The 113,208-nt window shown below is 72.7% G+C and carries 106 protein-coding genes (1 of these 106 only partly in view); 41 read left to right on the plus strand and 65 right to left on the minus strand.

The window, feature by feature from the left end; all coding sequences use genetic code 11:
• Window positions 1-146 precede the first annotated feature (146 nt).
• From DAE25_RS20330 to DAE25_RS20360, 7 genes are all read right to left on the minus strand, one after another.
• The gene (locus DAE25_RS20330) at window positions 147-473 is read right to left on the minus strand and encodes a YciI family protein (RefSeq protein ID WP_107767952.1); all 327 of its coding nucleotides are present in this window, start codon (window positions 471-473) and stop codon (window positions 147-149) included.
• Between the two features lie 126 nt (window positions 474-599).
• On the minus strand, window positions 600-2,072 hold the full coding sequence (locus DAE25_RS20335; RefSeq protein ID WP_107767953.1) for a sulfatase family protein: 1,473 nt from the start codon (window positions 2,070-2,072) through the stop codon (window positions 600-602).
• Between the two features lie 60 nt (window positions 2,073-2,132).
• On the minus strand, window positions 2,133-2,963 hold the full coding sequence (gene ppk2 / locus DAE25_RS20340; protein WP_107767954.1) for a polyphosphate kinase 2: 831 nt from the start codon (window positions 2,961-2,963) through the stop codon (window positions 2,133-2,135).
• A 73-nt stretch (window positions 2,964-3,036) separates the two neighbouring features.
• Window positions 3,037-3,798 carry an alpha/beta hydrolase family protein gene (locus DAE25_RS20345; RefSeq protein WP_107767955.1) on the minus strand — a complete coding sequence of 254 codons (762 nt, stop codon included), beginning with the start codon at window positions 3,796-3,798 and terminating at the stop codon, window positions 3,037-3,039.
• Complete coding sequence (locus tag DAE25_RS20350; protein ID WP_107767956.1) at window positions 3,795-4,757, minus strand: NAD(P)/FAD-dependent oxidoreductase; 963 nt, start codon at window positions 4,755-4,757, stop codon at window positions 3,795-3,797. Before DAE25_RS20350 ends, DAE25_RS20345 begins: the two co-directional genes overlap by 4 nt.
• Window positions 4,758-4,764: 7 nt before the next feature.
• Window positions 4,765-5,178 (minus strand): hypothetical protein, encoded by a 414-nt coding sequence (locus tag DAE25_RS20355; RefSeq protein ID WP_107767957.1) that lies wholly within the window; start codon window positions 5,176-5,178, stop codon window positions 4,765-4,767.
• Window positions 5,175-6,410, minus strand: coding sequence for an NAD(P)/FAD-dependent oxidoreductase (locus DAE25_RS20360; RefSeq protein ID WP_107767958.1), 1,236 nt, complete (start codon window positions 6,408-6,410; stop codon window positions 5,175-5,177). Before DAE25_RS20360 ends, DAE25_RS20355 begins: the two co-directional genes overlap by 4 nt.
• A 93-nt stretch (window positions 6,411-6,503) precedes the next feature.
• Here DAE25_RS20360 and DAE25_RS20365 point away from each other — a divergent pair, with 93 nt between their 5' ends.
• Both DAE25_RS20365 and DAE25_RS20370 read left to right on the plus strand, forming a co-directional pair.
• On the plus strand, window positions 6,504-6,719 hold the full coding sequence (locus DAE25_RS20365) for an amphi-Trp domain-containing protein (RefSeq protein ID WP_056887232.1): 216 nt from the start codon (window positions 6,504-6,506) through the stop codon (window positions 6,717-6,719).
• A gap of 19 nt (window positions 6,720-6,738) precedes the next feature.
• Window positions 6,739-7,074 carry an antibiotic biosynthesis monooxygenase family protein gene (locus DAE25_RS20370; RefSeq protein ID WP_056887231.1) on the plus strand — a complete coding sequence of 112 codons (336 nt, stop codon included), beginning with the start codon at window positions 6,739-6,741 and terminating at the stop codon, window positions 7,072-7,074.
• On the opposite strand, the gene DAE25_RS20375 is transcribed toward DAE25_RS20370, so the two are convergent.
• Entirely contained in the window at window positions 7,035-7,418 is a 384-nt protein-coding gene (locus DAE25_RS20375) for a hypothetical protein (protein ID WP_107767959.1), read from the minus strand. The genes DAE25_RS20370 and DAE25_RS20375 overlap by 40 nt on opposite strands.
• Complete coding sequence (locus DAE25_RS20380; RefSeq protein ID WP_107767960.1) at window positions 7,415-7,735, minus strand: hypothetical protein; 321 nt, start codon at window positions 7,733-7,735, stop codon at window positions 7,415-7,417. The genes DAE25_RS20375 and DAE25_RS20380 overlap by 4 nt, the downstream gene beginning before the upstream one ends.
• 58 nt (window positions 7,736-7,793) lie before the next feature.
• On the opposite strand from DAE25_RS20380, the gene DAE25_RS20385 reads away from it, so the two are divergent.
• From DAE25_RS20385 to DAE25_RS20400, 4 genes are all read left to right on the plus strand, one after another.
• Window positions 7,794-9,254 (plus strand): protein adenylyltransferase SelO, encoded by a 1,461-nt coding sequence (locus tag DAE25_RS20385; RefSeq protein WP_107767961.1) that lies wholly within the window; start codon window positions 7,794-7,796, stop codon window positions 9,252-9,254.
• Window positions 9,255-9,321: 67 nt separating this feature from the next.
• Window positions 9,322-11,211, plus strand: a complete 1,890-nt coding sequence (locus tag DAE25_RS20390) for an AMP-dependent synthetase/ligase (RefSeq protein WP_107767962.1) — start codon at window positions 9,322-9,324, stop codon at window positions 11,209-11,211.
• A complete protein-coding gene (locus tag DAE25_RS20395) occupies window positions 11,208-12,059 on the plus strand; it encodes a glycerophosphodiester phosphodiesterase family protein (RefSeq protein ID WP_159083871.1) in 852 nt (283 codons plus the stop codon). The genes DAE25_RS20390 and DAE25_RS20395 overlap by 4 nt, the downstream gene beginning before the upstream one ends.
• Window positions 12,060-12,143: 84 nt before the next feature.
• A complete protein-coding gene (locus DAE25_RS20400) occupies window positions 12,144-14,291 on the plus strand; it encodes an MMPL family transporter (RefSeq protein ID WP_107767964.1) in 2,148 nt (715 codons plus the stop codon).
• Here the strand turns inward: DAE25_RS20400 and DAE25_RS20405 are convergent, their stop codons facing one another.
• From DAE25_RS20405 to DAE25_RS20430, 6 genes are all read right to left on the minus strand, one after another.
• On the minus strand, window positions 14,292-15,560 hold the full coding sequence (locus DAE25_RS20405; RefSeq protein WP_107767965.1) for an endonuclease/exonuclease/phosphatase family protein: 1,269 nt from the start codon (window positions 15,558-15,560) through the stop codon (window positions 14,292-14,294).
• Window positions 15,561-15,636: 76 nt separating this feature from the next.
• Entirely contained in the window at window positions 15,637-17,139 is a 1,503-nt protein-coding gene (locus DAE25_RS20410; protein ID WP_107767966.1) for an arylsulfotransferase family protein, read from the minus strand.
• 9 nt (window positions 17,140-17,148) lie between these two features.
• Window positions 17,149-17,865 carry a type 1 periplasmic-binding domain-containing protein gene (locus DAE25_RS23305; protein ID WP_159083872.1) on the minus strand — a complete coding sequence of 239 codons (717 nt, stop codon included), beginning with the start codon at window positions 17,863-17,865 and terminating at the stop codon, window positions 17,149-17,151.
• A gap of 44 nt (window positions 17,866-17,909) precedes the next feature.
• Window positions 17,910-19,169, minus strand: a complete 1,260-nt coding sequence (locus DAE25_RS20420) for a sugar ABC transporter permease (RefSeq protein WP_107767967.1) — start codon at window positions 19,167-19,169, stop codon at window positions 17,910-17,912.
• Window positions 19,162-19,986, minus strand: a complete 825-nt coding sequence (locus DAE25_RS20425) for an ATP-binding cassette domain-containing protein (protein WP_107767968.1) — start codon at window positions 19,984-19,986, stop codon at window positions 19,162-19,164. Before DAE25_RS20425 ends, DAE25_RS20420 begins: the two co-directional genes overlap by 8 nt.
• On the minus strand, window positions 19,986-21,086 hold the full coding sequence (locus tag DAE25_RS20430) for a substrate-binding domain-containing protein (RefSeq protein WP_107767969.1): 1,101 nt from the start codon (window positions 21,084-21,086) through the stop codon (window positions 19,986-19,988). The genes DAE25_RS20425 and DAE25_RS20430 overlap by 1 nt, the downstream gene beginning before the upstream one ends.
• A 179-nt stretch (window positions 21,087-21,265) precedes the next feature.
• Here DAE25_RS20430 and DAE25_RS20435 point away from each other — a divergent pair, with 179 nt between their 5' ends.
• Complete coding sequence (locus DAE25_RS20435) at window positions 21,266-22,417, plus strand: ROK family transcriptional regulator (protein WP_107767970.1); 1,152 nt, start codon at window positions 21,266-21,268, stop codon at window positions 22,415-22,417.
• A 28-nt stretch (window positions 22,418-22,445) separates the two neighbouring features.
• On the plus strand, window positions 22,446-22,709 hold the full coding sequence (locus DAE25_RS20440; RefSeq protein WP_107767971.1) for a GlsB/YeaQ/YmgE family stress response membrane protein: 264 nt from the start codon (window positions 22,446-22,448) through the stop codon (window positions 22,707-22,709).
• Here the strand turns inward: DAE25_RS20440 and DAE25_RS20445 are convergent.
• Genes DAE25_RS20445 through DAE25_RS20495 form a run of 11 tightly spaced genes read right to left on the minus strand, consistent with a single transcriptional unit; the run spans window position 22,663 to window position 34,181 of the window.
• Complete coding sequence (locus DAE25_RS20445) at window positions 22,663-24,057, minus strand: guanine deaminase (RefSeq protein ID WP_107767972.1); 1,395 nt, start codon at window positions 24,055-24,057, stop codon at window positions 22,663-22,665. The two genes, DAE25_RS20440 and DAE25_RS20445, sit on opposite strands and share 47 nt — an antisense overlap.
• Window positions 24,054-24,869, minus strand: a complete 816-nt coding sequence (xdhC, locus tag DAE25_RS20450) for a xanthine dehydrogenase accessory protein XdhC (protein WP_107767973.1) — start codon at window positions 24,867-24,869, stop codon at window positions 24,054-24,056. The genes DAE25_RS20445 and xdhC overlap by 4 nt, the downstream gene beginning before the upstream one ends.
• A 1-nt stretch (window position 24,870) precedes the next feature.
• Window positions 24,871-27,216, minus strand: a complete 2,346-nt coding sequence (locus tag DAE25_RS20455; protein WP_107767974.1) for a xanthine dehydrogenase molybdopterin binding subunit — start codon at window positions 27,214-27,216, stop codon at window positions 24,871-24,873.
• Window positions 27,213-28,607, minus strand: a complete 1,395-nt coding sequence (locus tag DAE25_RS20460) for a xanthine dehydrogenase small subunit (protein WP_107767975.1) — start codon at window positions 28,605-28,607, stop codon at window positions 27,213-27,215. The genes DAE25_RS20455 and DAE25_RS20460 overlap by 4 nt, the downstream gene beginning before the upstream one ends.
• Before the next feature lie 33 nt (window positions 28,608-28,640).
• The gene (locus DAE25_RS20465; RefSeq protein ID WP_107767976.1) at window positions 28,641-29,468 is read right to left on the minus strand and encodes a bifunctional allantoicase/(S)-ureidoglycine aminohydrolase; all 828 of its coding nucleotides are present in this window, start codon (window positions 29,466-29,468) and stop codon (window positions 28,641-28,643) included.
• A 13-nt stretch (window positions 29,469-29,481) separates the two neighbouring features.
• The gene (gene allB, locus DAE25_RS20470) at window positions 29,482-30,813 is read right to left on the minus strand and encodes an allantoinase AllB (protein ID WP_107767977.1); all 1,332 of its coding nucleotides are present in this window, start codon (window positions 30,811-30,813) and stop codon (window positions 29,482-29,484) included.
• The gene (gene uraH, locus DAE25_RS20475) at window positions 30,803-31,126 is read right to left on the minus strand and encodes a hydroxyisourate hydrolase (protein ID WP_107767978.1); all 324 of its coding nucleotides are present in this window, start codon (window positions 31,124-31,126) and stop codon (window positions 30,803-30,805) included. The genes allB and uraH overlap by 11 nt, the downstream gene beginning before the upstream one ends.
• Window positions 31,126-31,635: a 2-oxo-4-hydroxy-4-carboxy-5-ureidoimidazoline decarboxylase gene (uraD, locus tag DAE25_RS20480; RefSeq protein WP_107767979.1), complete on the minus strand. Its 510-nt coding sequence runs from the start codon at window positions 31,633-31,635 to the stop codon at window positions 31,126-31,128. Before uraD ends, uraH begins: the two co-directional genes overlap by 1 nt.
• Window positions 31,635-32,489, minus strand: coding sequence for a factor-independent urate hydroxylase (gene pucL / locus DAE25_RS20485; RefSeq protein WP_107767980.1), 855 nt, complete (start codon window positions 32,487-32,489; stop codon window positions 31,635-31,637). Before pucL ends, uraD begins: the two co-directional genes overlap by 1 nt.
• A gap of 4 nt (window positions 32,490-32,493) precedes the next feature.
• Complete coding sequence (locus DAE25_RS20490; protein ID WP_107767981.1) at window positions 32,494-33,759, minus strand: DUF6986 family protein; 1,266 nt, start codon at window positions 33,757-33,759, stop codon at window positions 32,494-32,496.
• A 41-nt stretch (window positions 33,760-33,800) separates the two neighbouring features.
• Window positions 33,801-34,181 carry a VOC family protein gene (locus DAE25_RS20495; RefSeq protein WP_107767982.1) on the minus strand — a complete coding sequence of 127 codons (381 nt, stop codon included), beginning with the start codon at window positions 34,179-34,181 and terminating at the stop codon, window positions 33,801-33,803.
• Between the two features lie 227 nt (window positions 34,182-34,408).
• Here DAE25_RS20495 and DAE25_RS20500 point away from each other — a divergent pair, with 227 nt between their 5' ends.
• From DAE25_RS20500 to DAE25_RS20510, 3 genes are read left to right on the plus strand one after another with little or no spacing between them, the layout of a single operon-like run.
• Window positions 34,409-34,945, plus strand: a complete 537-nt coding sequence (locus DAE25_RS20500; RefSeq protein ID WP_199907703.1) for an RNA polymerase sigma factor — start codon at window positions 34,409-34,411, stop codon at window positions 34,943-34,945.
• Window positions 34,942-35,670, plus strand: coding sequence for an anti-sigma factor family protein (locus DAE25_RS20505; protein ID WP_107767984.1), 729 nt, complete (start codon window positions 34,942-34,944; stop codon window positions 35,668-35,670). Before DAE25_RS20500 ends, DAE25_RS20505 begins: the two co-directional genes overlap by 4 nt.
• Before the next feature lie 23 nt (window positions 35,671-35,693).
• Window positions 35,694-36,326: a fasciclin domain-containing protein gene (locus DAE25_RS20510; protein ID WP_107767985.1), complete on the plus strand. Its 633-nt coding sequence runs from the start codon at window positions 35,694-35,696 to the stop codon at window positions 36,324-36,326.
• Window positions 36,327-36,392: 66 nt separating this feature from the next.
• On the opposite strand, the gene guaA is transcribed toward DAE25_RS20510, so the two are convergent.
• The 5 genes from guaA to DAE25_RS20535 form a co-directional block, all read right to left on the minus strand.
• Window positions 36,393-37,970 carry a glutamine-hydrolyzing GMP synthase gene (gene guaA, locus DAE25_RS20515; RefSeq protein ID WP_107767986.1) on the minus strand — a complete coding sequence of 526 codons (1,578 nt, stop codon included), beginning with the start codon at window positions 37,968-37,970 and terminating at the stop codon, window positions 36,393-36,395.
• 232 nt (window positions 37,971-38,202) lie between these two features.
• Window positions 38,203-39,927 carry a GMC oxidoreductase gene (locus tag DAE25_RS20520; RefSeq protein WP_107767987.1) on the minus strand — a complete coding sequence of 575 codons (1,725 nt, stop codon included), beginning with the start codon at window positions 39,925-39,927 and terminating at the stop codon, window positions 38,203-38,205.
• A complete protein-coding gene (locus DAE25_RS20525) occupies window positions 39,927-41,543 on the minus strand; it encodes a succinic semialdehyde dehydrogenase (protein ID WP_107767988.1) in 1,617 nt (538 codons plus the stop codon). Before DAE25_RS20525 ends, DAE25_RS20520 begins: the two co-directional genes overlap by 1 nt.
• Window positions 41,544-41,646: 103 nt before the next feature.
• Window positions 41,647-43,353 carry a glycerol-3-phosphate dehydrogenase/oxidase gene (locus tag DAE25_RS20530; protein WP_107767989.1) on the minus strand — a complete coding sequence of 569 codons (1,707 nt, stop codon included), beginning with the start codon at window positions 43,351-43,353 and terminating at the stop codon, window positions 41,647-41,649.
• A 33-nt stretch (window positions 43,354-43,386) separates the two neighbouring features.
• On the minus strand, window positions 43,387-44,496 hold the full coding sequence (locus DAE25_RS20535; protein ID WP_056887211.1) for a GuaB3 family IMP dehydrogenase-related protein: 1,110 nt from the start codon (window positions 44,494-44,496) through the stop codon (window positions 43,387-43,389).
• 71 nt (window positions 44,497-44,567) lie between these two features.
• Between DAE25_RS20535 and DAE25_RS20540 the strand changes: the two genes are divergently transcribed.
• The 3 genes from DAE25_RS20540 (at window position 44,568) to DAE25_RS20550 (ending at window position 46,692) form a co-directional block, all read left to right on the plus strand.
• Complete coding sequence (locus tag DAE25_RS20540; protein WP_107767990.1) at window positions 44,568-45,026, plus strand: GNAT family N-acetyltransferase; 459 nt, start codon at window positions 44,568-44,570, stop codon at window positions 45,024-45,026.
• Window positions 45,027-45,113: 87 nt separating this feature from the next.
• Complete coding sequence (locus tag DAE25_RS20545; RefSeq protein ID WP_107767991.1) at window positions 45,114-45,755, plus strand: fasciclin domain-containing protein; 642 nt, start codon at window positions 45,114-45,116, stop codon at window positions 45,753-45,755.
• An 85-nt stretch (window positions 45,756-45,840) separates the two neighbouring features.
• A complete protein-coding gene (locus DAE25_RS20550) occupies window positions 45,841-46,692 on the plus strand; it encodes a MerR family transcriptional regulator (RefSeq protein WP_107767992.1) in 852 nt (283 codons plus the stop codon).
• A 6-nt stretch (window positions 46,693-46,698) separates the two neighbouring features.
• Here DAE25_RS20550 and guaB read toward each other — a convergent pair whose 3' ends face one another.
• A complete protein-coding gene (gene guaB, locus DAE25_RS20555) occupies window positions 46,699-48,201 on the minus strand; it encodes an IMP dehydrogenase (RefSeq protein WP_107767993.1) in 1,503 nt (500 codons plus the stop codon).
• A 19-nt stretch (window positions 48,202-48,220) separates the two neighbouring features.
• Window positions 48,221-49,111, minus strand: a complete 891-nt coding sequence (locus DAE25_RS20560) for a GNAT family N-acetyltransferase (protein ID WP_107767994.1) — start codon at window positions 49,109-49,111, stop codon at window positions 48,221-48,223.
• A 159-nt stretch (window positions 49,112-49,270) separates the two neighbouring features.
• On the opposite strand from DAE25_RS20560, the gene DAE25_RS20565 reads away from it, so the two are divergent.
• The 3 genes from DAE25_RS20565 (at window position 49,271) to DAE25_RS20575 (ending at window position 52,834) form a co-directional block, all read left to right on the plus strand.
• The gene (locus DAE25_RS20565; protein WP_107767995.1) at window positions 49,271-50,881 is read left to right on the plus strand and encodes a hypothetical protein; all 1,611 of its coding nucleotides are present in this window, start codon (window positions 49,271-49,273) and stop codon (window positions 50,879-50,881) included.
• Window positions 50,882-50,960: 79 nt separating this feature from the next.
• On the plus strand, window positions 50,961-51,485 hold the full coding sequence (locus tag DAE25_RS20570; RefSeq protein WP_107767996.1) for a SigE family RNA polymerase sigma factor: 525 nt from the start codon (window positions 50,961-50,963) through the stop codon (window positions 51,483-51,485).
• Entirely contained in the window at window positions 51,479-52,834 is a 1,356-nt protein-coding gene (locus DAE25_RS20575; protein WP_107767997.1) for a hypothetical protein, read from the plus strand. Before DAE25_RS20570 ends, DAE25_RS20575 begins: the two co-directional genes overlap by 7 nt.
• Before the next feature lie 63 nt (window positions 52,835-52,897).
• On the opposite strand, the gene groL is transcribed toward DAE25_RS20575, so the two are convergent.
• The 3 genes from groL to DAE25_RS20590 form a co-directional block, all read right to left on the minus strand.
• Window positions 52,898-54,520, minus strand: coding sequence for a chaperonin GroEL (gene groL / locus DAE25_RS20580; RefSeq protein ID WP_056887204.1), 1,623 nt, complete (start codon window positions 54,518-54,520; stop codon window positions 52,898-52,900).
• Window positions 54,521-54,614: 94 nt separating this feature from the next.
• The gene (gene groES / locus DAE25_RS20585; RefSeq protein WP_056887203.1) at window positions 54,615-54,908 is read right to left on the minus strand and encodes a co-chaperone GroES; all 294 of its coding nucleotides are present in this window, start codon (window positions 54,906-54,908) and stop codon (window positions 54,615-54,617) included.
• Between the two features lie 188 nt (window positions 54,909-55,096).
• On the minus strand, window positions 55,097-56,113 hold the full coding sequence (locus tag DAE25_RS20590) for a hypothetical protein (RefSeq protein WP_159083873.1): 1,017 nt from the start codon (window positions 56,111-56,113) through the stop codon (window positions 55,097-55,099).
• Between the two features lie 62 nt (window positions 56,114-56,175).
• Between DAE25_RS20590 and DAE25_RS20595 the strand changes: the two genes are divergently transcribed.
• A complete protein-coding gene (locus DAE25_RS20595) occupies window positions 56,176-57,381 on the plus strand; it encodes a class I SAM-dependent methyltransferase (RefSeq protein ID WP_107767999.1) in 1,206 nt (401 codons plus the stop codon).
• Here DAE25_RS20595 and DAE25_RS20600 read toward each other — a convergent pair.
• The 3 genes from DAE25_RS20600 to DAE25_RS20610 form a co-directional block, all read right to left on the minus strand.
• On the minus strand, window positions 57,378-59,159 hold the full coding sequence (locus tag DAE25_RS20600; RefSeq protein WP_107768000.1) for a glycoside hydrolase family 3 protein: 1,782 nt from the start codon (window positions 59,157-59,159) through the stop codon (window positions 57,378-57,380). The two genes, DAE25_RS20595 and DAE25_RS20600, sit on opposite strands and share 4 nt — an antisense overlap.
• A gap of 109 nt (window positions 59,160-59,268) precedes the next feature.
• Window positions 59,269-59,880 (minus strand): MBL fold metallo-hydrolase, encoded by a 612-nt coding sequence (locus DAE25_RS20605; RefSeq protein WP_107768001.1) that lies wholly within the window; start codon window positions 59,878-59,880, stop codon window positions 59,269-59,271.
• Window positions 59,880-60,965 carry an S-(hydroxymethyl)mycothiol dehydrogenase gene (locus DAE25_RS20610; RefSeq protein WP_107768002.1) on the minus strand — a complete coding sequence of 362 codons (1,086 nt, stop codon included), beginning with the start codon at window positions 60,963-60,965 and terminating at the stop codon, window positions 59,880-59,882. Before DAE25_RS20610 ends, DAE25_RS20605 begins: the two co-directional genes overlap by 1 nt.
• Before the next feature lie 134 nt (window positions 60,966-61,099).
• Here DAE25_RS20610 and DAE25_RS20615 point away from each other — a divergent pair, with 134 nt between their 5' ends.
• Window positions 61,100-61,678: a SigE family RNA polymerase sigma factor gene (locus DAE25_RS20615; RefSeq protein WP_234411175.1), complete on the plus strand. Its 579-nt coding sequence runs from the start codon at window positions 61,100-61,102 to the stop codon at window positions 61,676-61,678.
• Window positions 61,675-62,916, plus strand: a complete 1,242-nt coding sequence (locus DAE25_RS20620; RefSeq protein WP_107768004.1) for a hypothetical protein — start codon at window positions 61,675-61,677, stop codon at window positions 62,914-62,916. Before DAE25_RS20615 ends, DAE25_RS20620 begins: the two co-directional genes overlap by 4 nt.
• A 7-nt stretch (window positions 62,917-62,923) precedes the next feature.
• Here the strand turns inward: DAE25_RS20620 and DAE25_RS20625 are convergent, their stop codons facing one another.
• Complete coding sequence (locus tag DAE25_RS20625; RefSeq protein WP_159083874.1) at window positions 62,924-63,508, minus strand: hypothetical protein; 585 nt, start codon at window positions 63,506-63,508, stop codon at window positions 62,924-62,926.
• 26 nt (window positions 63,509-63,534) lie between these two features.
• Window positions 63,535-64,122, minus strand: a complete 588-nt coding sequence (locus DAE25_RS23310) for a hypothetical protein (RefSeq protein WP_159083875.1) — start codon at window positions 64,120-64,122, stop codon at window positions 63,535-63,537.
• Window positions 64,123-64,343: 221 nt separating this feature from the next.
• Here DAE25_RS23310 and DAE25_RS20640 point away from each other — a divergent pair, with 221 nt between their 5' ends.
• Both DAE25_RS20640 and DAE25_RS20645 read left to right on the plus strand, forming a co-directional pair.
• Entirely contained in the window at window positions 64,344-64,736 is a 393-nt protein-coding gene (locus DAE25_RS20640) for a hypothetical protein (RefSeq protein ID WP_107768007.1), read from the plus strand.
• Complete coding sequence (locus tag DAE25_RS20645) at window positions 64,736-66,271, plus strand: hypothetical protein (protein WP_107768008.1); 1,536 nt, start codon at window positions 64,736-64,738, stop codon at window positions 66,269-66,271. The genes DAE25_RS20640 and DAE25_RS20645 overlap by 1 nt, the downstream gene beginning before the upstream one ends.
• Before the next feature lie 9 nt (window positions 66,272-66,280).
• On the opposite strand, the gene tsaD is transcribed toward DAE25_RS20645, so the two are convergent.
• From tsaD to glmS, 10 genes are read right to left on the minus strand one after another with little or no spacing between them, the layout of a single operon-like run.
• Window positions 66,281-67,327 (minus strand): tRNA (adenosine(37)-N6)-threonylcarbamoyltransferase complex transferase subunit TsaD, encoded by a 1,047-nt coding sequence (tsaD, locus tag DAE25_RS20650; protein WP_107768009.1) that lies wholly within the window; start codon window positions 67,325-67,327, stop codon window positions 66,281-66,283.
• On the minus strand, window positions 67,324-67,782 hold the full coding sequence (locus DAE25_RS20655; RefSeq protein WP_107768010.1) for a GNAT family N-acetyltransferase: 459 nt from the start codon (window positions 67,780-67,782) through the stop codon (window positions 67,324-67,326). The genes tsaD and DAE25_RS20655 overlap by 4 nt, the downstream gene beginning before the upstream one ends.
• Complete coding sequence (gene tsaB, locus DAE25_RS20660) at window positions 67,779-68,417, minus strand: tRNA (adenosine(37)-N6)-threonylcarbamoyltransferase complex dimerization subunit type 1 TsaB (RefSeq protein ID WP_107768011.1); 639 nt, start codon at window positions 68,415-68,417, stop codon at window positions 67,779-67,781. Before tsaB ends, DAE25_RS20655 begins: the two co-directional genes overlap by 4 nt.
• A 13-nt stretch (window positions 68,418-68,430) precedes the next feature.
• Complete coding sequence (tsaE, locus tag DAE25_RS20665) at window positions 68,431-69,324, minus strand: tRNA (adenosine(37)-N6)-threonylcarbamoyltransferase complex ATPase subunit type 1 TsaE (protein ID WP_234411176.1); 894 nt, start codon at window positions 69,322-69,324, stop codon at window positions 68,431-68,433.
• The gene (locus DAE25_RS20670) at window positions 69,321-70,403 is read right to left on the minus strand and encodes an alpha/beta fold hydrolase (protein WP_107768012.1); all 1,083 of its coding nucleotides are present in this window, start codon (window positions 70,401-70,403) and stop codon (window positions 69,321-69,323) included. Before DAE25_RS20670 ends, tsaE begins: the two co-directional genes overlap by 4 nt.
• Entirely contained in the window at window positions 70,400-71,518 is a 1,119-nt protein-coding gene (gene alr, locus DAE25_RS20675) for an alanine racemase (protein WP_107768013.1), read from the minus strand. The genes DAE25_RS20670 and alr overlap by 4 nt, the downstream gene beginning before the upstream one ends.
• 34 nt (window positions 71,519-71,552) lie before the next feature.
• Window positions 71,553-72,920: a bifunctional ADP-dependent NAD(P)H-hydrate dehydratase/NAD(P)H-hydrate epimerase gene (locus DAE25_RS20680; RefSeq protein WP_107768014.1), complete on the minus strand. Its 1,368-nt coding sequence runs from the start codon at window positions 72,918-72,920 to the stop codon at window positions 71,553-71,555.
• Between the two features lie 42 nt (window positions 72,921-72,962).
• On the minus strand, window positions 72,963-73,238 hold the full coding sequence (locus tag DAE25_RS20685) for a LysM peptidoglycan-binding domain-containing protein (protein WP_159083876.1): 276 nt from the start codon (window positions 73,236-73,238) through the stop codon (window positions 72,963-72,965).
• A gap of 36 nt (window positions 73,239-73,274) precedes the next feature.
• Window positions 73,275-73,625: a holo-ACP synthase gene (locus DAE25_RS20690; protein WP_056887184.1), complete on the minus strand. Its 351-nt coding sequence runs from the start codon at window positions 73,623-73,625 to the stop codon at window positions 73,275-73,277.
• 31 nt (window positions 73,626-73,656) lie between these two features.
• Window positions 73,657-75,513 (minus strand): glutamine--fructose-6-phosphate transaminase (isomerizing), encoded by a 1,857-nt coding sequence (gene glmS / locus DAE25_RS20695; protein WP_107768015.1) that lies wholly within the window; start codon window positions 75,511-75,513, stop codon window positions 73,657-73,659.
• Between the two features lie 65 nt (window positions 75,514-75,578).
• Between glmS and coaA the strand changes: the two genes are divergently transcribed.
• A complete protein-coding gene (gene coaA, locus DAE25_RS20700) occupies window positions 75,579-76,562 on the plus strand; it encodes a type I pantothenate kinase (protein ID WP_107768016.1) in 984 nt (327 codons plus the stop codon).
• 16 nt (window positions 76,563-76,578) lie between these two features.
• Here the strand turns inward: coaA and DAE25_RS20705 are convergent, their stop codons facing one another.
• The 4 genes from DAE25_RS20705 to rplM are packed head-to-tail and all read right to left on the minus strand — an operon-like array spanning window position 76,579 to window position 79,969.
• Window positions 76,579-77,577, minus strand: a complete 999-nt coding sequence (locus DAE25_RS20705) for a GNAT family N-acetyltransferase (RefSeq protein ID WP_159083877.1) — start codon at window positions 77,575-77,577, stop codon at window positions 76,579-76,581.
• Between the two features lie 55 nt (window positions 77,578-77,632).
• Window positions 77,633-78,979: a phosphoglucosamine mutase gene (glmM, locus tag DAE25_RS20710; protein ID WP_107768018.1), complete on the minus strand. Its 1,347-nt coding sequence runs from the start codon at window positions 78,977-78,979 to the stop codon at window positions 77,633-77,635.
• 18 nt (window positions 78,980-78,997) lie between these two features.
• Window positions 78,998-79,504 carry a 30S ribosomal protein S9 gene (gene rpsI, locus DAE25_RS20715; protein WP_107768019.1) on the minus strand — a complete coding sequence of 169 codons (507 nt, stop codon included), beginning with the start codon at window positions 79,502-79,504 and terminating at the stop codon, window positions 78,998-79,000.
• A gap of 21 nt (window positions 79,505-79,525) precedes the next feature.
• Window positions 79,526-79,969, minus strand: coding sequence for a 50S ribosomal protein L13 (rplM, locus tag DAE25_RS20720; RefSeq protein WP_056887178.1), 444 nt, complete (start codon window positions 79,967-79,969; stop codon window positions 79,526-79,528).
• Between the two features lie 303 nt (window positions 79,970-80,272).
• Here rplM and DAE25_RS20725 point away from each other — a divergent pair, with 303 nt between their 5' ends.
• Complete coding sequence (locus DAE25_RS20725) at window positions 80,273-81,580, plus strand: citrate synthase (RefSeq protein WP_082600180.1); 1,308 nt, start codon at window positions 80,273-80,275, stop codon at window positions 81,578-81,580.
• Window positions 81,581-81,655: 75 nt separating this feature from the next.
• On the opposite strand, the gene DAE25_RS20730 is transcribed toward DAE25_RS20725, so the two are convergent.
• From DAE25_RS20730 to pulA, 3 genes are read right to left on the minus strand one after another with little or no spacing between them, the layout of a single operon-like run.
• Window positions 81,656-81,958, minus strand: a complete 303-nt coding sequence (locus DAE25_RS20730; RefSeq protein WP_107768020.1) for a winged helix-turn-helix domain-containing protein — start codon at window positions 81,956-81,958, stop codon at window positions 81,656-81,658.
• Window positions 81,955-82,419: a hypothetical protein gene (locus DAE25_RS20735; RefSeq protein ID WP_107768021.1), complete on the minus strand. Its 465-nt coding sequence runs from the start codon at window positions 82,417-82,419 to the stop codon at window positions 81,955-81,957. The genes DAE25_RS20730 and DAE25_RS20735 overlap by 4 nt, the downstream gene beginning before the upstream one ends.
• Before the next feature lie 45 nt (window positions 82,420-82,464).
• Window positions 82,465-88,149 (minus strand): pullulanase-type alpha-1,6-glucosidase, encoded by a 5,685-nt coding sequence (pulA, locus tag DAE25_RS20740; RefSeq protein ID WP_107768046.1) that lies wholly within the window; start codon window positions 88,147-88,149, stop codon window positions 82,465-82,467.
• 92 nt (window positions 88,150-88,241) lie between these two features.
• Between pulA and DAE25_RS20745 the strand changes: the two genes are divergently transcribed.
• The 8 genes from DAE25_RS20745 to DAE25_RS20780 all read left to right on the plus strand — a co-directional run bounded on the left by DAE25_RS20745 (window position 88,242) and on the right by DAE25_RS20780 (window position 97,292).
• On the plus strand, window positions 88,242-90,575 hold the full coding sequence (locus tag DAE25_RS20745; RefSeq protein ID WP_107768022.1) for an ATP-binding protein: 2,334 nt from the start codon (window positions 88,242-88,244) through the stop codon (window positions 90,573-90,575).
• 114 nt (window positions 90,576-90,689) lie between these two features.
• Window positions 90,690-91,370: a hypothetical protein gene (locus tag DAE25_RS20750; protein WP_199907704.1), complete on the plus strand. Its 681-nt coding sequence runs from the start codon at window positions 90,690-90,692 to the stop codon at window positions 91,368-91,370.
• 7 nt (window positions 91,371-91,377) lie between these two features.
• Window positions 91,378-91,884: a SigE family RNA polymerase sigma factor gene (locus DAE25_RS20755; protein WP_107768023.1), complete on the plus strand. Its 507-nt coding sequence runs from the start codon at window positions 91,378-91,380 to the stop codon at window positions 91,882-91,884.
• A gap of 17 nt (window positions 91,885-91,901) precedes the next feature.
• Window positions 91,902-92,417, plus strand: coding sequence for a GNAT family N-acetyltransferase (locus DAE25_RS20760; RefSeq protein ID WP_107768024.1), 516 nt, complete (start codon window positions 91,902-91,904; stop codon window positions 92,415-92,417).
• Window positions 92,418-92,483: 66 nt separating this feature from the next.
• On the plus strand, window positions 92,484-93,686 hold the full coding sequence (locus tag DAE25_RS20765; protein ID WP_107768025.1) for a S1C family serine protease: 1,203 nt from the start codon (window positions 92,484-92,486) through the stop codon (window positions 93,684-93,686).
• Between the two features lie 147 nt (window positions 93,687-93,833).
• Entirely contained in the window at window positions 93,834-94,985 is a 1,152-nt protein-coding gene (locus DAE25_RS20770; RefSeq protein WP_056887171.1) for an acyl-CoA dehydrogenase family protein, read from the plus strand.
• 1 nt (window position 94,986) lies between these two features.
• Window positions 94,987-96,141 (plus strand): acyl-CoA dehydrogenase family protein, encoded by a 1,155-nt coding sequence (locus DAE25_RS20775; protein WP_107768026.1) that lies wholly within the window; start codon window positions 94,987-94,989, stop codon window positions 96,139-96,141.
• Window positions 96,141-97,292 (plus strand): acyl-CoA dehydrogenase family protein, encoded by a 1,152-nt coding sequence (locus tag DAE25_RS20780; protein ID WP_107768027.1) that lies wholly within the window; start codon window positions 96,141-96,143, stop codon window positions 97,290-97,292. Before DAE25_RS20775 ends, DAE25_RS20780 begins: the two co-directional genes overlap by 1 nt.
• Window positions 97,293-97,320: 28 nt before the next feature.
• On the opposite strand, the gene DAE25_RS20785 is transcribed toward DAE25_RS20780, so the two are convergent.
• Complete coding sequence (locus DAE25_RS20785) at window positions 97,321-98,556, minus strand: PucR family transcriptional regulator (protein ID WP_107768028.1); 1,236 nt, start codon at window positions 98,554-98,556, stop codon at window positions 97,321-97,323.
• 148 nt (window positions 98,557-98,704) lie between these two features.
• Between DAE25_RS20785 and DAE25_RS20790 the strand changes: the two genes are divergently transcribed.
• From DAE25_RS20790 to DAE25_RS20810, 5 genes are read left to right on the plus strand one after another with little or no spacing between them, the layout of a single operon-like run.
• A complete protein-coding gene (locus DAE25_RS20790; RefSeq protein WP_234411177.1) occupies window positions 98,705-99,466 on the plus strand; it encodes an ABC transporter ATP-binding protein in 762 nt (253 codons plus the stop codon).
• A complete protein-coding gene (locus DAE25_RS20795; protein WP_107768030.1) occupies window positions 99,466-100,170 on the plus strand; it encodes an ABC transporter ATP-binding protein in 705 nt (234 codons plus the stop codon). The genes DAE25_RS20790 and DAE25_RS20795 overlap by 1 nt, the downstream gene beginning before the upstream one ends.
• A gap of 21 nt (window positions 100,171-100,191) precedes the next feature.
• Window positions 100,192-101,070, plus strand: a complete 879-nt coding sequence (locus DAE25_RS20800) for a branched-chain amino acid ABC transporter permease (protein WP_107768031.1) — start codon at window positions 100,192-100,194, stop codon at window positions 101,068-101,070.
• On the plus strand, window positions 101,070-102,155 hold the full coding sequence (locus DAE25_RS20805) for a branched-chain amino acid ABC transporter permease (RefSeq protein WP_107768032.1): 1,086 nt from the start codon (window positions 101,070-101,072) through the stop codon (window positions 102,153-102,155). The genes DAE25_RS20800 and DAE25_RS20805 overlap by 1 nt, the downstream gene beginning before the upstream one ends.
• Window positions 102,152-103,480 (plus strand): ABC transporter substrate-binding protein, encoded by a 1,329-nt coding sequence (locus DAE25_RS20810; protein WP_107768033.1) that lies wholly within the window; start codon window positions 102,152-102,154, stop codon window positions 103,478-103,480. The genes DAE25_RS20805 and DAE25_RS20810 overlap by 4 nt, the downstream gene beginning before the upstream one ends.
• A 19-nt stretch (window positions 103,481-103,499) precedes the next feature.
• Here DAE25_RS20810 and DAE25_RS20815 read toward each other — a convergent pair whose 3' ends face one another.
• The gene (locus tag DAE25_RS20815; protein WP_107768034.1) at window positions 103,500-104,525 is read right to left on the minus strand and encodes a GNAT family N-acetyltransferase; all 1,026 of its coding nucleotides are present in this window, start codon (window positions 104,523-104,525) and stop codon (window positions 103,500-103,502) included.
• Window positions 104,522-106,216, minus strand: coding sequence for an ABC-F family ATP-binding cassette domain-containing protein (locus tag DAE25_RS20820; RefSeq protein WP_107768048.1), 1,695 nt, complete (start codon window positions 106,214-106,216; stop codon window positions 104,522-104,524). The genes DAE25_RS20815 and DAE25_RS20820 overlap by 4 nt, the downstream gene beginning before the upstream one ends.
• A gap of 96 nt (window positions 106,217-106,312) precedes the next feature.
• Between DAE25_RS20820 and DAE25_RS20825 the strand changes: the two genes are divergently transcribed.
• Entirely contained in the window at window positions 106,313-107,572 is a 1,260-nt protein-coding gene (locus tag DAE25_RS20825; protein WP_107768035.1) for an Nramp family divalent metal transporter, read from the plus strand.
• Between the two features lie 25 nt (window positions 107,573-107,597).
• Here DAE25_RS20825 and DAE25_RS20830 read toward each other — a convergent pair whose 3' ends face one another.
• Window positions 107,598-108,971: an FAD-dependent oxidoreductase gene (locus DAE25_RS20830; RefSeq protein ID WP_107768036.1), complete on the minus strand. Its 1,374-nt coding sequence runs from the start codon at window positions 108,969-108,971 to the stop codon at window positions 107,598-107,600.
• Window positions 108,968-109,993: an L-glyceraldehyde 3-phosphate reductase gene (gene mgrA / locus DAE25_RS20835; RefSeq protein WP_107768037.1), complete on the minus strand. Its 1,026-nt coding sequence runs from the start codon at window positions 109,991-109,993 to the stop codon at window positions 108,968-108,970. The genes DAE25_RS20830 and mgrA overlap by 4 nt, the downstream gene beginning before the upstream one ends.
• Before the next feature lie 48 nt (window positions 109,994-110,041).
• Here mgrA and DAE25_RS20840 point away from each other — a divergent pair, with 48 nt between their 5' ends.
• From DAE25_RS20840 to DAE25_RS20850, 3 genes are all read left to right on the plus strand, one after another.
• Window positions 110,042-110,821, plus strand: a complete 780-nt coding sequence (locus tag DAE25_RS20840; protein ID WP_107768038.1) for a sortase domain-containing protein — start codon at window positions 110,042-110,044, stop codon at window positions 110,819-110,821.
• A gap of 84 nt (window positions 110,822-110,905) precedes the next feature.
• On the plus strand, window positions 110,906-111,583 hold the full coding sequence (locus tag DAE25_RS20845) for an isochorismatase family cysteine hydrolase (protein ID WP_107768039.1): 678 nt from the start codon (window positions 110,906-110,908) through the stop codon (window positions 111,581-111,583).
• Window positions 111,584-111,735: 152 nt separating this feature from the next.
• Entirely contained in the window at window positions 111,736-112,017 is a 282-nt protein-coding gene (locus DAE25_RS20850; RefSeq protein WP_107768040.1) for a hypothetical protein, read from the plus strand.
• Window positions 112,018-112,068: 51 nt separating this feature from the next.
• Here DAE25_RS20850 and DAE25_RS20855 read toward each other — a convergent pair whose 3' ends face one another.
• Both DAE25_RS20855 and truA read right to left on the minus strand, forming a co-directional pair.
• Window positions 112,069-112,674, minus strand: a complete 606-nt coding sequence (locus DAE25_RS20855) for a class I SAM-dependent methyltransferase (protein WP_107768041.1) — start codon at window positions 112,672-112,674, stop codon at window positions 112,069-112,071.
• On the minus strand, window positions 112,667-113,208 hold the 3' portion of the coding sequence (truA, locus tag DAE25_RS20860) for a tRNA pseudouridine(38-40) synthase TruA (RefSeq protein ID WP_107768042.1). 295 nt of this gene lie beyond the right edge of the window; 542 of the gene's 837 nt are visible here — the last part of the coding sequence; the start codon falls outside the window, past its right edge; it ends in the stop codon at window positions 112,667-112,669. Before truA ends, DAE25_RS20855 begins: the two co-directional genes overlap by 8 nt.

The following is a 113,208-nucleotide window of genomic DNA, read 5'->3' on the forward strand; positions in this document are numbered from 1 at the left end:
CGGGAGTCACAGAAGTCGCAAAGCGCTCCAACATCCCGGCCCGTCCCTACCAGCATACGAACCACTCACGTGGCTTGAAGTTCCTTAGGAACTCATCGCTCGTCGAGCTCGAGATCCCCTGTGGACAGCGTCCGGACCGCTGCTCCTCAGCCCAGGAACGGCCTCATCTCGACCCGGCGGTGGCAGGCCTCTGAGCCGGCCGCGGCGATGGCGAGCGCCGCTTCGCGATCGGCGGCCTCGATGACCCAGAAGCCGCCGAGGTACTCCTTGGACTCCAGGAACGGACCGTCGGTGACGATGGCCCGACCACCACGGTTGTCGAGGACGGTGGCCGTGTCGGGCGCCGCGAGGCCGCCGGCGAAGACCCAGTGGCCATCGGCCCTGAGCCGGTCGTTGAACGCGTCGATGGCGGCCATCTCGGTGCCGGTGGCGGACTCGGTGCTGTCGTCGATCACGGAAATCAGGAACTGCATCGCGAATCATCTCCTGTGACGGGGGCGCCCCTGCTGGACGCCCGCTCACCCTTGCCACGAACGGGCTCGCCCCGATCCGACACCGGACGCCACACGGCTTTCAAGACAGCACCGCGTTCCAGCAGGTCAGCGCCTCCCCGGCCGCGGGAGCTCGGGGACCGGCCGCCGGCAGCCGTTGCCCCGGCAGTCCTCGAGCCGGTCGCGCAGGAGCCCGGTGAGCTGCCGCCGGATCCGCTGGTAGCGCGGGTCCGCGTGGACGTTGGTGAGCTGGTAGGGGTCCCGGCGCCGGTCGTAGAGCTCGCGGAGCCGCGGCTTCTTCCAGCGGACCAGCGTGTAGCGGTCGGTCCGCACCCCGCGGAACGTCCACGCCCGCGCCTTCACCTTGCCCTTGGACCCGGCCTGGAGCAGCAGCGCCCGGTCGGGCTGCGGCCGGTCGGCGACGGCGTACGGCAGCAGGCTCGCCCCGTCCGTACGCCGCATCGGCCGCGCGCCGGCGAGCTCGGCGATGGTGGGGGCGAGGTCGATCATGGCGACGGTCTGCGTCCGGCGCTGGCCGGCCGGGATGCCGGGACCCCGCATCAGCAGGGGCACGCGGACGGCCTCCTCGTAGGGCACGTTCTTGCCGACCAGCCGGTGCTCGCCGAAGAGGTAGCCGTTGTCGGACGTGAACATCAGCACGGTGTTCTCCAGCTCGCCCGTCCGGTCGAGCTCCTCGACGATCCCGGCGACGGCCTCGTCGAGCGCGGCCAGGGCACGGATCCGCTGGGTGAAGAGCCGCTGGGCGTCGGTCCGCGAGCGCGCGGGCGCGGACGTGCCGCGGGCCTTCGCCCAGGCCCCGCGCTTGTTGAAGGAGGGCGAGTCGAGGGCCGGGAGGCGGACGTCGCCGAGGATGTCGGCATGCCGCTCCGCCGCCGGCGGCGGGCCCGAGCAGTCGGGCTGCGGGTTGCCCTGGCAGGTGCCGTGCGGAGCGAGAAAGCTGGACCACAGGAAGAACGGCTGGTCACCGGCGCTGAGGTCGCGGACGAGCTGGCGGGACTGCTGGGCGACCTCGTCTGTGTGGTAGGCCTCGGGGCCGAAGCGCACGAGCTCGCCGTCGGCGTACTGCAGGAACGAGTGGTAGTCGGAGAGCACCCCGATGATCGGCCGCCACCGGTCCCAGCCGGGCTCGATCCCGTCGGTCTCGTCGTACCCGTGCAGGTACTTGCCGACGAAGCCGGTCTCGTAACCGGCCCGCTGCAACCACACCGGCAGTGCCGTCGACGGGTCGAAGCCCTCGTGGCCGCCCCACGGCGGCCCGTTGGTGCGGACGCCGTTGTTGTGGGCGTACTGCCCGGACAGGATCTGCGCCCGCGAGGGGCAGCAGTTGGGGTGCGGGGCGACCATGTCGGAGAAGGTCACGCCGGCCCGGCCGAGCAGGCGTCGGGTCCGCGGCATCCAGCGCAGCTCGACGGCGGTCTGGTCGTCGGAGGTGATCAGCACGATGTTGGGCGGTCGCGGGTCCGCCCGCTGCGACGAGGCCAGCTCGACGCTCGCGAGCGTGCCCGTCGTCGCCAGCACGAGGGCAGCGGTCATCAGGACGAGGTGGTGGGTGGGTCTCACGCGGGGTATGACAGCACGCCGACGGAGTTGGTTGTCGCCCCCGTGCGGCGTGTTCCCGCGTCAGAAGGCGGAGGGGACGAACGTCTGCTCGTACATCGGGGTCCGGACGTAGGGGATGTCCCTCACCGCGGGCAGCACGACGGGGTCGGGCGCCACGTCCTCGTAGTCGAACTGGTCGAGCAGGTGGGTGATGCAGTTGAGCCGGGCCGCCTTCTTGTCGTCGGACGGGACGACGTACCACGGGGCCTGCTTGATGTCGGTGTACTGGAAGGTGACGTCCTTGGCCTCGGAGTAGCGGACGTAGAGCTCGCGCTCGGCGAGGTCCATGTCGGACAGCTTCCAGCGCTTGAGGGGCTCGGCGTTGCGCGCCTCGAAGCGCCGCTGCTGCTCCTCGGCGCTGACGGAGAACCAGTACTTCAGGACCACGATCCCCGACCTGACGAGCATCCGCTCGAACTCGGGACAGCTGCGCAGGAACTCCTGGTGCTGGTCCTCGGTGCAGAACTCCATCACCCACTCGACGTTCGAGCGGTTGTACCAGCTCCGGTCGAACAGGACCATCTCCCCCGCGGCGGGCAGGTGCTCGACGTAGCGCTGGAAGTACCACTGGGTGCGCTCGCGGTCGGTGGGCTTGGGCAGTGCGACGATCCGCACCGTGCGCGGGCTGGTGCGCTCGGTGATCCGCTTGATGACCCCGCCCTTGCCGGCCGAGCCGCGGCCCTCGAAGATCACCAGCACCTTGAGGCCCTGGGACTGGATCCAGTACTGCAGGAGCACCAGCTGCTCCTGCAGGCGCTCCATCTCGGCGTCGTAGACGGACGACCGCAGGCGGCCGGACGGCTTGTAGCGCGTGGAGTCGGTGCGGTCGGGCGGGGTGTGACGCTTGGTCATGGTGTCTCCTGTCCGCGCTCATCGTCGCGGGGCGACGGCCACCGGGCAAGGGCCTGTCCGAACGCGACCGGGATCAGTCGTCGGCGAGGTAGGGGTCGCACCACGCACTGATGATGCGGGCCGCCCTCTTGGCCTGGTTGCGGCCGGTGAGCAGGTGGTCGGCGCCCTCGAGCGAGACGAAGCTCCGCGGGTGCCGCGCCGCCCGAAAGATCTCGCTCGCGTTGGCGATGCCGACGGTGTTGTCGGTCGGGGAGTGCATCACCAGGAGCGCCCGCCGCAGCGTCCTGATCTGCTCGTGGAGGTCGGCGGCGCGCACGTCCTCGACGAAGTGCCGGCGCAGGGTGAGTGCCTTGCCGCCGACGGGGAACGGTGCCTCGCCGTCCTCCATGATCCGCTCCAGCAGCGCGTCGTAGTGGTGCTCCACGTGGGAGGGGTCGTACGGCGCGCCGACGCTCGCCACGGCCCGCACGCCCTCGACCTCGTGCGCGGCCGCGATCACCGCGGCACCGCCGAACGAGTGGCCGACCAGGAGCCGCACCTCGCGGCCCGCGTCGTTCATGAAGCGCACCGCCTGCGCGGTGTCGGCGATCTTGTGCGAGAAGGACCCGTCGCCCCAGTCGCCCTCGGAGTGACCGAGGCCCAGGTTGTCGAAGCGGAGCATCCCGATGCCCTCGGCGGCGAGCTGCTTGCACATGCGGTTGGCCGCGGGACAGTCCTTGCCCAGCGTGAAGCCGTGGGAGAATACGCCCCAGCCGCGGACCTGGCCCTCGGGGTGGTCGAGGAGGCCGGCCAGGCGCGGGCCGCTCGTGCTGGGGAACCAGACCTTCTCGCTCACGACAGCCGCTCCACGAGGGCCCGGCCCAGGTCGCGGCCGGACAGCCACGCGGTCTCCACCTTGGGCGACGCGCCCCAGCCGTCCCCGCACGCCCCGACGAGCCCGCCGGGGCCGTCGACCAGCGCATGGGTGGCGGTCCGCTCCCCCACCGGTCGGGCAAAGGTCCAGCGGTGCACGTGCACCTCGTCCGGCTCGGGCAACGACATCAGCGACCGCAGCGCGGCCACCAGCTCGGGACCGGCGGCGGCCGGGTCCTCCAGGTGCCGACCGGCGAAGTCCGGGGTCGAGTGCACGACCAGCACCGGGGCGTCGTCACCCCGTCGCCGTCCGTCGTCGGCCACCCACGCCACGACCGGGTGGTCGTTGACGAACGCGCCGTCGAAGCGGCCCGTCGGGCTGACGTGGTCCCAGCTGCGCTCGGCCCACGTGGCCGCCATGGCCAGCACCGGCTCGAACTCGCGGTCGAGCCGGGCCGCGAGCGGGTGGTCGTCACCGACGAGGCGGCGGGCCTGCGGGTCGGGCATGGCCAGCACGACGGCGGCACCGTCGAGCGCGTCGACGTCCGCGACGTCGTGCCGCTCGATCTCCAGGCCCGCCGCCAGGTCCTCGACCAGCGACCGCAGGCCACCGGGTGCACCCCATCGCAGTGGACCGGTCTTGGCGACCGGGTCGCCGTCTCCGATCGCGCAGAACGTGTCGGTCCACGGCCGGGCGAGCCCGCGCTCGCGCCAGCCCTCCACCACCGCGAGGAAGTCGTCGTCGGAGGTCGTGAGGTACGACGCGCCGAGGTCGACCGGGCGGTCCCACAGCCGGCGCGAGGCCATCCGGCCACCGGGCTTCCGGCCGCGGTCGAGGACCCGGACGGGCACCCCGGCCGCCCGCAGCTCGCGGGCGCACGCCACCCCGGACAGCCCGGCACCGACGACCACGACCCCCGGGGCACCCTCGCTCGCACTCACGGCGCCATCATCCCCCGGCGAGCACCGCGACCGTCGCGGCGACCGCTCCGAGGACGGCGAACGCACAGCGCCACCGGTCGGCCACGAGCAGCCGCGCCACGAGCACGTCGTCGCGGTCGGCGAGGCGACCGTGGACCGGCGCGGCCGCCAGGGCGGTCGTGGCCAGCGCCAGGCCGGTCAGGGCGAGCGCCAGCCACCCGGGGAGGTCGGGCCCCGAGGCCACCAGGAGCCCCCCGGTGACCAGCACGGCGAGGTAGAGCACGCCCACGAGCGGGGCGATGGTCCGCGAGTGCCGAGCGTGCGCGGCGCGCCACTCCTCGCTCGACCGACGGGCCAGCACCGGGTAGACGAGGAGGGTGACCGTCAGCTGGAAGCCCGCGTGCCAGGCCGTCGCGACGGCGAAGGCGACGACCGCGCTCACCGCAGTGCCGCGAGCACGGCCTCCGCGGCGCGCTGCCCGCTGACCAGCGCGCCCTGGATCGAGCCGGTGTCGCGGTGGTCGCCGCACACCACCAGCTCGCCCACCTGCACGGGACGCGTGGCGGAGTACGGCGCGGGCTGGGCCGGCAGCGCGTCGGGCACCTCGTGCCGCGCGACCACCTCCCACCGGGTCGGGTCGACTCCCAGCAGGTCGCCGGCGTGCCGGCGCACCACCGCCTCGTCGGTCACCCGCCCCGGCCCGAGGAGGGCCGAGCCCTGCACGAGGTGACGGCCCGGGGGTGCGTAGGACGGCGCCGCCCGGGAGACGACCGCCGCGTCGACCAGCGGCCCGCGCGGGTCGCGGCGGGCGTCGACGTGGAGCAGGTCGGTGGACGGGGCGTCCTGGGCCGACCACCACGTGGTGACCACGCCCTTGGTCGCGGGGACCTCGATCCCGGCGAGCTCCCGGGCCCGCGGGCCGTCGGTGGCGACCACCACCTGCCGGGCGGTCCAGGTCCGGTCGGACGTCGTCACCGTGGCGCCCGTGACCCCCTCGACGCGGTGGCCGAGGAGCACCCGGTCGCCGAGCGGGGCGGCGAGCTGCTCGGGCAGCGCCTGCATGCCCGCGACCGGCAGCGACGGCACCCCGCGGGCGAACATCCAGGCCAGCAGCAGGGCGAAGCGGTCGGCCGTGCTGCCGTCGTCCTCCAGCAGCACGCCGGCGAGGAACCGGTCGACCACCCGCCGCAGCAGCCCGTCGACGCCGGCCCGGTCGAGGGCCTCGGCCCGGCCCACGTCGGCCCGTCCGGCCAGCACCTCGGACAGTCGCGTGCGGCCACGGGGACGCAGGAGCGGGGCGGCCCACCGGAGCACGGCTGCCACCTCACGCGGGTGCGCGAGCGCCGTACGGGCCGTGCCCGGAAGCAGTCCCGGAGCCCGCAGCGGGTGCCCGAGGACCGACGTGCCCGACTCGGTGACGGCCGCGACGCCGGCCCCGAAGGCCTGGAGGCCGAGGGCGTCGACGTCGACCCAGCGGCGTACGGCGGGGTAGGCGGGGTTGAGCAGCTGGAAGCCGCGGTCCACCAGGAACCCGTCGAACCGGTCGGTGCGGATCCGCCCGCCCACGGCGTCCGCCGCCTCGAGCACGACCACCTCGTGGCCGGCGTCGTGCAGCACCCGCGCGCAGCGCAGCCCGGCCAGTCCGGCCCCCACCACCAGCACGTCGGCGTCCACGCGGCGACCCTAGTGGGTCCCCCGTTGCGTGTGAGCCCAGCTGCGGCCCGCCTCGCTACGGTCGTGGGACAGCCACCACCAGAGGGAGACACCATGGACCTGTTCGACATCGACGACACCCAGCGCATGAGCCGCGAGGACGCCGCCGCCCGGCTGCACGCCCTCGCCGACGCGATCGCCCGCAACAACTCCGTCGAGTTCCAGCGCGAGGGTCGCCGCATCACGGTCCGCATCCCCGACGAGGTCAACCTCAAGGTCGAGGTCGAGCTCGGCGACGACAACGAGCTGGAGATCGAGCTCACCTGGTGACGACTGGCAGGCTGGGACGATGACCACGATCAAGATCAACGCCATCACCGTCCCCGCCGGCTCGGGCGACGAGCTCGCCCACCGCTTCGCCGCGCGCGCCGGCGCCGTCGACGGGGCCGAGGGGTTCGAGGGCTTCGAGCTCCTCCGCCCCACCGACGAGCGGGACCAGTGGCTCGTCATCACGCGCTGGCGCGACGAGGAGTCGTTCCAGGCGTGGATGAGCTCGCCCGGCTTCGCGGAGGGACACCGCTCCGCGGCCGAGCGGGCCGGCGGCGACGCGCCCCGGCCGGTCTCCACGCACAGCGAGGTGTGGAGCTACGAGGTGGCCGGCGGCTCGGCCGCGTCCTCCGACTGAGGGCTGTGCTCGGCCCGGTAGCGCTCCATCAGCCGGTCGAGCAGCGCTCCGAGGTCGGCGGCCATCTCGTCGTCGAGCGTGGCGAAGGAGAACGTCGCCCGCCCCGTGCGCCGCGCCAGCAGCGCCGGCGGCGACGCCGCCAGGTCGTCGGGGTAGCGGTCCGCGATGATGAGGTAGAGACCGACCTTGGCCTTGCCGCGCTTGAGCGCCGCGAAGTAGTCGTGTCCCGTGGCCCCCGGCCACACCAGGGACGGGACGCCGTAGATGGTGCCGTCCACCAGCTCGGGGCGGTAGCGGTCGAGCAGCCCGACGAGACGCGCCTCGACGGCGGCCAGGTCGGTCACGACCCCGCCTCGGGCACGGCCCCCTCGCGGCGCTCGTGGAGCCGCTGCTGCGCCTCAGCGAGGAAGGCCAGGCACGGCGCCTCGGAGTCGGGGTGCTTCTCGACGAGGTGGAAGGTCCAGCGGTCCATCGCGGCCATGAAGCCGTTGTCCTCACCGGGCCGGTAGGTCGACCAGGCCCGGTGGCCCTTGGCCCGGCAGCTCGAGCAGCTGATCTTGTAGACGAACTGCTGCTCGGCGTCGAGGTCGATCTTGACCCGCGCCAGCGGACCGCCCTGGGCCGCGGCCTTCCTCTCACGAGCGGAGCGGCTCGCCACCATGTCGTCCTCCTGTGCTCACCGGACCGAGGACCCATCATGGCGGACGTAGGCTCGACGGGTGAGCGTCACCCCGGTCTCCCTCCACCTGCACGACCACTTCGCCCGAGAGGTGGGCGAGATGGCCGTCCCCTGGCAGGCCGAGCCCACCCCGGACCCCCGCCTGCTGGCCGTCAACGACCGCCTGGCCGGCGACCTGGGCCTGGACCCGGCCTGGCTGCGGACCCCCGAGGGGATCGGGCTGATGACCGGCACCCGCCTGCCGGACGGTGCCGCGCCCGTGGCGCAGGCCTACTCCGGGCACCAGTTCGGGGGCTTCTCCCCGCGGCTGGGCGACGGCCGCGCCCTGCTCGTCGGTGAGCTCGTCGACCGCGAGGGCACCCTGCGCGACCTGCACCTCAAGGGATCCGGCCGCACGCCGTTCGCACGCGGTGGCGACGGCCTGGCCGCGGTGGGCCCGATGCTGCGCGAGTACGTCGTGAGCGAGGCGATGCACGCGCTCGCCATCCCCACGACCCGGGCCCTGGGCGTGGTCGCGACCGGGCGCGACGTGCGCCGGGAGGAGGTCCTGCCGGGTGCCGTCCTCGCCCGCGTGGCCGGCAGCCACCTGCGCGTCGGGAGCTTCCAGTACGCCGCGGCCACGGGCGACGTCGCGCTGCTGCGCCGTCTCGCCGACCACGCGATCGCCCGCCACCACCCGGCGGCCGCCACCTCCGAGCGTCCCTACCTCGCCCTGTACGACGCGGTGGTCGCGGCCCAGGCGTCGCTGGTGGCGCGATGGATGCTGGTCGGCTTCGTCCACGGGGTGATGAACACCGACAACATGACCATCTCGGGCGAGACCATCGACTACGGCCCCTGCGCCTTCCTGGAAGCCTTCGACCCGGCCACCGTCTACAGCTCGATCGACCACGAGGGCCGCTACTCCTACGGCAACCAGCCCGTCGCGGCCGAGTGGAACCTCGCCCGACTGGCCGAGGCCCTCCTGCCGCTCCTCGACGACGACCAGGAGCGCGCCGTCGCCCTGGCAACCGACTCGCTCGGTGCCTTCCGGTCCCGGTACTCCGCGGCATGGGCGGCGGGGATGCGTGCCAAGCTCGGCCTGCCCGTCGGCCTCGAGGACGCCGTGGCGACCACCCTGGTCGACGAGCTGCTGGCGCTGGCCGAGCGCAGCCACGTCGACCACACGTCGCTCTACCGTGCCCTGGCCTCGGCGGCCCGCGGCGACGCGGAGGCGGCCCGGGGGCTCTTCCTCGACCTGTCCGACTTCGACGACTGGTGCGCCCGGTGGCGGGCCACGGGGCCCGACCCCGACGCCATGGACCGCACCAACCCGCTCCGCATCCCCCGCAACCACCTCGTCGAGGAGGCGCTCGACGCGGCGACGTCCGGTGACCTGGACCCCTTCGAGCGCCTGGTCGAGGCCGTCACCTCGCCCTTCGACGACCGGCCCGGGCTCGAGAGGTACGCCGCCCCGGCTCCCGACGACTTCGGCACCTACCGCACCTTCTGCGGGACCTGAGGCCTAGCCACCGGACCCTCGAGTGCGTGAGGATCGTGACCCCCGTCACATCCCCGAGGAGACCGGCATGACCGACGTGCTGCCCGATTCCGTCCACCCCGACGTCGCCGCGGACCGCACGCGGATCCAGGAGGCGGTCGCCGGCCGCACCCTCATCGACGCGCTGGCCGACACCGCAGCGGCCCACGCCGACGAGCCGGCCTACTCCGACAGGCACGGGGTCGCGGAGGACGAGTCCTGGCGCACGCTCACCTGGGCGCAGACCCGCGAGACCGCCCTCGACGTGGCCGCCGCGCTCGTCGGGGCGGGCGTGCAGGTCGGCGACACCGTCGCGATCATGGCCACCAACAGGATCGAGCACCTGGTGGGCGACATGGGCGCGGTGCACGCCGCGGCGACCCCGATGTCGATCTACAACACCCTCTCCCCCGAGCAGGTGTCCTTCATCGCCGGCGAGTCGAGCCCGAAGGTGGCGATCCTCGAGGGCACCGACCAGCTCGAGCGCTGGGAAGGCGCCCTCGACGCGGTCGCCACGGTCGTGGTGCTCGACGCGGCACAGGCCCCGGACGGCGACCGCTTCGTGACCTGGGACGACTTCGTCGCCCGCGGCGCGGCGTACCGGCACGAGCACGCCGAGGAGATCGAGCAGCGCCACCGGGACCTCGACCCCGATGCGCCGGCGACGATCCTCTACACGTCCGGCACCACCGGCAACCCCAAGGGCGTCGTGCTCACCCACCACAACGTCCTCTACGAGGCCGTCAGCACCATGGAGGCCGCCGGCTTCGGCGAGCCCCAGCGCCAGATCAGCTACCTGCCGCTGGCCCACATCGCCGAGCGGATCCTCGGCCTCTACGGCCCGCAGGTGGTCGGCGGGCACGTGCACTGCATCGGCGACCCCGCACAGCTGCTGGCGACCCTCGGCGAGGTGCACCCCACGGCGTTCTTCGGCGTCCCGCGCGTGTGGGAGAAGATCAAGACGGGGCTCTCCGCCAAGCTCGCGGCCGATCCCAACCCCGACAACGTCAAGCTCGTGCAGGACTCGATGGCCGCGGCCCTGACCTGGGTGCAGGCCCAGGAGGTCGGCGGCACGATGACGCCGGAGATCCAGGCGGCGTACGACGAGGCCGACGCCGCGATCCTCGGTTTCCTCAAGCTGCTGCTCGGCCTCGACCAGGTGACGTGGGCCGGCTCCGCCGCGGCCCCGATGCCGCTCGAGGTCGCCAAGTTCATGGCCGGCCTCGGCCTCATCGTCTACGACGTCTACGGCATGACCGAGACGTGCGGCGCGGTCACCGCCAACGGGCCCGGCGGCTTCCGCCTCGGCACGGTCGGCCGGGCCACGCCGGGCATGGAGGTCAAGCTCGGCGAGGACAACGAGGTGCTCGTCCGCGGGCCGGTCATCACCCCCGGCTACCACCGCCAGGAACAGGCCACCCGCAACCTCATCGACGCCGACGGGTGGGTCCACACCGGCGACATCGGCACGCTCGACGAGGAAGGCTTCTTCGCGATCGTCGACCGCAAGAAGGAGCTGATCATCACCTCGGCCGGCAAGAACATCGCCCCCTCCAACATCGAGAACTACCTCAAGGAGTCGCCGATCGTCGGCCACGCGATGGCCATCGGCGACAACCGCTCGCACGTCGTCGCGATCCTTACCCTCGACGGCGAGGTCGCCCCGGTGCTGGCCCAGGCGCGCGGCATCGAGTTCACCGACCTCGCCGACCTGTCGGCGCGGCCGGAGATCCGGGCGATGGCGCAGGACGCGGTCGACAAGGCCAACGCCCGCCTCTCGCGACCCGAGCAGGTCAAGGCCTGGGAGCTCCTGCCGGAGGAGTGGACGGCCGAGTCGGAGGAGCTCACGCCGACGCTCAAGCTCAAGCGGCGCGTCGTCAACAGCAAGTACGCCGACGTGGTCGAGCGGCTCTACGCGGCGCGCCCTGCCGAGGAGTGACCTTCGACGCTGTGCCGTTGCCCGTCTTCGACGTCGAGGCCCACCGCGGGGGCGCCGGACTCTGGCCGGAGAACACCCTGGAGGCCTTCGGCCGGGCCCTCGCGCTCGGCGTGTCGACGCTCGAGCTCGACGTGCACCTGACCGCCGGGGACGACGTGGTGGTCTCGCACGACCCGGCGCTGGCCGACGCCCGGCGCATCCGCACCCTGACCCGCGCCGACCTGCCGCCGACGATGCCGCTGCTGCGCCAGGTGGCGGCCCTGCTCGACGAGCGCGGCGCGGACGACGTCGGGGTCAACCTGGAGATCAAGTACGACGCCCTCGCGGCCGACGACCTGACGTCGCGCCGGGACTTCGTCGAGGTCGTCGTGGACGCGATCCGCATCGACGGGCTCGTCGGGCGCACCAGCATCCAGTGCTTCGACTGGGGCGTGCTGCGCCTCGTCGGCCGGACCGAGCCGCTGCTCGCGCGCAACCTGCTGGTCTCACCGCGCTACCTCCGGGCCTCCGCCGACGGCCCGTCCCCGTGGTTCGACGGCCTCGAGGTGGAGGAGCACTTCGTGCGGACCGCCGCCGCCCAGGGCTTCGACGCCGTCTCCCCCATCCACGGCAGCCCCTTCACGTCCGGCGTCGACGACCCGGCGTACGTCCCGTTCACGACCCCGGAGCTGGTCGCGGACGCACACGCCGCCGGCCTGCGGGTCATCCCCTACGTCGTCGACGACCCACCGACGATGCGGACGCTCCTCCGGGCCGGCGTGGACGGGCTGATCACCAACCGGCCCGACCTGCTGCGCGACGTGCTCGCGGCGGCCGGGCGCGACCTGCCGCCCGCCCATACCTCATAAAGGGGTGACTGGTCTAGACCCCCGCACGCGGGTCAGGGAAATTCCTGATGCGCAGTGTCGGTGGGTTCTGTTGCACTGGTGGTCATGAACCGCCAGCTCGCAGGGGCCCTCACCGGACGCGTCACCAAGTGGATCGTGCTCGTCGTGTGGCTGCTGGTCGCCGCCGGGTCCGCGACCTTCGCGGCCAAGCTCGCCGACGTCCAGAACAACGAGGCCTCGTCGTGGCTGCCGGAGTCCGCCGAGTCGACCCGCGCCTTCGAGAAGCTCGAGCCCTTCCAGGACCCCAACGCCATCCCGACCCTCGTCGTCTACGAGCGTGACGGCGGCCTGACGGAGGACGACCTCGCCGCCATCGAGGAGCACGCCGCCGAGTTCGCCGCGATGGAGGGCCTGGCCAAGGCCCGGGAGGGACGCGCCCCGTCGGTGGTGAGCCCGGCCATCGCCGAGCAGGTGGGCTTCCCCGCCGTCTCCCAGGACGGCACGGTCGCCCAGACCAGCGTGACCTTCGACCTCGGCTCCGAGGGCTGGAACCAGATGCCCGACATCGCCGACGAGCTCCGGAGCATCGCCGAGCTCGAGGGCGTCGAGGTCTACGTCGCGGGCGCCGGCGGGCAGGCAGCCGACTCGGCCGAGGCGTTCGGGGGCATCGACAGCACCCTGCTCGGCGCCACCCTCAGCGTCGTCATCCTGATCCTGCTGTTCACCTACCGCAGCCCGATCCTGTGGATCCTGCCGATCTTCAGCGCGATCGTGGCCCTCTTCGTCTCCCAGGCCCTCATCTACTTCCTGGCCAGGGACGCCGGCCTGACCGTCAACGGGCAGTCCTACGCGATCCTGACCATCCTGGTGATCGGCGCCGGCACCGACTACGCCCTGCTGCTGGTCGCGCGCTACCGCGAGGAGCTGCGGCGCCATGAGGACCGGCACGAGGCGATGGCGTTCGCGCTGCACCGGGCCGCACCGGCCCTGCTGGCCAGTGCCGCGACCGTCGCGCTCGGCATGTTGTGCCTGCTCTTCGCCGAGATGAACTCCACCGCCGGCCTCGGCCCGGTGGCGGCCATCGGCGTCGCCGTGACCTTCCTGGTGATGGTGACCCTCCTGCCCGCGCTGCTGGTGATCACCGGCCGGTGGATCTTCTGGCCGCGGCGCCCGGGATACGGCTCGCCCGAGCCGACCCAGACCGGCATCTGGGCCAAGGTCGGCCGCTGGATCGCGCCGCGCCCGCGCCAGGTCTGGGTGGTCACCTCGGTGGTGCTCGCCATCGCGTGCCTCGGCATGCTGCGCCTCGACACCAACGGCTTGTCGACCGAGGACTCCTACACCCAGGAGTTCCAGTCGGTCACCGGTCAGCAGGTGCTGGTGGACGCCGGCCTGGTCGACCAGTCCAACACCGTCATGGTGGTGGGCAACGCCGGCAGCGAGGAGGCGATCACCGAGGCCCTCACCGGCCTCGACAACGTCGAGCCGCCCAAGCCCGCGGTCACCGCCGGTGACGTCACCTTCGTCGAGGCCGCGATCGGCTCTGACCCGGCGTCCCCCGAGGCCTTCGTCACCGTCGAGCGGGTCCGTGACGCCGTCCACGCCGTCGACGGCGCCGACGCCCTCGTCGGCGGCAACTCGGCGTTCTTCCTCGACACCCGCGACGCCGCCAACCGCGACAACTTGGTGATCATCCCGATCATCCTGCTGCTCGTGCTGCTGATCCTGGTGGCCCTGCTGCGGTCCGTGCTGGCACCACTCATCCTGATCGCCACCGTGGTGCTGTCCTTCGGCGGCGCGATGGGCATCTCGGCCCTGCTCTTCGAGTACGTCTTCGGCTTCGCCGGGTCCGATCCCGGGTTCCCGTTGTTCGCCTTCGTGTTCCTGGTGGCCCTGGGGATCGACTACAACATCTTCCTGATGACCCGGGTGCGGGAGGAGACGATGCACTTCGGCACGCGCAAGGGCGCCCTGGTGGCGCTCACCTCCACCGGTGGGGTCATCACCAGCGCCGGGCTGGTGCTGGCGGCGACGTTCCTGGTGCTGGGCACCATCCCGGTCGTGTTCCTCGCGCAGCTCGGCGTCGCGGTCGCTCTCGGCGTCATCCTCGACACCATGATCGTCCGCTCCGTGCTCGTCACCGCGATCAACATGGACCTCGGCGGCAAGATCTGGTGGCCCAGCAAGCTCGACCGGGAGGACCACCACCTCACCGTCGAGGAGGTCCGGGCCCCGATCGAGACCGTGCACTGATCAGTAGCGCAGGTCCACCCAGACCTGGCGGTGGTCGGACGTCGGGACCCCGGTGAAGGGCCAGCGGCTCGGGTCGTAGTCGCCGGTCAGGCGATAGAGCGGGTCCGCGTCGACCGGCCAGAAGATGCCCGACCCGACGACCTTCGTCCCCTTCGACGGCAGCACGTAGTCGACGCGCAGGTTGCCGGGCGCCCCGTCCGCGAAGTCCGCGGTGTCCAGCGCCGGGTCGCCCGCGTGGCCCAGGTTGGCGCCGCCCTGGTCGACGGCCTCGACACCACCCGCGGAGGTGGGCCGCGGGTCGCGGACCCGCGGGTGCCGCAGCAGCTGGTCGATCGCACTGTCGACCGAGTCGCCGTCGGCCGGGTCGGCGTTCTGGTCGCCGGCGATCACGAAGGACTCGCCCTTCGCCAGTCCGCCGTACCGGCCGTCGTCGTCGTAGACGTACGCCGCGCGCCGAGCGCTCGGCGCGACGTAGTCGGCCCAGAAGCGGATCTCGTCGTGGTTGCGCAGGCCGTTGCGGTCCTCGGGCCCGTCGAAGGTGGGCGGAGTCGGGTGCGAGACGAGGAAGTGCACGGTCTCGTCACCGATCTCGATCGGCACGTCCCAGTGCGACTTGGAGGAGAGGCGGACGTCCTCGAGCTCCTCGGGCGAGTACCAGTCCGCCGGCGCCGGGGTGGCCGGGTCGTCGGGCAGGAGCGCACCCGGCATGTCGGCCCAGCGGAAGGTCTGGAAGGTCCGCACGGCGTCGGTGTCGATGGGATACCGCGAGTAGACGACCATGCCGTACTGGCCGGGGAACAGCCCGAAGCCGAAGGCGTCGTCACCACCCCCGACCGACCCGTCGTTGTTGAGGTCGTGCCCGCTCGGGATTCCGGTGTTGGACGGCGCGACGTACGCGTAGGGGTAGGCGATCGGACGCGCGTCCCCGTGCCCGACCTCGAGGAAGTTGTCGCGGAACAGGTCCACGGCCTCCGGGTCGACGTCGAACTCGTTGACCAGCAGCACGTCGGGGCGCGTGCGCTGGATGGTCTCGGCCACGTTGTGCGCCTGCCGGACCGGGCCCGTGTCCGCCTTCGGGGTGGACAGGTCCGCGGCGAGCCCGCCCGCGGTGGCGCGGTTGAGCGAGGCGTTGAAGGTGGAGAAGCGCACGGTCTCGCGTGTGCCGGGTCCGTGGCCGCCCCGATCCGCCTGGGCCGGGGCGAGGGTGGCGAGGGGAACGGCGGCGAGCACGGCCGCGAGTCCGGCGCCGAGCAGGGTGGTGCGTCGCATCAGGGACCTCCGAGTCGGGTGATGGGTCCCCGCACCCTAGGCAGCCCGGGTGAACTCCCGGTGTCCGGGGCGCGGGTCAGGCCCGGACGGTCCGGGTCCGCCCGACCACGCGGCCGTCGGCGTCCAGGGCCTCGGCCCGCACCAGGCGGGCCCCGGTCTCCAGGGCCACGACAGTCTCGAACCCCTCGCGCGGCACCTCGCCGACCGGTCGGAGCCGGTCGGCCCGCTCCCCCGCGAGCACCCGCCAGGCGGTCACCTCGGTGGCGCCGTTCCAGGAGACGTACGCCGACCCGTCCGCCACCGCGAGGTCCGGCGGGGTCGCCGGGCGTCCGCGCCACGGGAAGCGGTAGGACCGGTAGGAGCCCAGCCCCAGGTCGGACAGCTCGAAGACGACCTCGCCGTCCGCGTCGAACTCGGTGGCGTAGGGGTCCATCCCCCACCCGACCAGCACGTGGCCGTCGGGGAGGTACTGGGCGTTGCCCATCGCGTAGCCGTACCGGTCCTCGTGGCGCAGCGCCTGGACGAGACGGGCGGTCATCGCCTCCTCGTCGAGCTCGAAGCGCAGCGCCGCGGACACGGCGTCGGTATCGATCGCGTTCTCGTGGTTGTCGTAGATCGTGAGGGTCCCGTCGGGCTGGCGACGGAGGTCGTGCTGCCAGCCGAAGTCGCCGCCCTCGGGCACCTCGAAGTCGCTCCGCCTGCCCCCGAACCGCCACAGCACCTCGCCGGTGCGCCGGTCGATCCGGTAGAGGGCACCGGTGTGCCGGGCCGACACGAGGAGCCCGTCGCCGTCCTCCTCGACGGAGTTGACGTGGATCGGGTCGAAGGGCAGCGCGGCCGTGCCGGTGTCGTCGAGCTCCCGATAGGTGTCGGTGAGGTCGATGTGGTCGAGCCCCTCCCAGTCGAGCAGCACCTCACCGGTCTCCACGTCGACCTCCTGCAGGCGACCGCCCCAGACGTGGCCGTCCGCCGGCCCGCCGACCGGCGTGAGGTCGTAGGGGATGGTCGGGTAGGACGTCAACAACGCGGTCCCACGGGACGTCAGCTGGAACTCGTGGAGGTCGGAGAGGACGCCGTTGCCGCAACGCACCTCGGCCACCGGCAGGTAGCGCTCGTCGAGGATGACCCCCTTGCCGTTGCCGGCGCCCTCCTTGACCTCCCCGGTCCAGTAGGTCAGCACCGGCCGGCCCCGGTAGGTCTGCACGCGCAGGTCGGTAGCCGCGTTGCCGTCGGGCTCGATCCACACCGGCTGGGCACGGTCGTCGTACACGACCCCGCGGAACGTCGGCGTGCGGGGCGTCGTGAAGAGCAGGCCGCCCGAGACCACGGCGCCCTCGCGGCGCCAGGCGCTCGCCCTGGGCGCGGTCAGCTGGCTGCTGACGAACCGCACCGGCTCGGGCGCCTCCGGGGCATCGGCCTCGGCCGGCTCCTCGCCCGCCGGCTCCTCCGCGGAACGCTCGGACCACGCCCACCCGGCCCCCACACCGGCCGCACCGAGGGCGACCCCGGCACCGAGAACCAGTACGTCGCGGCGCGCGGGACGCGGCCCGCGACCGGCCTCCTCGGTGCTGTGGCTCATCTCGCCAACCTAGACGAAACCGAGCTGCTCGCACCTCCGTGCGGTGGATCCGTCGCACAGCTCGTCGAGGGTGAAGGCACCCTCCCGCACGAGCACGTCGGTCAGCCCCGCGAGTCGCACCTCGGTGGCGGTGTGGAGCCACGACGGCACGCCCTCGAAGTGCTCCGCGCCATCCGGCTCCTCGTCGGCGAGGACCCCGACGGCGACGTCGGCCGCTTGCTCGCTCATCGCGGTGGCGGGCACGTGCAGCATCGACCGGCGCTGGCCGGCCACGACCTGGCGGGCCGCCTCGAGGTCGGAGTCCGCAGGCGGTCCCCCGGTGCTGCTGGCCAGCGGCTCGGCGAGGCCGACGAACCAGTCGGCGCCGGGCACCAGGGTCGTGTGCGCGACGACGGGGACCTCGTCCTCGCCACCACCGACCAGGGCCTCGGCCTCCTCGACGTCGACGGGGTCGAGGACGATCACGTCGGCGCTGTCACGCAGTGCCTCGGCGGCCTGGTCGGCCTGGGTGGCCGCGTCGCCCTCCGCGTCGTAGACGCGGACGGCGCACTCCTCGCAGGTGGCCTCGACGCGGGCCTCGAAGGCGTCGACGTCGACCCGGGGCTCGAGCTCACGGGACCCGTCGGAGGCGAGGAGCGCGACCACGGTCGGGTCCTCGCTGGAGCAGCCGCCGAGCAGGCTGCAGCCGAGGACCACGACGAGGAGAGTGGTGGTGAGGGGGCGCATCGCGGCACATCGTATGCGCCCCCTCACCGTTGCCGTTGCTCCGATCAGCCGCGACCGCTCGACGTACGAGCGCGACGCGACACGGAGTCGATCGCCACGGCCAGCAGCAGCACTGCACCGGTGACCATGAAGCGCACCGAGGAGTCCACGCCGACCAGGTTGAGGCCGGTCTGGATCGCCTGGAGCACGATGATGCCGAGCATCGCGGAGTAGGCCGATCCGCGGCCGCCGAAGAGCGACGTGCCGCCGATGACCGCGGCCGCGATGGCCGTCAGGTTGGTGTCGGTCGTGCCGCTCGCCTGCGAGACGCTGGTCTGGAGGCCGGCGGCCAGCAGGCCACCCACCGCCGCGAGCGTCGAGCAGAGCGCGAACACCGAGAAGTAGACCCGGTTGACCTTGATGCCCGAGCGACGCGCCGCCTCCTCGTTGCCACCGACCGCGAAGACGTGTCGTCCCCAGCGGGTACGACGCAGCGCGAAGTCCATCAGCACGACCATGAGCACGAAGAAGAGCCACAGGTAGCTCCAGCCGCGGTCGATGTTGACGTAGTAGGTGAGGAACCCGAGACCCACGAGCATCGCCGCGCCCTTGATGAGCACGAGCGGGAGCCACGGGGTGCTCAGGTCGGCCGCGGAGCGCTGCCGGATCGTCCACATCTGCGAGCCGACGTAGGCGAGCGCGATGGCCACGACCAGGACGTAGGACACCGCCGGGGCCAGGAACTCGAACCGGGTGAACTGCACCAGGAACGAGTCGGACGGCAGGTTGATCGTGCCCTGGGTGCCCAGCACGTAGAGCAGCGCGCCCTGGAAGCCCAGGAGGCCCGCCAGCGAGAAGACGAACGACGGCACCCCCAGGCGTGTGTAGAGCAGGGCGTAGAACGCACCGATCGCCACGCCGACGAGGACCGCGGCGAGGATCGCCACGAACATCGACTGCCCCTCGTTGACCAGCAGGACCGCCATGACGGCGGCGGTGAAGCCGCTGACGGAACCGACCGACAGGTCGATCTCGCCGAGCAGCAGCACGAGCACGATCCCGAGCGCGATGATGCCGATCGGCGCCGCGAACTGGGTGATCGAGACGATGCTGCGCGAGGAGAGGAACCGTGGCTCGGCGCTGTAGAACGCGATGCTGATGAAGATCAGCCCGATGACCACCGGCAGGCTGCCGAGCTCGCCGGACTTGAGGCGGTTGACGAAGAGCCTGAAGTAGCCGGACAGTCCCTCGGTCTTGATCAGCCGCTCGTCGGCGAGGTCGGCGGCGACGGCGGACGTCCCGTTCTCGGTCTCGGTGTCAGCCATCCTGGTCTCCTTGCGTGGGTGCGGCCTCGCCGCGCGACGCGCGAGCGGCGACGACGTTGTCCGAGGCACCGGTGATCGCCGCCACGAGCTCGGCGGTGGTGGCCTCCTCGACGTTGAACTCGGCGGCGTTCTTGCCGAGCCGGAGCACCACGATGCGATCGGCGACGGCCTGGACGTCAGCCATGTTGTGGCTGATCAGGATGACGCCGAGGCCGGTCTCGCGGAGCCGCTCGATGAGGTTGAGGACCTCCGCGGTCTGGGCCACGCCCAGGGCGGCGGTCGGCTCGTCGAGCATCACGACCTTGGGACTGCCGACCAGGCTGCGCGCGATGGCGACGGTCTGGCGCTGGCCGCCCGACAGCGACGCGATCGGGATCCGGACGCTCGGGATCTTGGCCGACAGGGTGCGCAGCAGACGCCACGCCTCCTTCTCCATGGTGACCTCGTCGATGAACGGACCCGCGATCTTCTCCTGGCCGAGGAAGAGGTTGGCCACCACGTCGAGGTTGTCGCACAGGGCGAGGTCCTGGAAGACGGTGGCGATGCCGAGGGCCTGGGCCTCGGCCGGGCCGCTGGCCCGGACGGACTTGCCGTCGAAGGTGATGTTGCCGTCGTCGGGCGTGTAGACCCCCGCGATCACCTTGACGAGCGTGGACTTGCCGGCGCCGTTGTCGCCGACCAGGGCGACGACCTCGCCCGCCCGGACGTCCATGTGGACGTCCGAGAGGGCTTGGACGGCACCGAAGCGCTTGGTGACGCCGGCCAGGGAGAGGACTACCTCCCCGGCCGGCGCACGGTGTGTAGCAGTGGTGGACATCAGGAGATGCCAGCCGCCTCGCACGCGTCCGCGTACTCGTCGGTGCAGATGTCCTCGACGGAGTAGAACTCGTCGGCGATGATCGTGTCGGCGACGTTGTCCTTCGTGACGACGATCGGCGTGAAGATGTACGAAGGCACGCCCTCGTAGTCGGTCTGGTCGATGCCGGTCTCGGTGGGGTTGGGCACGTCGTCACCGTTGGCCAGCGCGACGGCGACCTCGGCGGCGGTCTCGGCCTCGATCGGGATGGGCTTGTAGATGGTCATGGCCTGCTGGCCGGCGAGGATCCGCTGGATCGCGGCGATCTCGGCGTCCTGGCCGGTGATCGGCGGGAGGGCGTCCTCGGCGACACCACCGCCGGTGAGGGCGGCGACCACGCCGCCGGCCTGGCCGTCGTTGGCGGCGTAGACGCCGTTGATCTCGCTGGCGTCGTACTTGGAGAGCTGGTCGGTGACGAACGTCTGCGCGTTCTCCGGGCTCCAGTCGGGGTTGTCGTACTCCTCGAGGATCTCGATGTTGCTCTCGTCGAGGACGCTGTGCGCACCGGCCTTGAACTGTGCGGCATTGGGGTCGCTGGGGGCACCGTTGAGCATCAGGATGCCGCCCTTGTCGCCCATCGCCTCGACGAGGGCCTCGGCCTGCAGCTTGCCGACGGTCTCGTTGTCGAAGGACATGTAGTAGTCGGCCTCGGCGATGAACCGGTCGTAGGCGATGACCTTGGCGCCGGAGTCCTGCGCGGACTGGACCATGCCGCCGGCACCCGCACCGTTGACCGGGTCGAGGACGACGACGCTGGCACCCTCGGAGATGGCCGTGTCGACCTGCTGGGTCTGCTTGGCCTCGTCCTGGTCGGCGTTGTAGTAGACGACCTCACAGTCGTCGCAGAGCGCCGCGACCGCGTCCTCGAAGAGCGGCCGGTCGAAGGCCTCGTAGCGGGTGGTCTTGGACTCGGGGAGGAGCAGGGCGATGACCTTGCTGTCGCCGCCGCCGTCGCCGGAGTCGCCGGACTCGGAGTCGTTGGCGCCGCAGGCGGTCAGGGCCGCGACGCCGAAGAGCAGGGCAGCGCCGCTGGCGGCGATGCGGTGGATGGTGCGAGGCATGAGGTCTCCTGGGGCTGGCCAGGGCTCGTCGGGCGACGAACCGGTGTGAACGTCCTCTGAGTGTGGTGAGTCACACGCTAGTCGTCAAGAGATGAACACAAAGTTGTGACGAAACGGTGACATGAGGACTTTGTGCCCACCTCTTGACGACAAAGGCCTCTCTGGCTCACAGTTCCCCCATGTCATCCCCCGGGTCGACCGCGTCACTGCGCACGGCCAACCTGCAGCGCGTCGTCGACGTACTCCGCGCCCAGGAGGCCGGGGAGCCGGTGACACAGGCCGACATCGCCCGCCAGACCGGTCTGGCCCCCGCAACGGTCTCCAACATCGTCCGCGAGCTGGCGGCCACCGGCCTGCTCGAGGTCGAGCCCGGCAGTGGACGGCGTGGTACGACGGTGGCGCTGGCCCGGTCCGCGGGGCTCGTCGCCGGCATCGACTTCGGGCACAGCCACGTGGCCGTCGCCCTGGGGGACATGACGGGGAGCCTCATCTCCGAGGAGCGGCTGCGGCTCAACGCCGGGCACCCGCACACCGAGGGCCTCGACCGCGCCCACGACCTGCTCGAGCAGCTGCTCGCGGGCGCCGGGCTGGAGCGGGCCGCCATCCGCACCATCGGCCTCGGCCTGCCGGCCCCGATGACCGCCGGCGTGGTCCGCTCGTCGGCGATCCTCCCCGGCTGGGTCGGGGTCAACGCCCCCGAGGCCGCCGGCCAGCGCTTCGGCGCGGTCGTGCACATTGACAACGACGCCAACCTCGGCGCCCTCGCCGAGCACCGGCACGGCGTCGCCCGCGGCCATGACAGCTCGGTCTTCGTCAAGGTGTCCTCCGGCGTGGGTGCCGGGATCGTCCTGGAGGACCGGCTCTTCCACGGCAACGGCGGCACCGCCGGCGAGATCGGCCACCTCACGCTCGACGAGAACGGTCCCGTGTGCCGGTGCGGCAGTCGAGGCTGCCTGGAGGCCTACACCTCCACGGTCGCCCTCCAGTCGATGATGGAGCTGCAGATGCCGGGGGCGAGCGTCGACGAGATCGTCCGCGCCGCCCGCGACGGCAACGTCTCGGCCCTGCGCGCCCTTGAGGACGCCGGCCTCCACCTCGGGTGGGCATTGGCCAGCGTGGTCAACCTGCTCAACCCGGCGCTTGTGGTGGTGGGCGGCGAGATGGCCCGGGCCGGCGAGCTGCTGCTCGAGTCGGCCCGGATCGGGCTGCGTCGCCACGCCCTGGACGCCGTCGCCTCGACCCCCGTCGTCGCGTCCGAGCTGGGCGAGCGGGCCTCGCTGATCGGCGCCGTGCTGCTCGCCGCCGAGCGCACCGAGCTGTTGAGCGACTGACCGGGGTCGGAGGCACTAGTCTCCGGTCATGCTGATACTTGCCATCATCGTCTTCGGCCTGCTCGCCGGCGGTCTCGCCCAGCTCGTGCTCGGCCGGTCGATGCGCGACGTGAACTGGTCCGTCGCGATCGTCACCGGGCTCCTCGGCTCCTTCGTCGGGGGGCTGCTCGCGAGCCTCCTCGCGGGCGACGGCCTGGAGCTGCGTGCGAGCGGCCTCATCGGCTCCTTCGTGGGTGCGCTGCTGCTCACCCTGGCGTGGACCGCGTACGCCGGGCGTCGCGGCTCGGCCTGACCGCCGGGCCGGCGCCGACCGGGCGCAGGAAGCCGCCTGAGGCGATCTGCTCCCCCGCCACCCACACGTCGGCCACGTCGGCGTCACCGGCGAGCGCGAACACCTTGCCGAGCGCCTCCTCGGGCGATCCCGCGTGCCGCAGCCCGATGTCCAGCGCGGTGCCCGCGGGCGGGCGCAGGCAGATCGCGTCGAACTCCTTGCCCACGGAGAGGTCACCGACGACGTCCGCGAGCCCCAGGGCAGACGCGCCGGCCGAGGTGCTGAGGTGCAGGAGGTGTCCGGGAGCCAGCGGGAACCCCTGGTCGCCGAGGAGGCGCTGGGCGAAGTAGGCCTGCAGCCCCTCCTTGAAGAGCGAGAAGCCGGTGCCGGCCCCCACGTCGCAGCCGAGGGCCACCGGCACGCCGGCCTCGACGTGCCGGCGCAACCGGAAGAGTCCCGAGCCGAGGGCGGCATTGCTGCTCGGGCAGTGCGCCACCGCCGCTCCCCGGGCGGCGAGCACGGCGAGCTCGGAGTCGAGCGGGTGCACGTTGTGCGCAAGGACCGAGCGCGGACCGATCAGCCCGTGGTGGTCGTAGGTGTCGACGTAGTCGGAACGGTCGGGGAACTGCCCGTGGACCGTGGCCACCTCGGTGAGGTTCTCGTTGACGTGGGAGGTGAAGAACGCGCCCTCGACGTCCGTCATCACCGAAGCGCACGCGGCCAGGACCGCGTCGGAGGCGGAGAGCGAGAAGCGCGGCGTGACGGCGTACCGCGCGCGGCCGCGACCGTGCCAGCGCGACGCCAGGTCCACCGCCTCGGAGTGGGCGCGGTCCGGGGTGGTGAGAAGCGGCTCCGGCAGCATTTGGTCGCTCACCACCAGGCCGCTGGTCACCCGCAGCCCGAAGCGCGCGGCCTCGGTGAACAGCGCGTCGACGGCCGGGGCGAAGTGGGACCCGAAGACCAGTGAGGTGGTCGTTCCCGCTGCGATCAACCCGCCGACCAGCTCGCTCGCGATCGTCGCCGCGTAGTCGGGGGACGCGAGGTGCTGCTCCTCGGGCAGGGCGCAGCGCTCGAGCCACTCCAGCAGAGGCATCCCGAGCGCCCCGATCACCCGGACCTGGGGGAAGTGCACATGGGTGTCGACCAGCCCGGGCAGCAGGATCCCGGCCCGCAGGTCGATCACGGTGGCCTGCGGATGCGCGGCGGCCACGGACGCGAAGGGGCCGCGGGTCGTGATGACTCCCTCGCGCGAGACCAGCAGGCCCAGGTCGTCCTCGTAGCGGAAGCCCGGGCGCGCCGTGTCGTCGGCGAAGGGGTCGTCCGGAGTGTCGTAGGCGCGGGCCCGGTAGAGCACCCCACCAGCCGTCATGTGCCGACCCGGGCCCGGTCCGCGGCGAAGCGACGGACCAGCGCCTCCGCGATCCCCAGCGCGATCGACGGCGGCGCCCCGTCACCCAGGGAGGCGTCCCCGACGGGGCACTGGATGCGCGCGACGACCTCCTCGTCGTGGCCCTCGACGCGCAGACCGGACCGGAAGCGGGTCCACTTCGCGGTCGAGCCGATCAGCCCGATGCTCGCGAGGTGGCCGCAGCGCAGGGCCGCGTCGCAGACGGCGAAGTCCTCCGCGTGGTCGTGGGTCATCACCAGCACGTGGGTGCCCGCCGGCACCGAGCCCAGCGCGAGCTCGGGCACCGGCGAGTGGTGGACCACCACCCGCGCCTCGGCGTCGTCCAGGCAGGCCAGCCGGTCGTCGGCCAGCATGTCGGCGCGGGAGTCCACGAGGTGCAGGTCCAGGTCGTGGCGGGCCAGGATGCGGGCCAGCTCGAGGCCCACGTGCCCGACGCCGAAGATCGCGACGGCGGGCACCACGGGCATCGGCTCGAGGAGCAGGGTGACCTCGCCGCCACAGCACTGGCGGCCGTGCTCGGTGCGGGCCTTGTCGTTCAGTCCGAACGTCAGCTCCTCGGGCCCGGCCCGCGGTGACTCGAGCAGGGTGCGGGCGCGGCTGACCGCGGTCGCCTCGAGGTTGCCGCCCCCGACGCTCCCCCAGGTCGCGTCGGCGGCCACCACCATCTTGGCCCCTGCCTCGCGGGGCGCGTGGCCGCGGGTCCCGACGACGGTGACGAGCACGCCGGCGCGACGCTCGGCCCGGAGGAGCTCGACGGCTGCGACCCAACGCATCTCAGCCCTCCGCCGGGGTGCGGGACGCCTGCTCGGACCGGGGATGCAGGAGGGGCGCAGCCGGGTCCGGGCGCTCCGGGACGATGCCGGGGGTGCCCCGGACGACGTGGTCGGCGCCGGACGCGCGCGCACGTTCGACCGCCCAGTACACCGCCTCGGGAGTGGCCGGGGAGGGGAGGTCCACGCTGGTGCCGGCCGGGCCGAAGGCCGCTGCCGCCTGTCGCAGGGCCTCGCGCACGGACAGCGCCAGCATCAGGGGTGGCTCGCCGACGGCCTTGGAGCCGTGGACGACACCATCCTCGTGGGCGTGCTCGAGGAAGGCGACGTGCAGCTCCGCCGGCAGCTCGCCGAAGCTCGGCAGCTTGTAGGTGCTGGCGGACTGCGTCGTGAGCCGGCCGCGTCCGGGACCGTCGGACTCGTCCCAGCGCAGGTCCTCGAGGGTCAGCCAGCCCGCACCCTGCACGAAGCCGCCCTCGACCTGGCCGAGGTCGACGAGCGGGGAGAGGCTGTCGCCCACGTCGTGCACGATGTCGACCCGGCGGGTGAAATAGGCCCCGGTGAAGCCGTCGACCTCCACCTCGGTCGCGGCGACGCCGTAGGCGAAGTACTTGAAGGGGTGCCCCTGCATCGCCGTGGAGTCCCAGTGGATGCCCTCGGTCCGGTAGAAGCCGGCGGCCCAGAGCTGCACCCGGCTGAAGTACGCCTCCCGGACCAGCTCCTCCCAGGGCAGCCCCCGCCCGGCGTCGAGCTCCACGAGCCGCGCCAGGACCTGCTCGCACGCGTGCTTGACCGCGCCGCCGTTGAGGTCGGCGCCGGAGCTGGCGGCGGTGGCGGACGTGTTGGGCACCTTGTCGGTCCGGGTGGGCGCGAGCCGCACCCGCTCGAGGGGTACGCCGAGGGTCGTCGCCGCGACCTGCAGCATCTTGGTGTGCAGCCCCTGACCCATCTCGGTGCCACCGTGGTTGATCAGCACCGAGCCGTCCTTGTAGACGTGCACCAGCGCCCCGGCCTGGTTGAAGGCGGTGAAGTTGAACGAGATCCCGAACTTCACCGGCGTCAGTGCCAGCCCGCGCCTGGCGTGCGGGTGGGTGGCGTTGAACGCGGCGACCTCGTCGCGCCGCCGCGCCACCTGCCCGGTCGCGAGCACCCGGTCCCAGGCGGCGACGATGCGACCGGGGTGTCGCACCGGCTGTCCGTACGGCGTGGTCTGGCCCTCGACGTAGAAGTTGCGGCGGCGCAGGTCGATCGGGTCGATCCCGAGCAGCGGGGCGCTCCGGCCGAGGATGTCCTCGACCACCAGCATCCCCTGCGGTCCACCGAAGCCGCGGAACGCCGTCTGCGAGGTCTTGTGGGTGCGGGCGACCCGGCCGTGGAGGAGGACGTGCGGGATCCAATAGGCGTTGTCGACGTGGCACAGCGCCCGGGCCAGCACCGGCTCGCTGAGGTCGAGGCTCCACCCGCCGTCGGAGGTGAGGGTGGCCTCGAGGGCCTGCAACCGGCCGTCGTCGCCGAAGCCGACCCGCCACTGCGCGTGGAACCCGTGGCGCTTGCCGGTCATCGTCATGTCCTGGGCGCGGCTGAGCCGGACCCGGACCGGACGTCCGGTGAGCGCGGCCCCCAGCGCGGCGACCGCGGCGAACCCGTGCGGCTGCATCTCCTTGCCGCCGAACCCGCCGCCCATCCGCAGGCACTGCACGGTGACCTCGTGGTCGTGCAGGCCGAGCACGTGGGCCACGATCTCCTGCGTCTCGGACGGGTGTTGCGTGCTGCTCTGCACGAACACCTGGCCACTCTCGTCAACCAGCGCCAGCGCGGCATGCGTCTCGAGGTAGAAGTGCTCCTGGCCCGCCATCTCCGTCGTCCCGCTGAACACATGGGCGGCACCCGCGAGGCCGCTCACGGTGTCGCCGCGGCTGACGACGGGGCGGCCGCCCTGGAAGCTCCCGGCCTCGATCGCCTCGGTCAGCGCGATGATCGAGGGCAGGGCCTCGTAGTCCACCTCGACCGCGGCGGCCCCGAGTCGCGCGGCCTCCAGGGTCTCCCCCAGCACCCAGCAGACGGCGTGCCCGACGAACATCACCTCGTCGGGGAAGAGCGGCTCGTCGTGCTTGACCCCGGCGTCGTTGACGCCGGGGACGTCGCCGCCGGTGAGCACGCGGACCACGCCGTCGACCTCCAGCGCGGCCGCCGGGTCGAGGCGGGTCACCCGGGCGTGGGCGTGCGGGGAGCACACCGGGTGCGCATGCAGGACGTCGCGCGTGCGTTGCACCAGGTCGTCGGTGTAGAGCGCGTGCCCGGTGACGTGCAGGGCGGCGCTCTCGTGCGGCAGGGCGGCGCCGACACTCATCGCTGCACCTCCCCCGCCGACCTCGTCGACCTCTCCACCCACAACCGACGCAGCGCGTTGCCGAGCATCGCCGAGCGGTAGGCCCCGCTGGCGCGCTGGTCGTCGATCGGCGTGCCCTCGCCGCGCATCACCTCGGCGGCGGCCTCGACGGTCTCGCTGCGCCACGGCCGTCCCTCGAGGGCGGCCTCCGTCGCCAGTGCCCGTACCGGCGTCGCGGCGATCCCGCCCAGCCCGATCCGCGCCCGGACGACGCTGCCGTCGACCACGTCGAGGGCGAACCCGACCGCGACGCTGGAGATGTCGTCGTACCGCCGCTTGGCGACCTTGTGGAACGCGACCAGGCCGGCGAGCGGCCGTGGGATGCGCACCGAGCGGACCAGCTCGCCAGGGCGGCGGACGGTCTCGCGGTAGCCGGTGAAGTAGTCGGCCAGCGGCACCTCGCACTCGCCCTCGGCGGAGACCAGAACGACGGACGCGTCCAGGGCCAGCAACACCGGGGGCAGGTCGCCGATCGGGGACGCCGTGGCGAGGTTGCCGCCGATCGTGGCTCCGTTGCGGATCAGGGGCGAGGCGAACTGCGGCCACACCTCGTCGAGGAGCGGCACGGCGCCGGCCAGCGCCGCCTCCGCCTCGCTGAGGGTGAGGGCCGCGCCGATCTCGATGGTGCCGTCGGTCGAGACCTCCCGGAGCTCGGGCAGGCGGTCGATCGCGATCACGTACGACGGGCGGCGACCGCGCAGGTTGGCCTCCACGCCGAGGTCGGTGGCCCCCGCCACGACCGTGGCGTCGGGGTGCCGGCCCAGCAGCTCGAGGGCCTCGGCGAGGTCGGCGGGACGGGCGAACCCGTCGATGCGGGTCGTCGCGGGCGGCGGTGCCGGCCGCTGCTGGCGCTGCGCCAGCACGTCGTCGGCGGGCGGGACGCCCAGCGCGTCGGCGGCGTCGCGGATCGGGCGGTAGCCGGTGCAGCGGCACAGGTTGCCGCTCAGCGCGTGCACGTCGAAGCCCTCGTCGCGGTCCGGCCGGTAGTACTCCGCGGCCATCGAGCAGACGAAGCCCGGCGTGCAGTAGCCGCACTGCGACCCGCCCCGCACGGCGAGCTCGGACTGCACCGGGTGGAGGTGCGCCGGGCTGCCGAGCCCCTCGGCGGTGACCACCTCCTGGCCGTCGAGGGCCGCGGCCGGCACCAGGCACGCGTTGACGGGCGTCCACCGGCTCGCGTCGCCCTCGGGCCGCAGCACCAGCACGGCGCAGGCCCCGCACTCCCCCTCGGCGCAGCCCTCCTTGGCCCCGGTGAGCCCGAGGCCACGCACGAGGTCGAGCGCACTCGTGTGCACGGGCAGCCCGGAGATCGGGCGCGGCTGCCCGTTGACGATGACGTGCGGATCCGACATGTCCCTCCCCCTCTGGAATCTACGCCTGCGTGGTCACGATCCGAGGCGGAGTCGCGGATGCCGGTTGACGTCCTTGTAGAGCAGGTAGCGAAACCGTCCCGGACCTCCCGCGTAGCAGGCCTGGGGGCAGAACGCGCGCAGCCACATGAAGTCCCCGGCCTGCACCTCGACCCAGTCCTGGTTGAGCAGGTAGACCGCCTTGCCCTCCAGGACGTAGAGGCCGTGCTCCATCACATGGGTCTCGGGGAAGGGGATCGTGCCGCCCGGCTCGAAGGTGACGATGTTGACGTGCATGTCGTGCCGTACGTCGTCGGGGTCCACGAACCGTTGCGTCCCCCAGGCCCCGCGGGTGTCGGGCATCGGCTGGATCGCGACGTCCGCCTCGTGGGTGACGAACGACGCGGGAGCGTCTACTCCCTCGACGCGTTCGTAGGCCTTGCGGATCCAGTGGAAGGTGGCGGTGGCGTCGCCCCGGTTGCGGAGCACCCAGTGGGACTGGGCCGAGAGGTAGGCGTAGCCGCCGGCCCCGACCCGGTGGGCGATGCCGTCGACCTCGAGGGAGACCGTCCCGTCGACCACGAAGAGCACCGCCTCCTCGGCCTCCTGGCCCACCGGCCGGGGCTGCTCGCTCCCTCCCCCGGGCGCCACCTCGACGACGTACCAGGCGAAGGTCTCGGCGAAGCCCGTCAGCGGACGGGCCAGCACCCACAGCCGGGTGCGGTCCCACAGCGGCAGCCGGCTGGCCACGATGTCGCGCATCGTGCCCCGCGGGAGCACGGCGTACGCGTCGGTGAAGACGGCCCGGTCGGTCGTCAGCTCGGTCTGCGTGGGCAGGCCGCCTCGCGGCACCCAGTAGCTCATGCGACACCGGCGCTCATCCAGCACCCCTCCTCAGCAGCCGTCCGCGCGGCGCGGCGGCCAGGTCGATCGGTACGCCGCGCAGCCAGGTCCGGCGGACGGTGCCGGTGAGCGTACGCCCGGCGTAGGCCGACACCGGGTTCTTGTGGTGCAGGCGGCGCACGTCGACCACGAGCTCCTCGTCGGGGGCGAAGGCGCACAGGTCGGCATCCGCGCCGACCCGGATCCCGCCCTTGCCCGCCAGGCCCACCCGCGCAGCCGGTGCCGTCGACATCCAGCGGGCCACGTCGACCAGTCCCAGCCCGCGCTCGCGGGCCGCCGTCCACACGATGGGCAGCCCGAGCTGCAGGGAGGCGATGCCGCCCCAGGCCCGGGCGAAGTCGCCGTCCCCCAGACCCTTGAGCTCGACCGTGCTCGGCGAGTGGTCGGTGACCACGAAGTCGATCGACCCCTCCTCGAGCGCCCTCCACAGTGCATCGCGGTTGGCGGCGCCGCGGATCGGCGGGCAGCACTTGAGCTCGGTGGCCCCGTCGGGGATCGACTCGGCGTCGAGCGACAGGTAGTGCGGGCAGGTCTCGACAGACACGTCGACGCCCTCCTCGCGGGCGGCGCGCAGGGCCGGCACGGCACCGAACGCGCTCAGGTGGACGACGTGGGCCCGGCAGCCGGTGCGGCGGGCCGTCTCGACGACCAGGGCGACGGCCCGCTCCTCGGCGACATCCGGGCGGCTCGCGAGGAAGCCGGCGTACGACGTCCCGTGGTCGCACGGCGCGATCGCGTCGCCGTCCTCGGCGTGCACGAGCAGCAGCGAACCGAGCCGGGCCGTCTCGGCCATCGCCGCGGCGAGCCCCGCGGCGTCGAGGTGCGGGAACTCCTCCACCCCCGAGTCGAGCAGGAAGCACTTGAACCCGAAGACGCCGGCGGCGTGCAGGCGTGCCAGGTCGGGCACGTTGCCGGGCACCGCCCCGCCCCAGAACCCGACGTCCACGAACACCTGGCCCCGTGCCACCGCCCGCTTCGCCTCGAGTCCCGCAAGCGTGGTGGTCGGCGGGATGCTGTTGAGCGGCATGTCCACGATCGTGGTCACCCCGCCGGCGGCCGCGGCGAGGGTGGCGCTGGCGAACCCCTCCCACTCGGTGCGTCCCGGCTCGTTGACGTGCACGTGCGTGTCGACGAGCCCGGGGAGCAGCATCTCGTCGTCGGCCAGCACGACGACGTCCGCGCCGCCGGCGTCCACGTCGTACGACGACAGGTCGGTGATGACGCCGTCGCGGATGCGCACGGCGACCGCCGTCTCGTGGTCCCCAACGACCGCACGCCGGGCGCGGAGCAGGGTCTCAGCTGCCACGGTAGGTCGAGTAGCCGAATGGGCTCAGGAGCAGCGGGACGTGGGAGTGCTCGTCGCCGGCGAGGTCAAAGGCGACGACCACCTCGGGGTAGAACCCCTCGACCCCGTGCGCGCCGAACCAGGCAGCGGTGTCGAAGCGCAGCCGGTAGGTGCCTGCACCCAGCTCGCCGGGTGCGAGGTCGCCGGCCCGGCCGTCGGCGTCGGTGACCGCCTCGGCCAGCAGGCTCCCGGCGGCGGACTCCAGGGCGATGCGCAGGCCGACCGCGGGGAGTCCCCGGCTCGTGTCGAGGACGTGCGTGCTCAGGGTGGCCATCAGGACAACGCCTCTCTCATGCGCAGGACCGCGATCTGGGTCAGCTGGTCGATCGTCGAGGCGCGCTCCACCTCGTCGGTGGTGTCGAGCCGGAGCCGCAGGTGCTCGAGGATGTCGCTCCCGCTGCGCCCGGCCGCGCGCACGATGAAGACGCGCCCGAAGCGCTCCTCGTAGGCCCGGTTGCCCTCCTCGAGCCGTCGGGCCAAGTCGTCGTCGCCCCGGTCCACGCCGGCCTGCTCGCGGGTGGAGTGCTCGGCGTCGTGCTTGGCTGCATCGGCACGCTCTCCGATCCGCGGGTGCCGGGCCAGTGCCTGCTCGAGTTCACGGTCGGAGATTGTGGCCGAGGCGGACACCATCGTGGCCTCGAGCTCGCCGATGTCGTCGAAGGGGCGCGTGACGGCGAGGAAGTCGGCCCAGCGCGGCACGTCGAGCCAAGTCCGGGCCAGGCGGTAGGCCTCGTCGCGCTCCATCGCGTTGAAGGCCTGGAGACCGGCACGGGTCACGCTCATCAGTCCTCCTCGCGGACCACGGTCGCCTCGATCAGCCCGTAGGGCCGGTCTGCGGCGATGAAGACCTCCCCGGGGTTGTCGAGGCCGAACGCCTCGAGGTCCACGAGGAAGTGGTGCTTGTTGGGGGCGGCGAACGAGATCTCCTCGATCCCCCCATGCGCCTCGAGCACCGCGCGTCCCATGGCGTACAGCGTCTCCTGGAGGGCGCGGCTGTACGTAGTCGCGAAGGTGGCGAGCAGTAGCGCCCGCACCTCGTCGTACGTCCGGTTCCACGCGACGGCGCCCCGGTCGCTGTAGCGCCACGTGGCGGTGAGCGAGGTGGCGAGGATGCGGTCCTCGGCCTCGGGGAGCGTGGTGTACTCGTCGACCAGGAAACCCGTGAACTCCGAGCCGGTCGACTTGAGCACGACCAGGTCGGTGAGCCCGGAGACGACGTGGGCTCCCTCGGAGGACAGGTCGACCGCAGTGGTGCGGACCTCGCCGCCGCGGCGTACGAACGCGTGGTCGTGTCCTGCCCCGCCGACCGGGATCCGGTCCCAGGCGTACTCCTCGACCCGGATGAGCGCGCCGGTCGCAGCCGGCGTCGCCTCCAGCAGGCGCCGGGCGAGGGCGAGCGCGTAGTCCTCGGGCGAGGTGACGCCGTGCTTCTTCGCGTAGGCGAACGCGGTGTTCTTCTGCGTGTCGGTCGGGAGCACCTGCGACTGGTCGCCGGCCTCGTGGGCGGCGGTGAAATCTCCGCGCAGCGAGGTGGAGACGTTGAGGTCGCGGATCTCGTGCCGGGGGGTGTCGCGCACGATCCGGACGACGCGGCACTCCGCCTTGCCGTACCTGTTGGGTCCCAGGACGATCCCCATCTGCTCAGCCCTCCCTCGTGGTGGTGCGGTGCGCGATGCCGGCCAGCGCTCGCGCGTCGAGGCCGCTCGCGGTGGTGGCCTCGTCCGACGAGACCGCTGCGCAGTCGAGGCCGCGGAGCACGAAGTCGGCGAGGGCCCGTGCGGTCGCCGGTTCGTCGAGGATCCCGGAGGCCTGCCGCTCGACGTAGTTGCGCAGCCGCGCCCCCGCGGCCTCCAGCCCGCCGCGGTAGAACGCGAATGTCGCGGCGTACCGGGTCGGCAGCTGTGCCGGGTGCAGGTCCCAACCTTGGTAGTAGCCGCGCTCCAGCGACCTGCGGACCAGGCGCAGGTGGTTGCGCCACGCGTCGCGGACGGCGTCGCGCCCACCCACCGGGAGGACGTTGGTGGACCCGTCGGAGAGGCGCACGCCCGTCCCGGCGGCGGCCACCTGCATGACGGCCTTGGCGTGGTCGGCGGCGGGGTGCTCGAGGCTCTGGTGGGCGGCCGCGATGCCGCAGGAGGCGGAGTAGTCGTAGGTGCCGTAGTGGAGGCCCGTGCAGCGCCCCTCCGACGCGTGGATCATCCGGGCCACGAGGGCTGTGCCGTCGGGGCCGAGGACCGCCTGCGGCGTCTCGACCTGGATCTCGAAGCGGAGCGAGCCGGCCACGAGGCCCAGCCCGTCCTCCAGCCCCCGGGATGCGTGCACGAGCGCCTCGACCTGGTCGACCGAGGTCACCTTGGGCAGGGTGACGACGAAGCCGTCCGGGAGCTGGCCACCGTGGGCGAGGTCGGCCAGGAAGAGCCCCAGGGTGCGCAGCCCGCGCCGCCGGGTGGGGGCCTCGAAGCTCTTGAACCGGATCCCGTGGCCGGCCGGGGCGGTGCCGTCGGCGATCGATCGGCGCAGGGCGATCGCGCTCGCCCGGACCGCGTCGTCCTCCTCCTCCTCGGAGCGGGTGCCGTAGCCGTCCTCGAAGTCGATGCGCAGGTCCTCGACCGGCTCGCGGGCCAGCTTGTCGCGCACGCGCCCCACCAGTGCGCGGTCGCCGTCGAGCACCTCGAGGAAGAGGTCCGGGTGCTCGTCGACCGCGCGCAGCGCCCCCGCGCCGTACGCCGGGACGAGGCCGACGCGGAAGCGGTCGGCCGGGACGTAGACCGTGTGCACGGGCTGCCGGCCCGGCCGCGGCCCCGGGTAGCTGCCGGCCAGGGCGGCATCGGCCGCCCCGAGCCGCTCGTCGAGCTCGTCGGCGAGCCGGTCGAGGTCGACCCCGGTGACCGCCCGTGCGCCCCTCATGCCCGCACCCTAGTGCGGGCGACCGACGGCCGCTGCTCCTTTCAGTCCCCCACGACCAGCTCGACCTCGAAGCCCTCGGAGTTCTCCAGGTAGAGCGCCGTGTGGTCGTCACCGCCGGCGTGCGGGTAGCGGTCGGCGAACATCTCGTGCCAGCCGTGGGCGCTCGACTCCGCCCGGATCCGGTCGAGCAGCGCCCGGTCCTCCACGACGAACGCCAGGTGGTTGACCCCCGGGCGCATCCGGTCGTACGCCGCGTCGACCTGGTCGGGCGACCGCTCGAGGAAGACGTAGGTCCCGTCGTCGGCCATCCAGGACGACCCGTCGGCGGCCCATCCCAGCTCGCCGAACAGCCACCCCCACTCGTCGGTCGCGACCGCCGCGTCGCCGACCCAGAGGTCCCAGTGGTGGATCGCGCGCGCCATCAGGTGACCGGCGGGCGCGCGACGAGGAGGTGGTGGAGCCAGGACGGCTCGATGAGGTCGTGCAGCGGCTTGGGCGAGTACAAGGAAGGGCCTCCCGAGGTGCGACGGACCACCCAATCTAGGGACAGACGCCCCGGGGTGCCCCCTCGACGGGGGAAATGTCTTCCACCTGGTGGAAATCTCTATCCGGGTGCAACCGCACAGGGGGTGGAGAACGAAGTACTCGTGTGGACCACGGACAGGACCTCGGGCTCCGCCTCGCCCAGCACGACGAGGCCGCGCTGGAGGACGCCTACGCCCTCTACGGTCCCAGCGTCCTGTCCTACCTCCGGCGCCACGTCGGGCCTGACGAGGCCGAGGACGTCCTGCAGCGGACCTTCCTGGACGTATGGCGTCACGCGGATCGCTACGACAGCTCGCACCGGTTCTCCACCTGGCTGTTCATCATCGCCCGCAGACGAGCGGTCGACAGCCTGCGGGCTCGTCGCCACCCGGTGGTGGACGTCCAGTCCGTGCGTGACCTGGTCGGGGAGGACGGTCGCGACACCGTCTCGCGGCTGGCCGACGCGGCGGACGTACAGGTGGCCCTGCGCGAGCTGCCCGAGCACGAGCGCGAGGTGCTGCACCTCGCGTACTACCAGGACCTCACCCAGCGCGAGATCGCCGAACGACTCGCGGTGCCGATCGGGACCGTGAAGGCCCGGGCGGCCCGCGGAACCCGACGGCTGGCCATCGTGATGCGCGAGAACGGAGGTGACCGGTGACCAGCTCGCCGACCCACCCGGACCTCTTGGCCCTCCTGCGCGGAGAGCTCACCAATGTCGAGGTTCTCGACGCAGCCGACCACTTGGACCGCTGTGAGCCCTGCCGGGCCGAGCTGGCGGACACCGCGACCGGACACGCGCTCCTCGCGAGCAGTGCGCGCGCCCTCGGGCCCGTCGCCCCGATCGCGGCAGCGGGCGCCGCCGAGGTCTCCCTGCCGCCGGCACCGGACCTGAAGCCGTGGCGGCACCGGCAGCGGCGCAGGCGGCTGGTCCTCGGGGTCGCCGCCGCGACCGTGGCCGGGATCGTCTGGACCGGGGGGTACCTCACGGGCGGCGAGCAGGGCAGCCCTCCGGTGGCCGACCCTGCACCCAGCGCCTCCCCGGAACCGCCGTCCGGGGACACCCGTACGGTCACCCTCGCACCGGTGGAGGGCTCGGGCAGCGGCACCGTCTCCATGACCGAGACCGGGACCGTCGCGGTGATGCGGATCGTCACCCAGGACCTGCGGCCCCTCGAGCCCGGCACGTTCTACTACGCCTGGCTGCTGGACCCCGTCACCAACAAGATGCTGCCACTCGGCCAGGTCGGTCCCGACGGCACCGTCTCCTTCGAGGTGTCCCCGATCTTGCTGGCGTCGTACTCGGCGATCGACGTCAGCCTGGAGTCCGACGACGGGGACCCGGGGCACTCGCCCCGCTCCGTCCTGCGGGCTGTGTACGCGTGACCCAACCCACGAAAGGAAACCCCATGAAGAATGCACTGATCGGCACGACGAGCCTCCTCGCCCTGGCGGCCGCCAGCCTGGCCGCCACCCCCGCACAGGCGGCGCAGGCGCTCGGCACCACCAGTGTGGCCGAGGTGCTGGCCGCGGACGGCAGCGGCTTCGACCGCAACTGGAAGGACTTCGACATCCTGGATGCCGCGGTGAGCGCCGTGCTGTCCGACAACCCGGACTCCGCGGTGGGCGTGCTGGCCGACGGCAGCACCAGGCTCACCGCCTTCGCACCCAGGGACAAGGCGTTCCGCATCCTCGTGAAGGACCTCAGCGGCAAGCAGCTCACCCGGGAGGACCGCGTGGTGGCCTGGCTGGCGAAGAACCTCGGCCTCGAGACCATCGAGACGGTGCTGCTCTACCACGTCGTCCCCGGCGCCACCATCACCGCGGCCAAGGCGGTCAAGGCCGACGGCGCCGAGTTGACCACGGCCCAGGGCGGCACCATCGAGGTGAAGGTCACGGGTTCCGGCAAGAGGACCAAGGTCCTGCTCGTCGACCAGGACCACGACGACTGGGACCCGGCCGTGAAGGTCCCCGACATCAACAAGGGCAACCGTCAGATCGTCCACGGCATCAACCGCGTGCTGCGTCCGATCGAGACCTGATCCACCGTTGCCCCCGCTGACCGGACCCTCGACGCACACGCCGTCGGGGGTCCGGTCACGCAGGGACTACTCCCACTCGATGGTGCCCGGCGGCTTGGACGTGATGTCGAGGGTGACGCGGTTGATCTCGGCCACCTCGTTGGTGATCCGGGTCGAGATCCGCTCCATGACCTCGTAGGGCAGGCGCGCCCAGTCGGCGGTCATCGCGTCCTCGGACGTGACCGGGCGCAGCACCACGGGGTGGCCGTAGGTGCGGCCGTCACCCTGGACACCGACCGAGCGAACCTCGGCGAGCAGGACCACCGGCATCTGCCAGATGTCGCGATCGAGGCCTGCCCGGGTGAGCTCCTCGCGGGCGATGGCGTCGGCCTCGCGGAGCAGGTCGAGGCGCTCCTCGGTGACCTCGCCGATGATCCGGATGCCCAGGCCCGGGCCGGGGAAGGGCTGGCGCCACACCATGGTCGACGGCAGGCCGAGCTGCTCGCCGACCGCGCGCACCTCGTCCTTGAAGAGGGTCCGCAGCGGCTCGATCAGCTCGAACTGGAGGTCCTCCGGCAGGCCGCCGACGTTGTGGTGCGACTTGATCGTCGACGTCCCGGCGCCGCCGCCGGACTCCACCACGTCGGGGTAGAGGGTGCCCTGGACGAGGTACGCCGTGTCGCCGCGGTCCTCGTCGGACAACGCGCCGAAGACCCGCACCTCGGCGGCCTCGAAGGTCCGGATGAACTCGCGCCCGATGATCTTGCGCTTCTCCTCGGGGTCGTGGACCCCGGCCAGCGCGCCCAGGAACTGGTCGGCGGCGTCGACGACGTCGAGGGCGTCGAAGACCTCCTCGAAGTCGCGGCGGACCTGCTCGGTCTCGCCCTTGCGCATCATCCCGTGGTCGACGTACACGCAGGTGAGACGGTCGCCGATGGCGCGCTGCACGATCGCTGCGGCCACGGCGGAGTCGACGCCGCCGGAGAGCGCGCATATCGCCCGGCCCCGCTCGCCCACCTGCTCGCGGATCCGCTCCACCTGCTCCTCGACGATGTTGACCATCGTCCAGGTCTGGCGGCAGCCGGCGATCTCGTGCAGGAAGTGCTCGAGCACCTGCTGGCCGTGCTCGGAGTGCAGGACCTCGGGGTGCCACTGGACGCCTGCGAGACCCCGGCCGGTGTCCTCGAAGGCCGCCACCGGGGTGTCGGTGGTGGAGGCCAGGACGGTGAATCCCGCGGGAGCCGCCTTGACCGAGTCGCCGTGTGACATCCAGACGTTGTGGGTCACGGGCAGATCGGCCAGCAGGGTGCCGCCCTCGCTGATCGTCACGGGCGTGCGGCCGTACTCGCGGGCGCCGGTGTGGGCGACCTCGCCGCCCAGGCCCTTGGCCATCAGCTGGAAGCCGTAGCACATGCCGAAGACGGGGACCCCCGAGGTGAAGACCGCGTCGTCGATGCCGGGCGCACCCTCGGCGTAGACCGACGACGGACCGCCGCTGAGGATGATCGCCTTGGGCCCGCGCGCGAGCATCTCGGCGACGGGCATCGAGTGCGGCACGATCTCGGAGTAGACCCGCGCCTCGCGCACCCGGCGGGCGATGAGCTGCGCGTACTGGGCGCCGAAGTCGACGACGAGGACGAGGTCGTGGTCAGGGGTGTCGGTCACCCCCGAAGGGTACCGAGTCCGGCCCCCTCCTCCGGACGTGACTCGGACGTGACTCAGGGCCCCGGTCGGGGAGGGAGGATGACCGGGGCCCTGATGGTCCACGCGCTGCGTGACAGTGCCTGGACTGACGGGCCCGGCCAACTGGGAGGGAGCATGACTGCCGGACCTGTCATCCGTGCCAACGAGCCCTGCCGGGGCGGGTTACGCCCCGGCACGAGAATCTTGGAGCAGGTCAGCTGACGCCCACGATGGGCAGCCGCAGCGCACCCGGCGCTGCCTCCGGGACGACCGGGTTCTTGGGTGCCACCGGTCGGATCCGGGCGTACGCCGATCCGAGCGCGGGACGCTCGTCGGGCTCGCCCCGGTTGGGCCAGAAGGCCATCGCCCGCTCGGCCTGGGCGGTGATGGTGAGCGAGGGGTTGACGCCCAGGTTGGCCGAGACGGCCGACCCGTCGACGACGTGCAGCCCCTCGTGGCCGTACATCCGCTGGTAGCCGTCGACGACGCCGGTCTGCGGGGAGTCGCCGATGGTGCAGCCGCCGATGAAGTGGGCGGTGAGCGGGCGGTTGAAGGGCTCGCCGACGTTGCCGCCGGGCGTGCCCTTGATGATCGCCGCCATCCGGCGGACGGCGTCGTACGCGACCGGGATGTAGGTGGGATTGGGCTTGCCGTGGCCCTGCGTGCTCGTCAGCCGCCAGCCGAAGGGGGTCCTGACGCCCTTGGTGGTGATCGAGTTGTCGAGGGTCTGCATGACCAGCGCGATGACGGTGCGCTCGGACCAGTGCTTCATGTCGTAGAGGTCCAGGGCGCTGCGGCGCTGGGTCCACAGCTCCTTGAGCCAAGACTTCCACCGCGACTGGCCCTCCACCTCGTCGGCCAGCACGGTCTGGAGGAGCGCCATGAAGTTGGAGCCCTTGCCGTAGCGGACCGGCTCGATGTGGGTGTCGGCGTCCGGGTGGAACGACGACGTGATGGCGACGCCCTGGCTGTAGTCGACGGTCACGTCGGGCGCGAGCGCGCCCAGGATCGCCTCGGAGTTGGTACGGGTCAGGCTGCCGAGCCGGTCGCTGACGTGCGGCAGGTCGCCCTCGCCCTTGAGCTGGTGGAGGAGCTTCTGGGTGCCGAGCGCGGCCGCCGAGAAGATCACCTGCTCGGCGGTGAAGGTCTTCGTTGCCGTACGCCGCGACAGCTTGGCCTTGGTCCACCGGGTGTCGACCCGGTAGCCGCCGCCGTCGAGGGGACGCACGCGGGTGACCGTGGTGAGCGGGTGCACGACGGCACCGGCCTCCTCGGCGAGGTGGAGGTAGTTCTTGACCAGGGTGTTCTTGGCGTTGTGGCGGCACCCGGTCATGCACTCCCCGCACGCGGTGCAGGGGTTGCGGTCCGGCCCGGCGCCACCGAAGTAGGGGTCGGCGACGGCCTCGCCGCCGATGCCGGGCTGCTGGCCGAAGAAGACGCCCACCGGGGCGGGGTGGAAGGTGTCCCCCACGCCCATCTCCACGGCGACCTGCTCCATCACCTCGTCGCTCGGCGTACGCAGGGGGTTGTCGACGACGCCGAGCATCCGCTTGGCCTGGTCGTAGTAGGGCGCCAGCTCGGTCTTCCAGTCGGTGATGTGCGACCAGGACGGGTCGCGGTAGAAGGCGTCCAGCGGCTCGTAGAGGGTGTTGGCGTAGACGAGCGAACCGCCGCCCACGCCGGCGCCGGCGAGGATGAGGCAGTCCCTGACCATGTCGATGCGCTGGATCCCGTAGCAGCCGGCGGACGGCGCGAAGAGGTAGCGCTTCGCGTCGAAGCTGGTGGCGGCGAAGTCGGCGTCCTCGAAGCGGGCGCCGGCCTCGAGCACGGCGACCCGATAGCCCTTCTCGGTGAGCCGCAGCGCCGACACGGACCCGCCGAAGCCGGAGCCGATGACGAGGACGTCGTAGTCGAAGTCGCGGTCGGTGCCGTCGCCCATCACGCGCGCCCCAGCTTCTTCATCATCCGCAGCTGGGCGGTCATGACCTTGGCGTAGCGCTCGTCGGACATGCCGAGCATCGGGGCGAAGCGGATCAGCCGCTGCGTCGCGACGGACTGCGACTCCGTGTAGCGGTGGATGCCCTCACTGCCCTGCCGACGTCCCATGCCGGACTCGCGCATGCCGCCCATCGGGGAGTCGATGCTGGCGAAGGTCGCCCCGAAGGCCTCGTTGATGTTGACGGTGCCGCACTTCACCTGGCGCGCGATCTCGCGGCCACGTGCTCCGTCCTGGGTGTAGATGGAGGCGTTGAGGCCGTACTCCCCCGCGTTGGCGCGCGCGACCGCGTCGGCCTCGTCGTGGAAGCGGTAGAGGGAGATCACCGGCCCGAAGGTCTCGGTGCCGAAGCAGGTCATGTCCGGGGTGACGCCCTCGAGGATCGTCGGCTCGAAGAAGTAGGGACCCAGGTCGGGCCGGGCCCGGCCGCCCGCCAGCACGCGGGCGCCCTTGGCGACGGCGTCGTCGACGTGGGCCTGCACGGTGTCGAGCTGCGCCTGGGACACCAGGGAGCCCATGTCGACGCCCCACTCCAGGCTGGCCCCGAGGGTCATCGCCTCGGTGCGGGCCACGAAGCGCTCGACGAACCGGTCGTAGACCTGGTCGGCGACGAACATCCGCTCCATGGACACGCACAGCTGGCCGGCGTTGGAGAAGGACGCCCGCACCGCACCCTCGGCGGCCTTCTCGAGGTCGGCGTCGCGGAGGACCAGGAGGGGGTTCTTGCCGCCGAGCTCGAGCGAGCAGCCGATCAGGCGCTCCGCGCACTGCGCGGCGATCAGCCGGCCGGTGGCCGTGGAGCCGGTGAAGCAGATGTAGTCGGCACCGTCGATGATCGGCGTCCCGAGCTCGCGTCCCGGCCCGGCCACGACCTGCCACAGGTCCGGCGGGAAGCCGGCCTCCTCGAGCAGCTGGGCCCCGAGCAGGGCCGAGAGCATCGTCTGGGCGTCGGGCTTGGCGACCACCGCGTTGCCGGCGAGCAGGGCAGGGATCCCGTCGCACAGCGCCATCGTGAAGGGGTAGTTCCAGGGCGAGATGATGCCGACGACGCCCTTGGGCACCCGGTTGACCTCGACGCGCGTGAGGCCGGGGACGACGCCGAGCTTGCGCTCGGTGTCGAGGTGCTGGTGCGCCGTGCGTCCGTAGTAGCGGGCGGTGAGGGCGATGTGCAGCGGCTCGTCGAAGGCGTGCTTACGGGCCTTGCCCGACTCCAGCACGACCAGGTCGATGATCTCGTCCTGCCGGTCGAGCACGAGGTCGTGGAGGCGCAGCAGCATCGCCGCGCGCTCGTCCAGCGACGTCCGCGCCCAGGCGGCCTGCGCGCGACGGGCCCGGACGTAGGCCTCGGCCACGTCGTCGGTGCTCGACTGCGGGATGTGCGCGAGCGGCTGGCCGCCCAGCGGCGACTCCACCGGCACAGTGCGACCGGTGGTGCTGAGGATGCGCCGGGTGAGCCCGGCGACGTAGTCGGGCTCGAGTGCGTACGACGCCCGCGGGTCGTGCTCGGGGTCGTGCGGGCCGTCCACCAGCGGGTCGGAGGCAGGAGTGTGCTCGCTCATGGGCCGAGGGTAGGCCGGTCCCCCGGGCCTTGCTACCCGTTGGTCACATCGTCCCGCTATTTGACATTCGGCTCATATTTGTCAAGCGCATGCGCCGGCCGGCTCAGACGATGTCCGGCGCCTTGACCCGCGCCTCGTCGGCCGCCTGGTCGGTGAGCTCGAGCTGGGACTGGCGCTCGGCCTCGACCCGCCGCAGGTAGTGGTCGACCTCGGCGTCGACGGTCGCCGCGTCCCAGCCGAGCACGTCGGCCATCAGCTCGGCGGCCGGACGGGCACTGGCGACGCCGCGGTCGAAGGTCTCGATGGAGATGCGGGTACGCCGCGTCAGCACGTCGTCGAGGTGCCGTGCGCCCTCGTGGCTGACCGCGTAGACGACCTCGGCGGCGAGGTAGAGCGGTGCACCGGTGAGTGGCTCGGCCAGCTCGGGGCGCTCGCGGACCAGCTCCAGCACCTCGTCGACCAGCCCGCCGTACCGGCCGAGGAGGTGGTCGACCATGCCGATCTCGATGCCCGACTCGCGCGAGAGGGCCACCCGCTGGTTGGTGCGCGCCTCGTAGCCCCAGGCCCCGAGCAGCGGCACGCGCTCGGTGATGCTCGGCAGGGCACCCGGCACGTCGCGGATGGCGTGGTCGACGGCGTCGCGTGCCATCACGCGGTACGTCGTGAGCTTGCCGCCGGCGACGAGCACCAGGCCGGGCACGGGGTTGGCGACGGTGTGCTCGCGGGAGAGCTTGGTCGTCTCGCCCTGCTCGCCCTTGCGCACCACCGGCTTGAGGAGCGGCCGCAGGCCGGCGTAGACGCCGACCACGTCACGGTGGTCGAGCGGGTCGCGCAGCAGGGCGTTGACGTGGCCGAGCAGGTAGTCGATGTCCTGGCGGCTGGCCGCCGGGTGGGCGAGGTCGAGGTCCCACGGGGTGTCGGTGGTGCCGATGATCCAGAAGGCGCCCCACGGGATGACGAAGAGCACCGACTTCTCGGTCTTGGTGATGAAGCCGCACTCGGAGCGGATGCGGTCGCGGGGCACGACGAGGTGCACGCCCTTGCTGGCGTCCACGTCGAGGGTCGCGTCGCCGCCGATGAGCTCCTGCACCTCGTCGGTCCAGACCCCGGCGGCGTTGATGACCACCCGGGCCCGCACCTCGAGGTCGACGTCGTTCTCGAGGTCGCGGGCCGTCACGCCCACCACCCGGTTGCCCTCGCGCAGGAAGCCCGTGACCTTGGTCCGGGTGGCGATGTGGGCGCCGTTGTTGGCGGCCGTGCGGGCGATGGTCATGACGAGGCGGGCGTCGTCGACCTGGCAGTCGTAGTAGCGGATCGCGCCGTGCAGCTCCTCGGTGCGGATGTCGGGCGCCATCCTGGCCAGCTGCTTGCGGAAGAGGTGCTTGTGCTTCGGCACGCCCATGTCGTACTTGCCGGTCATCGCCATGGCGTCGTAGAGCGCGACACCGGAGCCGACGTACGGCCGCTCCCAGGCCTTCTTCAACGGATAGAGGAAGGGCACCGGGCGGACCAGGTGGGGCGCGAGCCGGGTGAGCAGCAGGCCGCGCTCCTCGAGCGCCTCCTTGACCAGGCCGAAGTCGAACATCTCCAGGTAGCGCAGGCCACCGTGCACGAGCTTGGAGCTGCGCGAGGACGTGCCCGAGGCGAGGTCGCGCTGCTCCAGCAGTCCGACGCTGAGCCCGCGGGTCACCGCGTCGAGGGCCGCGCCGGCGCCCACGATCCCGCCACCCACCACCAGCACGTCGAGCTCGCCGGACACCATCGCGTCGAGCGCCGCGGTGCGGTGGTCGGGACTGAGCTGGTAGGTCATGGCGCCAGTCTGGCAGGCGCCCGGGCAGGCAGGTCAGCCCCCGACGACGACCTCGACCCGCTGGAACTCCTTGAGGTCGGTGTAGCCCGTCGTGGCCATCGACCGGCGCAGGGCACCGATGAGGTTCATCGTGCCGTCGGCGACGCGGGAGGGGCCGAAGAGGATCTCCTCCATCGACCCCACGGGGCCGAACTCGACGCGCTGGCCACGCGGCAGGTCGGGGTGGTGCGCCTCTCCGCCCCAGTGGAACCCGCGGCCGGGGGCGTCGGTGGCCCGGGCCAGCGGCGAGCCGACCATCACCGCGTCGGCGCCGCAGGCGATGGCCTTGGCGACGTCGCCCGAGCGTCCGATCGAGCCGTCGGCGATGACGTGCACGTAGCGACCGCCCGACTCGTCGAGGTAGTCGCGGCGGGCCGCGGCGACGTCGGCGACGGCCGACGCCATGGGCACCGCGATGCCCAGCACGGTGCGGGTCGTGTGGGCGGCACCACCGCCGAAGCCCACGAGGACGCCGGCCGCCCCAGTCCGCATGAGGTGCAGGGCGGCCTGGTGGGTCGCGCAGCCACCCACGACGACCGGGACGTCGAGCTCGTAGATGAACTCCTTGAGGTTGAGCGGCTCGCTCTGCGAGGAGACGTGCTCGGCGCTCACCGTGGTGCCGCGGATGACGAACATGTCGACACCGGCGTCGACCACGGCCTTGGCGAACTCCTTGGTCCGCTGCGGCGACAGGGAGCCGGCGACGGTGACGCCGGCGTCGCGCATCTCGTTGAGGCGCGCCGTGATCAGCTCGGCGCGGATCGGCTCGGCGTAGATCTCCTGCATCCGCCGGGTGGCGTCGCTGCCCGTCAGGCCCGCGACCTCCTCGAGCAGGTCGGACGGGTCGTCGTACCGCGTCCAGAGCCCCTCGAGGTTGAGCACGCCGAGGCCGCCGAGCCTGCCGAAGGCGATCGCGGTGGCCGGGGACATCACCGAGTCCATGGGTGCCGCCAGCACGGGCAGGTCGAACCGGTAGGCGTCGATCTGCCAGGCGGTGCTGATCTCCTCGGGGTCGCGGGTGCGCCGCGAGGGCACGATCGCGATGTCGTCGAAGGAGTAGGCGCGACGGGCGCGCTTGGCTCGGCCGATCTCGATCTCAGTCACGGGCGCAGCCTATCGGCCGGTCGCCCCGCGTCCGTCCGGTCCCGTCCCCCACCCGTGGCACGATCACGGCCATGCCCACCACCTGGACCAGCACGGTCGGCACCGCCGACGCCGACCTCGACGCACGCCTCTCCGACGAGCTCGACGTCGTCAACGCCGCAGCCACCCCCGGGATCGACGCCGCCGAGGAGCTGACGGTGCGGATCACCGACGACGCCGGCGCGCTGGCTGCCGGGATCAGCGGCTGGACGTGGGGCGTGGCGGCCGGGATCGCGATGACGTGGGTGCGCGCCGACGCCCGGGCCGCGGGCCTCGGGGCGCGCCTGCTGACCGACTTCGAGGCCGAGGCGCTGCGCCGCGGGTGCACGCACGTGTTCGTCACGTCGTTCACCTTCCAGGCGCCCGCCTTCTACGAGCGGCACGGGTACGTCGAGTTCGCCCGGTGGGAGGACGTGCCCCGGGTCGGGGAGGCCGACGTGCACCTCCGGAAGGACCTGCCCGGCGCACGCCCGGACACGGGTCACGAATGAGGTATCCGAAACTTCCACAGTTATCCACATAGACTTCCACAGCCTGTGGAGGTACGGTCAGGGTCCCACCTACGAAAGGTTCCCCTGATGCTCAAGCGCCACCTGGCCGGCCCCCTCGCCGGAGCCCTTGTCGCCACCGCGATCGCCACCGCCCCGCTCGCCCCCGCCAACGCTCAGCGTGCCGCGGGGACCGACAGCCTGGCGGCCCTCCTCGCGGCCGACGGGCAGAAGCTGGACAAGAACTGGAAGGACTTCGACATCATCGAGGCCGCGGTCCTCACCGTCGCCGGCGCGAAGCCCGAGACCCCGCTGCTCGCGCTGACCGACGGCAAGAAGCGCCTCACCGCCTTCGCGCCGACCGATGCGGCATTCCGCAAGCTGGTCGAGGACCTCACCGGGACCGCACCCAAGTCCGAGAAGGCCACCGTCAACGCCATCCTCGCGACGTACGACGTCGACACGATCGAGCAAGTGCTGCTCTACCACGTGGTCGCCGGCAAGACGCTCAACTCCACCAAGGTGGTGGCCGCCGCCAAGAAGAAGCAGAAGATCACCATGGCCAACGGCGCCAAGATCCGCGTCAAGCTGATGAAGGGCAAGGTCGTCCTGGTCGACAAGGACAAGAACGACCGCGACGCCCGGGCCATCCCGAAGCTGCTCGACCTCAACAAGGGCAACCGCCAGATCGGCCACGGCATCGACCGCGTCCTGCGCCCGCTCGACCTCTGATCACCGCCGACTGATCGACCTGCCGAGCCAGGCAGCCGTGCCCGGGACCTCCGCCCGGGCACGGCATGCCGCAGGATGGGACCACATGAGCACCTCCCTCTCCATCGGCGAGCTGTCCGCGCGCACCGGAGTCACCCCGTCGACGTTGCGGATCTGGGAGGAGCGCCACGGCTTCCCGGTGCCCACCCGGCTCGGGTCGGGCCACCGTCGGTACGACGAGGGCGACGCCGTCCTCGTCGCCGAGGTCGCCCGGCTGCGTGATTCCGGCATGCGCCTCGACGCGGCGATCGCCGCCGCCCGCCGCGAGGCCGAGCACCAGCAGCAGGTGGCCGGCGGTCCCCGGACTCGCTCCGTCCACGCCCGCCTGCTGCGGCGCGAGCCGGCCCTGCCCGTCCACCGCCTGCGCAAGCGCACGCTCGTCGCCCTGTCGCACGCCATCGAGGACGAGTTCTGCGCCCGCGCCCGCGACGCCCACCTCTTCGGCCTGTTCCAGCGGGCCGAGCACTTCGCCCCCGCCCGCACTCGCTGGCGCGAGCTGGCCCTGCTCGCCCGCACGACCCACGTCTTCGCCGACTTCCCGCCCGGGTCCCGCGACGAGGACGACCTCCAGCTGGTCACACTCCCCGAGCGCTCGCCGCTGCTGCGGGAGTGGGCCGTGATCTGCGACGCGACCGAGGCCCCGATCGCGCTGACCGCGTGGGAGGTCCCCGGTCAGGTGGGGGTCCCCGAGCGACACCGCGTCTTCGAGGCCACCTGGACGATGGTCCCCTCCCTGGTCCGCGAGGCCGCCCGGGTGTGTGCCGACGCCGCCGCCGGCACCCCGGGCGCGGAGGCGCTCGCCGAGGAGCTCGCGGCTGCGCCGACCGGCGACCGTGCAGACCCCGAGCTCGCCTCCGCGTTCTTCAACCGCGCCGTGGCCTACCTCGACCGCGGCTGACGAGCGTCAGGCCCCGGAGTAGTTGGGTGCCTCGACGGTCATCTGCACGCCGTGGGGGTGGCTCTCCTTGAGCGAGGCCGAGGTGATCCGCACGAAGCGGCCCTTGTCCTGGAGCTCGGGGACGGTCCGCGCGCCGACGTAGAACATCGACTGGTTGAGGCCGCCGATGAGCTGGTGGGCCACGGCGCCGAGGGGACCGCGATAGGCGACCTGGCCCTCGATGCCCTCGGGCACGATCTTGTCGTCGCTGGTGACCTCGGCCTGGAAGTAGCGGTCCTTGGAGTAGGACTTCTTGCCGCGGCTCGACATGGCCCCGAGCGAGCCCATCCCCCGGTAGGACTTGAACTGCTTGCCGTTGACGAAGACCAGCTCGCCGGGGGACTCCTCGCACCCGGCCAGCAGGGAGCCGAGCATGACCGCGTCGGCGCCGGCGACGAGCGCCTTGGCGATCTCGCCGGAGTGCTTCATGCCCCCGTCGGCGATGACCGGCACCCCGGCAGGCTTTGCGGCCAGCGAGGCCTCGTACACCGCGGTGACCTGCGGGACGCCCACGCCGGTCACGACGCGCGTGGTGCAGATGGAGCCCGGCCCCACCCCGACCTTCACCGCGTCGGCCCCGGCGTCGACGAAGGCCTGGGCGCCCTCGCGGGTGGCGACGTTGCCGCCGATCACCTGCACGTGGCGGGTGGCAGGGTCGCTCTTGAGCCGGCGGACCATGTCGAGGAGGAGGTGGACGTGGCCGTGCGCGGTGTCGGCGACCAGCACGTCGACGCCGGCCTCGACCAGCGTGGTGGCGCGCTCCCACGCGTCGCCGAAGTAGCCGATCGCGGCACCCACGAGCAGCCGGCCGTCGCCGTCGTACGACGCGTGCGGGAACTGCTCGCCCTTGACGAAGTCCTTGACGGTGATGAGCCCGCCGAGGCGGCCGTCGACGTCGACCAGCGGGAGCCGCTCGCGCTTGTGCCGGCGCAGCAGGGTCGTCGCGTCGTCGCGGGAGATGCCGATGGTACCGGTGATGAGCCCCTCGGAGGTCATCACCTCGGTGACCTTGGTGGTCGCCCACTCCGCGACCGGCGTGAAGCGCAGGTCGCGGTTGGTGATGATGCCCAGCAGGCGGTTGTCGACGTCGACGACGGGCAGGCCGGAGACGCGGTACTCACCGCAGATCCGGTCGAGCTCCTCGAGGGTGGCGTCGGGGCCGATCGTGACGGGGTTGGAGATGATCCCGGTCTGGGTCCGCTTGACGAGGTCGACCTGGTAGGCCTGGTCGGCGATCGACAGGTTGCGGTGCAGCACACCGAGGCCGCCCTCGCGGGCCATCGCGATGGCCATCCGCGACTCGGTGACGGTGTCCATCGCCGCGCTGACCAGCGGCACCCTGAGCGAGATCTCCCGGGTCAGGCGACTCGTGGTGTCGATCTCGTCGGGCGCCAGGTCCGACTCCCCCGGCAGCAGGAGGACGTCGTCGTAGGTGAGGCCGAGGGCCGCGAACTTCTCCGGGATCTCCACTCCCCCATCCTACGGGCCGTCAGCGCCGCGCTCCCTCCAGGTCTCGCAGCGGCACTCGCACCGTCAGGCCGTCCCCGGACATCCGGATCCGGCCCCGCAGGCCCGAGCCCAGCACCATCGGCAGGACCGCCTGGTTGTCGGCGCTCGTGACCAGCACCAGCTCGTCGTCGCCGAGCCCGGCAGCCGCCCGGGCGGCCTCCAGCAGCAGCCGCGAGCCGATGCCGCGCCGACGCCAGGCCGGGTCGACCTCGAGGTGCAGGTGGCGGGACCCGGGCGCGACCATCTCGGCGAGCACCGCCCGGCCCACCGTCGTGCCGTCCACCATCGCCGAGACCCCATGGCTCGACGCGACGAACTCGGGGGTCGCCCCGGTGCCCAGCCGGCGGCCCGGCTCGGGCATCGCCATCGCCTCGCGGCTGCGGCCCAGGACGTCGCTCACCAGCTCTGCCAGTCCGGCCCCGCGCGCGTGCTCGGTGGCGGTGAACGGTGCCGTCCGGTGCACCTGCACCGAGACGTCGCTGACCGTCATCTCCATCGAGTCGTGGTCGACCCCGGTCTCGATCGGGTCCGCCTCCGCGTCGAACAGCTGGGCGACCACCTCGGGGAAGCGGGCAGGCTGGGCCAGGATCGTCCGCGCCGCCGCGACGTACCGCGCCGGCTGGTCGACCAGCGCCGCCTCCGTGCACGGGTGCGAGACCACCGCGTGCGCCCCGGCCCGCTCCACCAGGGAGGCGATGTCGTCCACGTCCCAGCCGCCCGGCACCTCGAGCACCAGCTCGTCGGTCACCGTGTCGATCCCCGGGAACACCTGCAGGCCCAGGATGTTGACACCCGCGGCGCCGCACTCGCTCGCCAGCGTCGCCAGCGCACCCGGCCGGTCCGGCAGCGTCAACCGCACTCTCCACAACATGGGCTCCCCCTTGGTCTCTTCGTCCCGGGACCAGCGTGCGCCGCGCGTGTTGCCGGTCGGAGGCCCCCGTGTTTCGGTGATGAAAACCCTCCACCGGACGACCCGCGGTCCGTGCGGGTGAGCACTGCGCGAGGGGCGCCCCTCCACAATGGACGCACTGTGCCCCGGATTCCCCTGCCCTCCGCGCGCCTGACCGTCTGGATCGCGGCGGTGGCGGCCCTGCTGGCGCGCTACCCCTCGGCGATGTGGCCGCTGCGACCGGACGAGGCCGGGTTCCTGCTCGTCGCCCGCACGTGGGCCCCGCGGGCGGACAGCGTCTACGGCGCCTACTTCGTCGACCGGCCGCCCGAGATCATCGCGCTGGTCCGGCTCGCCGACTGGGTGGGCGGCCCCTACGCGCTGCGGGTCCTGGCCGCGCTCGGGATCGTCGGCTTCGTGCTCCTCGCGGCCGCCACGGCACGCTCCCTCGCGACGGATGCCGCGCAGCTGCCGCGGGAGCGGGCCGACCGGGTGGCGGCGTGGACGGCGGTGGTGGCCGCGGGGCTGGTCGGCAACGCCGGCGTCGACGTGGTCTCCGCCAAGGGCGAGCACCTGGGCATCCCCCTGGTCATGGGCGCCTGCTGGCTCGCGCTCGCCGCCCTGAGGAGGTCCTCGACCTCCCTGGCCCTGCTGGCCGGGCTGATCGCCATGCTGGCCGTCGGCCTCAAGCAGAGCATGGTCGGCGGCCTCGTGTTCGGCGGCGTGCTCCTGGTCGGCACCGCACTCGGCGACCACTCGCGCGTCCGGTCCTGCGCACGGCTCGGCGCCGCCGCCGCGGCCGGCGCCCTGGTGCCCGTCGTCGCCACCGTCGTCTGGGCCCTCGTGGTCGGCGTGGACCTCGGCACCCTCTGGTACACCGTCGTCGGCTTCCGCCCCGACGCGGACGCCGTGCTGGACGCGCAGCCGAGCTCGAACATCGATGCGCGCGCCGTGAAGATGGTCGGCCTCGCGACCGGGACCGGGATGGTGCTCGTCATCGCGTGGTTCGTGCTCCACCTGGTCCCGCTGGTACGGCGCCTGCCGGCCCACACGGCGGCGGTCTCAGCCATGCTGCTCGTCGACGTCGTCGCGGTGGTCCAGAGCGGCAGCTTCTGGATGACCTACCTCGTCGTGCTGGTGCCGCCGGTGGCGATGGCCACCGCGCTGCTCCTCGTGGCCGAGCCCGTGCCGGGGCAGCCAGCCGAGCCCGAGCCGGAGCCCCTGCCTCGCCGGGCGCACCGGTGGACCGTCGGGGCGATCACCCGCGGCCTGGTGGTGTTCACCGCGCTGAGCAGCGCGACCTCCCTCGTCGCCTGGTGGGAGATCACGGAGGCGGGCCACCGGCCGATCGAGTACTACGCCGGCGAGGCGATCGGCAGGGCCGCCCGGCCCGGCGACACCCTCGTCGTCTACGGAGGGCGCGCCGACATCCAGTGGGCCAGCGGTCTGCGCTCGCCGTACCCCCACCTGTGGTCCCTGCCGATGCGCACCCTGGACCCCGACCTGTCCGAGCTGGGCGACCTGCTCACCGGACCGGCAGCTCCGACGTGGTTCGTGGAGTTCACCTATCTCGACACCTGGAGCGAGACGGGGACCCGGCGGATCAGCGAGGAGCTCATCGAGCGCTACCAGTACGTCACCACCGTGTGCGGCCAGTACCGCGTCTACCACCTCAAGAGCCTGGAGCGTCCCGTGCTCGAGAGCCGCTGCTCCGAGCCGTGGCGCGGGGGCCTCGCGTCGCTGCGCGACTGACGACCGCGCGCGGATCGTGACCAGCGTGCAACCTCCCCGGTCCCTCACCACGTTGTACCGGGCATGAAGCGAGTGATCGATGCGTGACGAGGCGGCGTTCGTCGAGTTCGCGCACAGCGCCCGCGAGCGCCTGAGGCGCACGGCGTACCTGATGTGCGGTGACTGGGACCAGGCGTCCGACCACGTGCAGGAGGGCCTCATCCGCGTGTACGTCGCGTGGCCGCGGTTGCAGCGCGCGGGCCGCGAGTACGCCTACGCGAGGAAGGCCGTGACGAGCGCGTTCCTCGACCACCGGAGGCGGCGCTCGAGCGGCGAGGTGCCCACCGAGCCCGACGAGGCCCGTGCCTCGGGTCACGACCTCGCCGAGAGCGTCACCGCACGCACGGCGCTGATGGCGGCGCTGGCCGACCTGCCGCCGAGGCAGCGGGCCTGCGTGGTGCTGCGCTACTTCGAGGACCTGACCGTCGCGGACACCGCGGCCGCCCTCGGGTGCAGCGAGGGCACGGTCAAGAGCCAGACCTCGCGGGCGCTCGACTCGCTGCGCTCCATGTTCGAGGACTCGCCGCTGGGCGAGCTGACTGCCGGAGGAGCCCCCACATGGTGAACGAGCTGCGAGAGCTGCTGCGCGACAACGTCGCCGCACCCCCGCCCGACGACGGCGGCCTCCTCGGCATCGTGAGCGCCGGTCGTCGACGCGTACGACGCCGCCGGCGCGTGGCGGTGGGCGGGGCTGCCCTGGCCACGGCCGCGGCGGTGTCGATCGGTGCCTGGGCCCGGCTGGACCCGTCCCCGGCCGACCTCGTCGCAGCCGGCGTGCCGAGGCCGCCGGGGCAGGTGGTCCGGCTGGCCGACGCCGTACCCGCGTCAGAGGGGACCGACTACCGGACGCTGGCGTCGTACACCAACGAGGACCTCGAGGCCGACAACGGCGAGTACTTCGACGGGGTCACCGACGACGGGCTCGTGCTGTTCCGCGAGGGGCAGACGGCCGACCGCGACGGCCGCTACGCGCTGATGGACCCGACCACAGGGGAGAAGGACTGGCTCGACGGCTGGTCGAGCGACCTGCAGGCCTCGCCGGTCGAGCTCGGGACCGACCGGCTCGTGATCATGCGAGCGGTGCACGACGACGCCGACGGCCGGGTGCGTCCCGAGCTGGACGTCTTCGACCGCGGGACCGGGACCTGGCGCACGATCGGCTGGCCGACCCTGCCGGACCAGGAGGGCCTGCCGCAGATGAGGATCGGGCCGGACGGCCGGGCCTACGTCTCCGTGCTGACCGACCCGGGTGACGTGCCCGAGGGCGGCTGGCCGACGGGCCCGGACGGTGAGGCCGACGACGCCGACGCGGAGGGCGACGTGAAGGCACTGTGGTCGGTGTCGCTGACCGACCCGGCCGACGTCCGCGACGAGGGCCTGCGGGTCGGGGACTTCGGCTTCGACGGCGACCGGATGGTCTGGACCGACTCCACCAACGGAGCCGCCGGGCGCGTGCACGTGCGCGACCTCGTCACGGGCGACGAGACGTCGTTCGACGCGCGGCTGGGCGAACGCTGCAACCTGCTCGATCTCGACGTCTCCGGCGGCCGGATCGCGATGACGCAGTACTGCGGCACCTACGAGAACGGCGTGCGCGACGACCGGGTGCAGGTGATGACCACCGAGGGCGAACAGGTCGTCACCGTACAGGACGACGGTGTGGACGGCGGCGACCTGGTGGCAGGCGGCGACTTCCTCACCCTCACGTCGTACGACCGGGCGACCAGCGGCACCTACCTCTACGACGTCGAGGGCAAGAGGTTGGTGCGCCTCAGCGAGGGGTACTCGCAGTGGACCGTCGCCAGCGGCCCGACCCCGGGCGACCAGTTCCTGTGGGCCGAGCCGGCGGGGAGCAAGCTCGGGCCCTTCGGCCGCAGCGGGGCCACGGCCCACCTCGGCGAGGTCATCCGCTGAGACGCCGCGGGCCCGGCAGAGGATCTCTGCCGGGCCCGCGGTGTGCTTCGGTGGTGCTGTGGCTCAGTGGCCGTGCCCGTGGCCGTGGCCGCCCGCAGCGGCGGGCTCCTCGTCCTCGGGCTTCTCGACGATCAGCGTCTCGGTCGTGAGCAGCATGCCCGCGATCGAGGTGGCGTTGACCAGCGCGGAGCGGGTGACCTTGACGGGGTCCAGGACGCCCTGGGCGACCAGGTCGCCGTACTCCTCGGTGGCGGCGTTGTAGCCGTTGCCGATGCCGAGCTCGCGGACCTTGGTGGTGACGACGTAGCCGTTGACACCGCCGTTCTCGGCGATCCAGCGCAGCGGCTCGTCGGCGGACTTGCGCACGATGCGCACGCCGACGGCCTCGTCACCGGTGAGGCCGAGGTTGTCCTCGAGCACCGAGACGGCGTGGATGAGCGCGGAGCCACCGCCGGGGACGATGCCCTCCTCGATCGCGGCGCGCGTCGCGGAGACGGCGTCCTCGATGCGGTGCTTCTTCTCCTTGAGCTCCACCTCGGTGGCGGCGCCGACCTTGATGACGCAGACGCCGCCGGCCAGCTTGGCCAGGCGCTCCTGCAGCTTCTCGCGGTCCCAGTCGGAGTCGCTGTTCTCGATCTCGGCCTTGATCTGGTTGACGCGGCCCTCGACGGCACCGGCGTCGCCGGCACCCTCGATGATCGTGGTGTTGTCCTTGGTGATCACGACGCGACGGGCCTGGCCCAGCACCTCGAGACCAACCTGGTCGAGCTTGAGGCCGACCTCGGGGGCGACGACCTGGCCGCCGGTGAGGACGGCGATGTCCTGCATCATCGCCTTGCGGCGGTCACCGAAGGCGGGGCTCTTGACCGCGACGGCGTTGAACGTGCCGCGGATCTTGTTGACCACCAGGGTCGAGAGCGCCTCGCCCTCGACGTCCTCGGCGAGGATGAAGAGCGGCTTGCCGGCGGCGATGACCTTCTCGAGCAGGGGCAGCAGGTCCTGGATCGAGGAGATCTTGCCCTGGTGCAGGAGGATGTAGGCGTCGTCGAGGACGGCCTCCATGCGCTCGGGGTCGGTGACGAAGTAGGCCGACAGGTAACCCTTGTCGAACTGCATGCCCTCGGTGAACTCGAGCTCGGTGCCCATGGTGTTGGACTCCTCGACCGTGATCACGCCGTCCTTGCCGACCTTGTCGAAGGCCTCGGCGAGCAGGTCGCCGATGTGGCTGTCGCGGCTGGAGATCGTCGCGACGGAGGCCATGTCCTCCTTGGACTCGACCTCGCGGGCGGCCTCGCGCAGCGCGTCGCCGACGGCCTCGGCGGCGGCGTCCATGCCCCGCTTGAGACCCATCGGGTTGGCACCGGCGGCGACGGCGCGCAGGCCCTCGTGGACCATCGCCTGGGCCAGCACGGTCGCGGTCGTCGTGCCGTCACCGGCGACGTCGTTGGTCTTGGTCGCGACCTCCTTGGTGAGCTGGGCACCGAGGTTCTCGAACGGGTCGTCCAGCTCGATCTCACGAGCGACGGTCACACCGTCGTTGGTGATGGTCGGCGCGCCCCACTTCTTGTCGAGGACGACGTAGCGGCCCTTGGGACCGAGCGTCACCTTGACGGCGTTGGCGAGGGCGTCGACGCCACGCTCGAGGGCGCGGCGGGCGTTCTCGTCGAACTCCAGGATCTTGGGCATTCAGGTGCTCCTTGCGGAAAAAGGGAGATAGTCCGTGACGTTCGGACCCTGGGCAGCCTCGCCGGAGGGTCCGATCGTCACGGACTATCGGAGATCAGGAAACGACGGCGAGGACGTCGCGGGCGGAGAGAATCAGGTACTCGGCGCCGGCGTACTTGACCTCGGTGCCGCCGTACTTGCTGTAGATGACCTTGTCGCCCACGGCCACGTCCAGCGGGACGCGGTTGCCGTTGTCGTCGATGCGACCCGGGCCGATGGCCAGGACCTCGCCCTCCTGGGGCTTCTCCTTGGCCGTGTCCGGGATGACCAGGCCGGAGGCCGTGGTCTGCTCGGCGTCGAGCGGCTGGACGACGATGCGGTCCTCGAGGGGCTTGATGTTGACCGACACTTCGGATCAACCTCCACTTTCCACGTTGGTCGAGACGGGACTCGAGAGCGATTGCTCTCGCACGTTGGGGCTTGCTCTGCCGTACGCCGTCGCGGGGGTCGCACGTCGTCGCAAGCACTGGCACCCTCAAGGCGAGAGTGCCAAGTCAGACGCTAGCACTCCCCCACGCCGAGTGCTAGCGGGAGGCGTCAGACGAACGCGCCCTGGACCACGAGGGCGCGGGCGGTGCGGGTCCTGCGCCCGTCCTGCAGCTCCCCCGTCAGCCGGCTCCGGATGTCGAGCTGGCCGGGCCCCCGGTCGGCGGGGACCTCGAAGACGACGACCTGGGGGTCGAGCGGGTCGGGCTCGGCCGAGTCGGGGAGCAGGTCGTTGGCGGCGTACACCTCGACGGGCTCCTCGAAGCCGAGGCCGTACGACGTCTCGACGCCCGACGCCGGCACCTCGTAGGTCCCGCGGCGGCCCTCGAAGGCGGTAGGCGCACCCGGCACGACGGTGACCACGAGCCAGCGGGAGTCCTCCGGGGCCCAGCCCAGCCCCGCGACGTACGGGCGCGTGGCCGCGGAGCGGACGAAGCAGCCGGACACGGCATCGTCCACGGCCGAGGCACCCGTGCTCCAGAGCTGGTCGCCGCAGGGTCCGCCCGGGGCGGGGAACGGCGCGTCGTAGAGCGGGGCCGCGTCCCCGATGCTGACGTCGGCGGTCGCGGCGTCGATGGTCTGGGTGACACCGTCGTACTCCATGGTGACGCTGACCTCCTCGGCGTCGCGAGGCACCGCGACGTACTGCCGGCGGGCGCCCGGCTCGACCTCCGCACCGTCCGCCCAGCCGGACAGCGCCGGCAGCTCCCACGTCTCGCCGTCGGCGACGACGCTGAACACCGGGTCGAGGAAGGAGGCGCCGGGCAACCGGTCGACCGGGACCGCGTCCTCGGTGTCGCGCAGCTCGACCTGGATCCCGATGAACGACCCCTCGAGCGTGCCGTCCTCGCCGTCGACGGTGTCCACCGGCTCGGTCGTCGTGACCTGGAGCCGTCCCCACGGGACGCGGACGTCGGTGCTGCGGCCCACGAGGAGCCCGTCGACCTGCTGGTCCACCACCGTGCCGGCCGCGGTCGCCGGCACCTCGCGCTGGGACTGCCAGATGCCGGCGCCGACCAGGGTGGCGACGATCAGCACGGGCACGAGGACGATCAGCACTTTGCGCACGGAGGAGAACCTGCCACGTCCGGGGCGACGAGCGGAACCGACCCGCCTGACAGGATGCACGTGTGGACCTCGAGACGCTGGCCTGGCTGCAGACCGATGCCGGCCGGCGGCTGTTGGAGGAGGCGACCCACGCATGGGTCGATCATGGCGGTGACCCGGTGCGCGCCGCGACGGCGGTCCGCCGGATCGAGCCGGACCCCGACCGGGCCGCCGCGGCCACGACCCAGGTGCAGCTCCGCGCCCGCGCGGTCGCCAAGTTCAGCGACCTCGCCCCGCTGATGTTCTTCACGCCCGAGGCGCTGGAGCAGGCGACCCGCCTCCGCGTGGCCGAGCACCGTGCCGCGCGCCTCGCCGCCGCCCGGCCGGCCAGCGTCCTCGACCTCGGGTGCGGCATCGGCGGCGACCTGCTCGCCTTCGCCCGCGCCGGCCTCACCGCGGCGGGCGTCGACCTCGACCCGCTGCGGGTCGCCCTCGCTCAGGCCAACCTCGACGCCCTCGGCCTGCCCGGCGCGGTCCAGGTCGCCGACGCGACGACGCTCGACGTGCGCGGCTTCGGGGCGGTCTTCGCCGACCCGGCCCGCCGTGGCGCCCGGGGCCGGGTCTTCGACGCCGAGGGCTGGACCCCGCCGTGGCCCTTCGTCCTGGACCTCCTCACCGGGACGGCCGTCGTCAAGGTCGCCCCGGGCATCCCGCACGCCATGCTCCCCGACGACGTCGAGGCCGAGTGGGTCAGCGACGGCGGGGAGGTCAAGGAGGCCGCCCTCTGGTCCGCGCGGCTCGCCACCACCCGGCGGCGCGCCACGGTCATCCCGGCGACGCGGCCGGGACAGGCGGCCGGCGGGCTGGCCACCCTCACCGACGAGGACGACCCGTACGCCGGGCAGCCCCGCCCGGTGCGTGCGGTGGGCGCGTTCCTCTACGAGCCCGACGGCGCCGTCATCCGGGCCGGGCTCGTCACCGCCGTGGCCGCCGGGGTCGGCGGTGGGCTCGTCGACGAGCACATCGCCTACGTCACCGGTGACGAGGCCTTCCAGACGCCGTTCGCCCGGTCCTACCGGGTCCTCGAGGAGCTCCCCTACCGGGAGAAGCAGCTCAAGGCGGCGCTGCGCGAGCGTGGCATCGGCCGGCTGGCGATCAAGAAGCGCGGCGTCGACGTCGTGCCCGAGCAGCTGCGCAAGCGGCTCTCCCTGTCCGGGGACCAGGAGGGGACGCTGGTCCTCACCCGGGTCGCGGGCGCCGGGACGGCGCTGCTGGTGGAGCCCCTCTAGCAGCCGCGCCGCTCGACGCCGGCGACCTCGACCGGCAGCCGGCCCGGCGCCCCTGCGCGACCGAGGAGCACGTCGACGAGGGCCGACATGGCGCCCGGGGTGTCGCCGTAGGTCGCCAGCCGCACCGGCGCACCCACCGTGCCGAGGACGTACGGCGTGTTGGTCGCGACCGCGACCTCCCCGTCGTACGTCGCGTCCTGGAACCCGCTGAAGCCGATCCGGGTGCCGCGCGCGAGCCGGCGCTCCTCGGCGGCGGTCCACCGGGCGAGGGCGGCGACGCGGCGCTTCTCCCGGGCCCGCCAGGCCTTGCGGCGGCGCTCGAACGCCTTGGGCTTCTCCTTCTTGGCGCGCTTCGGGGCCGGCTCGGCCGTCACCAGCGAGGCCGGGGCGGCCCGGCGCGTCAGCACCTCGATCCCCGCCGCGCCGGCGGCACCGGCGAAGTTGGCCACCGCCACCGGGTCGCCGACCGGCGTCACTGCGGGTCCGACCAGCCGGCCGCGACACGCGCCCGCGACGCTCGTGATCGCCGCGGCGCTGAGGGCCCGCGAGGCGGCGCGGCCGGAGCCCGGCGGTCGGCCCCGCTGCTGGGCGGGAGTGCCCTCGGAGTGCTGGAGCAGCGCGATCATCCGGGCCGCCGCCTGCTCGAGCCGGCGGCGCGGCAGGCGGCCGGTCCGCACGGCACGCACGATCCCCGCCCGGGCGGCCGCGGGCGAGGGCGGCATCAGCAGCACGTCGTTGCCGGCACGGAGCCCCTCGACAGCCGAGCGCGCGGCGTCGTACTCCCGCTGCACGCCCGCCATCGACAGCGAGTCGGTGACCGCGAGGCCCTCGAAGCCGAGCTGCTCGCGCAGCACCCCGGTCACCACCTCCCGCGACATCGAGGAGGGCACGCGGGGGTCGATCGACCTCACGTCGATGTGGCCCACCATCACGGCAGGGACCCCGGCCTCCACGGCGGCGACGAAGGGCGCGAGGTCGACGGCGGCGAGCTGCTTGCGGGTGCGGGTCTGCACCGGCAGCGTGAGGTGGCTGTCCTGCGGCACCGAGCCGTGCCCGGGGAAGTGCTTGAGCACCGGGACCACCGCGGCCTGCTCGATCCCCTCGACCGCCGCGGCCACGTGGGTGCCCACCACGTCCGGGTCCGAGCCCGCCGACCGCGACCCGATGGTGGGGTCGCCCGGTCCCGTCGTGACATCGGCGTCCGGCGCGAACACGACGTCGAAGCCGAGGCCCCGCAGCTCGGCGGCACTGGCGCGGTGGGCGGCCGTGGTCACCCGCGGGTCCCCCGCCGCACCGGCGGACATGAAGGTCGGGAAGCGGGTGGCGTCACCCTTCACCCGCTCGACGATGCCGCCCTCCTGGTCGACGGACAGGAAGAGCGGCCACGGGCGGCGTACGGCGCGCTCCAGGGTCGCGTTGACGGACCGGATCTGGCCGGTGGACGCCACGTTGTCGGAGAAGGCGATCACCCCGCCCAGGTGCAGCTGGCGGACCATCTGCACCGGGGCCGCGGTGCCCCGCCACTCGGCCACGATCACCTGCCCGGCGAGGTCCGGCAGCGACATCCGGCCCACCAGCCGGGCGGCCCGCTCCAGCTCGACCTGCGTCGGCCCCCAGCCCTCGACGAGGCCGAGCCGCTCGGCCGGCGTGGGCGGGGTCGGGGCCGCGGCGGTCGACTCGTCGGTCGGGGTCCCGGGCTCGTCGGCTGCCGGGTCGCCGCTGCACGCCGAGGCGGTCAACCCCAGCGCGAGCACGAGGGGCAGGACGCGGCGCAGCATCCCGGCAGTCTTCCAGCCGGGACGCTGCGCCTCCAATCCGTCAGGCCTGCGCCTCGCGCTCCGTCAGCCGAGCGCCTCGCGCTCCGTCAGCCGAGCGCCTCGCGCTCCGTCAGCCGAGCGCCTCGCGCTCGGCGGCAATCGTGGTGTCGTCGCCGTGCCCGGTGTGGACGACGGTGTCGTCGGGCAGCCGGAACAGCTGGCGGCGGATCGACTCCTGGATCACGTCGGCATCGCTGTAGGACCGTCCCGTGGCCCCGGGCCCACCCTGGAAGAGGGTGTCGCCGGTGAAGACGCAGTCGAGGTCGTGGACGTAGACGCAGACGGCGCCGGGCGCGTGCCCGGGTGTGTGCAGCACCTTGAGCGAGGCCCCGGCGACCTTGATGGACTGGCCGTCCTCGAGGTCCATGTCCCACAGCTCGTCGGTGTGGGTCAGCTCCCACAGCGGCCGGTCGTCGGGGTGCAGCAGGATCGGCGCCGTGACCCGCTCCCGCAGCGCCGGAGCGACGCGGCAGTGGTCGTCGTGGGCGTGGGTCAGCAGGATCGCCTTGACCTGCCGCCCGGCGACCACGTCGAGGATCGCGTCGACGTCGTGGGGTGCGTCGATGACCACGCACTCCTCGTCGTCCCCGACGACCCAGATGTTGTTGTCGACCTCGTGCACCTCACCGTCGAGGGAGAAGGTGCCGGACACGACCGCGTGGTCCACCCGCAGCCCGCCCATCAGAACGTCACCACCGAGCGGAGCACCTGGCCGCCGTGCATCTTGTCGAACGCCGCCTCGACGTCGTCGATCGAGATCTCCTCGGTGACGAAGGCATCGAGGTCGAGCCGCCCCTGCTGGTAGAGGTCGACCAGCATCGGGAAGTCCCGCGACGGCAGGCAGTCGCCGTACCAGCTGGACTTGAGGGACCCGCCGCGACCGAAGACGTCGATGAGCGGGATCTCGGGGATCGTCATGTCCGGGGTCGGGACGCCGACCAGCACGACCGTGCCGGCCAGGTCGCGGGCGTAGAACGCCTGCTTCCACGTCTCGGGACGACCGACCGCGTCGATGACGACGTCGGCGCCGTTGCCGCCGGTGAGGGCCTGGATGGCCTCGACGGGCTCGGACTCCTTGGAGTTGACGGTGTGGGTGGCGCCCATGTCGCGCGCCCAGCCGAGCTTGGTGTCGTCGATGTCGACGGCGATGATCGTCGAGGCCCCGGCAAGCGCGGAGCCGGCGATGGCGGCCATGCCGACGCCGCCGCAGCCGATGACCGCGACGGACTTGCCGCGGGTCACGTTGCCGGTGTTGATCGCGGCGCCGAGGCCGGCCATCACGCCGCAGCCGAGGAGGCCCACCGCGGCGGGTCGCGCCGCGGGGTCGACCTTGGTGCACTGGCCGGCGGCGACGAGCGTCTTCTCCGCGAAGGAGCCGATGCCCAGCGCGGGGGTCAGCTCGGTGCCGTCCTCCAGGGTCATCTTCTGGGTGGCGTTGTGGGTGGCGAAGCAGTACCAGGGCTCGCCGCGGTCGCACGCGCGACAGCTGCCGCAGACTGCGCGCCAGTTGAGGACGACGAAGTCGCCCGCCTCGAGGCCGGTGACGCCCTCCCCCACCGACTCGACGACGCCGGCGGCCTCGTGGCCCAGCAGGAACGGGAAGTCGTCGTTGATCCCGCCCTCGCGGTAGTGGAGGTCGGTGTGGCAGACGCCGCACGCCTGGACCTTCACCACCGCCTCGCCCGGACCCGGGTCGGGCACGTTGATGGTGACCACCTCGACGGGTGCTCCCTTGGCCTTCGCGACGACGGCCTTGACCTGCTGCATGTGCACTCCTGGTGAGTCGGTGCGGTGTGGTGTGGGGCGAGCCTCGCAAGCCTTGCAAACCGCATGCAACCCGCGTCACCCCGGAGGCGTCCTCCACACGACTGCCCGCACACGATTGGATGGGAGGTGACTCGGTGAGCAGTGCATCGGACGTCCTCACGGGAGACGCGTTGCCCCACAGCAACAGGACCAGCAGCAGGGACGAGGAGTTCTCGTCGTACATGGCGGCGCGCCAGGCCGCTCTCCTGCGCACGGCCTACCTCCTGACCGGCGAGCGCGCCGCGGCGGAGGACCTGCTGCAGACCGCGCTGGCCAAGCTCTACCTCTCGTGGGACAAGGTCCGCGACCGCGGTGCGCTGGACGGCTACGTCCGGCGGATCATGGTCAACGAGCACAACTCGCTGTGGCGCCGCGCGTGGAAGCGCCGCGAGCACGCCACCGACGAGGTGCCCGAGCGACCGGTCCACGACGAGTACGACGACGGGCTCGGGGCCGCGCTCTGGTCCTACCTGCAGACCCTCCCGCCCAAGCAGCGCACCGTGCTGGTGCTCCGCTACTACGAGGACCTGTCCGAGGCCGAGATCGCCGACCTCATGGGCATCTCCACCGGCACCGTGAAGTCCCAGGCCAGCCGTGCGCTGGCCGGCCTGCGCGAGCGCGCCCCCCGCAGCCTCGACCCGCGCCACACCGACCCCCGGGAGGAGGAGCGATGACCCACGACCAGGACCTGGCCCGCGAGGTCGGCGAGACCCTGCACCGCCGCGCCGACGCGCTCCACGACACCCCGCTCGACCTCGCGGACGTCCGTGGCCGCGCCACGACGATCCGCCGCCGCCGCCACACCGCCGTGGGGCTGGCAGCCGCGGCCGCCGTCGCCGCGATCGTGCTGCCTCTGTCCCTGATGCCCGGCGGCGGGGACGACCGGGTCGTCGACCCGCGGCCCGCGGACACGATCACCCCGATCACCGAGCCGGTGCCGCTCGACCCGCGCTCGGCGCCCGAGGGTGCGGCCCCGCGGGTCCCGTACACCGTCCTCGACACCAAGCAGCTCGTCACCCCTGCTGCGACCTACGACCTCCCCGAGGCCTACCTCCAGATCGTCCCCGACGGCGACGGAGGCTGGGTCGCCCTGGCGGAAGGAACGCCCGAGACGGGCACGACGGTCGAGATCCTGGACGGTGACTTCCGGGTCACCGACGGGGCAGGCGGACCCGCCAGCGGACTCGCGGTGCGCGAGGACGGCGGGCACGTGGCGTTCACCCAGTACGACGGAGCGGGGGGATGGACCCTGCTCACAACGGCGCTGCCCCGGGTAGCGGACTACACCTACACCGATGTCGCCACCCGCAGTAGCGAGGAGGCGGTCCACCGGGCGCGCGGCTACGTCTCGGACGACTCCGTCGTCGTCGAGGCGAGCGATCCGGACACGGGGCAGTACAGCTACCGGGTGGTCGCGGCCGACGGCACCATGACCGAGTTCGGCGGCTTCAACCGCGTCGTGAGCACCTCCTCCGCGACGGGGCTGGTGGCCGGGCAGACAGAGTTCACCGGCGTCGGGTCCTGCTCGGCCGTCCTGGACCCGCTCTCCGCGGACCAGGACGTCGAGTGGGAGACGTGCGACCACCAGCTCGGCGCCTTCAGCCAGGACGGCCGCTTCATCGTCGGGCTGGCCGAGTACTCGGACTCACTGGGCTCGCCCAACGTCGCGATCCTCGACGCAACGACGGGCGAGCCGCTGGTCGACTTCGTGAGCGGCAACGACGCCCGGTCCGCCGCGACCGTGAACGACGTCGTCTGGGAGGACCCGACAACGCTGCTCGCGACCGTCACCCAGGGCAACGAGCAGTACGTGGTCCGCGCGACCATCGACGGGCGTGTCGAGCGGGTCGTCGGTCCGGCCCCCTCGCAGATGAGCACCGAGTACCGGTTCCCCGCGCACCCCGTCGGCTGATCGGTCGTCAGCCGACCTGGACGGTCGCGAGCACGCTCGCGATGATCTCGTCTCGCTCGGCACGGCCCTGCCCGTTGCCGAACTCGAACTGCACCGAGAGCCGGTCGTCGCCGACGATCGTGCCGAACCGCTCGGCGCGCAGGCCGGGCTCGAGGGTGCCGGTCAGGTGGTAGAACTGCTCGCCGTCCAGCTCGACGTCGTCGCGCCGTCGTGACCGGGCCCCCATGTCCGAGACCTCCTCGTCACCGAGCTCGTCGACGGTGAAGAGCCCGCTGTTGGGGAAGCGGAAGACCGAGATCATCGAGCCGATGACGTCCGGCGGTCCCGCGGACTGCTGGATGGCGAGCGGCTCCGTGGTGATCCAGCCGGCCGGCGCGCGGACCTCGAGGCCCTTCACGCCGATCGCCGGACCGGTCGCCAGCTCCACCGCGGGCTCCGTCTCCGTCGGCTCGGTCTCGGAGGGCTGCTGCTCCGGGGACCCGGGCGACGCCGACGCCGCATCGGACGTGCCCTCGTCGGCGGGGTCCGTGGCGCCTGCCCCGCACCCCGCAACCACCAGGCACAGACCCACCGCGGCGCATGTCCTGCGCACGAGTCGACCCCAGGTCGGTGCCGCCGTCATCCGAGCTGCATCGTCGCGAGCATGCTCTGGATGATCTCGTCCTTCTCGGCCCGGCTCTCACCGTTGGCGAAGGTGAACTCCAGCGCGACCCGCTGGTCCGCGGCGATGGTGGCGAACCGCTCTACCTCGACGCCCTTCTCGTCCGTCCAGACGAGGTGGTAGACCTGCGTGCCGTCGATCTCGAGGTCGTCGAGGCGCTTGCCGCCCCTGCCCAGGTCGGCGACCTCCTCGTCCGCGATCTCCTCGATCGTGAAGAGCCCCGAGTTGGGGAACCGCGTCACGCCGGCGGTCGTGCCCACCTGCCCCGGGGGGAAGGAACCGTGACCGACCGCCACCCGCATGGTCGTCTCCCACCCCTCCGGCGCGTGGACCCTCATCCCCTTCACCTTGAGCACCCGCCCCGTGGCGGGAGCGACCTCCGGCGTCTCCGGGGCCTCGCTCGGCGAGGTCGAGGCCGTCTCCGTCGCGCTCTCGGAGGGCGTCGACGACGCGGACGCCCCGGCGTCGCCACTCCCCTCGGCCGGCTCCCCGGAGTCCGAGCAGCCGGTGAGGACGAGGGCCAGGACGGCCGTGGCCGTGGCCACGCACAGACGATGGATCACGAGGTTTCGCCTTCCGAGACGACGACGGGAACTGTGCTGCAGACTAGGCCGTGAATTCTCGCGCGCCACGTTTGGGGCGTGCTGTCCCGGGGAACGAGCGAGAGCGCGGCGCGCGCCGCTCACATTCGTACGTGTCCACACCACATGGAGCCAAGGGGAGGCAGACCATGGTCCTGCTAGCAGACGTAGGCGGATCGATCGGGGTGCGCACCGCACTCAGCTCGGTCAAGGTCCCGCCGGACGTCATCGAGCAGATCGTCAAGTTCCTCGACACCACCTCGGGGGAGTTCGATCCCGACGGGTTCACCCCGGTCAAGGGCACGTGGTTCGGCGGGAGCGGCAGCGCCGCGACCCTGGGCCTGCACACCGAGAAGGCCCACGCCAAGATCGCCAACGCCCTCCTCGAGGCGATCCTCGGCATCCAGGACACCACCTCGGCCATCGAGACCTTCGACAAGGAGATCTCGGCGGCCGACGCCGACTCCGAGGCTGCCGCCCAGGCGCTGCTGAACCGCACCCAGGCGGCCGTCGACCAGATGGACGGCGACCGCAACACCCCACCCACCCACCCGAACGCACCCGGGAGTGATCGCTGATGGTGAGCCGCTTCTACCGAGACCGTCTCCAGCAGGTGCTGGCCAGCGCCCAGGACGACGACGTCGCCAGCGCCTCCAACAACTGGCACTACTACGCCTCGTGGATCGACACCGTGTCGGATGGAATCCGCAAGAACGGCAAGAACCTCGCCAGCGAGATCGAGGGCCAGTCCGGTGAGGCGATGGTCGCGAAGTTCAGGATCATCGCCGACAAGCTGGACGCCGAGTCCGCGGACATGACCAAGGGGTCGACCGCGCTGAGTCTCGCCCAGGGGGCCATGCTGGAGGCGATCAAGACCCACAACGGCATCCGGCTGTCGGGCCCGATGAACCAGCCGCCCACCAAGCCCGAGGGTCCACTGCCGGGCCAGCAGCCCACCCCCGAGCAGACGACGGCGCTGGGCAACTACAACACCGGCATGGCGACGTACCTGCAGAACGAGCAGATGTACGAGGACAACGCGCGCAAGGCCCTCGAGGCGATGGACCAGGAGTACGCCGCGCAGACCCTCGTGATGAAGGAGATCCACGGCGAGCCGGACCCCATGGAGGACGTGCCCCCGCCCGCGTCGACGCCGGGAGGCGTTCCGCCCGGCGGACCCACCTCGCCGACCACGCCCGGGACTCCCGGCACGCCGGGCACGCCCGAGCCGCGCGACCCCGACCGTCCGCGCGACCCCGACCAGCCGGTGCCGCCGACGCACATCGACCCGCCGACACAGACGCCGCACCCGACGCCGCCGCACCCGACGAACCCGACGCCGACGAACCCGATCGACCACCCGACGTACGAACCGCCCCAGAACCCGGGCTACCAGCCCGGCAGCAACGTGGCCGGTGGCACCGACGGCGGCTCCCAGTACTCCCCCGGCTCCCCGACCTCGGGCCCGGCCCCGAGCGGCCCCGCCGGCGGCGGCGTGGGTGGCGCCGGGATGGCTGCGGGCGGTCTGGCGGGTGGCGCGGCCGGTGCCGCAGGGATGCGGGGCTCGGCTCCGGCCGCCCCGCTGCGCAGCGCGGGCGTCAAGGGCATCGGTGCCACGACTCGGCCCTCCGGTCCGGGCTCGCTGAGCCGGGGCGCGGGCTCGTCGGGCGCGCGGGGTGCCGGCAGTCCCGCGCGCGGGACTGCGCCCGGCGGGGCCCGCGGGGCCTCCGCGGGTGGGCCGCGGGGCGCCGCTGGCGCCAAGGGGGTCGCCGGCGCCGGCAGCCGCTCGAGCGCCAAGGCGGCCGGCTCCAGCCCCCGTTCGGCCGGGTCCAGCCCTCGTTCCGCCGGGTCGGCCGGCGCCAAGGGTGCTGCCGGGCGCACCGGTGCCGCAGGACGCTCCGGCGCCGCGGCCAATGGCTCTGCCAAGGGCACCGGCCAGGCCAAGGGCTCCGGCAAGGGCCGGGGTCTGTTCCGGCGCGGGAGCAACGGCTCCGCCGCCGGCACGCGCGGCGCGACCAGGAAGACCGACGAGCGCACCGAGCAGCGCGACGCGCTGGTCTACGAGGAGGACTGGCTGGGCGACGAGTCGGCCGGCACGGGCGTGCTCGACTGAGAGCCGGGCTCAGGCCACCACGGTGGTGATGGGCTGGGACGAGTCTGCAGGGAGGTCGAGCGCCGACGGCGCTCGACCTCTCTGCACGAGCTCGGCTCCCAGCGCGGCGACCATGGCCCCGTTGTCGGTGCACAGGCCCGGGCGCGGCACCCGCACCCGGATGCCCTTCGCCTCGGCCCGCTCGACGGCCATCGCGCGCAGCCGACTGTTGGCCGCGACTCCACCGCCGATGAGGATGTCCTCGATCCCGTGGGTCACCGCCGCGTCGAGGGCCTTGCGGGTCAGCACGTCGCAGACCGCCTCCTGGAAGGACGCGGCGACGTCGTTGACGTCGATGGCGATGCCGGCGCGCTGCTGGGTCTCCACCCAGCGGGCCACCGCGGTCTTGAGCCCGCTGAAGGAGAAGTCGAACCGGTGCCGCTCCATGTCGCGCCGGGCGGTCAGCCCGCGGGGGAAGTCGATGGCGACGCTGTTGCCGCTCGCTGCCGCCCGGTCGATGTGCGGGCCGCCCGGGAAGGGCAGCCCGAGGAGGCGGGCCACCTTGTCGAAGGCCTCGCCGGCCGCGTCGTCGATGGTCGCGCCGAGCGGCTCGACGCCCGCGGTCACGTCCTCGACCCGCAGGAGGCTGGAGTGGCCCCCCGAGACGAGCATGGCCAGGCACGGCTCGGGCAGCGGCCCGTGCTCGAGCTGGTCCACGGCCACGTGGGCGGCGAGGTGGTTGACGCCGTACAACGGCTTGCCGAGGCCCAGGGCCAGCGCCTTGCCGCTCGCGACCCCCACGAGCAGGGCACCGGCCAGCCCGGGCCCGCTGGTGACGGCGATCGCGTCCACGTCCCGCAGCGCGATCCCGGCCGTCTCGCAGGCCCGCTCGATGGTCGGCACCATGGCCTCGAGGTGCGCCCGGCTCGCGACCTCGGGCACGACCCCGCCGAAGCGGGCGTGCTCGTCCACGCTGCTGGCGATGGCGTCGGCCAGCAGGGTGGTGCCGCGGACGATGCCGACGCCGGTCTCGTCGCAGGAGGTCTCGATGCCGAGCACGAGGGGTGCGTCACTCATGGCGCCATTGTCCCCGACCCGGTCGGCAGGTCCCGCTGCAGGACCAGGGCGTCCGACCCGTCGCGGTAGTAGCGCGGTCGCACGTCGATGCGCCTGAAGCCGTGCGCGGCGTAGAACGCCACCGCGGCGCCGTTGCCCTCGCTCACCTCGAGCAGCATCCGGTCGGCCGCCCCGGTGTGCTCGAGGAGGTCCTCGAGGAGGGCGGTGGCGAGGCCGCTGCGGCGATGCTCGGGGCGTACGACGATCCGCTGCAGGTCGACGATGTCGCCGAGCGTCATCGAGACGGCATACCCGGCCGGCTCCCCGGACGGTGCGTCGGAGACCACGACGCGACGTCCCGGCCCCTCGAGCTCGGCGACCAGGGCCCGCGCGTCCCACGCGTCGCCGCCGAACACCTCGCGCTCGAGGTCGGCGAGGGCCGCGACGTCGTCCCCGGTGGCGAGCCGGATCGTCACAGCACCCGCTTGGGTGCGGCGTTGACCACGGCGTCGGGGCGGCGCAGGTAGAGCGGGTCGGGATCGAGCAGCTCGGCCCGCTCCTCGGCCACCACGCGGGCCAGCCAGCCCGCGCTGGGGCGGGCGGGACCGACCGGCCGGGGGAAGGCCTCGGGGTAGAGCAGCGCCCCCTCCCCGACCACCGGACTCCCGGTCGCGGCGTCGGCCGGCCGGAGGACCTCGGGACCCGACAGGCGACCTCCGTCGGCGTCGTACGACGCGAGGTAGACCTCCTTGCGCCGGGCGTCGGTGGCCACGAGGAAGTCCTCCCCGACCGCGCCCGAGTCGACCGCCTCGATCGCGAGCACGTCGAGGGTGCAGACGCCGTAGACCGGCAGCTCGAGGGCCAGGGCCAGGGTGCGGGCGGTGACGAGCCCGACGCGCAGCCCGGTGAACGGTCCCGGGCCGACTCCCACGGCGATCGCGGTGAGGTCCTGGCGCACGAGGCCGCGGTCGGCGAGCACCGACTCGATGAGCGGGGCGAGCTGCTCGCCGTGCTTCATCGGCAGGTCGGAGGAGCGCTCGGCGACCACGTCCTCGCCGTCGTGCAGGGCGACGGTGACGAAGGGGGTGGCGGTGTCGAAGGCGAGGAGCACGGTGCGAGGTTACTCAGACGACCCGGCGCAGCTCGACCCGACGAGGGTCGGCGTCGTCGACCCCCACCTCGTCCGCCAGGGCGCGCGTGATGGTGACGTCGAGGCGCTGCTCGGCGAGGGCCTCGGCCAGCCCGGCACCCCACTCGACGACGGTGACCGCGGTGTCCAGCGAGGTGTCGAGATCGAGGTCGTCGAGCTCCTCGATGCCCCCGAGCCGGTAGGCGTCGACGTGCACGAGGTCGGGGCCGTGGTCGAGCGACGGGTGCACCCGGGCGATGACGAAGGTCGGCGACGTGACCCCGCCGCGCACGCCCAGCCCCTCTCCCAGGCCCTGGGTGAAGGTCGTCTTGCCGGCTCCCAGCTCGCCGGTCAGCACGACGAGGTCCCCGGCCCGCAGGGCGGCGCCGACCCGGGTGCCGAGGTCGCGCATGGCGTCGGCGTCCGGGGCGTCGTACGACGTCGGGAGCGCGCGACGCAGCTCGACGTACGGCGGGCGGCGGTCGGCCTCCTCGAAGCCGTGCCGCTCCCAGAACCCGATCGTCGCGGGCAGCTCCTCACGGGCCAGCACACCGACGCACGCGTGGCCGATCGCCGCGTCGACGGCCGCGTCGACGAGGGCGGCGGCCACGCCGTGGCCCTGGGCGTCGGGCACGACCCCGAAGCGGCGCAGGTAGAAGGCCTCGGGCAGCGGCTTGAAGACCAAGGTGCCCACGGGCCGCCCGTCGAGGGTCGCCAGCAGTCCGCCGTACGCCGCGAGGTCGGCCGCGACGGTCTCCTCGGTGTCGGCCATCGCGTCGGCAGGCGGGTCCAGGGGCGGGCGGGCACCGAAGGCGGCCCGCACCACGGCCAGGACGTCCGCGGCGGCCTCGGGTCCCACCCGTCGCACGGTCACGTCGGCACGGCTCACGAGGCCTCCACCCGCGCCAGGGCGAGCTCGATGAGGTCGTCGAGCTCGGCGTTGACGTCCTCGTGGCGCTCGAGGATGACCATGTGCCCCGCTCCCTCGCACTCGAGCAGGCTCGAGCCGGGGATGCGCGCGTGCAGCTTGCGGCTGTGGCCGATGCTGGTGACCTTGTCGTCGGTGCCGCAGATGACCGCGGTCGGGACCTTGCCGAGGACCTCGACGTGGTCGAAGTGGTCGAGGGACGCGAAGGCCGGGTAGAAGTCGGCGACCACGGCGAAGGGCGTGTCGTTGAGCATGTCGTAGAGGAACTCGACGTAGTGCGCGGGGACCTCGTCGCCGAAGGCGTAGCGCTCGGTGACGACGTCGGCGACCGCGTGGCCCCACTTGCGGGCCAGGTCGACGATCCGGTGGCCGCGGTCCAGGGTGCGCACGGCACGCCCCACGAAGCGGCCCCCGAGCCCGAGGGGCAGCATCGGGAAGAGGATGCGACCGGGGTCGAGCCCGCCGGCCGTGGTGGAGATGAGGGCGGCGCCGACGATGCGGTCACCGAAGAGCTCCGGGTGCTGCTGGGCGAGGCTGATGATGCTCATCCCGCCCATCGAGTGCCCGACCAGCACGACCGGCCCGGGAGCGGTCTGCTCGATGACCCGCAGCAGGTCCTTGCCGAGCTGCTCGATCGTGGCGTTCTCCTCCGAGGACCGCGCGGACCGGCCGTGCGAGCGCTGGTCGTAGTACACCGTCCGCACCTGGCCGCGGTAGCCGGCACGCTGGAAGTGCCAGCAGTCCATGTGCATCGAGTAGCCGTGGATGAAGACGACGGTCAGGTCACCCGTGGCGAGCCGGTGGTGCTGAGACGGGTCGACCTCGTCGATCTCGGCGTAGAGGTCGACCGCGTCGTCGGCGATGACGTGCAGCGGCGTCGAGCGCAGCGAGCCGAACGGCGTCTGGTCACCGTCGCGCCGCGCGATGACGCGGGCGCGGTGGGCGACGACGCCGACGGCCGCTCCGGCCGCGGCGAGACCGGCGGCTCCCGCGGCGGCGCCGATCACCTTGCGGCCGATGGATCCTCGTGCGCCGCTCATGCGGTTCCTCCGTCCACGTGGCGGCGGGCCAGGCGCCCGCCGACCCGCGTCACGATCTCGTAGTTGATGGTGTCGAGCGCCTCGGCCCACTCCTGCGCGGTCGGCTCTCCCGCGGAGCCCGGACCGAAGAGGACGACGTCGTCACCGGGCCGGAGGGTGTCGTCGCCGAGGTCGACGACCAGCTGGTCCATGCAGACCCGGCCCCGGACCGCACGGCGCGCGCCCCCGGCCCAGACCTCGACCCGGTTGCCGGCGGCGCGCGGGATGCCGTCGCCGTACCCGGCGGGGACGACGCCGACCGTCGTGTCCTGCGGGGCGACCCACGTGTGGCCGTAGGAGACACCGGCGCCGGCGGGGATCCGCTTGGCAAGCGCCAGGTCGGCGCGGACCGTCATGGCCGGTCGCAGGTCGAGGTCGTGGGGCACTCCCGGCGCCGGGTCCAGGCCGTAGGACGCGATGCCGCAGCGCACCAGGTCGTGGCGCGACCCGGGTCGCAGGATCGCGGCGGCGGAGTTGGCCAGGTGCCGCACCTCGGGGTCCAGTCCGGCCGACGCCGCGAGGGCCAGGGCCTCGGCGAAGGCCGCCTCCTGGGCGGCGTTCGCGGGGTGGTCCGGGTCGTCGCTGGCGGCGAAGTGGGACCAGACGCCGGTGATCCGCACCCGGCCGTCGCGCTCGAGGCCGCGGGCATGGGCGAAGAGGCCCTCCCAGTCGGCGCGGGCCGCGCCGCCTCGGGACAGGCCGGTGTCGACCTTGATCTGGACGCGGGCCACCCCGGCGGCGACCATCTCGTCGAGCTCCGTCGTGGTGTACGCCGTCACGTCGAGGTCCGCAGCGGCCGCGACCGCGTAGTCCTCCCCCGGGACCGTGAGCCAGCACAGCACCCGTCCGGTGTCCCCCGCTGCCCGCAGCGCGAGGGCCTCGTCCACGGTCGCGACGCCCAGCCATCCGGCGCCGGCCTCGCGGGCGGCCCGGGCGACGGGCACCATCCCGTGGCCGTAGCCGTCGGCCTTGACGACCGTCATCATCGCGACGTCCGGACCGACGACCTCCCGCAGCAGGCGCACGTTGTGACGGATCGCCGCGAGGTCCACGACGATCTCGGCACGGGGGGGCATGGTGGCAATTCTTCCATCCGTCACCCGACACCGGTCACGGCAGGGACCGCACCACGGCGGGCAGCGCCGCCGCGACGTCGCCCGCCACCAGCGGCCCGCCGCCCGACGCCAGCGTCGCGGCGGCGCCGTGCAGCCAGGAGCCGACCGACGCGGCGTCCCACGGATCGAGACCGGCGGCCAGCAAGGCGCCGATCAGGCCGGACAGGACGTCGCCGGCGCCGGCGGTCGCCAGCCAGGGCAGCCCGGTGGTCGTGACGCGTGTGCGGCCGTCCGGCGCCACCACCAGCGTGTGACGACCCTTGAGCAGCAGCACCGCGTCGTACTTCTCGGCGGCCAGGCGGGCGTGGGCCAGCGGACGGGCCTCGACGTCCTCGCGAGCGGTGTCGAGCATCCGGGCCAGCTCACCGGCGTGCGGCGTGAGCACGGCGGCCTGCCCGGGCCGTACGTGGGCGAGCCCGTCGGCGTCCACGAGCACGGGTACGCCGCTGCCGACGGCGGCCGCCAGCTGCTCGGCCGCCTCGTCCCCGCCACCGGGGCCGACCACCCACGCCTGCACCCGACCGTCGCCGACCACCTCCGGGTGGGCGCCCCGGACCCGGTCGGCGGCACTGCCGACGTAGCGCACCATCCCGACCAGGCCGCTGGAGGCCCCGGCCACGCATAGCAGCGCGGCCCCGGGATAGGTCTCGGAGCCGGCGCGGACGCCGACCACGCCACGGGTGTACTTGTGGTCGTCGGGCCCCGGCCGGGGCACGAGTGCGGCGACGTCCTCGGGCTGGAGGGACTCCACGACGGCGGGCGGCAGCTCGAGGCCGAGGTCGACGAGGTGCACCGCCCCGCACACCCCGGCCGCGGGGCCGACGAGGTGGGCGACCTTGTGGGTGCCGAAGGTGACGGTGAGGTCCGCGACCACGTGCGGCCCGTCGAGCTCACCGGTGTCCACGTCGACCCCCGAGGGCACGTCGACCGCCACCACCGGGACACCGACCAGCGCGGCCAGCGCCGCGACCGCCTCGGGCCGCAGCCCGGGTCGTCCCCCGATGCCGACGATGCCGTCGACCACGACGTCGGGGCGGGGCGCGTCGGCGACGTCGTCCACCACGGTGCCGCCCGCCGCCGTGAACGCGGCCAGTCCCTGCTCGTGGTGGCTGCCACCGAGGAGCACCGCAGCGACCCGCGAGCCGCGGCGCAGCAGCGCGCACCCGGCGTACAGCGCGTCGCCGCCGTTGTCCCCCGAGCCGACCAGCAGCAGGACGCGGTGGCCGTAGCCGCCGCCGAGCAGGTCGAGGACCGCGTGCGCGAGGCCGGTGGCGGCGCGCTGCATGAGGACGCCGTCGGGCAGCGACCTCATCAGGTCGGCCTCGGCGTCGCGCACCTGGGGGACGGTGTGGGCACGGCGCATGCCGCCACGCTAGCGGCTGGCCGGGCCCCGGCCCCGCGTCCGTCAGCTCGCGGGGAGGCGCAGCTCCTGGCCGGGGAAGATCAGGTCCGGCTCGTCGATGCCGTTGAGCCGGGCGAGCTCGTCGCGGGTCACGCCGTGGCGGGCGCCGATGTCGCCGAGGGTGTCACCGGTGCGGACCGTGTACGTCGCGTACGCCGGCTCGACGGGGACCTCGGCCGGCACCTCGTCGGGGACCTCCTCGGGCGTCCGCCCGGCCTGCGGGGGCGGGGCGGCGACGGCTCCCCGGAGCACGTTCTTGACGGAGTCCAGGAAGCCCATGGCGTCACCGTAGCCCCAGCCCGCGGGGGTCGGCCCTCAGCCCTCCAGGACCACCACGGCGGAGGCGATCCCGGCGTCGTGCGAGAGGGACACGTGGACGTGCCGGACGCCGAGCGCCTCGGCCTGCGCGAGCACCGTCCCCCGGATCTCGAAGCGCGGTCGGCCGGTCTCCTCGGAGACGATCTCGGCGTCGTGCCAGGCCATGCCGACGGGGGCGCCGAGCGCCTTGGCGATGGCCTCCTTGGCCGCGAAGCGTGCCGCCAGCGAGGCGTGCGGTCGCGACGCCTCGGACGGCGTGAAGAGCCGCTCGCGCAGCGCCGGGGTGCGCTGCAACGACTCCTCGAAGCGGTCCAGGTCGACCACGTCGATTCCGACGCCGACGATCATCGGACGATCACGCGCGCGCCGGTCCGGTGGGTCATTCGACCGTGACGGACTTGGCCAGGTTGCGGGGCTGGTCGACGTCGTGGCCCATCGCGGTGGCGAGCTCGCAGGCGAAGAGCTGGAGCGGCACGACCGACACGACCGGCTGCAGCAGGGTCGGGACCTTGGGCAGCCGGATCAGCACGTCGGCGTACGGCGTGATCGACTCGTCGTCCTCCTCGGCCAGCACGATGGTGTGCGCGCCTCGGGCGCGGATCTCCTGGATGGCGCTCACCATCTTCTGGTGGAGCTCGTCGCGACCGCGGGGCGGGACGATGCAGAAGACCGGCAGCCCGTCCTCGATCAGCGCGATCGGACCGTGCTTGAGCTCGCCGGCGGCGAAGCCCTCGGCGTGGATGTAGGCCAGCTCCTTGAGCTTGAGCGCACCCTCGAGCGCGATCGGGAAGCCGGCGTGGCGGCCGAGGAAGAGCACCGAGCGCGTCTCGGCGTGCTGGGCGGCCAGCGCGTAGATCTCCTCCGCGCGGTCGAGCACCGTCTGGACGTGGGCGGGCATCTTGGCCAGCTCGTCGACGACCAGCGAGATCTCGTCGCCGAACTTCGTGCCGCGCACCTGGGCGAGGTAGAGGCCCAGGAGGTAGCAGGCGATGAGCTGGGTGAGGAAGCCCTTGGTCGACGCGACACCGATCTCCGGGCCGGCGTGGGTGTAGATCACCGCGTCGGACTCGCGCGGGATGGTGGAGCCGTTGGTGTTGCAGATCGCCAGCACCCGGGAGCCCTGCTCGCGGGCGTGCCGGATCGCCATCAGGGTGTCGGCCGTCTCGCCCGACTGGCTCATCGCGACGACGAGCGTGTCGCGGGTCAGGATCGGGTCGCGGTAGCGGAACTCGTGGGCGAGCTCGACCTCGCAGGGGATGCGGGTCCAGTGCTCGATGGCGTACTTGGCGACGAGGCCGGCGTAGTTGGCGGTGCCGCAGCCGACGATGATGATCTTGTCGACGGTGCGCAGTTCGTCCTCGGAGATCCGGACCTCGTCGAGCTGGAGCCTGCCGCTGCCGTCGTGGCGTCCGAGCATGGCGTCGGCCACCGCGCGGGGCTGCTCGAAGATCTCCTTGCGCATGAACCAGTCGTAGCCGTCCTTCTCGGCGGCCGACAGGTCCCAGTCGACGTGGTAGCGCTCGCCCTGCGCCGGCGAGCCGTCGAAGCCGGTGACCTCGACGCCCTCGCGGGTGATGGTGACGACCTGGTCCTGGCCGAGCTCGAGGGCCTCGCGGGTGTGCTCGATGAAGGCCGCGACGTCGGAGCCGATGAAGTTCTCGCCCTCGCCCAGGCCGACCACGAGCGGCGAGTTGCGGCGGGCCGCGACCACGCGGGACGGGTCCTGGCCGTCGACGGCGACGAGGGTGAAGGCACCCTCGAGGCGCTGGCAGACGTGCTGCATGGCGGTGGTGAGGTCGGATCCGCCCTGGACCTCGAGCTCGAGCAGGTGCGCAGCGATCTCCGTGTCGGTCTCCGAGAGCATCTCGTGGCCGGCGTTCTCCAGCCCGGTGCGAAGCGAGGCGTAGTTCTCGATGATGCCGTTGTGCACGACCGCGACCCGGCCGGTGCGGCCCAGGTGGGGGTGCGCGTTCTCGTCGTTGGGGGCCCCGTGGGTGGCCCAGCGGGTGTGGCCGATGCCGGTGGTGGCGGCGGGCAGCGGGGTCTCGGCGATGGCCTTCTCGAGGTTGGCCAGCTTGCCCTTGCGCTTGTCGGAGGCGATCCGACCGGCGTCCACCGAGGTGTCGACGAGCGCGATACCGGCGGAGTCGTAGCCGCGGTACTCCAGCCTCCGGAGGCCCTCGATCACGACGCCCTGCGCCTGCTTGTCACCGACGTAGCCCACGATTCCACACATGGGCCGGAGTCTACGCAAGCGTGCCGGTCCCCAGCGCATCCGCCGCCGGTGCAACAATCCTGCGCATGTCCGCCGCCGGTGCAGCTGAGCGGGAGGGTCTCCCCGGTGCGAGCGAGACCTCTCCCTACGTCGAGCTCGACCGGTCGGCCTGGGCCGCGCTGGCGCGGGAGACCGAAAACCCCCTCTCCCCCGAGGAGGTGGGCAGCCTCCGCGGCCTGGGCGACGCGCTCGACCTCAACGAGGTGGAGCAGGTCTACCTCCCGCTCTCGCGCCTGTTGTCGTTGTACGTCGCCTCGGCCGGCCGGCTGCACCGCGAGCAGGAGGAGTTCCTGCACCGCCAGCAACCGCCGCGCACGCCGTTCGTCATCGGCCTCGCCGGGTCGGTCGCGGTCGGCAAGTCCACCACCGCCCGCGTGCTCCAGCAGATGCTCGCCCACTGGCCCGAGCACCCCAACGTCGCGCTGGTCACCACCGACGGCTTCCTGCTCCCCAACGCCGAGCTCGAGCGCCGCGGCATCCTGCACCGCAAGGGCTTCCCCGAGTCCTACGACCGCAAGGCCCTGATGCGCTTCGTCGTCGACATCAAGTCCGGCAAGGACGAGGTCGAGGCCCCGATCTACTCCCACCTCGTCTACGACGTGGTCCCCGGCGAGAAGGTCGTCGTCAAGCGCCCCGACGTGGTGATCATCGAGGGCCTCAACGTCCTCCAGCCGGCGCGGGTGCGCGACGACGGCAAGGCCGGCCTCGCCGTCAGCGACTTCTTCGACTTCTCCGTCTACGTCGACGCCGCCGTCGGCGACATCAAGCGCTGGTACGTCGAGCGGTTCCTGCGGCTGCGCGAGACGGCGTTCCAGGACCCGCTCTCCTACTTCCGCAAGTACGCCATGCTCTCCGAGCACGAGGCCACCGCCGAGGCCGGCCGCATCTGGGACGCCATCAACGGCCCCAACCTCCTCGAGAACGTCGCCCCCACGCGCGCCCGGGCCACCCTGGTGCTGCGCAAGGACTCCGACCACTCCGTGCGCTACGTGCGGCTGCGCAAGCTCTGACCTTGCCCTGGGCGCCTCAGAGGACCTTCTGCAGCTCCAGCAGGGTCTCGATGCTGCGGTAGCCGAGGGCCTCGTTGACGGCGTTCATGTGGGTGTTGACCTCGGCGTTGCAGGTGTCGACCGTGGCGCACTGCGGGTACGTCGCGGCGAGGAGGTCGTGGGTGGCGACCTTGAGCGCGAGCCCCAGGCGGTGTCCACGGTGCGCGGGGTCGACGAGGGTGATCCCGACCTGTCCGTGGGTGGGGTCGGCGTCGTTGACGCGGACGTCGCTGGAGCCTGCCACCGATCCGTCGGGCGCGATCGCCAGGGCGGTGAGGGCGTGGCGACCGATGCCCACCTGGCGCTGCTCGGCGGCACGCAACCGCTCCGAGGTCCACTCGGAGTCCTCGAGGTCGAGGTCGCCCAGCGGGATCTCGGAGATGAGCATCCCCAGGAGCCGCCCGAAGGACTCCACGTGCTCGTCCGGACAGACCGTGTCGAACGTGACCACCGTGTAGTCGTCGGCTCGGGACCCGACGGACGCGACGAGGGCCGAGCGACGCGCGACGTACGACGCCAGCGCCAGCTCCTTGAAGCCCTCCCGGCTCGCGACGACGAACCCCCGGGCGAGGGCGAACTGTTCGGCCGGTCCGGTCTCCCCCGGCGGCACGTAGCCCTCGGCCTGGAGCGTGGTCCGACCCAGGGCCGCGGCCCGGGACTCCCCCTCGGCCACCAGGAGCGTGCCGAGGCCCTCGCGGCGCCGAGGCGGCAGGACGTAGACGTCGAGCACAGCGGTGTGGAGGTTCTCCTGCACCGGAGCCAGCAGGAGCGCCGACCCGACCATCCGGTCACCGTCGAAGGCGCCGAGGAACACGGTGTCGCGCTCGGGGTTGGCAGCCGGGAGCGCCGTACGGCTGACCTCCCAGCGGGGCCACGGGCGCCCGGGCCGCTCGGCCGTGGCGGCCGCGCCGACCTCCCACCAGGCGCGCAGCGACGCCTCGTCGTGCGGGTCGACTGCGCAGATCTCGATGGTCACTTCCGCGACCCTAGGGCAGCGGCGCTCACCGGGCACCCCGGTTTTGCGGGGGGCCTCAGAGGGCGAGCTGGGCCTTGACCACGTCCGCGAGCCGGTGGGCCACGGAGTCGGCCGTCTCGAGCGACGGTGCCTCGACCATCACGCGCACCAGCGCCTCGGTCCCGGAGGGCCGCAGCAGGATCCGGCCGGTGTCGCCGAGCGCGGCCTCCTCCTCGGCGACCGCCGCGGCGAGCACGGCGTCGTCGTCAGTGCGGGCCTTGTCGACGCCCGGGACGTTGACCAGGACCTGCGGCAACCGGGTCATCACGCCCGCCAGGGACTGGAGCGACTGGCCGGTCGCGGCCATCCGCTCGAGCACCTTGAGCGCGGTGAGGATGCCGTCGCCGGTGGTGGCGTGGTCCGAGAGGATCACGTGCCCCGACTGCTCGCCGCCGAGGGAGTAGCCCGAGACCTTCATGGCCTCGAGGACGTAGCGGTCGCCGACCTTGGTCTGGCGCACCCCGATCCCGGCACCGCGCAGCGCCTGCACGAAGCCGAGGTTGCTCATCACCGTCGCCACGACGGTGTCCTTGGCGAGCAGACCCTGGTCGCGCAGGGCGAGGGCGAGGACGGCGAGGATCTGGTCGCCGTCGACGACGTTGCCCTCGTGGTCGACGGCCAGGCAGCGGTCGGAGTCGCCGTCGAGGCCGAAGCCGGCGTCGGCGCCGTGCTCCACGACCGCGCGCTGCAGGGAGCCGAGGTGCGTCGAGCCGCAGTTGTCGTTGATGTTGAGACCGTCGGGGGACGCGTGGATCGCGATCACCTCGGCGCCGGCGTCGCGCAGCGCGAGCGGGCCTGCCTCGTACGCCGCACCCTCGGCGCAGTCGAGCACGACCTTGAGGCCGTCGAGGGGCTTCGTCGTGGCCGCTACCAGGTGGGCGGCGTAGTCGGTGACCGCGGCGTCGTACGTCGTGACGCGGCCGACGTCACCACCGGTGGGGCGCTGCCACTGCTCGCGCATCCGGCGCTCGATGGCGACCTCGATCGCGTCGTCGAGCTTGTGGCCCCCACGGGCCAGGAACTTGATGCCGTTGTCTGGCATCGGGTTGTGCGAGGCCGAGAGCATGACGCCGAGGTCGGCGCCGAGCTTGTCGGTCAGGTGCGCGACCCCCGGGGTCGGCAGGACACCCAGCAGCAGCACGTCGACGCCCGCCGAGGCGAGGCCGGCGACGACGGCCGCCTCCAGGAACTGTCCCGAGATGCGCGTGTCCCGGCCGACCACGGCTCGGGGGCGGTGCCCCGCGAACTCCCCGAGGTCGGCCAGGACATGGGCAGCGGCAACGGAAAGGTCCAGGGCCAGCTCCGCCGTCAAGGAGGCGTTCGCCAGGCCCCGGACCCCGTCCGTGCCGAAGAGTCGAGTCACGATTCTCGACTCAGCCGATCAGCGCTTGCTGAACTGCGAGGCCTTGCGGGCCTTCTTGAGACCGGCCTTCTTGCGCTCGACGGCGCGGGCGTCACGCGTGAGCAGCCCGGCCTTCTTGAGCGTCGCGCGGTTGGCGTCGACGTCCACGGCGTTGAGCGACCGGGCGATGCCGAGGCGGAGCGCGCCGGCCTGACCGGCGATGCCGCCACCGTGGATGCGGGCGATCACGTCGAAGCGACCCTCGAGCTGCAGGCTGGTGAACGGCTCGTTCACGATCTGCTGGTGCAGCTTGTTGGGGAAGTAGCTGTCGAGCGAGCGGCCGTTGACCGTGATCTCGCCGGTGCCCGGAACGATCCGGACGCGGGCGACGGCCTCCTTGCGACGACCGGTGGCGCCGGCGGGCGCGATGGTCGCCGGGCGGGCCGGGGTGTCGGCGGACGGGGAGCTCTCGGAGCTGTAGGCAACGCCCTCGGCGTTGGTCTCGTAGGTCTCCTCGACCTCGGTGCTCTCGATGTTGTCAGTCATTGAGTGAGTCCTCGATCGGGATTACTGGGAGACCTGGGAGATCTCGAACGGGATGGCCTGCTGGGCCGCGTGGGGGTGGTTCGGGCCGCTGTAGACCTTGAGCTTCTTGAGCACCTGGCGGCCGAGCTTGTTCTTGGGGAGCATGCCCCAGACCGCGTTCTCGATCGCCTTGCGGGCGTCCTTCTCGAGCAGCTCACCGAACGGCGTGGCGGACAGGCCGCCCGGGTAGCCGGAGTGGCGGTAGGCCAGCTTGGTGACCTTCTTGTTGCCCGAGAGGGCGACCTTCTCCGCGTTGACGATGATGACGAAGTCACCCATGTCCATGTGCGGGGCGAAGGTCGGCTTGTGCTTGCCGCGGAGGAGGTTGGCGGTCTGGACGGCGAGGCGTCCCAGGACGACGTCGGTGGCGTCGATGACGAGCCACTCTCGCTGGATGTCAGCGGGCTTGGGGCTGTACGTGCGCACGGCTGTATCCCGTTCTCGTTCGTAGGTCCGGGTGGAAGGTGTCCCACCCGGTGTGCTGCGGCGACTTCTGACGAACACTGCCCGGCTCATGATCGTCCGGGTCTGCACCCTCGGTCGTGCGGACCGGGGCGCGGCAGGAGACGCGACCCCCAAGACTACGGCGCTCGCGCGAGGAGGGTCAAAACGACGCAGGGGCGGCGTCCACCCACGGCGGTGTCCACGAACGGCAGGGGCGGGTTAGCGCCGTCCGCTGGGTCGCGGCTAGGTTGGTCGGGAATCCCACGAACCCAGCAAGGAGCCGACGTGAGCAACGAAGCTTCCGGCAACGAGACCCTGACCGTACGCGACAACCGCACCGGCCAGGACTACGAGATCCCGATCACCGACGGGACCATCGCTGCCAAGGACCTCGGACAGATCAGGGTCGGCGACGACCAGCCCGGCCTCGCCACCTACGACCCCGGCTTCGTCAACACGGCCTCGTGTCGGAGCGCGATCACCTACATCGACGGCGACAAGGGCATCCTGGAGTACCGCGGCTACCCGATCGAGCAGCTGGCGGAGAAGTCCAGCTTCCTCGAGGTGGCCTACCTCCTCATCCACGGCGAGCTCCCCACCAAGGCGGAGATGGACGCCTGGGTGCACGAGATCACCTACCACACCTTCGTCCACGAGAACGTCAAGTCCTTCATGGAGGGCTTCCGGTACGACGCCCACCCGATGGGCATGCTGATGGCCTCGGTCGGCGCGCTGTCGACGTTCTACCCGGACGCGCGCAACATCACCGACGGCGACAACCGGCACATGCAGATGGTCCGCATGATCGCCAAGATGCCGACCCTCGGCGCCTGGTCGTTCCGCCACGCGCAGGGCAAGCCGTTCGTCTACCCCGACAACGACCTCGGCTACACCGCCAACTTCCTCTCGATGCTCTTCAAGATGAGCGAGAAGAAGTTCGAGGCCGACGAGCGCCTCGTCAAGGCGCTCGACGTGCTCTTCATCCTGCACGCCGACCACGAGCAGAACTGCTCGACCAACGCGGTCCGCTCGGTCGGCTCCAGCGAGGTCGACCCCTACTCGGCCGTCGCGGCCGGCGTCGCGGCCCTCTACGGCCCGCTGCACGGCGGTGCCAACGAGGCGGTGCTGCGGATGCTGCGGCGAATCGGCTCGAAGAGCGAGATCCCCGCCTTCATCGAGGGCGTCAAGAACGGCAACGAGCGGCTCATGGGCTTCGGCCACCGGGTCTACAAGAACTACGACCCGCGCGCCAAGATCATCAAGAAGTCCGCCGAGGACGTCTTCGAGGTCACCGGCACCAACCCGCTCCTCGAGATCGCGCTCGAGCTGGAGAAGATCGCCCTCGAGGACGAGTACTTCGTCAAGCGCAAGCTCTACCCCAACGTGGACTTCTACTCCGGCCTCATCTACGAGGCGTTCGCGTTCCCGCCGGAGATGTTCACGGTCCTCTTCGCGATCGGCCGCACCCCCGGCTGGCTCGCGCAGTGGCTCGAGCTCGTCCAGGACAAGGACCAGAAGATCGCTCGTCCCAAGCAGATCTACACCGGCGACCGCCAGCTGACCTTCACCCCCGCGTCTGAGCGCTGGGCGTGAGCCTTCACTGACACCGGTCCCGTACGACGCCCCCGACAGGTCTCCTGTCGGGGGCGTCGTGCGTCCGGGGCCGGGTCAGCCGGGAAGGTCGGCGGTCGAGGCCAGCCGCTGGAGCTCGGCGACGTGGCCGGCGAACGCCGCCCGTCCCGGCCTGGTGAGGCTGGCCCACGTCCGCACCCGACCCGACCCGCTCGGCTTGTCCAGCACCACGTAGCCCGCGTCCACCAGCACCTTGAGGTGTTTGCTGAGCACCGAGTCGGCGACCCCGAGCGACTCGCGCAGGGTGGTGAACTCGGCCTTGTCGACGGAGGCGAGGATCGCGCAGACCCTCAGGCGGTGGGGCGCGTGGACCACCTCGTCGAAGCGGGGCGTCGTCACGCGGGGTCCCGACGGGCCCGCCGCCGCAGGTCGTTGCGGTAGGTGGCGTCGTACAGGAGGCCGAGGACCACCGTGGAGACGAGCACGGAGAGGGCCAGCGCCAGGACCATCCCGGTCGCGACGCCGTCGACGAAGGCGACGCACAGGACCGGCACCATCATGGCGAGGGCGAACGCCGCGAGGGCGAGTCCGCTGCGCAGCCCGGCGGGCTTCGAGATCGAGATGCCGGTGTGGCCGGCGTACGCCCGGACCAGCCAACCCGAGCCGAGGGCGACCGCGAGGGCCGACAGGACGGCCGGCAGGCCTCCCACCAGTCCGTAGACCAGGACCATCTGCGCGACGAGCAGGCCGACCGCCGGGTAGTACCAGCGGGGCGTGGTCATCCGGTCCGCGAGCTCCTGGCGGGACGCGTCGATCGAGTCGAGGGAGCGGCGGGCGTCGTCGGCCGAGATGCTTTCCATGACGGAAAGCCTAGCAAGACTTTCCGTCATGGCAAGCGTTCGGCGTCAGCGCTCGAAGACCGCCGTCGTGCGGGCCGGCACCGTCACGGAGTCCGCGGCGGCGGTGGCGCCCTTGACGACCTCGTCGCCACCGGTGGCCTGCACGTCGTGCAGGGTCCAGCCGGACCCCGTCCCCGCGACCGTGGCGGCCGACGGGCTCGCGTTGAAGACCACCAGCACGCCGTCGCGGTCGGGATCGGCGTCCGCGCCGACGGTGTCGTCGACCAGCATCGCGATGACCCCGGGCTCGGCGTCGAGGAACGACACCTTGTCCTGGATCGCGGCCGCGCTGCCGAGGCGGAAGAGCGGCGAGGACGTCCGCAGGCGCAGCAGGTCGATGGCCGCGGCGTGGGCGGCGTCCATCGCGTCCGGGCCGGGCTTCATCGCGGGGTCCGCCAGCAGGGGTCGCATGAAGTCCCACTTGTCGGCGTTGTCGGCCTCGGGCGGCAGTCCCGAGCCGAAGGTGTTCTCCCGGCGGGACCAGTCGACCCGGTTGAACCAGTCGCCCGAGTCGTAGGAGTTGCGGTCCAGGCTCTTGGAGCGGAGCAGGTCGGTCCCGGCGTGCCAGAAGACCACGCCCTGCGAGAGCGCCACGGTCGACAGCGACAGGGTGTTCATCCGCACCCGGTCGGCCATCGTCGTGCCCCGCGGCAGCTTGAGGGCGAGCGAGTCGAAGAGCGTCTCGTTGTCGTGGGCATCCACGTAGGTGACGGTCTCGGACGGGTCGGCGGCATAGCCCGCCGGCTGGCCGTCGTAGTCGACGTCCTTGCCCAGCACGGTCTCGCCGGAGGACGTCCGGAACGAGAAGTCGCGCAGGTTGCCTGCCAGGCCCAGCTTGACGAGGTCCTGCGCATGCAGGAGGTCCTCGCGCTGCTCGTCCGGCGTGCCGTTGACCTCCGCGCCGTTGGGGTCGGTGAAGAGACCGGAGCCGAAGCCCTGCACCCGCGGGTCCTCGTCGAACGGCCCTCCCCCGCGCACCGCGTCGCGGAGCCGGTCGCTGAAGGAGCCGATGCCGGTGCCGGCCAGGTTGCGCTGGGTGGCCTGGACGAACAGCGCGTCGTCGGCGACCTCGCCGAAGTTCCACCCCTCGCCGTACAGGTAGACCGAGCGGCCGTCGACGCCGTCGCGGCGCAGGGTGAGCCGGTCGAGCGCGGCCCGCAGGCGCTGCATGTTCTCCAGGCTGTGGTGGCCCATGAGGTCGAAGCGGAAGCCGTCGACCTTGTAGTCCCGCGCCCACGTGAGCACGGAGTCGATCATCAGCTTCTCCATCATCCGGTGCTCGGTGGCGGTGTTGGAGCAGCACGTCGAGCTCTCCACCGCGCCCTTCGCGTCCAGGCGGTGGTAGTAGCCGGGGACGACCCGGTCGAGGACGGAGGTGGCGGCCTGGCCGCTCGCGGCGGTGTGGTTGTAGACCACGTCCATGACGACCTGGAGGCCGGCGCCGTGGAGGCCCTGCACCATCCGGCGGAACTCCACCGTGCGTCGGGTGCCCTCGGGGTCGGTGGCGTAGGAGCCCTCGGGAGCCGTGTAGTGCAGCGGGTCGTAGCCCCAGTTGAAGCCGTCCTTGGCGCGGACCGCGTCGATGCACTCCTGCTGCTCCTCCGAGTCCGGGGCCAGCGCCGCGAGATCGCAGTCGGGGACCTGCTGGGCCGACCGGCGCTCCTCGATGGTGGCGATGTCGAACGCCGGCAGCAGGTGCACGGTGTTGAGCCCGGCGTCGGCGAGGCGGCGCAGGTGGCGCATGCCGTCGGTGTCGTCGTGGGTGAACGCGAGGTAGGTGCCCCGCTCCCCCGCCGGCACGGTCTCGTCGCCGATCGAGAAGTCGCGGACGTGCAGCTCGTAGACGGTGCGGTCCTCGGGCTGCGCGATCCGGGGCGCCGTCGTCCGGGACCAGCCCTGGGGTGAAAGCGCCGGGTCGGACAGGTCGACCACGAGGGACCGGGCCGAGTTGGCGGTCAGCGCCACCGAGTAGGGGTCGGTGACCCGGTTGGTGACGACCTCCTGGGCCTCGGGGGCCCAGACCACGACCTCGTAGGTGTAGGCCGCGCCCTTCCAGGACGTCGGCCCGGTGACGGTCCACGTGCCGTCCGACCCGCGTCGCATGGGCACCCGCCGGTCGCCGACCAGCGCGGTCACGGACTGTGCGGTCGGGGCCCACAGGGACAGCGTCGGGCGCCGGCCCCGCCACGTGACGCCCAGCTCGCGGTCGGCCGCATCGGCGTACACGTCGTCGAGGACGCCGGGCACCTGCACGCCGGTGGCGTCGCGCAGCGTCCCGTCCGGGGCGTACGACGCGACGGCGAGCTGCCCGGTGAGGATCTCCGGGACCTGCCGCACGGCCGCCCGGTCGAGCCGGAACGCCTCGAAGCCCTCGAGCTGCGGGAAGTCGGCGAGCACGTCGTCCGGCAGCCCGGCCGGGTCGTGGCGCAGCGGCACGCTGGACCCACCGGTCACGGCCTCGGCGTCGACGGCCAGGTCGCCGGCGGTGGACCAGTGCAGGCGGTGGCGTCCCGAGTCCGCGGCGGGCACGTCCCAGGCGACCAGGTCCTCGCGCACCCAGTGGGCCTTCGCGAGGGTCAGGTCGGGCGCGGCGCCGGCGGCGCGGGAGCTGATCGTCAACCGGTGGCTGGCGACGTCGTACGAGAAGACCACTTCCACTCCTGCCGCCGGGACGTCGAAGCCGATGTTGCCACCGTCCAGTGTGCCGTCGGCACCGTAGTTCTCCGCCCAGGACAGGCCGTGGGCCACCTTGGTCTCGTAGCTGCCGGCGGGCAGCGCGGTGGTGGCGAAGGTGAACCTGCCGTCGCCGTCGGGGTCCTTGAGCCAGCCGCGCATGCAGTCGGGCGACCAGTCGCTCGCACAGCCGAGCTCGGACTGCAGGCTGCCTGCGAGGGTGACGATCGGCCCCTCGGCGTCGCTGGTGATCCAGTGCGAGGCGTGGTCGTAGTAGAACGTCACGTCCTGCGGCGCGTCGAGCGCGAGCGGGATGTCGGCCCCGCCCGGCGCCCCGCCCGCGCCGTAGTTCTCGTCCCACGAGCCGTCGATGGCGGCCTTGTAGGCGTAGCTGCCGGCCGGCAACGACGCCGTCCTGCGCCAGACCAGGTCGTTCGCGTCCAGCGACATCTGCGCCTGCTCGCACGCGGGCATCCAGTCGCCGGGGCAGCCCATCTCCGAGTTGAGGCTGCCGGGCACCGACACCGCCGCCGGCTGGGTGACCGGACCCGTGCCGCCGCCGCCCGGCGGCGGCTCGGTGGCCGGGTCGCCGACGGTCGCGTACGTCGAGGTCACCGACAGGTTGTCGGAGCTGTCGCGCAGCACGGCGCGGTACTCGACCAGCGTCCCCCTCGCCAGCGAGGAGACGTCGTGGAAGACGCGGTACGGCGCGTTGTCGTCGGTGCCGAGCGGGGTCCACTCCCCGCCCCCGACTGGCCGCCAGGCGAGCGTGACCTGGTTGAAGCCGCCGTCGGGGACCGCGATCGTGATGGGCGAGCGCCCACCCACGACCCCGCCCGCGGACGGCTTCTCGACGTGCACCGCCGGGGCGTCCTCGCGCCCGGCGAGGGTGCCCGCCGCACGCCACACGACAGCCGACAGGGGCGGGACGGTGACGGTGAGGCGACCCTCGGCGTCGCTGCGCAGCGACGTACGGCTCGCCGGCCACACCTGCTTGAACGTCCCGCGACGCATCTCGGTGCCGAAGGTGACCGTCTTCGCAGTGGTCGCGTTGTTGAGCGCGACGACGTGCTCGCGGTCCTCCTCGGCGTCGATGCGGCTGACCGCGAAGACCCCGGCGGAGTCCGAGGCGTAGCGGTGCAGCTGAGCGCCGTCGGCGAGCGCGGGGTAGGTCTCCCGCAGCCGGGCGAGGTCGCGGATCGTGGTGTACATCGGGTGGCCGGTGTCGAAGTTGGCCTCGGCGGTCGTGGCGTCGGTCCCGATGAGGTCGTCGTCGTTGTAGGTCGCCACCTTGCTCGGGAACATGTCCTGGCGGGCGTCCTGGTCGCCACCGCCACCGGTGAAGCCCTGCTCGTCGCCGTAGTAGACGACCGGCTGGCCGCGGGTGAGGTACATCAGCGCGTGGGCGAGGCGGTCGCGCTCCAGGACCTGGTCGCTGCCGGCCAGGAAGGTCCCGATCCGCCCCATGTCGTGGTTGCCGAGGAAGGTCGGGCTCGCATAGGCGTTGGAGTCGGTGTCGGTGTAGTGGTCGTCGGCGGCGTAGAAGTCGCGCAGCTTCGTCGTCGCGCCGCCCTTGGCGAAGCCGGTGCCGGCGCCCTGGAAGCCGAAGTCGAGGGTCGCGTCGAGGCGGCCCTCGGTGCTGAACTCCGACAGGTAGGCGGGGTTGGAGTCGTAGACCTCGCCGAAGGCGAAGAAGTCGTCGTTGCCGACCCGCTCGGCCTCGGCTCGCATGGCCGGTGCGAACTCCTGCCAGAACTCCATGTTGACGTGCTTGACCGTGTCGATGCGGAAGCCGTCGATGCCGAAGTCGACCCACTGCTCGTAGATGTCGACCATCCCGTCGACCACCTCGGGCTGCTCGGTGAAGAGGTCGTCGAGGCCGACGAAGTCGCCGTACGTCGAGGACTCGCCGGCGAAGGTCGAGTCACCGCGGTTGTGGTAGCGGGTGGGGTCGTTGAGCCAGGCCGGCACCTTGACCGTCGCGTCCTCCTCGGAGCGCAGGACCGGTGTGTAGGGGAACGACGTGGCGGCGTCGAGCTCGGGGAACGTCTCGCCGCCGGCGTACGCACGGTCGTCGAACTCGTCGCCCGCGGCGTCGCGGTAGGGGGACGCCTCCTTGGAGACGTAGGCGTTGTCGCCGTCCTCGGCGTAGTCGATGACGTCGGCGGTGTGGTTGGTGATGATGTCGAAGAAGACCTTGATGCCGCGCGCGTGCGCCTCGTCGATGAAGGCCTCGAGCTCCGCGTTGGTGCCGAAGTGCGGGTCGATCCGCGTGAAGTCCGTGACCCAGTAGCCGTGGTAGCCCGCGCTGGCCTGGTCCCCGGCGCCCTGGACGGGCCGGTTCTTGAAGCTCGGGGTCAGCCAGATGGCGGTCGTGCCCATCCCCTCGATGTAGTCGAGCCGGTCCGACAGCCCGGCGATGTCACCCCCGTGGAAGAAGCCCTTGTGGGTCGGGTCGAGCCCCGTCTCCAGTGGTCCGCCGGTGAGTCCGCCCGTGTCGTTGGCGGGGTCGCCGTTGGCGAAGCGGTCGGCCATCACGAAGTAGAAGCGCTCGCGGGTGAGCGGGGTGCGCAGCGACGTCCCCGCCATCGCCTCGTCGGCATCGGTCACCTCGGCGGTGGGCTGCTCGGCCGGCGCCACCGCGACCCGGTGGCCGGCGTGGTCGTAGGAGAAGGTCAGCGTCGCGTCGTGCCGGAGCACCAGCGGGACGTCGGCGGCTCCGCCGTCGGCGCCGTACGACTCCTCCCAGCCCCCGTCGAGCGCGACCTTGAAGGCGTAGCTGCCGGCCGGCACCTCGACGTCCTTCTCGTACGACGTCGTCCCGGGCACCGGCTCGAGGCGGGTCGCCTCGCACGCGGGGACCCAGTCGTCGGCGCAGCCGAGCTCGGACTGGAGGGTGCCGACCAGGGTGACCGAGTCCGGCACCGCGGTGTGGTCGGCGGCTGCCGGGGACGGCACGACCGCGAGGGCGGAGCCGGAGACGAGCAGGCCGAGGACGGCCGCGAGGGGCGTGCGCACGAAGAACTCCCGAGAGGTGGAGCAGGTGGATGTGGCGGACGTCACGTTAGCCGGTCACTAGACTCCCGTCCTCACGGACCGGGGAGGGGACTGTGGCGGGGACGCCGACGGAGGACGACACGACCTCGCTGGCCGCCGTCCTGCGTGCGCTGCGCGAGCGCGCCGGTCTCTCGCAGGAGGAGCTGGCCCGTCGGGCGGGCCTCAGCACCCACGCCGTCAGCGCCCTGGAGCGGGGCACCCGCACCCGGCCCTACCCGCACACCCTCCGGTCCCTGTCGGCGGCGCTGTCGCTCCCGGAGGCCGACCACGCCCGGCTGATCGCGTCGGTGCCGCCGCGCGCACGGCCCGCACGCGCCGCCTCGGACGCCGCCACCGCACGCCCGCGGGACCTGCCGGTCCCGACCACTGCCCTCCTGGGCCGCGACGACGACGTGCGCCGCGTGGGTCGCCTCCTCGCCGAGCACCGGCTCGTGACCCTGAGCGGTACAGGAGGGGTCGGCAAGACTCGCCTGGCGCTCGCGGTCGCCGCCGACGTCCGGGACCGCTACGCCGACGGCGTCACCCTCGTCGAGCTGGCGCCGCTGATGGAGCCGTCGGCAGTGCTGCCCGCCGTCGCCGACGCGGTCGAGGCGACCCGCGGGGTTGGGCGCACCGTCGCCGAGGACGTCGTCGAGCGGGTCCGGGGCCAGCACCTGCTGCTGGTCCTCGACAACCTCGAGCACCTCCTGGACGCCGCCCCGGAGGTCGCCGCGCTGATCGAGGCGGCACCCGACCTCACCGTGCTCGCCACCAGCCGCGCACCCCTGCGCGTGCGCGGCGAGACCGAGGTCGCCGTCGAGCCGCTCGAGCTGCCGTCCGCGACCACGTCCACGGCCGCGTCACCGGCCGCGCGGCTCCTGCTCGAGCGCGCCGGCGCGGTGAGCCCCGGGTGGGGCACCGACCCCGCCGAGGAGGCCGCCGTCGCGGCGACCTGCGTCCGCCTCGCGGGCCTGCCGCTCGCCCTCGAGCTCGCCGCCGCCCGCGCCCGGCTCCTCGACCCGGCCACCCTGCTCACCCGTCTCGACAGCGCGCTGCGGGAGGGCCCGCGCGACCTGCCGGCCCGGCAGCGCACCATGCGCGCCACGCTGGACTGGAGCCACGGGCTGCTCGGCGAGGACGAGCGGCGGTTGCTGCGACTGCTGGGGGTCTTCGTCGGCGGCTTCACCCTCGCCGACCTCGAGGACGTCGTCGCGCGCACCGGGGAACCTGCGGGCTCGTCGGTGGCACTGCTGGAGTCACTGGTCGAGCACTCGCTGGTGATCGCCGCGCCGGGCGGCACGCGCTTCCGGATGCTGGAGCCGGTGGCGCAGTACGCCCGCGCGCTGCTCGTCGAGGCCGGGGAGTGGGACGCGGCCGCCACCGCCCACGCCGCCCACTTCCTCGCCATGGCCGAGGCCACGGGTCCCCGCTACCGCGACGAGGGCCAGGTGGCCGCCCTCGCCCGGATCGACCCCGAGCACCCCAACCTCACCGCCGCCGCCGAGCGGATGCTCGTCGCCGGCGACGTGGAGGGCGCGGCCCGGATGGCCTGGGCGCTGTGGCTCTACTGGTGGCTGCGCGGCCACCACGGCCACGGTCGGCGGCTCGCCGAGGCGGTGCTCGCCCGGGGCGGGATGGCCGACGACGTGCACGCCCGGGCCGCGCTGGCCGCTGCGACGATGTGCTTCGCGATGGACGACGTGGACGCGGCCCTGCACTGGTGGCAGGACGCCCACCGGCACTCCACCGGCAACCCGGTCATCGACTCCAACTCCGTCGCCGGGATCGGGCTGGCCGCCCTCGCGCGCGGCGACGTGGTGACCGCCCGCGAGCAGTTCATCGCCGCCCTCGACCTCGCGGCGCGGGGCGGTGAGGAGTCGGAGTGGACGTGGGCGCTCGCCCACATCTGGCTGGGGACCGTGGCGCTGCTGCTGGGCGATCCCGACGAGGCCGTACGCCGGGTGGAGGCCGGACTGGCGTCCGCACGCAGGCGCGGCGACCGGCTGGCGTCGTACATCGCGCTCTACAACCTCTGCCAGGTCGAGCTGACGCGCGGCGAGCACGCCCGCGCCCGCCGGCACCTCGAGGAGGGCCTGCGCCTCTCCACCGAGACCGGTGACCAGGCCAACCTCGCCTACCTGCTCGACGCGCTGGCGACCATCGAGGCCGCCGAGGGCACCGTGTCGCGGGTCCCGCTGCTGCTCGGCGCCGCCCAGGGGATCCGCGAGACCATCGGGTCCCGCGGCTACGGCTACTACCGACCGGACCCGGACGTCCTCGCCGCTGCCGAGGCCGCGGCCCGGCAGCGCCTCGGCACCGACCGGTACGACGACGCGCTGGACGCCGGCCGGGCGCTCGCGCCGGAGCAGGCCGCCCACCTCGCGCTCGGGGGCCACCACCCGGCCTGACGCGCACCCGCACACCACCCGTACACCTCCGGCTGTGCGTGGTGCGGCGACCCGGTGTCGACCGACAGTGGGGACGCGGCCGACCGGCCGCGCACCCACCGTCAAGGAGACGCCGTGACCACCACCCTCGAGCCCGGCACCGCGCCGGGCACCTCCACCGTGCCGACCGGCCGCGGCTGGGCCGTCGCCGGCCTGGTCGCGGGCCTGTCCGGCATCGCGTCCGTCGCCGCCAGCATGGGGACCGGAGCCGTCTACGAGCCGGGCATCGCCGGCGACGCGCCTGCCATCACCGAGCGGCTGGCCGAGCTGACCGGACAGATCATGGCCTTCCACGTCGCCACCATGGTCTCGGCGCTGCTGGTGGTCGTCTTCGCCGCCGGGCTGCACCGCGACCTGGCGGGCCGACTGCCCACGAGCAGCACACTGCCGATGGTCGCGTCCTCCGGACTGCTGCTCGTGGCCGCCGCGCAGCTGCTCGGCTCCGGTCTCACCACGGAGTTCGTCTTCGGCGTGCAGGACCCCGAGCAGCTCGTGCCGGAGACGGCCGTCCTGTTCGGCCACTGGATCGGCACCATCCCGTGGCTGTGGGGCACCGCCGGGCTCACCGCCGTCGCCCTCGGGCTGGCGTCGCGCGCGGGCGGCTGCCCCCGCTGGCTGGGGCTGCTCGGCTACGGCCTCGGCGGGCTGATGCTGCTCATCGCGGTGAGCCCGCTGCAGTACATGGCCGGCATGGTCGGACCGGTCTGGCTGACCGTCACCGCGATCGGCCTGCTCGTCTCCCGCCGGGCCCGCTGAGCCGATCATGACGACCACCGGCTTCGCCGACTGGGTGGCCCAGCGGAGACCCACCCTGCTGCGGGCCGCCGTGGCCATCACCGGTGACCCGCACCGGGCCGAGGACGTGCTCCAGGGCGCGCTCCTGCGGGTGCTGCCCCACTGGTCCTCGATCCGGGACGGGGGCGCGGCCGACGCGTACGTGCGCCGGACGATGCTGCACCAGCACATCAGCTGGTGCCGGCAGCCGGCGTACCGCCACGAGTCGGTGCGCAGCGAGGTCCCCGAGCCCACGGGGGGCGGGCTCGGGGCCTCGCCCCCGGGGGATGTCCCCGGGGAGCTGTGGCCGCTCGTCGCCGCGCTGCCGCCCCGGCAGCGCAGCACCGTGGCGCTGCGCTTCTACGAGGGGCTGTCGGTCGCCGAGACCGCGACCGCCCTCGGCTGCTCCCCCGGCACGGTCAAGTCCAACACCCACCACGCCCTGGCCCACCTGCGCGCCATGATCGAGCACGACGACCTCCCGGTCGCCGGCTGACACCGAGAGGTCCACCCATGTCCACCACGCCGACCACGGGCTGGCTGCCCGCGTCCTTCGTCCACCCCACCCACGTGGAGGTCGGGCTCGGGCACCACCTGCGCCCGATCCGGGCCGAGGACGTCGACCTCGACATGGTGGCGGTGATGGGGTCGCGCGAGCGGCTGTGGGGGATCTACGGCGACGCCTGGGGGTGGCCGCCGGCCTCGATGACGCGCGAGCAGGACCGCGAGGACCTGGCCCGGCACGCCGCCGAGATGGTGACCCACGAGTCGTTCAACTACGCCCTCCTCGACACCGACGAGACGGCGCTGCTCGGCTGCGTCTACATCGATCCCCCGGAGAAGCCGGGGGCGGACGCCGAGATCTCGTGGTGGGTGGTCGACGAGTGCGTCGGCACCGAGCTCGAGGCCGCGCTCGACGTGCTGGTCCCCCACTGGATCGCGACCGACTGGCCGCTCGAGCGGCCGAGGTACGTCGGACGCGACCTGTCGTGGGCGGAGTGGGCGGCGCTGCCCGACCTGCCCCGCTGACGACGTCAAGGGACCTTCCCAGCCCGCTCTCAGGCAGGACACAGGGTCACGCCACACACTCGGAGCATGAGCACCACGCCCCCGCCCCCGTTCGAGAACCACCCGACCACCGTCTACGGCGCCTACCCCTACGGGAACCCGCAGGCACCGCCGCCCGCGCCGCGCCGCGGCCGGGGCGGCCTCGTGGCGGGCGTCCTCGTCACCACCCTGCTCGTCGGCGGTGGCGCAGGCTTCGGCGGCGCGGCGCTGTGGGACCAGACCCAGGGCGACGCCACCTCCTCGTCGGCCACGGCGACGGCCACCACGCCGGTCATCGACCAGGGCGACACCCCCGCCACCGACGGCTCCGTGGAGGCCGTCGCCTCCTCCGTCCTCCCGTCGGTCGTCACCATCCAGGTCGCCGGCCAGCAGGGCGAGGGCTCCGGCTCGGGCATCATCCTCAGCGCCGACGGCACGATCCTGACCAACAACCACGTGGTCGAGGTCGCCGAGGGTGGCGGCACCGTCCGCGTCTACTTCGACGACGGCACCAGCGCGCCGGCCGAGATCCTCGGCACCGACCCGCTCACCGACACCGCCGTGATCAGGGCGGAGGGTGTCAGCGACCTCACCGCTGCCACCATCGGGCAGTCGGCCAACCTCGACGTCGGCCAGGACGTGGTGGCGTTCGGCGCCCCCTTCGGCCTCGACTCGACCGTCACGAGCGGCATCGTGAGCGCGCTGGACCGCCCGGTCAACGTCGGCTCGGACAGCGAGGGCAACTCCACGACGTACCCCGCCATCCAGACCGACGCGGCGATCAACCCCGGCAACTCCGGCGGGCCGCTGGTCGACATGACCGGCGCCGTGGTCGGCATCAACTCCTCCATCCGCACCGCCTCCCAGAGCTCCGAGAGCGGCGGCTCGATCGGCCTCGGCTTCGCCATCCCCATCGACGAGGTGATGCCGATCGTCGACCAGATGATCGCCGGCGAGACCCCCACCCACGCCCGCCTCGGCATCCAGGTCGGCGACGCCGGGTCGGCGGCCGACGGCGCCAGCGGCGCCCTGGTCCGCGAGGTCGGCGAGGGCTCGACCGCTGCCGGTGCCGGCCTCGCGCAGGGTGACGTCATCACCCGCATCGACGACCGGGCCGTCACCGACGCCGACTCCCTCGTGGCCACGATCCGCTCCTACCGCCCCGGCGACGAGGTCCAGGTGACGTGGCAGCGCAACGGCGAGGAGCAGACCGCCACGCTGGAGCTCGACACGGACGCCGCCACCGGCTGACGGACCCTCCGGACCGCAGCCGACCGCAGCCGACCGCAGCCGACAGGCTCCGGTCGGCTGCGGCACTGGGCGCTGCGCACATCGCCTCGTGTGGTCGGTCGCGCCATGATGGGACCGCCCCACCGGGCGACGACCCAGAGGAGTCCCATGCAGCTCGAGCTGTCCGCCGAGGACGCCGCGTTCCGCGAGGAGATGCGCACGTTCTTCACCACCGAGTTCCCGCAGGGGATCCGCGACGCGGTGCTGGAGGGCCGGCACCTCTCGCGCGAGCAGATCGTGGAGAGCCAGCAGGTCCTCAACCGGGCCGGACTCGCGGTCCCGCACTGGCCCGAGGAGTGGGGCGGTCGCGGGTGGAGCGACCTGCAGCGGCACCTGTGGCACGAGGAGATGCAGCGCGCCGGCGTGCCCACGCCGCTGGCCTTCAACGCCTCGATGATCGGCCCGGTGATCGCGCAGTTCGGCAGCCAGGAGCAGAAGGAGCGGTTCCTGCCGGCCACGGCCAACCTCGACATCTGGTGGTCGCAGGGCTTCTCCGAGCCCGACGCCGGCTCCGACCTGGCCAGCCTGCGCACGACCGCCGTCCGTGACGGCGACGACTGGGTCGTCAACGGGCAGAAGACGTGGACGACCCTCGGCCAGTACGGCGACTGGATCTTCACGCTGGTCCGCACCGATCCCGAGGTGAAGAAGCAGGCAGGCATCTCGATGCTGCTCATCGACATGACGCTGCCCGGCGTCGAGGTGCGCCCGATCGAGCTCATCGACGGCGGCCACGAGGTCAACGAGGTCTGGTTCACCGACGTGCGGGTCCCCGGTGACCTGCTCGTCGGCGACCTCAACGGTGGCTGGACGATCGCCAAGTTCCTCCTCGGCAACGAGCGCGTCGGCGTCGCCCCGGTGGGCGCCACCAAGCGTGCGCTCGCGACCCTCAAGGACAACGCCGGCGACCGGCTCGACGACCCCTACGTGCGGGCGCGGATCGTCGAGATCGAGAACGAGCTGCTCGCCCTCGAGCTCACCGCGCTGCGCGTCGTGGCCCACTCCGCCGGCGGCGAGCCGCACCCGGCGTCCTCGGTGCTCAAGCTCAAGGGCACCGAGCTCCAGCAGGCCGTCAGCGAGCTGGCCGTCGACCTCGCCGGCCCGGCCTCCATCGCCTCCGGGGCCGACGACGACTCCCCGCTCGCCGGCTGGGCCCGTCGCAGCGCCCCCACCTACCTCAACCTCCGCAAGGCGTCGATCTACGGCGGGTCCAACGAGATCCAGCGCCAGATCATCGCCCGCACGATCCTGGGACTCTGACATGGACTTCACGTACGACGACGAGCAGCAGGCCCTGCGCGATGCCGTCCGCGGCCTGCTGGACAAGCAGTACGGCGACTACGAGGTCCGCCGCCGCACCACCGCGGCGGACCCCGGCTTCGACGAGGACCTCTGGGGCCGGCTGGCCGAGATGGGCGTCCTCGGCCTGCCCTTCGCCGAGAGCGACGGCGGCGTGGGCGCGGGTCCGGTCGAGATCGGCATCGTGTGCCGCGAGCTCGGCCGGGTGCTCGCCCCCGAGCCCTACCTCACCGGCGTGGTGCTGGCCGGCGGCCTGGTGTCCGCCGCCGGCACCCCCGAGCAGCGGGCCGAGGTCCTCGGAGCGGTCGCGGCCGGCGAGCGGGTGCTCGCCGTCGCCCACGACGAGACCGACGGCCCGCGCTGGGCGACCGACGCCCCCGGCACCACCGCGACGCAGGCCGGCGACGGCTGGACCCTCACCGGCACCAAGGACCCCGTCCTCCACGGCGCGCGCGCCGACCAGGTCGTCGTCACCGCCACGCTGCCCGAGGGCGGCACCGGCCTCTTCCTCGTCGACCCCGCGGCGGCCGGCGACACGCTCGACCGCACCGGCTACCCGACGTACGACGGGGGGCGCGCCGCGCGGATCGTCCTCGACGCCACTCCCGCCGTGCTGCTGGGCGACACCGCGACCGACCGGTCCGCGACCCTGGCCACGATGCTCGACCTCACCCGGGTGATGGCGGCCAACCAGGCGCTCGGGGTGATGCAGGCGCAGCTGGCGGCCACGACGTCGTACCTCACCAGCCGCAAGCAGTTCGGCGTCACGCTCAACACGTTCCAGGCGCTGACCTTCCGGGCCGCGGACATGTACGTCTCGCTCGAGCTGACGCACAGCGTCGTCGACTGGGCCACGATGGTCATCGCCACCGGCGACCGGGACCGGCTCACCGAGGCGGCCGCCCGGTGCGCCCTGCAGACCAGCCGGGCGTCGCGGCACATCGGGCAGGAGACCATCCAGCTGCACGGAGGCATCGCGATGACGGCCGAGTACTCCGTCGGCACCGCCACCGCCCACCTGACCGTGCTCGACCACCTCTTCGGCGACGGCGACCACCACCTCGGCACCCTCGCCGCGGGCGTCACCGACCACGACACCCTGGAGGCACTGGGCTGATGGACCTCTCCCTCTCCGACGAGCAGCAGGCCTTCCGCGACCTGGCGCGCACCTTCCTCGACAACGAGGCGGTCCCGCACCGCACCCGGTGGGACCGCGACGAGGCCGTCGACCTCGCGATCGTGCCCAAGATGGCCGAGATCGGCTTCTTCGGCCTGACCATCCCCGAGGAGTACGGCGGCCTGGGCGGCGACTACGTCACCTACGCGCTGGCCATGGAGGAGCTCGGCCGGGCCGATTCCGCCCTGCGCGGCATCGTGTCGGTCAGCAGCGGCCTGGTGGGCAAGTCGATCCTGTTCTTCGGCTCCGAGGAGCAGAAGCAGGAGTGGCTCCCCCAGCTGGCCACGGCGAGCAGGCTGGGATGCTTCGGGCTGACCGAGCCCGACACCGGGTCCGACGCCGGCAACCTCACCTCGCGGGCGACCCGCGACGGTGACGACTGGGTGATCAACGGGCAGAAGCTCTTCATCACCAACGGCACCTGGGCCGACGTGGCCCTCGTCTTCGCCAGGACCAGCGACGACGGGCCGCGCGGTGTCACGGCGTTCCTCGTCCCCACCGACACCCCCGGCTTCGAGGCCCGCGAGATCAAGGGCAAGCTCGGCCTGCGCGGCCAGGCGACCGCGGAGCTCTTCCTCGCCGACGTCCGCGTCCCGGCCTCGGCCGTGCTGGGCGAGGTCGGCCAGGGCTTCAAGATCGCCATGAGCACCCTCGACAAGGGCAGGCTCGCGGTCGCCGCCGGCTGCGTGGGCATCGTGCAGGGCTGCCTGGAGACGTCCGTGGAGTACGCCACCAGTCGCATGCAGTTCGGCAGGCCGATCGCGGGCTTCCAGCTCGTGCAGGACATGATCGCCGACATCTCGGTGGACGCTGACGCGGCACGGCTGCTGGTCTGGCGCTGCGCCGACCTCGTCGACCGGGGCGAGCCGTTCGGCACCGCGGCGTCCAAGGCCAAGCTCTTCGCGTCCGAGGCCGCGGTCCGCGCCGCCAACAACGCGATCCAGGTGCACGGCGGGGCCGGGTACGTCGACGACTACCCCGCCGCCAAGTACCTCCGCGACGCCCGGGTGATGACCCTCTACGAAGGCACCTCGCAGATCCAGAAGCTGCTCATCGGGCGGGCCGAGACGGGCATCAGCGCGTTCGTCTGAGCCTGCGTCACGCCGCGTGCGCGGTGCCTCACGCCGCGTGCGCGGTGACCGCCAGCCAGAGCAGCATCTTGTCGCGCGGCTCGGTGAGCTGGCGTCCGGTGAGGCGCTCGATCTGCTTCAGGCGGTAGATCACCGTGTTGCGGTGGCAGTAGAGCTCCTCGGCCGCGTGGGTCGGGGAGCCGTCGTGGGCGAGCAGGGCGCGCAGCGTGGTCAGCAGGGTGTCCGCCTGGGGGTGGGCGAGGAGGTCGCCGAACGCCTCGGCGACCAGCAACGGGGTCACGTGGGAGTCACCGGCCAGGAGCACCTCCGGCAGCCGGTCGGTGACGCCGACCGCCCCGGCCTGCCCGGACGGCAGTGTCTCGGCCGCCCGCAGGGCGAGCTGGAACGCGGTGCCGAAGCCCGCCAGGCCGCCGGCACTCCCGGCGACGGCGACCCGCCCGGCCGCCACCGGCGCGAGCAGCTCGACCAGGACCGCCTCGTCGGGCAGGGCGCCGGAGACCAGCCCGTACGCGACGCCCGAGCGGACGTGCCAGTGGGAGACCAGGCCCTGCCGGTCGAGCCGGTCCTCGACCGGACCGACCACGTCGGCCCCCTCGCCGTCGGCGAGCACCACCACGCAGGAGACCGCGTGGTCCGGAGCGACGCCGAGGGCCGCCCTTGCCCCGGCGGCGTACGACGGGTCGCCTCCCCGACCGTCGACCAGGCCGTCGAGGACGGTCTGCTGGCGCTGCTGGTCGCGGCGCTGCACCCGGTCCCGCTCGCGGTGGTAGGCCTCGATGAGCACGGCGTTCTGGACGTCGAGGTTGGCCCACACCCCGCGGGCGGCGCCCAGCAGGTCGGCGTCGGGCACGTGCTCGTGTGACATCGCGGTCTCGGTGAGCGCCTCCCACAGCACCCGCGCGCCCATCGTGTAGGCGTTGAGGACCAGCTCCAGGGGCACGCCCTGCCGGGCGCGGCGCCTCCCGGTCTCCCGCCACAGCTCGACGGCCGTGGCGGTGTCCGTGCTGACGCCGGAGAGGTTCTGCAGCCCGCGGCGGATGTGCTCGCGGCAGCTGTGGCGCACGTCGTCGGGCAGGTGCGGGCTGATCGTGCGGTAGGCGTCGAGGTCCTTGGCCAGCAACCGCGACGAGATGACGTCGGCGATCTCGTCGGCCCGGTGCAGCACCAGTCGCCAGGCCCTGGCCACGGCGTCGGGCTCCGGGTCGGTCCACGAGGCGGCGGTCACGTGCGCGCGCTCGCTCGCACTCTCGCTGGCCCGGGACACGCCGCCACCGTGTCACTCCCTGCACACAGAGCGCCAGCGGGAAAGACATTTCCGCCGCGGATCTTGTGCAGTCCGCCCAATGTGCTCGGCGCCCATGGTGGCCAGAGTGGTGCGCATCACATCTCGGACCCGGAGGTCAGACGCGCTCGTGACCGAACTCCAGCTCAGCGGCATCACCGTCACCTTCGGCGGGCTCACCGCCCTCCAGGACGTCGGCCTCACGGTCGGCCCGCGCCAGGTGCACGGGGTCATCGGCCCCAACGGTGCCGGGAAGACCACCCTCTTCAACGTCGCGTGCGGCTTCGTGCAGCCCGACAGCGGCGACGTCGTACGACGCGGGGAGCGGGTCGAGGGCCTGCGCCCGCGCGACCTCCCCCGCCTCGGCATGGCCCGCACCCTCCAGGGGCTCGGTCTCTTCGACCGGATGACGGTGCTCGACAACGTCATGGTCGGCGCCGACCACCACGCCCGCTCGGGCTTCCTCGGCTCCCTGCTGGCCCTGCCCCGGGCCGGCGCGGACGAGCGGGTGCTGCGCGACCGGGCCCACCGGGTGCTCGACGACCTCGGCGTCGCGTCGTACGCCGACCGCTACCCGCCGAGCCTGCCCTACCCCATCCGCAAGCGGGTGGCGCTGGCGCGGGCGCTGGTCTCCGAGCCCGACCTGCTGCTCCTCGACGAGCCCGCCAGCGGGCTGTCGGCCGGTGAGATGGAGGAGCTCGGCGACCTGGTGCGCGCGCTCACCGAGCAGATGTCGGTCCTCCTCGTCGAGCACCACATGGACCTGGTGATGCGGGTCTGCGACGAGATCACCGTCCTCGACTTCGGCAGGGTCATCGCCCACGGCACCCCCGACGAGGTCCAGGGCGACCCCGCGGTGCTCGCGGCCTACCTCGGCGAGGACGTGCACTGATGCTGACCCTCACCTCCCTGACCGCGGGCTACGGCCCGGTCACCGCGCTCGAGGACGTCTCGCTCACCGCCCGCAAGGGCGAGATCACGGCCGTCCTCGGTGCCAACGGCGCCGGCAAGACCACCCTCCTGCGCACCGTCTCGGGCCTGCACCGCGCCCGCAGCGGCGCCATCGACTTCGACGGCACCCGGCTCGAGTCGGTGGCAGCCGAGAAGATGCCCCGCCTCGGCCTGGCCCACGTCCCCGAGGGACGCGGGGTCATCACCGAGCTGACCGTCGAGGAGAACCTCCGCCTCGGTGGCCTCGGCCGCGGCGGCCGCGTGTCGGCCTCCGACCTCGAGCGGGTCAACGACCTCTTCCCGATCCTCGGCGACCGCAACGCCGCCCTGGCCAGCACCCTGTCGGGCGGGGAGCGGCAGATGCTCGTCATCGGACGGGCGCTGATGGCCCGGCCGACGATGCTGCTGCTCGACGAGCCCTCCCTCGGGCTGGCCCCGCGGATCGTCGCGCAGATCTTCGGCCTGGTGCGCACCCTCGTGCGCGACGAGGGGCTCAGCGTGCTGCTCGTCGAGCAGAACGCCCGCAGCGCCCTCTCCGTCGCCGACCACGGCGTCGTGCTCAACCTCGGACGCGTCGTCGCCGACGCCCCTGCCGACGAGCTGGCCGGGGACGACCAGCTCCGCCACGCCTACCTCGGATTCTGAACCCCGACCAGGAGCCTCCCTGTGCAGCAGTTCTTCAACACCGCCCTCACCGGCCTGACCCTCGGGATGGTCTACGCCGCGTTCGCCCTCGCCCTGGTGCTGATCTGGCGCTCGACCCGGATCGTCAACTTCGCCCAGGCCCCGATGGCGATGCTCACCACGTTCGTCGCGCTGGTCGTGATCGACGCCGGTTACAGCTACTGGCTCGGCTTCGTCGCCGCGCTGGTCTCCGGCCTCGTCCTCGGCGCCGTGATCGAGCGGGTGGTCATCCGACCGGTCGAGGGCAAGGCCGAGATCAACGCCGTGATCCTCACCCTGGGCCTCTTCATCGTCCTGCACGGCCTGGCGGCGGTGATCTTCGGCAACCGCTACCGGTCCTTCCCCGCCCCCTTCGGCCTCGAGGGGCTGACCGTCGGGGGCACCACCATCGCCCTCAACGGCTTCGGCGTCTTCACGATCGTCTCCGTCCTCGTGGTGATGGGCCTGCTGGTGGCGCTCTTCCGCTACACCGACGTGGGGCTGCGGATGCGCGCGTCGGCCTTCAACCAGGAGGTCGCGAGGCTGCTCGGCGTCAAGGTCGGCGCCATGCTCACCCTCGGCTGGGCGCTGGCCTCGGTGGTCGGCTCGCTGGCCGGCCTGCTGATCGCCGGTGGCAGCCTGGTCCACCCGTCGTACATGGACTCGGTCGTGGTCTTCGGCTTCGTCGCCGCCGTGCTCGGCGGCCTCGACAGCCCGCTGGGCGCGGTGGTCGGCGGCCTCATCCTGGGCGTCTCGCTGAGCTTCGTGAGCGGGTACGTCGGCAGCCAGCTCGTCGCCCTGGCGGCGCTGGTGATCCTGATGCTCGTCCTCACCCTCAAGCCCGGCGGCCTCTTCGCCCAGGCGCCGGAGCGGAGGGTCTGATGCGCGACCGGATCGTGTCCCTGCGCCGGCACGTGCTCGCCCGGCACCTGTTCCTGGCACTGGTCGGCCTCCTGGTCGTGGTCGTGGTGGTCGAGAGCGTCTCCGACTACCGCAACACCCAGCTCGCATCGATGGCCTACCTCGGCATCGCCGCCGGCGGACTGACCGTGCTCACCGGCATCAACGGCCAGATCTCGCTGGGGCACGGCGCGCTGATGGCCATCGGCGCCTACACCTCGGCGCTCCTGCTGCCGGACCGCGACGCCACCGTGCCGCTGACCGTGGTCGTCCTCGCCGCGGTGGCCGTCACCCTCGTCGTCGGCGCCGCCGTCGGGCTGGCCGCCGCCCGCCTGCACGGCCCCTACCTCGCCGGCGCGACCCTGGCCCTCGCGGTTGCGGTGCCGGGCATCGCGCTCTACTTCAAGGAGACCCTCGGCGGCGAGCAGGGCCTGCGCGTCGTGATGCCCGACATCCCGGTGTGGGTGCTCGACGCGGTGTTCTTCGTGACCGGCCAGGACCTCACCCGCTCGCGCTTCACGGCGTACGTCGGGTGGCTGACGCTGATCGTCGTCTTCCTGCTCCTCGCCAACCTCAGCGCCGGCCGCACCGGTCGCCGCTGGCGCGCCGTGCGCGACGACGAGGTCTCCGCGGAGCTGGCCGGCATCGACCTGGGTCGTGCCCGCGTCTCGGCCTTCATGGTGAGCGCCGCCGCGGCCGGCGCGGCGGGCGCGATCCTGGCGTTCACGGTCAAGCTGGCGGCCCCGAGCGCGTTCACCCTGACGCTCAGCCTCACCCTCCTCGCCGCGATCGTGCTCGGCGGGCTCGGCAGCCTCGCCGGCGCGCTCATCGGCGCCGCCCTGCTCACCTTCCTGCCCAGCGTGGTCACCGACATCGGCCGCAACGCCGGGCTGAGCGACATCCAGGCCGCCGAGCTCGCCCCGCTGGTCTACGGGCTGGTGATGGTCGCCGTGATCCTGCTCGCCCCCACCGGCATCGTCGGGTCGCTGCGCAGCGGCCTCCAGCGGGCCCGGTCCCGCCGTCGTACGACATCCCCCACCACCACATCGAAGGGAACAGCATCATGACGAGACACATCCGGGGTGGCGGCCCCTTGGTCGCCGCCCTCGCCGCGGCCCTGGCCCTCACGGCGTGCGGAGCGGGCGGACGCGACAGCTCCGACGGCGAGGCGGCCGTGGCCGACCCCGGCGTCACCGACGACACCGTGACGATCGGTGGCACGTTCCCGCTGACCGGCGTCGCGGCCCCCGGCTACTCCGAGATCCCGACGGGCGCGAAGGCCTACTTCGACTACGTCAACGAGCAGGGCGGCATCCACGGCCGCCAGATCGAGTACATCGTCAAGGACGACGGCTACAACCCGACGACCACCAGCACGGTCACCAACGAGCTGGTGCTCAAGGACGAGGTCTTCGCCACCGTCGGCTCGCTGGGCACGCCGACCCAGGCCTCGGTCGCCGACTACCTCAACGACGAGGGCGTCCCCCAGCTGATGGTCTCCTCGGGCTCGCTCCAGTGGGGCGACGACGTCGAGAACCGGCCGCTGACCTTCGGATGGCAGCCCGACTACGAGTCGGAGGGCAAGATCATCGGCCAGTGGGTCGCCGAGAACATGCCCGACGCCAAGGTCGGCCTCTTCCTGCAGGACGACGACCTGGGTGAGGACGCGGAGAAGGGCGTGCGCCAGTTCGTCGACGACCAGATCGTCGCGGTCGAGCGCTACACCTCCGGCAACACCGACGTCGCGCCTCAGGTCTCCGGGCTCCAGGCCAAGGACGCCGACCTGGTGCTGGCGTTCAACACCCCGTCCTACACCGCGCTCAGCCAGCTGGTCGCGCTCAAGACCGGCTACAAGCCGCAGTGGTTCTACGCCAACATCGGCTCCGACCCGGCGCTGGTCGGCTCGCTGCTGGAGCGCTTCTCCGAGGGTGCCGTGGCCGGCAGCTCCGCGGCGCTCGACGGCGTGATGACCACCGAGTACATCCCCGGCATCGACAGCGCCGACGACCCGTGGGTCGAGCTGTGGCAGCAGGTGTGGGACGAGCACGGTGACGACGGCGAGCTCACCAACTACCGCATCTACGGCATGTCCCAGGCCTACGCGTTCGTGCAGGCGCTCGAGGCGGCCGGTGAGGACCTCACCCGCGACGGCCTCGTCGAGGCCATCGAGGAGGGTGGCACCGAGTGGGAGGGCCCCCAGCTGGCGCCGTTCCGCTACAGCGCGGACAGCCACATGGGCATCTCCGGCATGCGGGTCGTCGAGCTCGAGGGCGGCGTGGGCGAGCCGCTCACCGACGTGCTGGTGACCGACATCGGCGACGCCGAGATCACCACGGACGACTCCGGCCAGGCCGACGACGCTCCCCCGGAGGGCGGCGTCCCGACCAGCTGAACCCGACCCGGCTCGGGGCTCAGTCCAGGCGCTTCTGGAAGTCCCCGAGCCGGGCCACCGGCACGAAGCCCATCGCCTCGTTGACGCCGACCATGTGCGCGTTGACCTCGGCGTTGTAGGTCGTCAGCCGGCGCACGTCCGGGCGCTCGCGCTCGAGCAGGCGCAGGTTGGCGACCTTGACCGCCACCCCCAGCCGGTGGCCGCGGTGGTCGCTCCGCACCAGGGTCCCCCACTGGTAGGCCCGCCCCGGCTCGTGGACCGTGGTCGCCAGGTCGGTGTAGGCGACCACGACGCCGTCGGCGTCGAGGGCCACGGTGTTGTACTTCGTGCGGCCCTGCCGCTCGATCGTCGCCTCGCGCTCGCGGACCGCCTCGGTGCTGACCGCCTCGGGCTCGAGCTCGAGGTCGCCCGTCGGCGCCTCCGTCGCCAGGCTCGACGTCAGCTCGGCCCACCCGTGGAGCAGGTCGTCGGGGACCGGCCCCACCCACGACCTCAGCGTGTACGCCGCGTGGGCACGCGCCGCCTCCTCGGCCAGGCGGTCCAGGACCCCGGCCGCCACCGGGAGCGTGAGCTCGCGCTGCACCTCCGACAGCGCGAGCGACCAGCCGCGGGCGGCCGCGAAGGACGGCCCGGACGCGCCCGCCCCGTCGGATCCCGCGGCGTACGGCCAGGAGGCGAGGCCGGTGAGCACCCGTCGCCCCCGCTCGGCGGCGACACCCTCGAGGTGCCGCAGCATGGCCGAGCCGTGCCCGCGGCGCCGGTGGTCGGGCAGGACGTGCACCGTCATCTCGGCCAGCTCCGGGTTGTCCAGCAGCGGGGTGCGCATCCAGCCGCTGGCCACCGTCTCGCCGGCGACGAGGCCCGACCACCCACCGGACCACGAGTGCGATCCCCGGTCCTGCATCAGGGCCCGGACCTCCTCGAGCTGCCACACCGCGGCGACGTCTCCGAGCTCGTGCCGCTCGGCTGCGGCGTACACGTGGTGCCACGCGTCGAGCGCGGCGTCGTCGGCCGGGTCGAGCTCCCGGATCTCCAGCTCCCTCATCGCGACCGGGCCACCCGGCCCTCGTCCCAGACCGGCCCGTCGGACTCGTAGACCTCGCCGTCGGCGCCGTAGACCAGGAACCGGTCGAAGCCCCGGGCGAACCACCGGTCGTGGGTGACCGCGAGCACCGTGCCGTCGAAGGCGTCGAGGCCGGCCTCCAGGGCCTCGGCGCTCTGCACGTCGAGGTTGTCGGTGGGCTCGTCGAGGAGCAGCAGGGTCGCTCCGCTCAGCTCGAGCAGCAGGATCTGGAAGCGCGCCTGCTGGCCCCCCGAGAGCGACTCGAATGTCTGCTCCCCGGCGTGGGCGAGCTCGTAGCGGTCGAGCACCCGGCTCGCCTGCTCGCGGCCCATCCCGGCGCGGCCCTGCCCGGCGGGCTGGCCGTCCCCACGGTGCAGGACCTCCAGCAGCGTCTTGCCGCGCAGCTCGGGGTGGTCGTGGGTCTGCACGAACCACCCGGGACGCACCCGGGCGCCCAGCTTGGCCTTGCCGGTGTGCGGCACCGGTGCGGGCGGCTCCCCCACCGGGCGGTGCTCCACGTCGGGGTCGCTGCCCCCGGCCGCCAGCAGCCGCAGGAAGTGCGACTTGCCGGAGCCGTTGGACCCCAGGACGGCGACGCGCTCGCCGTACCAGACCTCGAGGTCGAAAGGCTTCATCAGCCCGGTGAGCTCGAGGTCGGTGCACACGACGGCGCGCTTGCCGGTGCGACCGCCCTTGAGGCGCATCGACACCTGCTGCTCGCGCGGCTGCTCGGTCGGCGGCCCGGCCTCCTCGAACTTGCGCAGCCGCGTCTGGGCGGCGCGGTACTGCGAGGACATGCCGTCGTTGTACTCGGACTTGATCTTGAGCCGCAGCACGAGCGCCTTGATCTTGGCGTGCTCCTCGTCCCAGCGGCGGCGCTGCTCCTCGAAGCGCAGGAAGCGGTCCTCGCGGGCCTCGTGGTAGCTCGCGAACCCGCCCGGGTGCGTCCAGACCAGGTTGCCGGCCGCGCCCAGCTCGACGGTCACGATCCGGGTCGCGGTGTTGGCCAGCAGCTCGCGGTCGTGGCTGATGAACAGGATCGTCTTGGCCGACTCGCGGATGCGCTGCTCGAGCCAGATCTTGCCCGGCACGTCGAGGTAGTTGTCGGGCTCGTCGAGCAGCAGCACCTCGTCGGGGCCGCGCAGGAGGTACTCCAGCACCAGCCGCTTCTGCTCACCGCCGGAGAGGGTCGAGAGCGAGCGGTGCCGGGCCCGGTCGTAGGGCAGGCCCATCGATGCGACGGTGCACGTGTCCCAGGTGACCTCGAGGTCGTAGCCACCCGCGTCGGCGTACTCCGACAGCGCCTCGGCGTAGCGCATCTGCGTCGCCTCGTCGTCGGTCTCCATGAGCGCGAGCTCGCACTCGTCGACCGCGCGCGAGGCCGCCTGCACCCGCGGCGGGGCGACGCTGAGGAGCAGGTCGGCGACCGTCTCGTCGATCCCCCCGTGGCCGACGAACTGGCGCATGACGCCCAGCCCGCCGGAGCGGGTGACCGCGCCCGCGTGCGGGACGAGGTCGCCGGTCACGATCCGCAGCAGGGTCGTCTTGCCGGCGCCGTTGGCGCCGACCAGCGCGACCTTGGCCCCGTCACCGACCCGGAAGTCGACGTCGTCGAGAAGTACTCGTCCGTCGGGCAGCTCGTAGCGCACTCCCGACACATCCACATGTCCCACGCCGGCCATTGTCCGTGACGCGCGGGCCTGCGGCCACGCGTTAAATCCGGCGGGCGGCGTGTCGGAAGTGGTCTGGACCACTTTAGGGTGGTGCGCATGTCCGTCCAGAACGAACCCACCACGTCCACCGTCCCCAAGTGGCGCGTCATCGGTCCCGGCCTCGTCGTCGCCGCCACCGGCGTCGGCGCGGCCGACCTCGTCGCCACCCTGATCGCCGGTCAGAAGTTCGGCTACACGCTCCTGTGGTGCGTGGTCGTGGGCTGCCTGATGAAGATCGTCCTGGTCGAGGGGGCGGGTCGCTACTCCCTCTCCACCGGCCGCACGATCTTCGAGGGCTGGCGCTCGCTGGGCATCTGGACGACGTGGTACTTCGCCCCCTACATCGTCATCTGGGGCTTCGTGTACGGCGCCGCGGCGATGGCCGGCACCGGGCTCGCGCTCGCCGGGCTCACCGGGGTCCTGTCGGTCACGTGGTGGGGCATCCTCTCCGGTCTCATCGGCCTGGCCCTGGTGTGGAGCGGTCGCTACAGCACGTTCGAGAAGGTGCTGGCCGCCCTGGTCGGGCTGATGTTCGTCACCATGGTCGGCGCCGCGCTCCTGACCACGCCCAACATCCCCGAGCTGCTCACCGGGCTCGCCCCGCGCATCCCCGACGGCGGGCTGGTCAACACCCTGGCCCTGGCCGGCGGCGTCGGCGGCACCATCACCCTCGCGGCGTACGGCTACTGGCTGCGCGAGAAGGGCTGGTCCTCGCCGTCCTACATGCGGGTCATGCGCATCGACAACACGGTCGCCTACGTCGTGACCGGCATCTTCGTGCTCGCCACCCTCGTCGTCGGCGCCGAGCTCCTCTACTCCACCAGCGTGGCGATCGAGCAGGGCGACGCCGGTCTGGTCGACCTGGCCGTGGTGCTCCAGGACCGGTACGGCGAGTGGGCCGGCAAGGTGTTCCTCATCGGGTTCTGGGCGGCCGCGATGTCGTCGCTCGTCGGTGTGTGGAACGGCGTGAGCCTGATGTTCGCCGACTTCATGACCAACGTCCGCGGCGGCACGAGCGAGGACGCGGACGCCCGCGCCGGCGGCAAGTGGTACAAGGCCTACATCCTGTGGCTGACCTTCCCGCCCATGGCGATGCTGTTCCTCGGCAAGCCGGTCTGGCTGATCCTCGCCTACGGCGTGCTGGGCGCGTTCTTCATGCCGTTCCTCGCAGTCACGCTGCTGTGGCTGCTCAACACCGACCGCACGCCGGTCGAGTGGCGCAACAAGCTCCACTCCAACGTGCTGATGGCGATCATCGCGCTGGCCTTCGTCGCGCTGTGCGTCAACGAGGTGCGCAAGGCCGTCTCCGGCGTGTGACCCCCACGCGGGTGGCCCGGACGGCTCAGAACCGTTCGGCCACCCGCCGGGCGGCGATCTGCAGGACGTCCCACGCCGTCGAGAACGGCGGGGCGTAGGCGAGGTCCATCCAGGCCAGGTCGTCGACCGTGCCGCCGGCCCACAGGACCGCCGCCGCGGCGTCGACCCGCTTGCCCGCACCGCGACCGCCCACGACCTGCACGCCCAGCAGCCGCCGGGTGCCCCGGTCGGCCATCACCCACACGGCGATCGGATCGGCCTCGGGCATGTAACCGCTCGCGGTGCTCCCCTCGGTCACGAGGGCGACCGGGTCCAGCCCGGCGGCCTTGGCCTCCGCGCGACCCAGCCCGGTGCGGGCGATCTCGAGGTACTCCCCACCCGCGGCGAAGCGGGTGATCGAGGTGTCCACGACCCCCGGGAAGGACAGCGTCCCGCCCGCGAGCGAGTCGCCCAGCGCCCGTCCGTGCTTGGTGGCGTGGGTGCCCAGGGGCCGGAAGACCCAGCGGTCGTCGACGCGGCGGCGTACCTCGCAGCAGTCTCCGGCCGCCCACACGTGCTCGGCCACGCGTCCGTGCGGGTCCGGGCGCAGGGCGCCGTTGGCGGCGGTCTCCAGCCCCGAGCCGTCGAGGAAGGCGGTCCCGGGCCGCACCCCGATCGCCAGGACGACCAGGTCCGCGTCGCGGGTGCCGCCGTCCCAGTGCACCCCGGTGACCCGGTCGCCGTCGACCTCCAGGCCCGTCACCTCGGCGCCGAGCACGACCTCGGCCCCCGCGTCGCACAGCGCCACGGCCACCCGCTCGGACATCTCCTCCTCCAGCAGGGCCAGCCCGTGCCCGCGGGTCAGCACCGTCACCCCGAGGCCGCGGCGCAGCGCCGCCTCGGCGACCTCGACCCCGATGTAGCCCGCGCCCACGACCACCACGTGGGCGCCGTCGCCGGCGGCGTCGAAGCGGTCCAGCCACGCCGCGCCGTCGTCGAGCGTCTTGACCGGACCGACCGTGTCGTACGGCGTGCCGTCGGGGCGCAGCGCCCAGTCCGGCACGATCGCGGGCGCACCGGTCGCCACCACCAGCTCGTCGTAGTCCAGCACCTCCCCGCCCGCGGTCGTCACCGTGCGGGCCGCGAGGTCGGCGGAGACCGCCTCGGTGCCCAGCCTCAGGTCGATCCCGGCCGCGCGGTGCCGCTCGGCGGTCCGGGCGACGAGGTCGTCGCCGGAGTCGACGTCGCCGGCCATCCAGTAGGGGATCCCGCACGCGGAGTACGACGTGTGGGTGCTGCGCTCCAGGACGGTGATCGCGAGCTCGCGGCCGGTGCGCCGGGCGGTCCGCAGCGCCTGGTGCGCCGCGGACATGCCCGCCGCGTCGGCCCCGACGACGACCACGCGAGAGGGGGTGCTCATTCCTCGGTCTGCTTGGCCCACAGGTTGATGCCGGAGTCGACGGCGTGCCGGTCGATCGCGGCCAGCTCGTCGTCGGTCAGCGGCGGACCGTCGAGGGCGTCGAGGTTGGTGTCGAGCTGCTCGACGCTGCTCGCGCCGATCACCGCGCTGGTCACCCGCGGGTCGCGCAACGCCCACTGGAGCGCGAGCTGGGCGAGCTTCTGCCCGCGCTGCTCGGCGATCTCGTTGAGCGCCCGGACCCGGTCGAGCACGTCGTCCTCGAGGCCGGCCAGCGTGCTGTCGTCGCGGGCCGCGCGACTGTCCCCCGGGACGCCCTGGAGGTAGCGGTCGGTCAGGAGGCCCTGGGCGAGCGCGGTGAAGACGATGCAGCCCATCCCCTGCTCCTCGATCTCGTCGAGCAGGTCCCCCTCGATCCAGCGGTTGAGCATCGAGTAGGACGGCTGGTGGATGAGCAGCGGGGTGCCGAGCTCGCGGGCGATGGTCGCCGCCTCCCGCGTCTTGTCGGCGGAGTACGACGAGATCCCGACGTACAGGGCCCGTCCGCTGCGCACCGCGGTGTCGAGTGCCGTCATCGTCTCCTCGAGGGGCGTCTCGGGGTCGAAGCGGTGGCTGTAGAAGATGTCGACGTAGTCCAGGTCCATCCGGTCCAGCGACTGGTCGAGGCTGGCGAGCATGTACTTGCGACTGCCGCCGCCCTGGCCGTAGGGGCCGGGCCACATGTCGTAGCCGGCCTTGGTCGAGATGACGAGCTCGTCGCGGTAGGGCGCGAAGTCGTCGCGGAGGTAGCGGCCGAAGTTCTCCTCGGCGCGGCCGTAGGGCGGGCCGTAGTTGTTGGCCAGGTCGAAGTGCGTCACTCCGCGGTCGAACGCGCGCCGCAGGATCGCCCGCTGGGTCTCCTCGGAGCGGTCGGTCCCGAAGTTCTGCCACAGGCCCAGGCTCAGCGCCGGGAGCTTGAGCCCGCTCCGGCCGGTCGAGCGGTAGTCCATGGAGTCGTAGCGGTCCTCGGCTGCGTCGTACGTCATGGGTCCACTCTTGCAGGTGGACTTGTGCCCCGGGCCTAGCGTGGAGGGATGGCAGGCGTACGACGGGTGGTCGCGGTGGCGCTCGGCTGCGCGCTGGTCACCGGGTGCTCGTCGCCGTGGGCCACGCCGCCGCTGCCCGATCCGTCCGCCTCCCCTTCGACCGGGCCGTCCGCTGCATCCGGCGCCGAGCCGGCGGGGTCGAGGTCCTACTCACCTCCCCCGTGGGTGCTGCCGCGCACCCCGGCGCCCACCTCGCCGGCGCCCACGTCATCGACCACCTCCGAGCCGGCCACCGCGGACGCAGCTCCGGCCCCCGAGCCCCGCCGGGCGTACCTCACCGTCCCGCGGCTCGGCCTGCGGGACTTCCCGGTCGTGCGCTACCGCGGGTCGCCCGACGACGCTCCCGGCACGGAGATCCAGAACGACGGCGACCTCGCGTCGCCCCGCGGGCCGGGCGGCGGTGTGGCCGCAGGGGAGGTCGGCAACCACATCGTGACCGGGCACCGACTCTCCTCGACCGAGCCGTTCCGCTACCTGCCGTCCCTGCCGAGGGGCAGTCGGGTGCTGGTGCGGGTGGGCGACACCGTGCACGTCTACGAGGTACGCCGCACCCGCTGGACGTCCTTCCGCTCGCAGGAGTCGCTGGCCGCCCAGCGCGCCCCGGTGCCCGGTCGTCCCGGCGTCGAGGCGACCCGGCCGATGATCACCCTGTCGACCTGCGCCACCCTCGAGGACCACGCCGCGGGCAACTACTGGTCCGACGAGTTCGACAACCCCGAGCACCGGATCGACAAGATCGGCGTGCTCGTCGCCACGCGGCCCGCCTGATCGCCGTAGCACCGCTCACTCGGTGGTTGAGGTGCGAGCGAAGCGAGCCTCGAAACCCCCGCCGTCCGACGTACGCTCGCCCTCATGCCTGCCACCGACGTCGCCCTCCACGACTGGCTCGTCGAGGAGCGCGAGTACCTCCGCCACGAGCAGCGCCGCGGCCGCCGCTTCGCCTTCGAGTCCCTGGATCCGGCGCGCACCGCCCTGGTGGTCATCGACCTCGTGCCGTTCTTCGTCGAGGAGTCGGCCCACTGCCGCGGCATCGTCCCCCACGTCAACCTCCTTGCCGACGAGCTCCGCTCCGCCGGTGGCGTGGTGGCCTGGGTCGTGCCCGGCTACCGCGAGCCCACCGCCCGCGAGCGCGAGCACCTGGGCGACGAGGTCGCCGAGCGCTACGCCCGGTCGGGAGGTCCAGGCACTCCGGCCGAGCGCCTGTGGCCGGGGCTGTCGGTCGACGACGAGGACCTCGTCGCGGAGAAGACGGAGCGCAGCGCGTTCTTCCCCGGCAGCAGCGACCTGCCCGGCCTGCTGGCGGAGCGGGGCATCGACACGATCGTCATGACGGGCACGGTCACCAACGTCTGCGTCGAGGCCAGCGTCCGGGACGCCGCCACCCTCGACCTCCGGGTCATCCTCGTCGCCGACGCCTGCGCCGCCATGCGCGACCGGGACCACAACGCCACCCTGCACGTCGTGTACCGCTCGTACGGCGACGTGCGCCCCACCGCCGACGTCGTCGACCTGATCCGCGCCGGTCGCTGACCCCGGCCCCCGCATCGAGTGTGCGCAGAAGCACCACGCACGCCCACGGGCACGTGCTTCCACGCACAGTCGTCACCCCGCGGCGTACCCGCGCCCGTGCGTGCCGTGCCACGATGAACCCGTCCGCTCCACCCGACACGAACGGAACTCACATGGGCCTCATCTTCCCCGTCGCCGAGGACACCCCGGACGACAAGGACGCCGCGTTCGAAGACTTCGCGACCGACTGGTCGGACACCTGGATGGTGGAGGTCGACACCGACTTCGAGGACGAGGAGGCCGGCGACGTCGTCCGCCTCGGACCGATGACCGCCCAGGCCGCCTGGGACCTCGCGAGCGCGCTCGACGACAAGCGGTCGGACTGGACGATGATCATCCTGCCGCTCTTCTCCGACACCGACGTCGACGCGATCATCGAGCAGATCGAGTCCTGACCGAGTCCTGACCGGACCGGTCGACCACGTGCAGGTGCGCCCGGCGGCGGCTCAGCCCCGCCGGGCCTCCAGCACCCGGAAGCCCTTGGCCGACGCCAGCCGCGTCGTTGGGTAGCCCTGCTCCCCCAGCCACCGCTGCAGCGAGTCGGCACCGAGGTTCTTGCCGACGACCATCACCGCGCGCCCGCCCGGTGCGAGCCGGGGCAGCCACGTGAGCAGCAGCTCGTGCAGTGCCTCCTTGCCGATGCGGATCGGCGGGTTGGACCAGATCTCGTCGAACTGCATGTCCGAGGGGACGTCGGCCGCCCGGCAGGCGACGAAGTGGCCGCCCACGCCGAGCCCGGCGGCGTTCTCGTTGGCCAGCAGGATGGCCCGCTCGTTGACCTCGAGGCCGATCACCGAGGAGAGCGGGACGGCGGTGGCGATGGCCAGCCCGATGACGCCGTACCCGCAGCCGAGGTCGAGGAAGCGCCCGGCGACCGGCGGCTCCACCTCCCGGAAGAGCACGGCGGTCGCGTGGTCGAGGTGCCCCCGGCTGAACACCCCGGCACCACTCGTGAGCTCGAGCTCGTGCCCCCACACGGACGCGGTGAACGTCTCGCGCTCGAACGGCACGCTCGGGTCCGCGCTGAAGTAGTGGTCGTGGTCCTCAGTCATCCATGGCCTCCCTGGTGTTGCGGGCCCGTTCGGCCTGCGCGGCGAGCTCGGCCCCTTCCGGATAGCCGACCTCCTCCAGCGTCAGCCCGTGGGCGTGTACGACGGTCACGGCGGGGTTCCGGCGACGCCCCGCCAGCGTCTCGGCCGCCCACTCCGGGGGCCGGCGCCCGTCCCCGACGGCCAGCAGGCAGCCGACCAGGGAACGCACCATGCTGTGGCAGAACGCGTCGGCCACGACGCGCGCGACCGCGATCCCCGTCTCGTCCCGGGTCCACTCGAGCTCCATGAGGGTGCGGACCGTGGTGGCGCCCTCGCGTCGTCGGCAGAAGGACGCGAAGTCCCGCAGCCCGAGGAGCGCCCGGGACGCGGTGTTCATCGCATCGAGGTCCAGCTGCTTCGGCCACGCCAGCACGTGCGAGCGCACCAGCGGGTCCACCAGGACGGGGTCGTCGGCCACCCGGTAGGCGTAGCGCCGCCAGGTCGCCGAGAAGCGGGCGTCGAAACCCTCCGGAGCCTCGAGCGCGCGGCGTACGT

Origin of the sequence: Nocardioides terrigena (assembly GCF_003047265.1) — a bacterium.
GTDB lineage: Bacteria > Actinomycetota > Actinomycetes > Propionibacteriales > Nocardioidaceae > Nocardioides > Nocardioides terrigena.

Excerpts from the sequence above, each read along its gene's own strand:
- DAE25_RS20420 (WP_107767967.1), bottom strand. The coding sequence starts at position 19,169 with ATGGCTGACACCGAGACCGAGAACGGGACGTCCGCCGTCGCCGCCGAC.
- DAE25_RS20845 (WP_107768039.1), top strand. The coding sequence starts at position 110,906 with ATGCCTGCCACCGACGTCGCCCTCCACGACTGGCTCGTCGAGGAGCGC.
- DAE25_RS20455 (WP_107767974.1), bottom strand. The coding sequence starts at position 27,216 with ATGAGTGTCGGCGCCGCCCTGCCGCACGAGAGCGCCGCCCTGCACGTC.
- ppk2 (WP_107767954.1), bottom strand. The coding sequence starts at position 2,963 with ATGACCAAGCGTCACACCCCGCCCGACCGCACCGACTCCACGCGCTAC.
- DAE25_RS20460 (WP_107767975.1), bottom strand. The coding sequence starts at position 28,607 with ATGTCGGATCCGCACGTCATCGTCAACGGGCAGCCGCGCCCGATCTCC.
- DAE25_RS20850 (WP_107768040.1), top strand. The coding sequence starts at position 111,736 with ATGGGCCTCATCTTCCCCGTCGCCGAGGACACCCCGGACGACAAGGAC.
- DAE25_RS20445 (WP_107767972.1), bottom strand. The coding sequence starts at position 24,057 with ATGACGGCTGGTGGGGTGCTCTACCGGGCCCGCGCCTACGACACTCCG.
- uraH (WP_107767978.1), bottom strand. The coding sequence starts at position 31,126 with ATGGCCACCCTGAGCACGCACGTCCTCGACACGAGCCGGGGACTCCCC.
- DAE25_RS20545 (WP_107767991.1), top strand. The coding sequence starts at position 45,114 with ATGCTCAAGCGCCACCTGGCCGGCCCCCTCGCCGGAGCCCTTGTCGCC.
- DAE25_RS20490 (WP_107767981.1), bottom strand. The coding sequence starts at position 33,759 with ATGAGGGGCGCACGGGCGGTCACCGGGGTCGACCTCGACCGGCTCGCC.
- DAE25_RS20430 (WP_107767969.1), bottom strand. The coding sequence starts at position 21,086 with ATGCCTCGCACCATCCACCGCATCGCCGCCAGCGGCGCTGCCCTGCTC.
- xdhC (WP_107767973.1), bottom strand. The coding sequence starts at position 24,869 with ATGCGTTGGGTCGCAGCCGTCGAGCTCCTCCGGGCCGAGCGTCGCGCC.
- DAE25_RS20495 (WP_107767982.1), bottom strand. The coding sequence starts at position 34,181 with ATGGCGCGCGCGATCCACCACTGGGACCTCTGGGTCGGCGACGCGGCG.
- DAE25_RS20540 (WP_107767990.1), top strand. The coding sequence starts at position 44,568 with ATGCCCACCACCTGGACCAGCACGGTCGGCACCGCCGACGCCGACCTC.
- DAE25_RS20465 (WP_107767976.1), bottom strand. The coding sequence starts at position 29,468 with ATGAGCTACTGGGTGCCGCGAGGCGGCCTGCCCACGCAGACCGAGCTG.
- mgrA (WP_107768037.1), bottom strand. The coding sequence starts at position 109,993 with ATGACGTACGACGCAGCCGAGGACCGCTACGACTCCATGGACTACCGC.
- DAE25_RS20685 (WP_159083876.1), bottom strand. The coding sequence starts at position 73,238 with ATGGGCTTCCTGGACTCCGTCAAGAACGTGCTCCGGGGAGCCGTCGCC.
- DAE25_RS20425 (WP_107767968.1), bottom strand. The coding sequence starts at position 19,986 with ATGTCCACCACTGCTACACACCGTGCGCCGGCCGGGGAGGTAGTCCTC.
- DAE25_RS20440 (WP_107767971.1), top strand. The coding sequence starts at position 22,446 with ATGCTGATACTTGCCATCATCGTCTTCGGCCTGCTCGCCGGCGGTCTC.
- DAE25_RS20795 (WP_107768030.1), top strand. The coding sequence starts at position 99,466 with ATGCTGACCCTCACCTCCCTGACCGCGGGCTACGGCCCGGTCACCGCG.
- DAE25_RS20330 (WP_107767952.1), bottom strand. The coding sequence starts at position 473 with ATGCAGTTCCTGATTTCCGTGATCGACGACAGCACCGAGTCCGCCACC.
- DAE25_RS20770 (WP_056887171.1), top strand. The coding sequence starts at position 93,834 with ATGCAGCTCGAGCTGTCCGCCGAGGACGCCGCGTTCCGCGAGGAGATG.
- DAE25_RS20815 (WP_107768034.1), bottom strand. The coding sequence starts at position 104,525 with ATGAGGGAGCTGGAGATCCGGGAGCTCGACCCGGCCGACGACGCCGCG.
- DAE25_RS20575 (WP_107767997.1), top strand. The coding sequence starts at position 51,479 with ATGGTGAACGAGCTGCGAGAGCTGCTGCGCGACAACGTCGCCGCACCC.
- DAE25_RS20610 (WP_107768002.1), bottom strand. The coding sequence starts at position 60,965 with ATGCAGCAGGTCAAGGCCGTCGTCGCGAAGGCCAAGGGAGCACCCGTC.
- DAE25_RS20765 (WP_107768025.1), top strand. The coding sequence starts at position 92,484 with ATGAGCACCACGCCCCCGCCCCCGTTCGAGAACCACCCGACCACCGTC.
- DAE25_RS20840 (WP_107768038.1), top strand. The coding sequence starts at position 110,042 with ATGGCAGGCGTACGACGGGTGGTCGCGGTGGCGCTCGGCTGCGCGCTG.
- DAE25_RS20735 (WP_107768021.1), bottom strand. The coding sequence starts at position 82,419 with ATGGAAAGCATCTCGGCCGACGACGCCCGCCGCTCCCTCGACTCGATC.
- DAE25_RS20755 (WP_107768023.1), top strand. The coding sequence starts at position 91,378 with ATGACGACCACCGGCTTCGCCGACTGGGTGGCCCAGCGGAGACCCACC.
- DAE25_RS20645 (WP_107768008.1), top strand. The coding sequence starts at position 64,736 with ATGGTGAGCCGCTTCTACCGAGACCGTCTCCAGCAGGTGCTGGCCAGC.
- DAE25_RS20370 (WP_056887231.1), top strand. The coding sequence starts at position 6,739 with ATGACCACGATCAAGATCAACGCCATCACCGTCCCCGCCGGCTCGGGC.
- DAE25_RS20525 (WP_107767988.1), bottom strand. The coding sequence starts at position 41,543 with ATGAGCGAGCACACTCCTGCCTCCGACCCGCTGGTGGACGGCCCGCAC.
- DAE25_RS20810 (WP_107768033.1), top strand. The coding sequence starts at position 102,152 with ATGACGAGACACATCCGGGGTGGCGGCCCCTTGGTCGCCGCCCTCGCC.
- DAE25_RS20690 (WP_056887184.1), bottom strand. The coding sequence starts at position 73,625 with ATGATCGTCGGCGTCGGAATCGACGTGGTCGACCTGGACCGCTTCGAG.
- uraD (WP_107767979.1), bottom strand. The coding sequence starts at position 31,635 with ATGAGCGTGACCCGTGCCGGTCTCCAGGCCTTCAACGCGATGGAGCGC.
- pucL (WP_107767980.1), bottom strand. The coding sequence starts at position 32,489 with ATGGGGATCGTCCTGGGACCCAACAGGTACGGCAAGGCGGAGTGCCGC.
- DAE25_RS20780 (WP_107768027.1), top strand. The coding sequence starts at position 96,141 with ATGGACCTCTCCCTCTCCGACGAGCAGCAGGCCTTCCGCGACCTGGCG.
- DAE25_RS20605 (WP_107768001.1), bottom strand. The coding sequence starts at position 59,880 with ATGGGCGGGCTGCGGGTGGACCACGCGGTCGTGTCCGGCACCTTCTCC.
- DAE25_RS20410 (WP_107767966.1), bottom strand. The coding sequence starts at position 17,139 with ATGAGCCACAGCACCGAGGAGGCCGGTCGCGGGCCGCGTCCCGCGCGC.
- DAE25_RS20670 (WP_107768012.1), bottom strand. The coding sequence starts at position 70,403 with ATGAGCGGCGCACGAGGATCCATCGGCCGCAAGGTGATCGGCGCCGCC.
- DAE25_RS20855 (WP_107768041.1), bottom strand. The coding sequence starts at position 112,674 with ATGACTGAGGACCACGACCACTACTTCAGCGCGGACCCGAGCGTGCCG.
- DAE25_RS20510 (WP_107767985.1), top strand. The coding sequence starts at position 35,694 with ATGAAGAATGCACTGATCGGCACGACGAGCCTCCTCGCCCTGGCGGCC.
- DAE25_RS20775 (WP_107768026.1), top strand. The coding sequence starts at position 94,987 with ATGGACTTCACGTACGACGACGAGCAGCAGGCCCTGCGCGATGCCGTC.
- coaA (WP_107768016.1), top strand. The coding sequence starts at position 75,579 with ATGTCCGCCGCCGGTGCAGCTGAGCGGGAGGGTCTCCCCGGTGCGAGC.
- DAE25_RS20400 (WP_107767964.1), top strand. The coding sequence starts at position 12,144 with ATGAACCGCCAGCTCGCAGGGGCCCTCACCGGACGCGTCACCAAGTGG.
- DAE25_RS20390 (WP_107767962.1), top strand. The coding sequence starts at position 9,322 with ATGACCGACGTGCTGCCCGATTCCGTCCACCCCGACGTCGCCGCGGAC.
- DAE25_RS20570 (WP_107767996.1), top strand. The coding sequence starts at position 50,961 with ATGCGTGACGAGGCGGCGTTCGTCGAGTTCGCGCACAGCGCCCGCGAG.
- glmS (WP_107768015.1), bottom strand. The coding sequence starts at position 75,513 with ATGTGTGGAATCGTGGGCTACGTCGGTGACAAGCAGGCGCAGGGCGTC.
- DAE25_RS20380 (WP_107767960.1), bottom strand. The coding sequence starts at position 7,735 with ATGGTGGCGAGCCGCTCCGCTCGTGAGAGGAAGGCCGCGGCCCAGGGC.
- tsaD (WP_107768009.1), bottom strand. The coding sequence starts at position 67,327 with ATGAGTGACGCACCCCTCGTGCTCGGCATCGAGACCTCCTGCGACGAG.
- DAE25_RS20600 (WP_107768000.1), bottom strand. The coding sequence starts at position 59,159 with ATGCTGCGCCGCGTCCTGCCCCTCGTGCTCGCGCTGGGGTTGACCGCC.
- DAE25_RS20620 (WP_107768004.1), top strand. The coding sequence starts at position 61,675 with ATGACCCACGACCAGGACCTGGCCCGCGAGGTCGGCGAGACCCTGCAC.
- DAE25_RS20435 (WP_107767970.1), top strand. The coding sequence starts at position 21,266 with ATGTCATCCCCCGGGTCGACCGCGTCACTGCGCACGGCCAACCTGCAG.
- DAE25_RS20560 (WP_107767994.1), bottom strand. The coding sequence starts at position 49,111 with ATGTTGTGGAGAGTGCGGTTGACGCTGCCGGACCGGCCGGGTGCGCTG.
- DAE25_RS20550 (WP_107767992.1), top strand. The coding sequence starts at position 45,841 with ATGAGCACCTCCCTCTCCATCGGCGAGCTGTCCGCGCGCACCGGAGTC.
- DAE25_RS20825 (WP_107768035.1), top strand. The coding sequence starts at position 106,313 with ATGTCCGTCCAGAACGAACCCACCACGTCCACCGTCCCCAAGTGGCGC.
- DAE25_RS20405 (WP_107767965.1), bottom strand. The coding sequence starts at position 15,560 with ATGCGACGCACCACCCTGCTCGGCGCCGGACTCGCGGCCGTGCTCGCC.
- DAE25_RS20805 (WP_107768032.1), top strand. The coding sequence starts at position 101,070 with ATGCGCGACCGGATCGTGTCCCTGCGCCGGCACGTGCTCGCCCGGCAC.
- DAE25_RS23305 (WP_159083872.1), bottom strand. The coding sequence starts at position 17,865 with ATGCGCCCCCTCACCACCACTCTCCTCGTCGTGGTCCTCGGCTGCAGC.
- DAE25_RS20365 (WP_056887232.1), top strand. The coding sequence starts at position 6,504 with ATGGACCTGTTCGACATCGACGACACCCAGCGCATGAGCCGCGAGGAC.
- DAE25_RS20830 (WP_107768036.1), bottom strand. The coding sequence starts at position 108,971 with ATGAGCACCCCCTCTCGCGTGGTCGTCGTCGGGGCCGACGCGGCGGGC.
- DAE25_RS20760 (WP_107768024.1), top strand. The coding sequence starts at position 91,902 with ATGTCCACCACGCCGACCACGGGCTGGCTGCCCGCGTCCTTCGTCCAC.
- rpsI (WP_107768019.1), bottom strand. The coding sequence starts at position 79,504 with ATGACTGACAACATCGAGAGCACCGAGGTCGAGGAGACCTACGAGACC.
- alr (WP_107768013.1), bottom strand. The coding sequence starts at position 71,518 with ATGCCCCCCCGTGCCGAGATCGTCGTGGACCTCGCGGCGATCCGTCAC.
- DAE25_RS20530 (WP_107767989.1), bottom strand. The coding sequence starts at position 43,353 with ATGACCTACCAGCTCAGTCCCGACCACCGCACCGCGGCGCTCGACGCG.
- DAE25_RS20680 (WP_107768014.1), bottom strand. The coding sequence starts at position 72,920 with ATGCGCCGTGCCCACACCGTCCCCCAGGTGCGCGACGCCGAGGCCGAC.
- groL (WP_056887204.1), bottom strand. The coding sequence starts at position 54,520 with ATGCCCAAGATCCTGGAGTTCGACGAGAACGCCCGCCGCGCCCTCGAG.
- DAE25_RS20520 (WP_107767987.1), bottom strand. The coding sequence starts at position 39,927 with ATGGGCGACGGCACCGACCGCGACTTCGACTACGACGTCCTCGTCATC.